87 protein-coding genes and 4 tRNA genes (1 of these 91 cut by a window edge) are annotated in these 115,343 nt (G+C 49.7%); 34 read left to right on the top strand and 57 right to left on the bottom strand.

Features of this window, described 5'->3' with window-relative positions; all coding sequences use genetic code 11:
* Positions 1-142 precede the first annotated feature (142 nt).
* Positions 143-216, bottom strand: a tRNA-Pro gene (locus D2E26_RS02375).
* 188 nt (positions 217-404) lie between these two features.
* On the opposite strand from D2E26_RS02375, the gene D2E26_RS02370 reads away from it, so the two are divergent.
* A complete protein-coding gene (locus D2E26_RS02370) occupies positions 405-1,658 on the top strand; it encodes an ABC transporter permease (protein WP_241218833.1) in 1,254 nt (417 codons plus the stop codon).
* Here D2E26_RS02370 and glgX read toward each other — a convergent pair.
* The 15 genes from glgX to D2E26_RS02295 form a co-directional block, all read right to left on the bottom strand.
* A complete protein-coding gene (glgX, locus tag D2E26_RS02365; RefSeq protein WP_206432055.1) occupies positions 1,621-3,759 on the bottom strand; it encodes a glycogen debranching protein GlgX in 2,139 nt (712 codons plus the stop codon). The two genes, D2E26_RS02370 and glgX, sit on opposite strands and share 38 nt — an antisense overlap.
* A 45-nt stretch (positions 3,760-3,804) precedes the next feature.
* Positions 3,805-4,449, bottom strand: coding sequence for an NUDIX hydrolase (locus D2E26_RS02360; RefSeq protein WP_125963072.1), 645 nt, complete (start codon positions 4,447-4,449; stop codon positions 3,805-3,807).
* A 16-nt stretch (positions 4,450-4,465) separates the two neighbouring features.
* Positions 4,466-5,338, bottom strand: coding sequence for a Nif3-like dinuclear metal center hexameric protein (locus D2E26_RS02355; protein WP_125963391.1), 873 nt, complete (start codon positions 5,336-5,338; stop codon positions 4,466-4,468).
* 84 nt (positions 5,339-5,422) lie between these two features.
* Positions 5,423-8,371 (bottom strand): DNA polymerase I, encoded by a 2,949-nt coding sequence (polA, locus tag D2E26_RS02350; protein ID WP_125963390.1) that lies wholly within the window; start codon positions 8,369-8,371, stop codon positions 5,423-5,425.
* Between the two features lie 149 nt (positions 8,372-8,520).
* A complete protein-coding gene (locus tag D2E26_RS02345; protein ID WP_125963071.1) occupies positions 8,521-9,300 on the bottom strand; it encodes an ANTAR domain-containing response regulator in 780 nt (259 codons plus the stop codon).
* A gap of 215 nt (positions 9,301-9,515) precedes the next feature.
* A complete protein-coding gene (locus tag D2E26_RS02340) occupies positions 9,516-10,100 on the bottom strand; it encodes an NUDIX domain-containing protein (RefSeq protein WP_125963070.1) in 585 nt (194 codons plus the stop codon).
* Between the two features lie 192 nt (positions 10,101-10,292).
* Positions 10,293-10,366: transfer RNA gene (locus tag D2E26_RS02335), tRNA-Leu, on the bottom strand.
* Positions 10,367-10,450: 84 nt separating this feature from the next.
* A complete protein-coding gene (gene cysE / locus D2E26_RS02330; RefSeq protein ID WP_125963069.1) occupies positions 10,451-11,152 on the bottom strand; it encodes a serine O-acetyltransferase in 702 nt (233 codons plus the stop codon).
* A 100-nt stretch (positions 11,153-11,252) separates the two neighbouring features.
* Positions 11,253-12,179 carry a cysteine synthase A gene (cysK, locus tag D2E26_RS02325; protein ID WP_125963068.1) on the bottom strand — a complete coding sequence of 309 codons (927 nt, stop codon included), beginning with the start codon at positions 12,177-12,179 and terminating at the stop codon, positions 11,253-11,255.
* Positions 12,180-12,438: 259 nt separating this feature from the next.
* Entirely contained in the window at positions 12,439-13,881 is a 1,443-nt protein-coding gene (gene pyk, locus D2E26_RS02320) for a pyruvate kinase (protein ID WP_125963067.1), read from the bottom strand.
* A gap of 508 nt (positions 13,882-14,389) precedes the next feature.
* Positions 14,390-15,430: a TerC family protein gene (locus D2E26_RS02315; protein ID WP_125963066.1), complete on the bottom strand. Its 1,041-nt coding sequence runs from the start codon at positions 15,428-15,430 to the stop codon at positions 14,390-14,392.
* A gap of 142 nt (positions 15,431-15,572) precedes the next feature.
* Complete coding sequence (uvrB, locus tag D2E26_RS02310; protein WP_125963065.1) at positions 15,573-17,684, bottom strand: excinuclease ABC subunit UvrB; 2,112 nt, start codon at positions 17,682-17,684, stop codon at positions 15,573-15,575.
* A gap of 13 nt (positions 17,685-17,697) precedes the next feature.
* Entirely contained in the window at positions 17,698-18,420 is a 723-nt protein-coding gene (coaE, locus tag D2E26_RS02305) for a dephospho-CoA kinase (protein WP_241218832.1), read from the bottom strand.
* 57 nt (positions 18,421-18,477) lie between these two features.
* A complete protein-coding gene (locus D2E26_RS02300; RefSeq protein WP_125963064.1) occupies positions 18,478-19,254 on the bottom strand; it encodes a MerR family transcriptional regulator in 777 nt (258 codons plus the stop codon).
* Between the two features lie 54 nt (positions 19,255-19,308).
* Positions 19,309-19,878, bottom strand: coding sequence for a DNA-3-methyladenine glycosylase I (locus D2E26_RS02295; protein WP_125963063.1), 570 nt, complete (start codon positions 19,876-19,878; stop codon positions 19,309-19,311).
* A 109-nt stretch (positions 19,879-19,987) separates the two neighbouring features.
* Between D2E26_RS02295 and D2E26_RS02290 the strand changes: the two genes are divergently transcribed.
* On the top strand, positions 19,988-20,935 hold the full coding sequence (locus tag D2E26_RS02290) for a HipA domain-containing protein (RefSeq protein ID WP_125963062.1): 948 nt from the start codon (positions 19,988-19,990) through the stop codon (positions 20,933-20,935).
* Here D2E26_RS02290 and D2E26_RS02285 read toward each other — a convergent pair.
* The 3 genes from D2E26_RS02285 to D2E26_RS02275 all read right to left on the bottom strand — a co-directional run bounded on the left by D2E26_RS02285 (position 20,905) and on the right by D2E26_RS02275 (position 24,040).
* Positions 20,905-21,195: a hypothetical protein gene (locus tag D2E26_RS02285; RefSeq protein ID WP_125963061.1), complete on the bottom strand. Its 291-nt coding sequence runs from the start codon at positions 21,193-21,195 to the stop codon at positions 20,905-20,907. The genes D2E26_RS02290 and D2E26_RS02285 overlap by 31 nt on opposite strands.
* Positions 21,196-21,483: 288 nt before the next feature.
* Positions 21,484-22,968 carry a 30S ribosomal protein S1 gene (gene rpsA, locus D2E26_RS02280; protein WP_125963060.1) on the bottom strand — a complete coding sequence of 495 codons (1,485 nt, stop codon included), beginning with the start codon at positions 22,966-22,968 and terminating at the stop codon, positions 21,484-21,486.
* A 193-nt stretch (positions 22,969-23,161) separates the two neighbouring features.
* A complete protein-coding gene (locus D2E26_RS02275; protein ID WP_125963059.1) occupies positions 23,162-24,040 on the bottom strand; it encodes a bifunctional methylenetetrahydrofolate dehydrogenase/methenyltetrahydrofolate cyclohydrolase in 879 nt (292 codons plus the stop codon).
* Between the two features lie 127 nt (positions 24,041-24,167).
* Between D2E26_RS02275 and D2E26_RS02270 the strand changes: the two genes are divergently transcribed.
* The 3 genes from D2E26_RS02270 (at position 24,168) to D2E26_RS02260 (ending at position 27,306) form a co-directional block, all read left to right on the top strand.
* Positions 24,168-25,205: a metal ABC transporter solute-binding protein, Zn/Mn family gene (locus D2E26_RS02270; RefSeq protein ID WP_125963058.1), complete on the top strand. Its 1,038-nt coding sequence runs from the start codon at positions 24,168-24,170 to the stop codon at positions 25,203-25,205.
* 236 nt (positions 25,206-25,441) lie between these two features.
* Entirely contained in the window at positions 25,442-26,479 is a 1,038-nt protein-coding gene (locus D2E26_RS02265) for an ABC transporter ATP-binding protein (RefSeq protein ID WP_125963057.1), read from the top strand.
* A gap of 8 nt (positions 26,480-26,487) precedes the next feature.
* Positions 26,488-27,306, top strand: coding sequence for a metal ABC transporter permease (locus D2E26_RS02260; RefSeq protein WP_125963388.1), 819 nt, complete (start codon positions 26,488-26,490; stop codon positions 27,304-27,306).
* A 133-nt stretch (positions 27,307-27,439) separates the two neighbouring features.
* Here D2E26_RS02260 and D2E26_RS02255 read toward each other — a convergent pair whose 3' ends face one another.
* The 3 genes from D2E26_RS02255 to D2E26_RS02245 form a co-directional block, all read right to left on the bottom strand.
* A complete protein-coding gene (locus tag D2E26_RS02255; RefSeq protein WP_125963056.1) occupies positions 27,440-28,693 on the bottom strand; it encodes a hypothetical protein in 1,254 nt (417 codons plus the stop codon).
* Positions 28,694-29,072: 379 nt separating this feature from the next.
* Positions 29,073-29,567 (bottom strand): 2-C-methyl-D-erythritol 2,4-cyclodiphosphate synthase, encoded by a 495-nt coding sequence (gene ispF, locus D2E26_RS02250; protein WP_206432054.1) that lies wholly within the window; start codon positions 29,565-29,567, stop codon positions 29,073-29,075.
* Positions 29,564-30,160, bottom strand: a complete 597-nt coding sequence (locus D2E26_RS02245; RefSeq protein ID WP_125963055.1) for a CarD family transcriptional regulator — start codon at positions 30,158-30,160, stop codon at positions 29,564-29,566. The genes ispF and D2E26_RS02245 overlap by 4 nt, the downstream gene beginning before the upstream one ends.
* Positions 30,161-30,329: 169 nt before the next feature.
* On the opposite strand from D2E26_RS02245, the gene glgB reads away from it, so the two are divergent.
* From glgB to D2E26_RS02230, 3 genes are read left to right on the top strand one after another with little or no spacing between them, the layout of a single operon-like run.
* Positions 30,330-32,585: a 1,4-alpha-glucan branching protein GlgB gene (glgB, locus tag D2E26_RS02240; RefSeq protein ID WP_125963054.1), complete on the top strand. Its 2,256-nt coding sequence runs from the start codon at positions 30,330-30,332 to the stop codon at positions 32,583-32,585.
* A gap of 16 nt (positions 32,586-32,601) precedes the next feature.
* Positions 32,602-33,324 carry a response regulator transcription factor gene (locus D2E26_RS02235; RefSeq protein WP_125963053.1) on the top strand — a complete coding sequence of 241 codons (723 nt, stop codon included), beginning with the start codon at positions 32,602-32,604 and terminating at the stop codon, positions 33,322-33,324.
* A complete protein-coding gene (locus D2E26_RS02230) occupies positions 33,324-34,415 on the top strand; it encodes a sensor histidine kinase (protein ID WP_125963052.1) in 1,092 nt (363 codons plus the stop codon). The genes D2E26_RS02235 and D2E26_RS02230 overlap by 1 nt, the downstream gene beginning before the upstream one ends.
* A gap of 157 nt (positions 34,416-34,572) precedes the next feature.
* Here the strand turns inward: D2E26_RS02230 and D2E26_RS02225 are convergent, their stop codons facing one another.
* Positions 34,573-35,382, bottom strand: coding sequence for a ComF family protein (locus D2E26_RS02225; RefSeq protein ID WP_125963051.1), 810 nt, complete (start codon positions 35,380-35,382; stop codon positions 34,573-34,575).
* 47 nt (positions 35,383-35,429) lie between these two features.
* Entirely contained in the window at positions 35,430-36,251 is an 822-nt protein-coding gene (locus D2E26_RS02220) for an HAD-IIB family hydrolase (protein ID WP_125963050.1), read from the bottom strand.
* Between the two features lie 111 nt (positions 36,252-36,362).
* On the opposite strand from D2E26_RS02220, the gene D2E26_RS02215 reads away from it, so the two are divergent.
* Positions 36,363-36,791 (top strand): metallopeptidase family protein, encoded by a 429-nt coding sequence (locus D2E26_RS02215; RefSeq protein WP_125963049.1) that lies wholly within the window; start codon positions 36,363-36,365, stop codon positions 36,789-36,791.
* A 283-nt stretch (positions 36,792-37,074) separates the two neighbouring features.
* Here the strand turns inward: D2E26_RS02215 and D2E26_RS02210 are convergent, their stop codons facing one another.
* The gene (locus D2E26_RS02210) at positions 37,075-38,616 is read right to left on the bottom strand and encodes a DUF5719 family protein (protein WP_125963048.1); all 1,542 of its coding nucleotides are present in this window, start codon (positions 38,614-38,616) and stop codon (positions 37,075-37,077) included.
* Positions 38,613-41,708, bottom strand: a complete 3,096-nt coding sequence (locus D2E26_RS02205; RefSeq protein WP_125963047.1) for a glycosyltransferase family 2 protein — start codon at positions 41,706-41,708, stop codon at positions 38,613-38,615. Before D2E26_RS02205 ends, D2E26_RS02210 begins: the two co-directional genes overlap by 4 nt.
* 570 nt (positions 41,709-42,278) lie before the next feature.
* Here D2E26_RS02205 and D2E26_RS02200 point away from each other — a divergent pair.
* The 4 genes from D2E26_RS02200 to D2E26_RS02185 all read left to right on the top strand — a co-directional run bounded on the left by D2E26_RS02200 (position 42,279) and on the right by D2E26_RS02185 (position 48,073).
* The gene (locus tag D2E26_RS02200) at positions 42,279-43,709 is read left to right on the top strand and encodes an LCP family protein (RefSeq protein WP_241218831.1); all 1,431 of its coding nucleotides are present in this window, start codon (positions 42,279-42,281) and stop codon (positions 43,707-43,709) included.
* Between the two features lie 193 nt (positions 43,710-43,902).
* Entirely contained in the window at positions 43,903-45,327 is a 1,425-nt protein-coding gene (locus tag D2E26_RS02195; protein WP_241218830.1) for an LCP family protein, read from the top strand.
* A gap of 654 nt (positions 45,328-45,981) precedes the next feature.
* Positions 45,982-47,577, top strand: a complete 1,596-nt coding sequence (locus D2E26_RS02190) for an FtsK/SpoIIIE domain-containing protein (protein WP_164515827.1) — start codon at positions 45,982-45,984, stop codon at positions 47,575-47,577.
* Positions 47,578-47,794: 217 nt separating this feature from the next.
* Positions 47,795-48,073 carry a WhiB family transcriptional regulator gene (locus D2E26_RS02185; protein WP_125963045.1) on the top strand — a complete coding sequence of 93 codons (279 nt, stop codon included), beginning with the start codon at positions 47,795-47,797 and terminating at the stop codon, positions 48,071-48,073.
* A gap of 136 nt (positions 48,074-48,209) precedes the next feature.
* On the opposite strand, the gene D2E26_RS02180 is transcribed toward D2E26_RS02185, so the two are convergent.
* Positions 48,210-49,691: a sensor histidine kinase gene (locus D2E26_RS02180; protein ID WP_125963044.1), complete on the bottom strand. Its 1,482-nt coding sequence runs from the start codon at positions 49,689-49,691 to the stop codon at positions 48,210-48,212.
* Positions 49,692-49,906: 215 nt separating this feature from the next.
* Here D2E26_RS02180 and trhA point away from each other — a divergent pair, with 215 nt between their 5' ends.
* Positions 49,907-50,830, top strand: a complete 924-nt coding sequence (trhA, locus tag D2E26_RS02175) for a PAQR family membrane homeostasis protein TrhA (protein ID WP_125963043.1) — start codon at positions 49,907-49,909, stop codon at positions 50,828-50,830.
* Between the two features lie 151 nt (positions 50,831-50,981).
* Here trhA and D2E26_RS02170 read toward each other — a convergent pair whose 3' ends face one another.
* From D2E26_RS02170 to D2E26_RS02090, 17 genes are all read right to left on the bottom strand, one after another.
* Positions 50,982-51,470 (bottom strand): GreA/GreB family elongation factor, encoded by a 489-nt coding sequence (locus D2E26_RS02170; RefSeq protein WP_125963042.1) that lies wholly within the window; start codon positions 51,468-51,470, stop codon positions 50,982-50,984.
* A 113-nt stretch (positions 51,471-51,583) separates the two neighbouring features.
* On the bottom strand, positions 51,584-51,991 hold the full coding sequence (locus tag D2E26_RS02165) for an FKBP-type peptidyl-prolyl cis-trans isomerase (RefSeq protein WP_125963041.1): 408 nt from the start codon (positions 51,989-51,991) through the stop codon (positions 51,584-51,586).
* Positions 51,992-52,098: 107 nt separating this feature from the next.
* Positions 52,099-52,734, bottom strand: a complete 636-nt coding sequence (locus D2E26_RS02160; protein WP_241218829.1) for a cadmium transporter — start codon at positions 52,732-52,734, stop codon at positions 52,099-52,101.
* Positions 52,735-52,906: 172 nt separating this feature from the next.
* A complete protein-coding gene (locus D2E26_RS07510) occupies positions 52,907-54,325 on the bottom strand; it encodes an AAA family ATPase (RefSeq protein WP_125963040.1) in 1,419 nt (472 codons plus the stop codon).
* A gap of 495 nt (positions 54,326-54,820) precedes the next feature.
* Positions 54,821-54,899: transfer RNA gene (locus D2E26_RS02150), tRNA-Leu, on the bottom strand.
* Positions 54,900-55,064: 165 nt separating this feature from the next.
* Positions 55,065-56,096, bottom strand: a complete 1,032-nt coding sequence (locus tag D2E26_RS02145; RefSeq protein ID WP_125963039.1) for a Ppx/GppA phosphatase family protein — start codon at positions 56,094-56,096, stop codon at positions 55,065-55,067.
* A 330-nt stretch (positions 56,097-56,426) separates the two neighbouring features.
* A complete protein-coding gene (locus D2E26_RS02140) occupies positions 56,427-56,963 on the bottom strand; it encodes a DUF501 domain-containing protein (RefSeq protein ID WP_125963383.1) in 537 nt (178 codons plus the stop codon).
* 128 nt (positions 56,964-57,091) lie between these two features.
* The gene (locus D2E26_RS02135; protein WP_125963038.1) at positions 57,092-57,631 is read right to left on the bottom strand and encodes an FtsB family cell division protein; all 540 of its coding nucleotides are present in this window, start codon (positions 57,629-57,631) and stop codon (positions 57,092-57,094) included.
* A gap of 100 nt (positions 57,632-57,731) precedes the next feature.
* Positions 57,732-59,024, bottom strand: a complete 1,293-nt coding sequence (gene eno, locus D2E26_RS02130; protein WP_125963037.1) for a phosphopyruvate hydratase — start codon at positions 59,022-59,024, stop codon at positions 57,732-57,734.
* 141 nt (positions 59,025-59,165) lie between these two features.
* Positions 59,166-62,756, bottom strand: a complete 3,591-nt coding sequence (mfd, locus tag D2E26_RS02125; protein ID WP_125963036.1) for a transcription-repair coupling factor — start codon at positions 62,754-62,756, stop codon at positions 59,166-59,168.
* Positions 62,757-62,883: 127 nt separating this feature from the next.
* Positions 62,884-63,483: an aminoacyl-tRNA hydrolase gene (gene pth / locus D2E26_RS02120; RefSeq protein ID WP_125963035.1), complete on the bottom strand. Its 600-nt coding sequence runs from the start codon at positions 63,481-63,483 to the stop codon at positions 62,884-62,886.
* Between the two features lie 37 nt (positions 63,484-63,520).
* A complete protein-coding gene (locus tag D2E26_RS02115) occupies positions 63,521-64,042 on the bottom strand; it encodes a GNAT family N-acetyltransferase (RefSeq protein ID WP_206432053.1) in 522 nt (173 codons plus the stop codon).
* 106 nt (positions 64,043-64,148) lie between these two features.
* Positions 64,149-64,922: a hypothetical protein gene (locus tag D2E26_RS02110; RefSeq protein ID WP_164515825.1), complete on the bottom strand. Its 774-nt coding sequence runs from the start codon at positions 64,920-64,922 to the stop codon at positions 64,149-64,151.
* A 254-nt stretch (positions 64,923-65,176) separates the two neighbouring features.
* Positions 65,177-65,896, bottom strand: coding sequence for a hypothetical protein (locus tag D2E26_RS02105; RefSeq protein WP_125963033.1), 720 nt, complete (start codon positions 65,894-65,896; stop codon positions 65,177-65,179).
* A 309-nt stretch (positions 65,897-66,205) separates the two neighbouring features.
* Positions 66,206-66,967 carry a hypothetical protein gene (locus D2E26_RS02100; protein WP_125963032.1) on the bottom strand — a complete coding sequence of 254 codons (762 nt, stop codon included), beginning with the start codon at positions 66,965-66,967 and terminating at the stop codon, positions 66,206-66,208.
* A 330-nt stretch (positions 66,968-67,297) separates the two neighbouring features.
* Positions 67,298-68,098 (bottom strand): hypothetical protein, encoded by an 801-nt coding sequence (locus D2E26_RS02095; protein WP_125963031.1) that lies wholly within the window; start codon positions 68,096-68,098, stop codon positions 67,298-67,300.
* Between the two features lie 421 nt (positions 68,099-68,519).
* Positions 68,520-71,780, bottom strand: a complete 3,261-nt coding sequence (locus D2E26_RS02090) for a UPF0182 family membrane protein (RefSeq protein ID WP_125963030.1) — start codon at positions 71,778-71,780, stop codon at positions 68,520-68,522.
* A gap of 304 nt (positions 71,781-72,084) precedes the next feature.
* Here D2E26_RS02090 and D2E26_RS02085 point away from each other — a divergent pair, with 304 nt between their 5' ends.
* Positions 72,085-73,503: a glycoside hydrolase family 3 N-terminal domain-containing protein gene (locus D2E26_RS02085; RefSeq protein WP_241218828.1), complete on the top strand. Its 1,419-nt coding sequence runs from the start codon at positions 72,085-72,087 to the stop codon at positions 73,501-73,503.
* A gap of 281 nt (positions 73,504-73,784) precedes the next feature.
* Positions 73,785-74,516: a C39 family peptidase gene (locus D2E26_RS02080; RefSeq protein WP_125963029.1), complete on the top strand. Its 732-nt coding sequence runs from the start codon at positions 73,785-73,787 to the stop codon at positions 74,514-74,516.
* 144 nt (positions 74,517-74,660) lie between these two features.
* On the opposite strand, the gene D2E26_RS02075 is transcribed toward D2E26_RS02080, so the two are convergent.
* The 3 genes from D2E26_RS02075 to D2E26_RS02065 all read right to left on the bottom strand — a co-directional run bounded on the left by D2E26_RS02075 (position 74,661) and on the right by D2E26_RS02065 (position 79,104).
* Positions 74,661-76,481, bottom strand: a complete 1,821-nt coding sequence (locus tag D2E26_RS02075; RefSeq protein ID WP_206432066.1) for an ABC transporter ATP-binding protein — start codon at positions 76,479-76,481, stop codon at positions 74,661-74,663.
* Between the two features lie 131 nt (positions 76,482-76,612).
* Positions 76,613-78,355 carry an ABC transporter ATP-binding protein gene (locus tag D2E26_RS02070; protein ID WP_241218827.1) on the bottom strand — a complete coding sequence of 581 codons (1,743 nt, stop codon included), beginning with the start codon at positions 78,353-78,355 and terminating at the stop codon, positions 76,613-76,615.
* Positions 78,356-78,639: 284 nt separating this feature from the next.
* Positions 78,640-79,104, bottom strand: coding sequence for a nucleoside 2-deoxyribosyltransferase (locus D2E26_RS02065; protein WP_125963026.1), 465 nt, complete (start codon positions 79,102-79,104; stop codon positions 78,640-78,642).
* Positions 79,105-79,263: 159 nt separating this feature from the next.
* On the opposite strand from D2E26_RS02065, the gene D2E26_RS02060 reads away from it, so the two are divergent.
* From D2E26_RS02060 to D2E26_RS02030, 7 genes are all read left to right on the top strand, one after another.
* Positions 79,264-80,733 carry an aspartate ammonia-lyase gene (locus tag D2E26_RS02060; protein WP_125963025.1) on the top strand — a complete coding sequence of 490 codons (1,470 nt, stop codon included), beginning with the start codon at positions 79,264-79,266 and terminating at the stop codon, positions 80,731-80,733.
* A 229-nt stretch (positions 80,734-80,962) separates the two neighbouring features.
* A complete protein-coding gene (locus D2E26_RS02055; protein ID WP_125963024.1) occupies positions 80,963-81,253 on the top strand; it encodes a FeoA family protein in 291 nt (96 codons plus the stop codon).
* A gap of 98 nt (positions 81,254-81,351) precedes the next feature.
* The gene (gene feoB / locus D2E26_RS02050; protein WP_241218826.1) at positions 81,352-83,475 is read left to right on the top strand and encodes a ferrous iron transport protein B; all 2,124 of its coding nucleotides are present in this window, start codon (positions 81,352-81,354) and stop codon (positions 83,473-83,475) included.
* 4 nt (positions 83,476-83,479) lie between these two features.
* Entirely contained in the window at positions 83,480-83,842 is a 363-nt protein-coding gene (locus D2E26_RS02045; RefSeq protein ID WP_125963023.1) for a hypothetical protein, read from the top strand.
* Between the two features lie 90 nt (positions 83,843-83,932).
* Entirely contained in the window at positions 83,933-85,510 is a 1,578-nt protein-coding gene (zwf, locus tag D2E26_RS02040) for a glucose-6-phosphate dehydrogenase (RefSeq protein WP_125963022.1), read from the top strand.
* Entirely contained in the window at positions 85,507-86,439 is a 933-nt protein-coding gene (locus tag D2E26_RS02035) for a glucose-6-phosphate dehydrogenase assembly protein OpcA (protein ID WP_125963021.1), read from the top strand. Before zwf ends, D2E26_RS02035 begins: the two co-directional genes overlap by 4 nt.
* A 44-nt stretch (positions 86,440-86,483) precedes the next feature.
* Positions 86,484-87,314 carry a 6-phosphogluconolactonase gene (locus D2E26_RS02030; RefSeq protein WP_125963020.1) on the top strand — a complete coding sequence of 277 codons (831 nt, stop codon included), beginning with the start codon at positions 86,484-86,486 and terminating at the stop codon, positions 87,312-87,314.
* Positions 87,315-87,433: 119 nt separating this feature from the next.
* On the opposite strand, the gene gndA is transcribed toward D2E26_RS02030, so the two are convergent.
* On the bottom strand, positions 87,434-88,903 hold the full coding sequence (gene gndA / locus D2E26_RS02025) for an NADP-dependent phosphogluconate dehydrogenase (protein WP_125963019.1): 1,470 nt from the start codon (positions 88,901-88,903) through the stop codon (positions 87,434-87,436).
* A 295-nt stretch (positions 88,904-89,198) separates the two neighbouring features.
* On the opposite strand from gndA, the gene brnQ reads away from it, so the two are divergent.
* The 3 genes from brnQ to D2E26_RS02010 all read left to right on the top strand — a co-directional run bounded on the left by brnQ (position 89,199) and on the right by D2E26_RS02010 (position 93,703).
* The gene (brnQ, locus tag D2E26_RS02020; RefSeq protein ID WP_420897199.1) at positions 89,199-90,557 is read left to right on the top strand and encodes a branched-chain amino acid transport system II carrier protein; all 1,359 of its coding nucleotides are present in this window, start codon (positions 89,199-89,201) and stop codon (positions 90,555-90,557) included.
* 370 nt (positions 90,558-90,927) lie between these two features.
* Positions 90,928-92,778, top strand: a complete 1,851-nt coding sequence (locus D2E26_RS02015; protein ID WP_125963017.1) for an isopeptide-forming domain-containing fimbrial protein — start codon at positions 90,928-90,930, stop codon at positions 92,776-92,778.
* 112 nt (positions 92,779-92,890) lie between these two features.
* Positions 92,891-93,703 carry an SDR family NAD(P)-dependent oxidoreductase gene (locus D2E26_RS02010; RefSeq protein WP_125963016.1) on the top strand — a complete coding sequence of 271 codons (813 nt, stop codon included), beginning with the start codon at positions 92,891-92,893 and terminating at the stop codon, positions 93,701-93,703.
* A 124-nt stretch (positions 93,704-93,827) separates the two neighbouring features.
* Here the strand turns inward: D2E26_RS02010 and D2E26_RS02005 are convergent, their stop codons facing one another.
* The 3 genes from D2E26_RS02005 to D2E26_RS01995 all read right to left on the bottom strand — a co-directional run bounded on the left by D2E26_RS02005 (position 93,828) and on the right by D2E26_RS01995 (position 98,807).
* Positions 93,828-95,744 (bottom strand): DEAD/DEAH box helicase, encoded by a 1,917-nt coding sequence (locus D2E26_RS02005; protein WP_125963015.1) that lies wholly within the window; start codon positions 95,742-95,744, stop codon positions 93,828-93,830.
* Between the two features lie 231 nt (positions 95,745-95,975).
* On the bottom strand, positions 95,976-97,397 hold the full coding sequence (locus D2E26_RS02000; RefSeq protein ID WP_125963379.1) for a uracil-xanthine permease family protein: 1,422 nt from the start codon (positions 97,395-97,397) through the stop codon (positions 95,976-95,978).
* Between the two features lie 324 nt (positions 97,398-97,721).
* Positions 97,722-98,807 carry a YeiH family protein gene (locus tag D2E26_RS01995; protein ID WP_125963014.1) on the bottom strand — a complete coding sequence of 362 codons (1,086 nt, stop codon included), beginning with the start codon at positions 98,805-98,807 and terminating at the stop codon, positions 97,722-97,724.
* A 149-nt stretch (positions 98,808-98,956) separates the two neighbouring features.
* Here D2E26_RS01995 and D2E26_RS01990 point away from each other — a divergent pair, with 149 nt between their 5' ends.
* The 3 genes from D2E26_RS01990 (at position 98,957) to D2E26_RS01980 (ending at position 102,487) form a co-directional block, all read left to right on the top strand.
* On the top strand, positions 98,957-100,036 hold the full coding sequence (locus tag D2E26_RS01990) for an alpha/beta hydrolase (RefSeq protein WP_241218825.1): 1,080 nt from the start codon (positions 98,957-98,959) through the stop codon (positions 100,034-100,036).
* Positions 100,037-100,722: 686 nt separating this feature from the next.
* Positions 100,723-101,700: a hypothetical protein gene (locus D2E26_RS01985; RefSeq protein ID WP_125963012.1), complete on the top strand. Its 978-nt coding sequence runs from the start codon at positions 100,723-100,725 to the stop codon at positions 101,698-101,700.
* Positions 101,701-101,992: 292 nt separating this feature from the next.
* Positions 101,993-102,487 (top strand): hypothetical protein, encoded by a 495-nt coding sequence (locus D2E26_RS01980; protein WP_125963011.1) that lies wholly within the window; start codon positions 101,993-101,995, stop codon positions 102,485-102,487.
* A gap of 124 nt (positions 102,488-102,611) precedes the next feature.
* Here the strand turns inward: D2E26_RS01980 and ychF are convergent, their stop codons facing one another.
* The 3 genes from ychF to proC all read right to left on the bottom strand — a co-directional run bounded on the left by ychF (position 102,612) and on the right by proC (position 105,222).
* Positions 102,612-103,706 carry a redox-regulated ATPase YchF gene (ychF, locus tag D2E26_RS01975; protein WP_125963010.1) on the bottom strand — a complete coding sequence of 365 codons (1,095 nt, stop codon included), beginning with the start codon at positions 103,704-103,706 and terminating at the stop codon, positions 102,612-102,614.
* Between the two features lie 54 nt (positions 103,707-103,760).
* Positions 103,761-104,141 (bottom strand): hypothetical protein, encoded by a 381-nt coding sequence (locus D2E26_RS01970; protein WP_125963009.1) that lies wholly within the window; start codon positions 104,139-104,141, stop codon positions 103,761-103,763.
* A 280-nt stretch (positions 104,142-104,421) separates the two neighbouring features.
* Positions 104,422-105,222, bottom strand: a complete 801-nt coding sequence (gene proC, locus D2E26_RS01965; RefSeq protein WP_125963008.1) for a pyrroline-5-carboxylate reductase — start codon at positions 105,220-105,222, stop codon at positions 104,422-104,424.
* Between the two features lie 200 nt (positions 105,223-105,422).
* Here proC and D2E26_RS01960 point away from each other — a divergent pair.
* Positions 105,423-105,513 (top strand) — tRNA-Leu (locus D2E26_RS01960).
* A 104-nt stretch (positions 105,514-105,617) separates the two neighbouring features.
* On the opposite strand, the gene D2E26_RS01955 is transcribed toward D2E26_RS01960, so the two are convergent.
* Complete coding sequence (locus D2E26_RS01955) at positions 105,618-107,066, bottom strand: alpha/beta fold hydrolase (protein ID WP_125963007.1); 1,449 nt, start codon at positions 107,064-107,066, stop codon at positions 105,618-105,620.
* A gap of 67 nt (positions 107,067-107,133) precedes the next feature.
* Here D2E26_RS01955 and D2E26_RS01950 point away from each other — a divergent pair, with 67 nt between their 5' ends.
* The gene (locus D2E26_RS01950) at positions 107,134-109,569 is read left to right on the top strand and encodes a sensor histidine kinase (protein ID WP_125963006.1); all 2,436 of its coding nucleotides are present in this window, start codon (positions 107,134-107,136) and stop codon (positions 109,567-109,569) included.
* Positions 109,570-110,328: a response regulator gene (locus tag D2E26_RS01945; RefSeq protein ID WP_277599421.1), complete on the top strand. Its 759-nt coding sequence runs from the start codon at positions 109,570-109,572 to the stop codon at positions 110,326-110,328. It abuts the gene before it with no gap.
* Between the two features lie 125 nt (positions 110,329-110,453).
* Here D2E26_RS01945 and D2E26_RS01940 read toward each other — a convergent pair whose 3' ends face one another.
* Positions 110,454-113,165: an ABC transporter permease gene (locus tag D2E26_RS01940; RefSeq protein WP_125963005.1), complete on the bottom strand. Its 2,712-nt coding sequence runs from the start codon at positions 113,163-113,165 to the stop codon at positions 110,454-110,456.
* 3 nt (positions 113,166-113,168) lie between these two features.
* Complete coding sequence (locus tag D2E26_RS01935; protein WP_241218824.1) at positions 113,169-113,921, bottom strand: ABC transporter ATP-binding protein; 753 nt, start codon at positions 113,919-113,921, stop codon at positions 113,169-113,171.
* A gap of 288 nt (positions 113,922-114,209) precedes the next feature.
* On the opposite strand from D2E26_RS01935, the gene D2E26_RS01930 reads away from it, so the two are divergent.
* Both D2E26_RS01930 and D2E26_RS01925 read left to right on the top strand, forming a co-directional pair.
* Positions 114,210-115,088: a pyridoxamine kinase gene (locus tag D2E26_RS01930; RefSeq protein WP_125963376.1), complete on the top strand. Its 879-nt coding sequence runs from the start codon at positions 114,210-114,212 to the stop codon at positions 115,086-115,088.
* 126 nt (positions 115,089-115,214) lie between these two features.
* On the top strand, positions 115,215-115,343 hold the start of the coding sequence (locus D2E26_RS01925; protein WP_206432052.1) for a YraN family protein. 303 nt of this gene lie beyond the right edge of the window; the window shows 129 of its 432 coding nt (coding positions 1-129); the start codon lies at positions 115,215-115,217; its stop codon lies beyond the right edge, outside the window.

Genomic DNA, 115,343 nt, shown 5'->3' with positions numbered 1-115,343 from the left:
AGAACCACTACTGTCCAAAGCCGCTACACCAAGCGGCTTTTGCTTTAGCACATAGAATTTCAGACAGCCACCACATACCAGGGAATGCTTCAAATACAAGAAAACGGCTAGATTCTCAAGGAATCTAACCGTTCTTAAAAAGTCGGGCTGACAGGATTTGAACCTGCGACATTCTGCTCCCAAAGCAGACGCGCTACCAAGCTGCGCTACAGCCCGAGACTTTCGTCCTACACCCTGCGAGGCATCTCGCTGAGCACGATTAGCTACTATAGTCACGCTTTGAACTTTCGCAAGTTGTTCGCCTATTTCGGCGTGTCGCGATGATCGAACAGCTTAGAGAGTATTGATGAACATACCTTATGAGAACATGGCTCTCGACATAGAGAGGGCGGCAAAACATGCACATGGGACGTCATCAAAAGGCGGAATCAGTAGGCTTACTTTCATTCCTTGTTTGTGCCTTAGTTGGCGGTCTGGGCATGTACAGCTATTTGCAGTTCGCTTCCCCATTCTGGTTGCTGAGCTTGCGTCAGTTCATGATTTCTGCTGCATTCGTGGCAGCATGCGGCGTTATTTCGTTCATTGTCGGCTATCTGCATCGTATGCGTACGTTTGCAACGAAGCGCTCGTGGATCGGCTCTATTCGCCGCTTTATTGAGATTCTTGCACTGTCTATTGTGTACGCCGCAACGTTGTTCCTCGTGTCGTTCATGCTGTTCGGCCTAGTGCACCGCGCTATTGGCGCCTCACTCTTCGACGAATATGTGTCGTCTCTGGTTGCCATGTTCTGCGGCGTAGCCGGTTACGTCACGTTCGTCCAGGCAGAATTGATGGACGCGAAGACACTCGCCTCCCTGCTGCCATTCTTCATTGTTTCTGGCGTAGTTACGGCCAGCAGCACGACCACCGACCCGTACTGGTTCAACAACAACTTCTCTCAGCTCGGCGACCGTACAACATTTGCAGCCAGCATGTTTAATTTCACGCTCATTACTGGCGGCGTCTGCATTATCATCATCAGTTACTTCGCGCTTTCTGAGCTCATTGCAACTTATCGAGTCTCAACAAATGGCAAAACAAAGCTTCGCAAAATCAAGGTGGGATACCGCATTCCAGCATTCCGCACGCGTATTGCCATTCTTGCTGTGCTGCTGTTCCTTGCAGGCATTGCGTTTATTGGTATTGGTACGTTCCGTTACACACCTCACCCAATCCTGCATAATGTGTTCGCACGTGGTTTGCCTTGCTTAATGGCTGTGCTGCTTGTGGGCCTTCCTTGGTTTGCTCCACAGTTGTCGAAAATTACTTATGTGATGAGTGATGTGGCATTGCTCGTAACTGCAATTGCTGGTGTTTCTTGGATCACAGGTCATAACACATTGACCAATGTTGAAGCTCTTGCCTGCATGCTGTTCCTGGGCTGGTTCATTGTGTTCTCTCGTCAGATTGCAGCCATTGAAGAAGATCGTATTCAGCGTGAACTGCTCAAGAGCCAGACTGGTATTACAAATGACTTCGAGCTCGAAGAGGCTGTTCGCAGCGGCGAACAGCTCGTCTTCGAGACCAGTCTCCAGGGCCCTGTGCTCAACGGTTCCAAGCTCATGGACCCAGTGTTAGATGCTACAGAGCAGCTTCTGAAGAATCCGGCACGCTCATAAGCATAATGAAGCTACGAGGCTGGAGCGTCACACTGAATCCAGCTTCGTAGTTGAGTTCTGGGCCGTCTGGGTTAAACGTATCAACCTTGACGCGCCACTTCTTGCCATAGAGTTCATCAGGCAGTGTGAACGTCACTGGCTCAAAGTGAGCATTAAACAGCAGCATGAAGTCATTATCTTCAATCTTTCTGCCATACCAATCAACTTCAGGAATATTCTTTCCATTCAAATAGACCATAATGGAGAATGCATGCGTATTACTCCATGCCTCCATATCCATAAGGTCGCCATTTGGCTCGAACCATTCCACCTGTGGTAGTTTCTCTGGTGGATCCTGTGCCACACGACCAGTGAAGAACCTACGACGGTGTAATACCGGATGATTCTTACGCAGATGAATGAGCTTCTTCACGAACTCAAGCTGATCCTTCTGCCAATCATGCAGATTCCAATGCGTCCATGACAATTCATTATCTTGGCAATACGCGTTGTTATTACCAAGCTGCGTACGAGCAACCTCATCGCCGCCACAGATCATTGGGATACCCTGGCTGAACAACAAGGTCGCGAACATATTGCGCATCTGACGATCACGCAATTCCAAAATATCTTTGATCGTCGTTGGGCCTTCTACGCCACAATTCCACGAGCGATTATTGCTTTCACCATCATTATTGTTTTCAAGGTTGGCTTGATTGTGCTTCTCGTTGTAGCTGACGAGATCATTCATCGTAAAGCCATCATGCGCGGTGACGAAGTTAATCGAAGCCACTGGTTTACGACCATTCATCTGATACAGATCAGAGCTACCCATCAGACGACTCGTAAATTCAGGCAGCGTAGAAGGCTGCGAGCGCCAGAAGTCTCGTACGCAGTCACGGAAGTGACCGTTCCATTCGGACCAGTTTGGTGGGAAACCGCCAACCTGGTAGCCGCCTGATCCAAGATCCCAAGGTTCTGCAATCAGTTTGACGCGAGAAATAATTGGGTCCTGTTGCACAATGTCAAAGAATGCAGAAAGCTTGTCGACTTCTTGGAACTGTCGGGCCAGTGTTGCGGCCAAATCGAATCGGAAGCCATCTACGTGCATTTCTTCGACCCAGTAACGCAGTGAGTCAGTAATAACTTGCAGTGCTGCTGGCGAGCGCATTAACAGTGAATTACCGGTTCCTGTGGTGTCGAAGTAATGCTCGCGGTCGTTATCTACGAGACGGTAATAGGCTTCGTTGTCAATACCGCGGAAGCTGAGCGTTGGTCCTTGATGGTTGCCTTCTGCTGTGTGGTTGTAGACCACGTCAAGAATGATTTCGATGCCTGCAGCATGGTAGGCCTTGACCATGGCCTTGAACTCGTTAACCTGTTCGCCTCGGTCTCCTGAGTAGGAATAGGCATTATGTGGCGCGAAGAAGCCAATGGTGTTGTAACCCCAGTAGTTATTGAGGCCCCTATCTTGCAGATATGGGTCGTTAATGAACTGGTGGATTGGCATGAGCTCGAGTGCGGTAATACCGAGTTCTTGCAAATACGAGATAACGTTTGGATGTGCTAAGCCTGCATAGGTACCGCGGAGTTCTTCTGGTACACGCTGACTCAGGTTGGTCATGCCGCGTACATGAGCTTCGTAAATAATCGTGTCGCTGTATGGCGTATATGGATGGGTGTCATTACCCCAGTCGAAGTATGGGTTGACAACAGCAGCTTTCATCGTATGTGCTGCTGAATCGAGGTCGTTGATATGATCTGGGTTTTCTGCGTCGTTAAACCAGTATGAGTAGAGGCTTTCGTCACCATCTACATTGCCAACAATTGCTTTGGCATAAGGGTCAAGCAGCAACTTGTTTGGGTTGCAGCGTTGACCCTTTTCTGGATTGTATGGTCCGTATACGCGATAGCCATAGCGTTGGCGTGGCTGGATGCCTGGGATGTAGATGTGCCACACATAGGAATTCTGTTCAGTCATCTCTACGCGCGTCTCATTGTCGTCTTCGTCGAACAGGCAGAGTTCAACTTTTTCGGCGACTCGTGAGTACAGCGCAAAGTTAACGCCGGCACCATCAAACGTGGCACCAAGGGGGTACATAGATCCAGGTCGTGTTTGCATACACCCTAGTATGGCACAACGCACTTGGTGCACAAGAGAATTTGCTTATTGTGCAAGCAGTGCTCGGCGTAACTGTTCATGCTGTAGTGCAATGACTGAATTTGATGCACGAATTGGTAATGCCATCAGCTCATTCCATGTTGCCCATGCACTAGCTACATGCTCATCAGCATCGAAATGCGTGCTGGTATGGTCGAACGACTTCGCATGAATCACAAAAATATGGGCAAGCTCGTTCGTCATGCCTTCGCTCGAATAGCAGGAATTTACATGCTCAATACGAACATCATCGTCGTTCGTAAAGATCACACCTGTTTCCTCTTGCAATTCACGCAGGGCCGCAAGCTTAGGATCCTCATTGGCATCAATAAGACCTGCTGGCAAACCATACGCGTATTGCTCGTTACCTGCTCGATACTCGCGTTCTACTAAATACATATCACGCGATTCATCGTGGACGAGCATAACAACGGCTGGAGCATGGCGTACTACCTGACGGTTAATACGAACTGGCTCCCCCGCTGTATTGGTCAGTTCTACAACGCGCTCTTCAACGCTAAAAATAGCGCCTTTATACACTTGCTTCGAACTGATGATTTTGGCTGGAATATCCATACGGATTCCCGATGCCGAAGCGGCAAGAGCCTGTTCAATACGTGTGCAATCAGTGGTGTGCTGTGTTTCTTGCATCAGAGCATGCCTCGCATCACAGCGTAAACGTCCATGGATCGGTTGGCGTCTGGTTCCAACGCACCTTTGGACGCTCGCCGCTAACCAGCTGAATAGCCTTTGGCACGTCTTCCATGGCATAGTTAAACCACAGCGACTCAATAGCGCTGTGAGGCGTATTAATCAGCACAGGACGAACTTGAGCATTGCCTCGACCAATTCGTAAGCCGTGCGAACGCAAATGTGCTTCATGCAGTGCCTGCTGCATTTCATCAGTTGCTGGATGATGACGCAAATCACTCGTGATATAGCAATCCACGCCAACCTTGTTCACAGCACCAAACATCGAGTCGCCCGAACCTGGCAGCACAGCCACAGTGCTGATCATGGCATCTTCTGGACCACTGACCTGAATGCCATATTCCGTATGAGGCAACGCATCAGCCACACGCTGAGCAAAATCCTTTAATGGCATAGGCTCAGGCAGCATACCAATACGACCCATACCAACAGGATGCTCCTGCGTCGAATCCATAATCGGATCCATGGCCTGCTGATTAATCAGACCAAACGCATCAGCAGCAGCCACACCAACGCCACGCCATGCAGCATCCGCATTCGTATGGCCCACCCACAGACCACAGTGAGCACGCACGAGCTTGTTAACAATGGCACCATGTACGCCACGTCCCGAAACCTCATGTACAGCACGGAAGAACAGTGGATGGTGCGTCACGAGCAAGTTAGCGCCCGATGCAATTGCATCATCAACGACGTCCATTGTTGGATCTGCTGCAAACACAATCGAATCGACTGGATCTTCCAAATCGCCAACAATTAAGCCAGGATGATCCCAATCCTCGGCGTATCGCAATGGATACAGCGTTTCGAGTGCCTGCACAGCTTGCATCAGATTCGTGCTCACAGCAGTTCCTTCCTTACGTTCAGTTTGCGTTTGTTTTCTTTATTGATTTCTGCAGCAACCACACATCGGTCAGTGTTGTGCGAGCTGCCAATCCGTTCCAATACCAGTAGACACATCAAGTGGCACAGCCAGATGCACTGCATTCTCCATAGCATCTTTGACGAGAGCCGTAGCTTCTTCGGTCTCCCCTGGTGCCAATTGGACAACAAGTTCATCGTGAATCTGCAGCACAATCTGCGAGCGCAGTCCTGCCGAACGCAATGCACGTTCTGCACGGATCATAGCCATCTTCATAATGTCTGCTGCAGAACCCTGAATTGGTGCATTCAATGCTGCACGCTCAGCAGCTTCACGAACCATGCGATTTGGCGAATGCAATGCTGGGAAGTAACGACGACGACCAAACATCGTCTCCGTGTAGCCGCGCTGCTTGGCTGTAGCGACCAGCGACTCCAGATAATCGTGTACCTTGCCGAATGTGTTGAAGTACTGTTGTTTCAAGCCTTCTGCTTCGCGAGGCGTAATACCCAGCTGTTGCGACAGACCATAGGAGCTCAGACCATATGCTAAGCCATAGCTCATTGCCTTCACGTGGCTACGCTGATCCGAGGTGATGTCATCAACTGGAATGCCATAGACCAAGCTGGCCACATAGCGGTGGAAGTCAGCGCCCGAGCGGAATGCTTCAATAAGCGCCTCGTCACCAGAGAAGTCAGCCATCAAGCGAAGCTCGACCTGCGAATAATCTGCAGACAGAAGTGAAACAAAATCAGAGGCTGGAACAAAAGCCGAACGAATTTCGCGACCCTCAGCGTTCCTATTCGGAATGTTCTGCAGGTTCGGATCAGTTGAACTCAAGCGGCCCGTGGCTGCAACAGTCTGCTCGAACGTCGTATGAATACGGCCGTCGTGCTTATTAATCGAGTCAATTAACGTCTGCACAATCTGCTGAAGCTTCGTCACCTCACGGAAACGCAGCAGCGAGCCCAAGAACGTGAACTCAGGAGTACCCTCCTCTGCAGAAGCGTACAGAGCCTGCAATGTTGCAGCATTCGTCGTGTAATTACCGGACTTCGTCTTACGAAGTGGCGTCAAGCCCATGTCTTCGAACAAAACCTTGCCAATTTTCTTTGGACTCGACAGGTTGAACTCCATACCTGCAGCATCCCACGCAGCACGCTGCATCGAACCAGCTTCTTCAGCGAAAGTCTCGCGCAGCTGCTCGAGACGAGCCAGATCCACCGAAGCACCTTCAAGCTCCATGCGGTACAACACCACAGACACAGGCATCTCAAGGCAACGCAGTAATGCGTACTGTTCGCGATGCTCAACATCCTGAGCTAGCGAGCGCGACATCGCAGCAATCAGGGCTGCCTGCATAGCAAGCGCCTTATTATCTGACGTTGGCACTTCGTCATCAAAGCCAAGCGTGCCCTGGGCTTCTTCTTCGACTTCTGGCAGAGCAATGCGCAGGAAGTGCTCAGCATAGGTGTCAATAACCTTGGACTTATCCTTGATCTGCTTATCAGGGAATTCAGGATCAACAAGATATGCAGCCAACTTGGCATCAAACAATGGCATAGGCAGTTCAATGCCAGCAGCATGGCACATGTGCATCGTCGCCTTCAGATCGAACACGCATGCCGTATTAGCGTGGCTTGCCACAATCTGCTTCAAAGCGTCAACCATTGCCGAATTATGAGCATCCACCGAAACAGCATGGTCATGAGCCAACAGCACGAACGTATCAGCCGAGCTTGCACCTGGCTTAGCGTTGCCGGCAACATAGAACGTCCACGACGCATCAACAGCTGCTACGCATGTATTCGACTGTGCCTTGAGCTGTGCAAGTACATCAAGATTTGCAGCATCGTCAGAAGTCTGTGCAGAGGAATCCTGCTGTGACGCATCGTCAGAAGCTTGTGCTGCATCATTGGAAACCTGTGCAGCATCCGAAGTATCTTCTGGCTGAACAGCTGGCAAATACTGATGAGCCCACTGCTGCAGCTGCTCTGGCGAAGTCACCGTATCAATCGTTGGTTCCTTCACCTCATCAGCTTCAGCAACCGATGCGCCAGCATTCATAGCACTCATCGCATTGGCATCAGCAAACGCATCGAGAATCTTCTTCTTCGTACGAGCACCAAAGTTCAGCGACTTAAACAGTGCCTGAACCTCAGGCATATTGACATCGCCGAATGTCAGATCGTCAACCGTTACGCCCAGATCCAGATCGCGAACGAGTGCATTCACCTTACGGTTGAGTTTCACCTGATCGATGTTCTCACGCAGCGCTGCGCCCTTCTTACCGCCAATTTCATCAGCATGCTCAATAATGCCTTCAAGCGAGCCAAACTGCTTAATCCACTTTGCGGCAAAACCATCACCCACACCAGGTACACCTGGAATGTTATCGGCATTCTCACCACGCAGTGCTGCCAGATCTGGATACTGCTGAGGTGTCACACCATACTTCTCAAACACAGCATCTGGTGTCATATGCTTCAGGTCCTTGAAATGATGACCTGGATACAACACCGTAATCGCATTATCAATCAGCTGGAATGCATCACGATCGCCAGACAGCACGAGCACATGATCACCATGCTGCTCGCCCATCGATGCGAGCGTGCCAATAATATCGTCGCCTTCGAAGCCAGGCTTTTCAATATAGGTAACGCCTAAATCCTTCAGCGCTTGCTGAATCAATGGCAGCTGGCTCAACAGTTCTTGTGGTGCAGCTTCACGCGTGCCCTTGTACTGGCCCAGCAGCTGGTTACGGAACGTTCCGCCCTTCACATCGAATGCCACAGCCAAATGCGTAGGACGTTCTTTAGTAATAACGTCACTGAGCATCGTGAAGAAACCATAGACAGCATTCGTTGGCTGTCCTTCTGAATTCGTAAAGCTCTCCACAGGCAGTGCAAAGTACGCACGGAATGCAAGCGAGTGGCCATCAATAACGAGTAGCTTCTCTTGTGCTTGCTGATCAGTTTGAGTTGAAGGCGTTTCAGTCATGTTCTCATGTTGCGCCAAGCCCTCGTCATTACGCGAAAAGGGCCACAACACCACGCAGGAGTTGTGACCCTTTACTAGCAGTCTTCTTGACTTATTCAAGTCTCTCGACTTATTCAGTCCTCTCGACTCGCCTTAGTCTTCTTGACTTTTCAGTCCTCATCGCGTTCCGATGGAGCGTCCGAGTACTTGTCAATGATGGCCTGAGCCAGACGACGCTTAGGGATGCGCTGATCCATCGACGTCTTCTGGATCCAACGGAATGCGCCCTGCTCGGAGAAGTTAGCGCGGTCCATCAGCAGACCCTTTGCGCGGTCCACGAGCTTACGCTCTTCAAGCGTTTCTTCAGTCTTCCTGAGCTGCTCTTCCGTAGCCTTGAGCTTGTCCTGCGTTTCCTGCAGTTCCTCTTCGTTACGCTCAACAGAATCCAGCAGATCATTAATTTCTGCAAACCTGCCGTAAGCCACTTCAATAGCTGGAAGCAGCTTGGAAACTTCATAAGGCTTCGTCACATAAGCCATAGCGCCAGCGCCAATGGCCTGCTTGACCAGATCAGCCTGCGAGAATGCAGTCAGCATAACAACTGGTGCAATGTTCTCATCGCAGATAATGCCTGCAGCCGTAATGCCGTTCATGCGTGGCATCTTCACGTCCATGCACACCACATCTGGGCGCAGCTTACGCGTCAGTTCCACAGCTTCTTCGCCGTTTGCTGCTTCACCAACAACTTCGTAGCCATTGTCTTCGAGCATGGCCACAAGATCCATTCGATTAACTGATTCATCTTCTGCAACAACAACACGACGCTTCTTCGTACCCTCGTGTCCCTTGGACTGGCTGTGCGAGTCCTGAGCTACCTCTTCGAGCTCTTGTGCAGATAGCACTTCGTTCTGTGACTCTTCTGCGGCGTTGCTCGTCTTAGGCTCTGTCATAGTTATTCTCTTCACTTTCACACATGCGCCTGCGATGGCGTCATCTTATGCATGCACTGGCGGCACGCTATTCTGCCTTGCAATAGTATGCCCCGTGAACGATGGCAAGTATAATACAAGCCCCGTATGCAAGCATTACGCTTCGGCCACACTAATCACAGAATTTAGCCAATGCCGTACTGCATTAATAAAAATGTTCAATAAGAGAGATGAAATTACTGCAGTAAATCTGGACGCGTCATCACTGTTTGAACAGCAATTATGGTCTTTGCGTCAATAATCATGCCGTCATTGACCATCTCAAGTGCCTCTCCCGGCTCAACAAAACGCACGGACATATGAACGCGAGTTTCATCGAGTTGAACAGCTTTCAGGCCACGTGCCAAGAACAGCGTTGTGTACTGCGTGGAGAAGCTCGGCGAGTTAATAAACCTGCAGAACTGCTGGAAACTCTTCGCCTCAAAACCAGCTTCTTCAAGCAGACGCTCCTTAGCCACCTGAAGTGGACCCTCTTTACCCGTATACGAGTGGCCGGCTGGAATTTCAAGCGTCCAACGATGTACTGGGAGACGATACTGTTCCACCAGCGGAATGAGGCCTTCATCAGTTAGGCCCAACACGCCTACGGAATCACCGTTCTTCGCGTGCAACAGATTGCGCTGGAAATTGCCGATATCAGGCGAATGATACGAAACCAGATCCACGTTGAAATAATGGCCGTCGACTACCGATTCGCGCGATTCCTCAATAACAGGTGCAGCGCGCCATGGATCAAACTTGCGATACGTTGGTTTGCTCACGGTATGTCTCCTATCTCTTCGTTGAAACTGGATTGATAACGCTCTCATTGTAGCCCAGAACGGGGGTATCTATGCAAGAGATAAGACGAAAGATTTTACGTAACAATTCAAGGATTAAGCATAAATATGGCGTAGCAACAGAAAAGCCTTATGAAACGTTGTAATTTCAACAGTTCATAAGGCTTTAATCTGTGCCCCCGGTGGGACTCGAACCCACACTGTACAGATTTTGAGGCTGTCTCCTCTACCAATTGGGATACAGGGGCGTTGCCGAGGCAACATGTGAGAATATACCACAATTTCTGACAATTGCAAACTTTGCTGTGTTGCCATATGTTGTGGGCAAAATCTCACAGATGCGTGGCACGGCTCAGATGACGCTTTTTATCATGACAATCTGGACAGATATCGTCTTCATCATCTACACGCAACGATGCACTCGAAGCGGCCTTCTGATGCTTATCTTTCACTGAACGCACTGGCTTAGCAGGAATACCTGCAACCGTGGTGTACTCAGGCACATCGTGCAGCAGCACTGCGCCAGAAGCCACACGGGAGTGGCTGTGCACGGTAATTGGGCCGAGTACCGAAGCACCGCAACCTACGAGCACATGATCTTCCAATGTCGGATGACGCTTCGCAGTGCGTTCCTTGCCAGTACCACCGAGCGTGACACCGTGATAAATCATGCAGTCATCGCCGACGACTGTGGTTTCTCCAATAACAATGCCCATACCGTGATCCATAACGAATCGACGGCCAATTGTGGCGCCTGGATGGATTTCAATACCAGTAATATGTCGTGCGATTTGCGAGTTCAAGCGGGCAATGAAGTGCATATGGTGCGTCCAGAACCAATTGCTGACGCGATGCATAATCATTGCGTGCACACCTGGATACAGCAGCAGAATTTCAAGCTTGCTGCGTGCGGCTGGATCGCGACGCTGGTATGCACCTAATAAATCACTCAACCTGTGCAGTTTCGAACCAGCTACCTCAATTGCGCAACTCAGTGGATCCGCATTTTTCCTTAGTACGTTCCTATTTCTCATCGTCTCCACCTTACTGGTACTACTCTCCAATACACAGAAGCCTGTGCAAGGCACTTCCCTACTCGTGCTTTGCACAGGCTACTGTAACGGGGGCGGTTTATCAGGCAAACATAGCTGTCGACAGGTAACGATCACCCGAATCAGGCAGAATCACTACAATGTTCTTACCCTGAGCTTCTGGACGCTTACCAATTTGCATTGCAGCCCACATAGCTGCACCAGAAGAAATACCAACGAGTACGCCTTCTTCGCGACCGATCAGGCGACCGGTTTCGAATGCATCCTCATCAGTGACGCGCATCACTTCGTCATAGATGTGAGTATCAAGAATCTCTGGCACGAAGCCTGCACCAATACCCTGAATACCGTGCTTACCACCGTGGCCTTCGCTCAGCACTGGCGAAGTTTCTGGCTCAACAGCCACAACCTTAATATCTGGGTTCTGCTGCTTGAGGTACTCACCAATGCCGGTGATCGTACCACCGGTACCAACACCTGCAACGAGGTAATCAACGTGACCATCGGTGTCTGCCCAGATCTCTGGACCAGTGGTCGTCTTATGTGCTGCAACATTAGCCATGTTCGTGAACTGGCTTGCTACGATGCTGCCTTCAGTCGTCTTATGCAGCTCTTCTGCCTTAGCAATTGCGCCCTTCATGCCTTCAGCACCTGGGGTCAGCACGAGCTCAGCACCGTATGCCTTCATCAGACGACGACGCTCTTCGCTCATCGTCTCTGGCATCACGATGATGACGTGGTAACCACGGGAAGTACCGATGCTTGCCAGACCAATACCCGTATTGCCGGAGGTTGCTTCAATAATCGTGCCACCTGGCTTGAGGCTACCGTCCTTTTCAGCAGTGTTGATCATGCTCAGGGCGACGCGGTCCTTCACCGAGCCTGCTGGGTTGAAGTATTCGAGCTTAGCGAGCAGATGTGCATCAACGTGCTGATCCTGCTCAATGTGCTTCATCTCCATAAGTGGAGTGTGGCCAACGAGCTGATCTACTGAAGTTGCGATATTCATAAAAAAGTTCCTTATGTAAGTTGAAAAAAGTTTGGTGAATCTAGGGGTTGAGTGTTACGCCATAAGGCTCTTGTAATACCGACATCGACGAATCTGCACGATGGCTACCTCCTACTTCCTCTTACTGCAATCAACATACAGCAAACCCAACTTGTTCCAAAACCTTCAAAATAACGCTGAGCGAGAAATAAATAACGGCTCTATTCGGAAATATTTTCCGGGAATAGAGCCGTTATAACAGTTTATTTACTGCTTACAATCAGTCGCAAGCACCGACGGTGTGGACGTAGATCGAATCAGTACGACCTGGCTGGTGCTCACCCTGTGCGGAGCTCAGCACGACGATCTTGTCGCCGTTGTCGACCTTGCCTGCATCGCGCAGGATCTTATCAGTGAAGATCATCAGCGACTTACGGGACATATCGTGGTAGTCCTGCTTGAGCAGGATTGCCTCGGTGCCCCAGCTCAGTGCGAGCCAGTGGTAGGTGTGCTCAAGCGTCGTCAGACCGTAGATAGGCGTTGCAGGACGCTCGCGGGACACGCGGTGCACGGTGGAACCGGTCTGCGTGTAAGCCACGATTGCCTTAGCGTTGAGCTTCTCAGCGAGATCAACTGCTGCAGAAGACACAGCGCCCGTGCTCGACATATCGAGGTTCTTGAGCTCTGGAATACGATCGAAGCCGTGCTCGGTTGCGTAGCCCGAGATACGGGACATCGTGTTCACAGCGGTGTCTGGGTAATCGCCAACAGCGGTCTCGTTCGAGGTCATCGTTGCGTCGGTACCATCGAGCACTGCGTTAGCGCAGTCAGATGCCTCTGCACGGGTTGGAACTGGCGAGTGCACCATGGAGCCGAGGACTTCGGTTGCCACGATGACTGGCTTTGCGTACTGGCGGGAGTACTCGATGCAGCGCTTCGTAACCAGTGGGACCTCTTCGAATGGCATCTCAACAGCCATATCACCACGAGCAACCATGATGCCGTCGAAGGTCTTAACGATGTCTTCGAGGTTCTCAACAGCCTGTGGCTTCTCGATCTTTGCGACGACTGGAATGCGGCGGCCTTCTTCGTCCATGATCTCGTGTGCGCGATCGATGTCGGAAGCGAAGCGGACGAACGACATAGCGATGATGTCAGCGCCCGTCTTGATTGCCCAACGCAGATCAGCCTCATCCTTCTCGGTCAGAGCAGGCAGCGACACAGCAACGCCTGGGAGGTTGATGCCCTTGTGGCTCGACACTGGGCCAGCCACGATAACCTTCGTGTGCACGTTGTTACCTTCAACGCGCGTCACCTCAAGGCGGACCTTACCGTCGTCGATCAGGATAGGATCGCCTGCATGGCAATCGCCTGGCAGACCCTTGAACGTGCAGGACGTGATGTGCTCGTCGCCCTCAATGTCATCGGTCGTGATGATGAATTCCTGACCAGCCTTGAGCTGGACCTTATCTTCACCCTCAGCGTTCTTCTTGAACCAACCGCAACGAATCTTTGGACCCTGCAGATCGACGAGGACTGCAACGTTACGACCCGTCTCCTTGGATGCCTTGCGAACGTTGTTGTAAACACGGAGGTGATCTTCAGGGGTTCCGTGGGAGCGGTTCAGACGAGCCACGTCCATGCCGGCTTCAACAAGCTTCTTCAGGTTCTCGTAATCTTCGGTAGCTGGGCCGATAGTATCTACGATCTTTGCTTTACGCATGCCTATGCCTTACCTTTTCTCTATTTCTTCGTTACGCCTTATGACGTAACAGCTAATGCCCACTGTAACGCAGAGTTCTCCCCTAAAAGCCATATTTTCATCAATGTATGTTAGCGCTAACATACTCCATTTTTAGCACCCCTGAGCAAGCTCAAAACAAAAGAATTTCCCTGATATTGCAAGCATCTGCCATCAATAACGATTCTTGGTCTACCGTTTTCAGAAAACGTTTACAGTAATTCAGCATAAATTTAGTAATTCTTCTGATTATCACACCTATCGAGCAAGCAATGTCCATTAGCTAATCAATGGGAAAGCCCTAGTAGCGCAAGCATAAAACGCCCGCACACTTCCCTAGCGTTGCAATACGGATACGGCACTATGCTCCACCACAAACGTTGTCAAAATAAAAGAGCCACCTACCGTAGCGGTAGATGGCTCTTACGTGTGAGGACTACTTATTTGCTGTCCTCTGAGTGATTGTCGTGATGCTCACAAGCCGTGGATTTCACTGTTCCTTAGCTTCAGCAACTTCAACGTTCTTCGTATCGATCTTTGGGCCGTTGCCCTTGCCGTTGCGCTTATCTGCATGCATACGCAGCACACTTGCCAAAGCAGCGCCACCAATGCAGACGACGATGACGACAAGCGACAGCCACGTTGGGATTTCTGGAACCCAGGTGATGTGATGACCATCGTTAATGAATGGCAGCGTATTGCCGTGCAGTGCTTCCATAATGAGCTTGACGCCGATGAAGCCCAACACCACGGACAGACCCAGTGGCAGGTATACAAGCTTGTCAAGCAAAGAGCCGAGCAGGAAGTACAGCTGCTGCAGGCCCAGCAGTGCGAACACGTTAGCCGTGAACACAATGAATGGATCCTTAGTCAGACCAAAGATTGCTGGAATCGAATCGAAGGCAAACATCAAATCAGTCGTACCGATGGTGATGAACACAATCAGCATTGGCGTCCAGAACTTCATACCGTTCTTCTTGACACGCAGATGACGACCCTCATAATCGTTCGTCACGTGCGTGACCTTGCGCAGCGTACGAATCAGAATGTTCTCGTGGAACTCTTCTTCATCATCTTCACCACGAGCAACCTTAACTGCCGTGTACAGCAGGAATGCGCCGAACAGGAAGAAGACCCAGGTGAAGCGTTCAACAATAGCTGCACCGATCAGAATGAAGACGCCGCGCAGCACGAGTGCAATCGTAATACCAATAGACAGCACATATTTCTGCAGTTCTTTTGGCACCGAGAAGTTCGCCATAATAATGACGAACACAAACAAGTTGTCAATGCTCAACGAGTATTCGGTGAGCCATCCAGACAAGAATTCAATTGATGGTTGTGAGCCGGCAACCCACCACATCAATCCGGCAAATATTAATGCCATAGCCACAAAGAACACAATGTGCTGCACACATTCACGTGTGGAAGGTACGTGTGGCCTACGTCCAATAACAAATAAATCAACAATAAAGAAGATTGCGAGCACCACATAGGTGATCAGCATAAACAGCATGGGAGTTTCCGACATACTCTCAGCATACGGAACTGAGATGACCAAACAACAAACTAAGGCGGCCCGCGTAATACTCACACAATAAATCCACGATTTATGTCACAGTTCCGCGGGCCGCGTCGAATTCAGCAGCGAGTCACCATTAGTGCAAATTGCACTACTTATTAGCCTCGGTCATCTGGCGCAATTCCTTCTTCAAGTCGCGGATTTCGTCGCGTAGACGTGCCGCAAGCTCGAATTGCAACTGCTCGGCAGCCGTGTGCATTTGATCAGACAACTGACGAATCAGCGATGCCAAATCTTGTGCAGGCAAACCAGCCTTTAAGAGTTCTTCATGGCGACGTGCAGCTTCATCTGCATCAGCAGTTGGTACACCTAGATGCGAGTTACCAGCCTTATTTGCATTGCGGTAGCCGCCAGCCAGCAGCTCCTGCGTATCCACATCCTCTTTAGCAAGCATGTCGTTGACGTCAGAAATCTTCTTAATCAACGGCTTTGGATCAATACCGTGCTCTTCGTTGTACTTCATCTGGATCTCACGACGACGGTTCGTCTCACTAATTGCCTTGTCCATAGCATCAGTGATCTCATCGGCATACATGATGACAGTGCCCGATACGTTACGTGCTGCACGTCCGATGGTCTGAATGAGCGAGCGATAGGAACGCAGGAATCCCTCTTTATCAGCATCCAAAATAGCCACCAACGAAACTTCAGGAAGATCCAAACCCTCGCGCAGCAAATTAATGCCGACAATAACGTCGATTTTGCCCTCACGCAGCTCACGCAACAGCTCAACGCGACGCAACGTATCAACGTCAGAATGCAGATACTCAACTTTAATACCGCGCTCAAGCAGGTAGTCAGTCAAGTCCTCAGCCATCTTCTTCGTCAGCGTCGTCACGAGCGAGCGCTCACCGCGGGCCACGCGGTCCTTGATTTCAGCAAGCAAGTCATCAATCTGACCATCAACAGGACGCACGTCGATTTTTGGATCAACCAAGCCTGTAGGACGAATAATCTGTTCGACAACGCCATCAGATAGACCAAGCTCATACTCACCTGGCGTTGCCGAAAGATAGACAGTCTGGCCCACGCGGTCGAGGAACTCAGGCCACTTAAGTGGACGATTATCCATAGCCGATGGCAGGCGGAAGCCATGCTCTACGAGCGTACGCTTACGGCTGGCGTCGCCTTCGTACATAGCACCAATCTGCGGCACTGTAACGTGCGACTCATCAATAACGAGCAGGAAGTCGTCTGGGAAGAAGTCGAGCAGCGTATGTGGTGGCGTGCCTGGTGCGCGGCCGTCAAAGTGACGCGAGTAGTTCTCAACGCCCGAGCAGACGCCGACCTGCGAAAGCATCTCCAAATCGTACGTGGTTCGCATGCTCAAACGTTGTGCTTCAAGCTCTTTGCCCTGCTTGTGTAATTCGGCGACGCGCTCGTCGAGCTCCTGCTGAATCGACTTGAGTGCACGCTCCATGCGTTCTGGACCGGCCACATAGTGCGATGCAGGGAAAATATGTACCGAATCCTGCTCGCCAATCACGTCACCCGTCAGTGGGTGCAGCATCGTAATGCGATCGATTTCATCACCGAAGAATTCAATGCGCACAGCCAGTTCCTCGTACACAGGAATAATCTCAACCGTATCGCCACGCACACGGAATGTACCGCGCGTAAACGCAATATCGTTGCGCTTGTACTGCATGCTGACGAATGTACGCAGCAAGTCATCGCGCTCAATCTGCTGACCCACTTTGAGCAGCAGCATGCGGCCTGCATACTCCTCTGGAGTACCCAAGCCATAAATACACGACACTGTTGCGACCACCACTACGTCACGTCGCGTCAGCAGGTTTGCTGTAGCTGCGTGACGCAAGCGCTCAACGTCATCGTTAATATTCGAGTCTTTTTCAATATATGTATCGGTCTGCGGAATATAGGCTTCTGGCTGGTAGTAGTCGTAATAGCTGACGAAGTAGCTGACCGCGTTATCTGGCATGAGCTCGCGGAACTCGGCGCACAACTGTGCTGCCAGCGTCTTGTTTGGCTCAATAATCAGCGTTGGTCGCTGTAATCGTTCAACGAGCCAGGCTGTTGTTGCCGTTTTACCAGTGCCTGTTGCACCCATAAGCACAACGTCGTTCTCACCGTTTTCAATGCGCGTGGCAAGTTCTTCAATGGCCTGTGGCTGGTCGCCCGATGGCTTGTACGGCGACTTGACAACGAATGGTTTGTTCGTGCGCTCAATATTAAATCCCATGCTGCTCCCCTGCTTACTCGTGCTTCTGATTGGATGACGTCTGCTGTGCATTACGTTCGTTCTGTACGTTCTCTGCGACAACTTCATCCGCTGTGAGCCACTGCTGCATTAACTCATCTACAGCCTCGTACATCTGCTCTTTTGTAACACTGCCGTCAATAACTTCGTCTGCGAGCGCTTCTCGTTGTGCTTGCGTCGCTTGGTTTGCGATGCGCGCTTCCGCTTGCTCGCGTGTCATATCTCGCGTCTGAATCATGCGTTGAATACGCTGCTCTTCTGGCGCTTCAACAGTGACGACGTGATCGAACGTTAGTGGAATTGTTTGATGAACTTCTGTATAGAGCGGGATATCGTGTACAACCACAGCACTGCTGTGCGAAGCGTATTGAGGAAGCTCGTGCTCTTGCCAATGCTCGACAATAGCCTGCTCGCGCTCGGCTACGAGTTGCTCAATAAGCGGATGCATAATGCTATCCAGTTGTTGTAATGCTGCTTTACTCATGGCATCATCGCCAAATACTTGTGCAGCTAAAGCTTTACGGTTCACGGCACCTTCAGCATTAATAACTTCGTTGCCAAAAGCGTTACGCAACGGCTCGATTGCAAAGGATCCTGCCTGCTGCAGTTCGTGCGTTATTTCGTCATAGTCAATAACGCCAAAACCAAGTTGGGCAAGATAGCGAGACACTGTACTTTTGCCGGCAGCAATGCCTCCCGTGAGTGCAATTCTTATCATGCCAAAAAGCGTAGCCGCGAACCGTGACCCAGAACAGTGTTTGTTCAGGGATTTTGCTTATGCGTGAAAATGCTCAACGCACCATGTTTTCTCCTGAGCACCAGGAGCACGGAGCTTTCGTGTATGTGGTGTATGCATAGCAAAGAACCACTGCCAGAATGGTGGCTTAAATTCTTGTTCGGAAGCCGGATCCCAGTAGGAAACGTGGCCGTAGTAACGCTTCACTGCCACACCAGCTATAACTGCTGCGAGTGCAAATCCAATAATAAAAATCCACCAGAGTCCCGTGAGAATAGCCCAAACTAATGTACCGACCCAAAGTACATCAGCAATAACTGACCAAATAACCATTCGTATAATAAAACGCTTCGCTGCTTTCCTATTGTTCATCGTTGTTTCCATATCTTCTGGAGACTGCAATGTCATGCGACCGTGCAGTTGTACATCATTGTCGAGTTCACGGATTGCCGTGAGTTTATGCTTACGTTCCTGAATCTCTTGTTTCAACGTGGTCTGTGCATCAGCAAGCAAATCTATGAGCATGCGCGTTTGGTACGGACTTTGCATAACAGTGCGAATTGCTGCAAGAGATAGTCCTGCTTGTTTGAGTAACAAAATGTATTCCAATTTGCGCACATCATCGTACGTATATTGGCGTCGACCAGTTTGGTTTTGACCACTTGGTTCGAGCAATCCTTGACGATCGTAATACTGTACGGTGCGAACAGTTACGCCGCAATGTTTTGCAATCTGTCCTGTTGAGAAGGTTTGTTCAGCCATGTCTGTTGGGATGGCTGAGTCTTGAGGTTCAGGTGTATCTGCTATTGATGCCACGACTATCTCCTTTCACGCTGTACTTTGCCGTATTACGTAGCGTCACAAGCAAATTTACGGCATGTCGAAGGAAAAAATACATCCCTTTTCGTGGGCATTAATGATGCCAACTGCTTGAAGAAATGACTGCACAATAACGGGCCCAACGAATTTCATACCACGTTTGCGCATATCTTTGGAAACTCGTTCAGATAATGCTGACTGTGCAAGCTGCCATGGTTGGTGAACAACTTTGTCATTGGTAAATGACCATAGGTAATGATCAAATCCACCTGGTTCAGATTCGATCTGTTGCACAACGTGAGCATTGATTATGCCCGCAGTTATTTTGCGTCGATTGCGGATTATTGCTGTATTCTGCATCAATCGGTCAATCTCAGCATCAGTGAACTGAACTACCTCATTAACATCAAAATCAGCAAACGCATCCTGGAATGCCTCGCGTTTACGCAGAATCGTTTGCCACGAAAGTCCTGCTTGAAACATTTCGAGTATGAGCATCTCAAACTCATAGTGTGCATCGTGGTGTGGCTTGCACCACTCGGTATCGTGGTATGCCACCATAAGTGGATCATCAAGTTGTACCCAGCTACACCGTTGTATGCGCTTATTGTGCGTCTGCATAGTTGGTACCTTAATCAGCACAACTCGTATAGGCAATTCATACGCATAGCAATATTTATTTCAGCTGCACAGTTCTGCACTCCGTACACTGGTAGTAGCGAGGATAGATATGGCTTGGTTAGTTGATTTTGAATCGGTTCCACAATCAGACCGATTTTATTATGGAACTGTTGGCCGCAAGGTTGGCATTCAATGGCATACCAACTATTGGGCGTTACAATACCCTGCTCTTGCCTCACATAAAGGAACCAAGCCAGATCAGCACTATACTACTGCCCCACTTTCCGAATTTCTGAGTTCACATCTGTATCGGCAACTCGGCATAGCAGTACAAGACACAGTTCTAGGGCTCCGTGATGGCCGCGTTGTTTGTGCATGCAAGGATGTTGCGACAACTGGCGAGCATCTTATTGAATTTAAAAAGCTTCGTAATACATTGAGTGATACGCTCGAAGTATTTGTAGAGCGCCCATCATATGGATCGGGCGTAGTACTCACCGATGTTATTGCAGCACTGCATCATATTCCACAGTTCATGGATATGCCTGAAGTGCGTCATAGGTTTTGGGACATGTTTGTTATTGATGCCTTCACGCATAACACCAAGAGAAACAACATGAATTGGGGCCTACTGGCACATAGCAACGGTACGTTTTCGCTTGCTCCCGTATATGGCAATGCCTGTTCGTTCTCATATCAACAATCACTGGACGCAATAGATCAGATTGCCAATGATGATCAGGCTATTAAACAAGAAGCCTTAGATGTGAAGTCGGTATATACGACGGATGCTGGCGCGCCGATTCAAGCTTTGCAATATATTACGGGCACCGATAATACTGATTGCATTGCTGCGCTTGATCGTTTTATTGAACGATACGATTCAGATACGTTCCAACAGGTTATGCAGAGTATTCCTACAACAAGTTTGGGCGTACCGGTTATAACCGATGCATATCGGAGGTTCCAAACCGCCGTATTAGAGTATCGATTGAACCGTGTGCTTGTTCCAGCTTGGAAACAGCATCACTCTGCGGATTTAATCGATACATACTGAGTGAATGCATCGGCCAATGAGAGTCCTGGATTATCGATGCGCATTTGACGTATTTGCTGAATGTCATCGTCAGTAAGATCCGTCACGCCTGCATTCTTGAACTTACTCGTGGCTTTGATATCCATAAGAATAATTGGCAACATTGCTGCTGAACCAGCTGTAGCAAATACGGCACTCATAAAAGGATTCACTGGTAAAAACAGCAGTATTACAGCAACCACTTCGCAAACAAAGCCAATAATGGATAGTGCATATTTCATGCCTCGTGCTCCTTCTCCTCACTATCAGTGCTGTCAATGTTGTGGTGGTCACATTGCACGCTTGTGCTTCATGCCACACTGGTCACTGCAGAACACTGATAGCAGCACTGTAGCAAGAATCAGGAAACCGTTATATCGGTTGATCGTTCTACGACTGGTATACCCATAACCGGGATAAAAGTAAGCCGTGGCTGTTGAGAAATAAGAATATATAAAAAAGGCCCGCACCTTTCGCAAGATGCGGACCTTCTTAGCGTTCTCCTAGAGAATCAGCAAGCTAGAACAAACTCACTTCTTCTCGGAGAGCAGCTGCTCGCGCAGTGCAGCGAGCTGATCGGAATCAGCCAGCGTGCCGTTGGAGGTGTTGTCGGAAGAGTAGTTCGAAGCCTCTTCGACTGGCTCCTGCTTAGCGGCAGTGTTCTGACCATCCTCAGCTGCGGATGCTTCAGCGTTCTCGAGCTCCTTGGCAACGAATGCCTTGTGCTGCTCCCACAGGTCGTGAGCAGCCGCGTACTGCGACTCCCACTCCTCACGCTGCTTCTCGTAACCAGCGATCCACTCGTTGGTGTTTGGATCGAAGCCTTCTGGGTACTTGTAGTTGCCCTCTTCGTCGTACTCTGCTGGCATGCCGTACAGAGCTGGATCGAAGTCTTCAGAGTTAGGATCCACCGAGTCGTTAGCCTGCTTGAGCGACAGGGAGATACGACGACGATCGAGATCAACGTCGATGACCTTGACGAACACTTCTTCGCCTGGCTTGACAACGGTCTCAGGGTTCTCGACGTGGCGGTTAGCCAGCTCGGAGATGTGCACGAGGCCTTCAATACCGTCTTCGACGGAGATGAAGACACCGAACTGCACGATCTTCGTGACCTTGCCACGGACGATCTGGCCTGGCACGTGGGTACGTGCGAAGCGCTGCCATGGATCTTCCTGCGTTGCCTTGAGCGACAGCGAGATACGCTCGCGATCGAGATCGACATCGAGAACCTCGACGGTGACCTTGTCGCCAACCTTGACAACCTCGGATGGGTGATCGATGTGCTTCCAAGAAAGCTCGGAAACGTGGATCAGGCCGTCAACACCACCGAGATCGACGAATGCGCCGAAGTTAACGATGGAGGACACAACGCCTTCACGGATCTGGCCCTTCTTGAGCTGAGACAGGAACGTCTCGCGGACCTCAGACTGGGTCTCCTCAAGGTACTGACGACGGGACAGGACCACGTTGTTGCGGTTCTTGTCGAGCTCGAGGATCTTAGCCTTGATCTTCTGGCCGATGTATGGGGACAGGTCGCGCACACGACGCATCTCAACCAGGGATGCTGGCAGGAAGCCGCGCAGACCGATGTCGACAATGAGGCCGCCCTTGACAGCTTCGATGACGGTGCCTTCGACAACACCATCGTCTTCCTTAATCTTCTCAATGTCGCCCCAAGCGCGCTCGTACTGTGCACGCTTCTTAGACAGAATCAGACGACCTTCCTTATCTTCCTTGGTAACAACCAAGGCTTCAATGGTGTCGCCAACCTTGACGACATCATCAGGATCGACGTCCTTCTTGATGGAAAGCTCACGGGAAGGAATTACACCTTCAGTCTTGTAGCCGATGTCGAGCAGGACTTCGTCGTGATCAACCTTGACGACCTGGCCCTCGACGAGATCACCATCGTCAAAGTTCTTGATGGTGGAATCGACTGCCTTGATGAAGTCTTCAACGGTGCCAATATCGTTAATGGCGACCTTTTCGACTCCCTTATTGTTCTCTGCCATGAAATGTGGTTTCTTGCAACTAGTAGATGGATAATGTCGATATTCAGTTATGAATGTAGGCGCAATTCGCGCATACAGTGGGCCATTCTACTGGGTGCTCTACCTAAATATCAAAGCCAAATTTCGGGCGTGTCGTGTCTCGAAACCTTGGAATTTGCAGCGGATTATCAGGACTGCAAACCCCTGATTTTGCTTACTGCAGCTGCTGCTCTGCGGCACGAACAACGTTGTCAAGCAACATGACGCGAGTCATTGGTCCAATGCCGCCTGGGTTAGGTGTGTATGCCGAGCACTTGTCATAACAAGCTGGATCAATATCACCTTTCACGCGATAGCGTCCTTCGGCTTCAACCCATACACGAGAGACACCAACGTCTACAAGCACTGCCCCATCTTTAATGTCGTCTGGTTTGACATAGCCTGCTTGGCCGCAAGCAGCCACAATAACGTCAGCGCGACGCATGAGTGCATGCACATCACTGGTACCTGTGTGACACAGCGTCACTGTGGCATTGACGGCACGACTCGTGAGCATCAGGCCAATCGTTCGACCGATCGTGATGCCGCGTCCGATAACGCAAACTTCTTTACCAGCTAAATCGATGTTATAAGCGTTAAGCAAAGCGAGCACGCCACGCGGTGTGCATGGTTCTGGTCCACTGACTTTGCCGTCAATATGCAGCACAAGCTCACCTAAGTTCGTTGGGTGCAAGCCGTCGGCGTCTTTAGCTGGATTCACGCGGCACAGTGCCTCATGTTCATCAAGATGCTTTGGCAGTGGCAATTGCACAATAATGCCAGTGCATTGAGGGTCAGCATTGAGCTCGTCAATAGCTGCAATGAGCTGCTCTTGTGTTGTATCTTCTGGAAGATCTACACGCAGTGAAGCAATGCCTACTTCTTCGCAATCGCGGTGTTTTCCGGCCACATATTTCAGTGATCCGGGGTCCTCCCCTACAAGCACCGTGGCCAATCCCGGAGTGGCGCCCTGTTCACGTAAAGCAGCCACGCGTTGGGCTAACCCTTTCTTGATCTGAGACGATACGGATTTGCCGTCGAGTATGATTGCCATCGGATGCCTTTCACGGGGTCATGTTGGCGCACAGCAAACGTGCCAATACAAGCATCCATTCGTGTCTGTAGCTGTTACACGTTGGTGAGCGTAACTGCTGCTGGTACGTCCGACCCACGAAACACCTATGTTGAGGTGGACCGCTGAGGAGGCTTCGTTAGCTATGCATCGTATGGAACGCCATGTTTCACACACCAACAAGCGCGTTGGTACAACCCAAGTTGCTCGTTCATATGTTTCGCGATGGCTTGCCTTACTGGCCGCCCTCTGCATGCTTGCACCATTGGGTGGCTGTGGCTTTTTCACTTCCGACACCAAAGATACCCCATCTCCAGTGCAAAGTGCATCAACTGGTCCAGTATCTATTGTGGCTACGTTGAATCAGTGGGGTTCGCTTGCTGAGCGCATCGGCGGCGACGACGTGAAGGTCACGTCTATTTTGTCTTCTACAAATGTTGATGCTCACGATTTTGAGCCAACAAGCAAAGATTTGAACCAGCTTTCTAAGGCCAATGTTGTGCTCGTGAATGGTGCTGGTTATGACAACTGGGCTACGAAGTGGATTCCATCGAATGCTTCCACTATTTCTGCTGCAGAAACAGTTGGCGCCATTGACGGCGACAATCCTCATCTGTGGTTCTCGAATGAAGCACGTAGCTCGGTGGCTCGTGAACTGTTTGATACGCTGTGCCGCTTGCGTCCAAAGGATAAGAGCAACTTCGAGAAGAACTATGACGCTTGGAAGACTAGCGAAAAGAAGCTCGAGAATACGATGAAGACGTTCCGCAAGGAACACTCTGATCTGACGTATGCAGCAACAGAAACAATTGCCGCCTATCTGATGAGCGATATGGGATTTAAAGATGAAACGCCAAAGGGTTATCTGCAGGCTGTGCAGAATGACTCCGAACCAGCTCCTTCTGATTTGAAGTCGTTCCAGACTCTGTTGAAGGACCGCGAGGTGAAGCTGCTTGTGATTAATCCTCAGCAAGAAAGCAGCACCACTGATCAAATTGTTGATGCTGCATCAACTGGTAGCGATCCTATTCCAGTGTTGAAGGTCACTGAGCAAATGCCTCAGGATCAGAAGGATCTGACTGGCTGGATCTCGTCGCTGGTCAAACAGACGAATGATCTGATTAATTCCGAAGAGGATGCTGAGTAATCCAGCTCAATACCGGAGCAGATGAATACATCAACGAGGTCTCACCTACTGTGAGGCCTCGTTTTTTTGTATAGCTGCAAAACCCATAACCTGAACAATTGCAATGAAATAACCAGACTACCTATTACTTTTAAAGGTATTGCATGAGAACGCTTATCATGCGCGCTACCATTAAGAGTCGGTTATTGCTGAAACTTAAGGGTTACCCACGCTGATTGAGCTATTAAGAAGGTGACATGACGAAAACGACGACTTCTCCTGATGAGCAGCCATGTATTGTGGCTCGCGACGCAGCGGTCAAACATGGCAACCGAACGGTTTGGGATCACGGTACTTTTGAGATTCCTACTGGCTCTGTTACCGCAATTGTTGGTACGAATGGCGCTGGTAAAACCACGATGTTGAACGCTGAGCTCGGTTTAATTCCACTTTCGGGCGGTTCCATTACGGTACTTGGTAAGCCAGCCGGAGAAGCAAATGCTCAGATCGGTTATGTGCCACAGACGTACACCACAGAAATCGATGCAAGTTTAACGGCTCTGCAGTCTGTGCTGCTGGGTTTAACTGGAAACCGCTTTGGCTTCCACCCAGTTACGAAGAAGCAGCAGGCCAAAGCACTTGAAGCACTTGATTACGTGGGTATTGCTAAAGATGCTAACTTGCGTCTGTCGCAGATGTCTGGCGGTATGCGCCAGCGCGTGGCTATTGCACAGGCTTTGGTCAGTGAGCCTAAGCTGCTTATGCTTGACGAGCCTCTGGCTAACCTCGACTTGCAGAGCCAGCACACTACGGTGCATATTCTGGCCAAGTTGAACCAGGAACTGCATATGACGATTCAGGTTGTTGCACACGATCTAAATATGCTGCTTCCAATTCTTACGGGCGCTATTTATCTACTCGATGGCCATCCACACTATGCATGCGTGAACGAAGTGCTTGATGCCAAGCTCCTCACCCATTTGTATGGAACTACGGTTCAGGTAGTGCAAACTCCTCAGGGTGATATGTTCGTCACTCCTGAATCAGATCTGCATTTCGGCACGAATACTGGTGAGGCTGATACTCATACGGTCCGCGAAGTCACGCACTTCCACGAGCACAATGGCTCACACGCTGCTGATAAGGATCACGCTGATACGAATAACGCTGCAGCACCTCATACTGAGGCAACAACACCACACTGCGCCGCCCCAGCTGCAACTACCGCAAGTGCTGCTATGGATGCATGCGCAACAGCACAATCGACTCACTCATCTGCATCGGAGGAACAGTGACTTCTGCAATGACTTATGATCCTGATTGGATGACCACGCTGAACGCTGCCTTCATGCAGAATGCGTTCCTCGCTGGCTTATTCATCTCGCTTGCCGCTGGCATTGTGGGTTACTTCACAATTGCGCGCAAGTCCACATTTGCCTCCCATGCTTTGGCTCATATTGCACTACCTGGCGCTACGGGTGCTGTGCTGTTGGGTGTGCCAGTAGAACTTGGCTTAGGTGTTTTTGCACTTGGCGGTGCTCTGGTTATTGCCGCTCTTGGCAAGAAGGCCTCCCAGCGAGAAATTGCGACGGGTACGGTACTCGCCTTTGCTACTGGTTTAGGTCTGTATTTCGCACGTATGTCTTCGTCGGCATCGCAGCAGCTGCAGTCTATTCTGTTCGGCTCGATTCTGACGATTACCGATGATCAAATTATTAGTTTCGCCGTGTTCGACGTGCTGCTGGTCATTCTTATGGCATTTATTTATCGTCCATTACTGTTCAGCTCGCTTGACGAGCCAGTCGCTCGCGCTAAGGGCGTTCCAACTGGTCTACTCAACGTACTGTTTATGGCCGTGCTTGCTGGTGTTATTACGATTGCCGTTCCTGCAGTTGGTACGCTGCTGATTTTCGCGCTCGTTATTACTCCAGCCGCTTCTGCAAACGTGCTAACGACTTCACCATTTGCCGCTATGGTTGTTGCCACCGCCATCTGCCTGTTCTCAATCTGGGGTGGCCTTGTGGTTGCAACCATGTTCCCCGCCCCACCAAGCTTCGTTATTGTTACGATTTCGGTTGTTATTTGGGGTATCTGCAAAGTCGTTGAGAAGAATCGCAACTAAGTTCAGCTTCTGAACGTTCTAAGTGTTATCAGCAATACAACAGCAGTGCCGAGCTTCATAAAATAATGAGCTCGGCACTGTTTTTTTATTTATTTTTGTACGTTGCCAACAAAGTAAGCAACCACGAATATCGTTATGGTTTCATAGCGATGTCAAAGGTCATCATCTTGTCAGGCAAAAACTCGTCAAGACCTTCAAGTTTGACAACCTTCTTCGTTTTCCCTGATGCCTTGTCAAGCGTGACTATTTTGACGTTATTGTATAAAGAGTCATCATCGCTGATAACCATGCTTATTTCCAAGGCATTTGTTGTCATATAGACTTGGCATTGTTGCTGTTCATCTTCAACAGTGCCACACTGGAAATCATCATTGATCACTTCGGTTACGCCTGAATTTATGTCGGTGCGGAGAAGCCTCGCATTATTATCCACCCACAATAAATGATGATCATCGGTCATAGCATTTTTATCAGAATCAGAGAAAGCAAAATGCCCTGAGTGCATTGGCCAAGCATGACCATTACTATCTATCAATGGAATAAAATCAGTCTTACTTTCCTGCGTATCAACCGTTTCTATCCCATACATATATTTGCGACCGAATGGTCCTGCCTGCAACAATGGATATATTGGATCATCTGCAGATGGCATTTTATTCGTATCATCAAATCCTTTTTGGGCTATGAACACAACTTCGTGTTCACTCAAACATGGCGCATTTTGAGCTCCATCCGAGGTGTTGGTGAAGGCAGGCATCGTATCTTGCGTAATAATATTTTTTTGCTGAATTGTTTTATTACTAACAGTTTGATCAAGAACACGTTCACGGCCAATACCTTGATGTTCTTCATCTTCTATTTCTCGTGGATAGCCACTGTAAACGTTAGTACCACATGCTGCATTCACATCATTGGAACCATGCTTAGTCCGGATTTCACCGTAGTTACTTGCTTGTGGCGTTGATATAGAAAGACCGATTCTATAAGAAGCATCATCGCCGCCGATATTATACAGAGGAACATTAGTACCGTCATTTAACGTGACAATATCCAAATTTTCATCCATCTGTGGATGCCTATTTTTAATATTGCCCCGCTCGGTCATCCAATAATCGTTATGTCGATCTACATAAAACAGACCATTATTGGTCCACCGAATCTTTCCCAAATATATACCGTCATGATGTACTGCATCATAAGTGCCATCTTCACGAATCAGGATTGTATATCCATCTTTTTGGGGAAATATTCGGCCTAACTCTATTTCGGGGTTATAGTTCAGGGCCCATTTATATTCACTGATATTGATGCTTTCGAAGGGTACACCTTTACTCCCACACGCAGAAAGGGAGAATGCTGCTAAACAACACACAGTCAATGCAGCCATGATCTTCTTTGAACGTTTCACAATTTTCCCTTCCTCTCACCTACTCATCGATTTCGGTAATACTGAGTCCAATCGGTGCCCCCAAATACCGATTGCCTACACATCTGATCCCAATACCACCAGCTTCAAGCTTGTGGTTTGCATCAGCAGTACAGGCGTAAAACGCAGTAAACTTCGCCGATCCTTAGTAACTCATCGGTTGTCTCAAAGTAATAAGTAGACATCGTATAAATGCGTCATGGATTCCTTACGAAATTCCAAACCGTATTATTCACGGTACAAGAAAAGGATCACCGCATAATCTGAGGACGTCACATGATGGACTTTAGGGCATGGTTATCGCACGACGCTGTGCGATAACCGAGCAGCTAATCAGGAGTTATGGCAACTGTACTAAGCAATTTGCAATGGCTGCTATGCCCTCACCTTGACCTGTAAAGCCCATACCATCAGTAGTTGTTGCCGTAATTGATACTGGGCAACCCAAGATATCACTCATACGCTGTTGTGCTTCGGAGCGACGCGGGCTGAACTTTGGCCTATTGCCAATTATGCAAATAGAGGCATTAATTGGTTCAATGTGATGCTCATGCAGTAATTCTCTAACTTCTGTAAGCATCGAAGAGCCAGTCATACCTGCACCTTTGGCATTATGGCCAACGCCAAACATTGAACCAATATCACCAAGACCTGAGGCACTTAACAGTGCATCAATAAGTGCATGCACTGCAATATCACCATCAGAATCGCCCTCAATACGAGGACCAGGCCAATCTTCAATGCAAGCCAAGTGCATTGGTTGACCATCGTCTATAGAAACAAAACGGTGGGCATCGAAACCGGTGCCCACCCTTTGCTGAGTGTTCATACTCACTTACGTTTCTTGCCCTTGCCTTCAGCTTCCAGACGAGCAAGCGTATTCGCTGCTGGCTCATCAGGAGCGCACGTATGATGCTTGTCATCACCAGGCAGTGGATCAGCATATCCCAGATTGACATCAAGCAGACGCTGTGCTTCGTCTTCATCAAGCTTTTCCGACAATGCGATTTCGGAAGTCAGCACGCTACGAGCCTTCGTCAGCATGCGCTTCTCGCCTGCAGACAGGCCATGCTCATCAACATCGCGCTGTGCCAGATCACGCACAACTTCAGCGATCTTATTCACATCACCAGTTGCAAGCTTCTCAACATTGAGCTTGTAACGACGCGACCAATTCATTTCCTTTTCAATGATTGGCGTACGCAGAATCTCAAAAACCTTTGCCACTTCATGGGCATCAACAATGTCACGAACGCCAACCTTCTTAGCGTTCTCAACTGGCACGTTGATGACTAATCCGTCTGACGAGAGCACGGACAGTTGCAAATATTCCCTCGTTACACCTTTGACCGTGCGTTCGGTAATGGCCTCCACTTTGGCCGCGCCGTGACGCGGATAGACGACCATATCGCCGACTTTGTAGCCCATGTATCCTCCGTGAATTGACGATAAACCCAAGCTATTATGCCAAAGAGCTTGGACCGCATACGACGTCTTTATCAGTCAAATGTAATGAAGTTATGTTGTTTTTCGTATTTTCGCAGGAATTTTCCGAAAACGTTGGCAAATGCCCCCGAATTATGCGTATGCTGTAGCCATGAATACACCAAATATCTCAAAAACCGCAGTCCCGATTGAGGTCAATGCAGACCAGCTCGACGCAGTGAGTAATGGCGCATATTATAACCCCCACGAAATTCTTGGTGCACATATCAACGAAAATACTGAACCTGCTTCAGTCACTATTCGTGTGCTGCGCCCATTCGCGAAGACGGTCACCATCATTACCCAAAAGGGCGAGGTAGAAGCAATTCACGAGCACAATGGCATTTTTGTGGCCACTATGCCTGCTGCTCTCGGTCCAAAATGCAAGGCCACTGTACCTGACTACCGTGTGCGTACCACGTACAGCGACGACACCACGATTGTGGAAGACGAGCCATATCGTTACCTGCCAACCATTGGCGATATTGATATGTACCTGTTCGGCGAAGGCCGTCACGAGCGTCTGTGGGAGCTCATGGGCGCCCACGTTATGCGCTTCGATGATCCAATGGGTTCGCAGGACGGCACGAAGGGCAAGCCAGTTGTTGGTACTTCGTTTAAGGTGTGGGCTCCAAACGCTCATGCTATTCAGGTCGTTGGCGACTTCAACGGCTGGGATGGCCGCCGTCACGCTATGCGTTCGCTCGGTTCCACCGGTATCTGGGAACTGTTCATTCCAGGTGTCGAAAGCGGCATGCTGTACAAGTACAAGATCTTGAACGCTTACGGTCAGTGGGAGCTCAAGGCTGATCCTATGGAGCGTTCGCACGAGATTCCACCTCGTACTGGCTCCGTTGTCGTTGAATCGACACACAAGTGGAACGATGACGCTTGGATGAAGAAGCGTGCATCGACTGATCCACATCAGGGTGCTATTTCGATTTACGAGGTCAACGCTAATTCGTGGCGTAAGGACGTCCATAACTACGAAGAGCTCGCAGACAAGCTGATTCCTTATGTTAAGGAAATGGGCTTCACTCACATTGAGTTCATGCCACTCGCCCAGTACCCATTCTTGGGCTCTTGGGGCTACCAGGTTACGGGCTACTATGCTGTTGATTCTCGTCTGGGTACGCCAGATCAGTTCAAGTACCTGGTTGAGAAGGCTCACGAAGCAGGCATTGGCGTCATTATGGATTGGGTTCCTGCCCACTTCCCTAAGGATGGCTTCGCATTAGGCCGCTTCGACGGCACACCTCTGTACGAGGATCCAGATCCTCTGCGTGGTGAGCACCCTGATTGGGGCACCTACGTGTTCAACTTCGGCCGTAATGAGGTTCGCAACTTCCTCGTTGCTAACGCTCTGTACTGGCTGTCTGAATACCACGTCGATGGTCTGCGCGTTGACGCCGTCTCCTCGATGCTGTACTTGGATTACAGCCGTAAGGATGGCCAGTGGCGCCCTAATAAGTTCGGTGGCCGAGAGAATCTGGAAGCCATTAACTTCATTCAGGAAGCCAATGCAACGGCATACAAAAATAATCCTGGAATCATGATGATTGCAGAAGAGTCGACGGCTTACCCAGGAGTGACGGCGCCAACTGCAAACGGCGGACTTGGCTACGGACTCAAGTGGAACATGGGCTGGATGCACGACACCCTTGAGTACCTCAAGGAATCCCCTATTAACCGTCGTTGGCACCACGATGAGATTACGTTCTCGATGGTGTATGCCTACTCCGAGCACTACGTGCTGCCTATCAGCCACGATGAAGTCGTGTACGGCAAGGGCTCTCTGTTCACGAAGATGCCGGGCGATGACTGGCAGAAGTTTGCTGGAGTACGCGCACTGTTCGCATACCAGTGGGCTCACCCAGGCAAGAACCTGACGTTCATGGGTAACGAGATCGCACAGTTTGCTGAGTGGGATTACAACAACCAGATTGAGTGGGACAGCCTGAACTGGGATGACCACAAGGGTGTTCAGCGTCTGGTTGCTGATCTGAACAAGCTCTACAAGGAGAACGAAGCATTCTGGAGTCAGGACTTCACTCCTGACGGATTCCAGTGGCTGACGAGCGACGATAGCGACCACAATACGCTGAGTTTCATGCGTATTGGTAAGGACGGCGAACAGGTCGTTGTCGTTGTCAATTTCTCCGGTAGCGCATGGGACAACTATCAAGTTGCACTTCCTCAGGGTAGTCGTTGGACTGAGGTTTTAACCACGGATGACGCGAAATATGGCGGTTCTGACATCCACAACGAAAACATTGTGGCAGACGCCGGTCCGTATCATTCAAGGGAATTCTCAGCTAACATCAAGGTTCCAGCTTTGGGCGCTGTATTCTTGAAACCAGAAAATTAAGGAAGGTCATTGAACTATGAATCCAACTCCCGCACCGCAGCAGCGCCCACGTCTGACGGTCCTTGTTGTTGAGGACGAACCAACGCTTGCCACTGCAATTGCGCAACGCCTCACGGCGGAAGGTTGGGCAGCACGTGTCGCTTCTGATGGTGCAAGTGCTGTGCAGGCTGCTTCCGTTTTGAAGCCAGATTTGATCATTATGGATGTCATGCTGCCAGTCATGGATGGATTGGAAGCTACAAAGCGCATTATCGCTGAACGCCCAGTACCAGTGCTAATGCTGACTGCACGCGATGATGAGACCGATAAGATTATTGGTCTTGACGCAGGTGCAGATGACTACGTGACGAAGCCATTCTCGATGCGTGAGCTTATTGCACGTTGCAAGGCTCTGCTGCGTCGAGTTGAGCGTGCCAAGGTCATTGCTAAGAACTCCGAGCACGAGAAGATTCTCGACTTCGGTCCTCTGGTTATTGATCCAACGCAGCGCGTTGTTACGCTCAACGGCCAGGTTGTGCATCTGACTCCAACTGAGTTTGATCTGCTGACCACGCTGGCTCGTAAGCCTAAGACCGTGCTCACTCGTGAGCAGCTGCTCGAGGATGTATGGGATTGGGTCGATGCTTCGGGTACGCGAACCGTTGACTCTCACGTCAAGGCTCTGCGTCACAAGCTGGTCTCGACCATGATCCGTACTGTGCACGGCGTCGGTTACGCATTCGAACCACCGGCTAAGTAATGGCACAGCTCGATTCCGAACAACAGGGGCGCTCCTCTTCCGCACAGCGGGTGGAGCGCCCTGTCGGTCTATTGTCCTCGCTTCGCGTTGAGTTAAGTATTCTGATTCTTATCTCGACTGTCTTAGCGTTCCTTATGGCATGGTTTCTGACGCACCTTCATATGAATGGTTGGTCTGCCCTGCCTCTGACGATTATTGTCACGCTTATTTTCACCTACTCATTTGCACGAGGCTTAACTACGCCTCTTACTGAAATGCGTAACGCAGCCGTTTCTATGGCTGAGGGTGATTATTCTGTTCGCGTTGATACGTACGCCTCGAATCGCGATGAGATCCAAGAGCTCGCCCATGCGTTTAATGAGATGGCTGACGAGCTTGAGCATGCTGATCAGCTGCGCCGCGATATGGTCGCTAATGTGAGCCACGAGCTGCGTACTCCTGTGGCTGCTCTGCAGGCCATGGTGGAGAACATGGCTGATGGTGTTGTTGAGCCTTCGCAAAGCAATATGGAGAATATTCTTGCGCAGACACAACGCTTAAGTGATCTGATTGCATTCTTGCTTGATATGAGCCGTGTGGAAGCTGGCGCTGCTAGTTTGCACGTGGAGACCTTCAATCTTGCAGAGTTCATTGATGATACGGTTGCTCCTCTCAAAATCGCTGATGCTGGTCACGGCCACACAATTGAGCTGCATGTTCCTGATGACATCATGCTCGAAGGTGATAAGGATCGTCTGCGCCAGCTGTTCACGAATATTATTGCCAACGCTTTGAAGCATTCGGCTGATAATACGGGCATTCTCGTTGAAGCTCGTCAAGATGATGAGAACGATGAGATCGTCGCGAATATCATCAACTACGGTTCTGAGATTCCTGCCGAAGTTCGTAATCAGATCTTCCGCCGCTTTGTTAAAGGCAAGAGCGGTCCTGGTACAGAATCTGGTGGTACTGGCTTGGGTCTGTCGATTGCACGTTGGGCTGCCGGCTTGCACGGCGGTACAGTGCAGGTGGTTGATGACTACCGTGGCGTCAACTTTGAGATTCGTCTGCCTCGTCACTTTGTGCTCGAAGAAGATAATCCCGAAGACTAAAGTTAACGGCACTAAGCATGCAATAACTCGTCGAACTGACATACAACACTCACTCCTGAATCAGCATTCTGGTTCAGGAGTTTTTGTTATGTGAGCAGCCGTTCAGTACCGTTTGCCGAATCGGTACCGCTCCTGCTCTTCCGTATTATTTCAATATTTATTTCTGCTGAGTACCGCTTGGCGTATCAGTATTGCTTGGTGTATAGGCGAGGCATAAACCCGTGAGTACATCGATGCCATGATGTGCGAGGACTCGTGTGCACTGGCGCATCGTAGCGCCTGTGGTCACAATATCATCGAGAAGTATGGCAGCCACCGCTGCATGTGCTTCTACTCCCCTAGCCAGTTGGCGTTCGTTCATACGAATGCTGTGTTGTACGCGTTCAGAACGCGAACTAGCGGATTGTGTTTGTACTGCTTTTATGCGTTGGCGATGCATTGATAGTGCCATACAAACTTCAACTGGCACTTGTTCCGCATTCTTGTGTGCCTGCGGTGATTGCTGTGGAAATTGCTGGGTTAATTGTTGAGGCAATGGCTCTGATAACTGCTGTAATAATGGCTGAGCCAGTGCTTGTGCCAAAGCATGTGCTAAAGGTTTGAGATGCACTCGGCCACGCTCATGTAACGATGCGGCTGATGATGGTGCTGGGACAATCAGTATTTTGTTAATCCCCTGTGCTGCACAGTATTCGTTAATGCATTTGTCTAGCTGTATGTATGCTGCTGCATCGATTAATGCTTGAGCAAATGGACGATCACATTCTTCATCACTATGATCTTTCCATTGCAGAATAGCTTGACGAATATGCGCTTGATACAAGCCACAACTCAAGGCATAGCCGAAGCGTTGTAATGGCATAGCAATGGCTTGTGGCTGATGCAGCAGTGTAGAGCAGTGATCACATAGGACTTCGTCTGGTGCTGCGCAACCAGCGCAGGCCCGAGGAAGCAAGAGATCGCGCATTGCACATCCCGTTTTGAGCAACCTCGTAAGCCTGCCAGTCATTGGTCTTACGCCTGCTGTGTGTGTCGCTTATGCCATGCCAGATAGGCTTGGCAAAGCTCAAGCGTTTGTTCTGGACCGGTTACACGAACAGCTGCTGTACCAATGCATGCTGCTGGATAATCGTTGCCGTCAGGATCCATACGATCACCAACGAACAGAATTGAAGAAATAGGTACTTGGAGTTCTTCAGCAAGCTCGCGAATTGCAAATGCTTTATCGACGCCCTTTGCCGAAACGTCAACACTGGTAGAACCACCGGAGCGTACTTCCAAATGAGGTACATCCTGCTGTACGAGCTTGGCAAGCTCATTCTTGTGCTCATTCGTAGGATCCCACTGCTCTTTCAGATCAACAGGAGCCTGCTGACCCAATGCAGAGAACGTAATCTGGCTGCCACGATCTTCGAGCACAGGACCATAAGAATGCTCTGGCCAGAGTCCCAGCTCCTGCGCATGACGGCGCAAAGAGTCCATAGCCACTTGACGATCTCGCTCGGAAAGATCGTGCTTATAAACAATCTTCCAATCACCATCTTGCCAACGGTAATAACGAGTACCTGTTGTTGGCATTAAATGAATATTGGCTTTATTAGCCTCTGGCGTCAACACATCAGTAACCTGACTGCGCAGCAATTGGACAATACCGCCAGACACAATAGCAATTGGCAGAATTGTACTCATAGTGCTTAATGCCTGTGCCATTTCAGGCAGCATTGGCTTCTTCGAACGGGCCAACGTACCGTCAAGATCAAAAGCCGCAACGCGAATTTGCGCAAACAGTGCCTCGGCATTAACATCTTGCCAGTTTGGCACCTGCACATTCGTCATGTGTTCTCCCCTAAAATCCACGTATTTCAATACTCGTGTAATCGTAGCCTATTCAGAGAGCATATTCATTCAGCTATGCGAGTTGCAAAGTTTTGCCTAGTATAAGAAGCTATGTATGTTCCACCTTGGGAAAAGCGAGTATATCGAGACCGTCATGGACGCGGCATGCGCACACCTATGTTCGGTACACGAATGCCACGATATCGTACCCGCGCTGGCATGTTCGACGATATGATGTCGTCGGAAATTCGCAGACTTGCCCGTGCTTGGCCAAATATGTTTAGAGATTTGCAGTTCGCCGTTGAAGATGTGCCACCAAGTGATCCTGCACCGTGGGAGCCACAGCGACGTATTTATTCGCAAGCATTTGCTGCTATGCACGGTAGCCCCGCACGTATTGTGCTCTATCGCTTGCCTATTCAAATGCATTGTCAAACGCGTCTTGATCAACAGCTAGCTATTCGAGAAGAACTCGTACTGCGACTAGCAGAGCTCTTTAGCCAAAAGCCAGAAGATATCGATCCAAACTGGAATCGATGAAGAGTACGACGTGACTCAATAGGATGTGCTCTTACCAGATGCATTCATACAAGATGCATTCCTACAAGATGTATCAATAAAAACATGCCAAAGTAAAACACGATCAATATAAAAGCACGACAATGTAAGTAGTGCTCCACGAAGCACACTTGTCAACAGGTGCACTAACAAAAGAAGCTTGATGAGATGCTGTTGAACAGCGCTCATCAAGCTTCTTGTTTAGGTATTGCTTGTGCACTGCACAGTACTGATGCAATGCACGGTACCTATGAATTACCTATACTCAGTGCACAATGCCTTGGTTACGCGATGCTGCGATAGTCTGCTGTGGCACTTGCAGCGACGACGCCTCAAGGAATGTCACACCATCCAGACCGGCATCTTCAACCTCAGAATTCTCGAGTGCAATACCCCACACAATGTTGGAGGCATCACCAGTAGTACGGATGGCAACAACATCCTTGCCGAGATCCGTTGCATTGAACGTGTCAGCAGAGTTGGCATCCAGTTCCACGGTCTTTGAATCAGTGACCGAGCCAGAAGCATCAATACCCTGGAACTCTACCTTCTGCGAGTCAGAAGACGTATTCGCAACAGCAACCGTAGCCTTAAAAGCATGAGGCACTGCAACTGCCGACTGCTTCATGGCCTGATGACCGTTGACCATAGCGAAATCAGTCTGCTTGCCGCTACGAACCGTACCAGTCAACGCATTCATAACGAATGGTGTATCTGCGTACGCTACCACACCAACAGCATCCTTAGGCATACTGTCTGGCGAGTATACGAATGGCTTGTGCGCTTCCACTTCAATCTCGTGCATCGACTTCAAACCATGGTTCGTAATCCACGACATCTTAATAGCCGTAGTCTGCTCACTATAGGCCATAATCGAAATCTCATCATGCTCGCCCAGCCATGGCATAGTCACTTCAGTTGCTGGCTTCTCCAAAGGCATGACGAAGTCAGAACCCTTTGGCGTTAAGCCATCCATGCGCACACTGCGCACTACCGAAGAAACAGCCGTATTCGAGCTCTGCACACGCACATACAGTGCCTGCTCATTGCTTGCAGCTGCGGACAAATTCAACGTCGTACTTGAATTAGCACCAACGGCAAGCGTGCTGTTCGTAGCCGATGCAACCTGGCCCTTAGAACCCCAGATCTCTACAGTCACCTTCGTGGCCTGATCTTCAGGATTCATAACTACCAACTGCTGTGTGTTACCAGTGGTCGTTGCAGGAACCAAGAACGACTGCGTCAGTGCAGCCCTAGCGCAAGTGGCGCCAGAAATGCCCTCAACATCGCCCTTGGTTGCATACGAGGCTAAAGCACCAACAGCACCCGTACCATCTTGAGCCGTAAGCAATCGCGTTTCAAACTCAGTAGGCGTGCGCTGTTCATCAGACGATGCCGTCACCACCGAATCAGTATCAGTGTGCTGACCATCCAGCACAGTAGCATCGGCTGATTCGCCTTCATTCGACAATGGCTGTACTTGCGAATGGAAAATAGAGCCCATTGCCGCATACTGCACATGCGATGTCAAATTACCTGTAGAGGCCTGGAACTCAGCATCACCATAGGATTCAGTATCCGTAAGCTGCATTTGGGCTGGGCACACCTGCTGAATACGTCGTGTACTGACCTGCTCAGAAACCCAAGATGAATCCTTAACAGCATGGTCAACGCCGGAGCCCGAAGGCACAATGCACATAACCGCGACTAAACCGGCAACAATGGCTGCTGAAACAACTGTGGTCGTGACTTTCAGGCCAGTGCTCGCTTCTTTTGGTTCTTGCGATGGATCAATTGCCCTTGTCATGACTCATTACCTTCCATATTGACGCGACGACGTGGAATGGAGACCACCAGATACAGCGCCGTAATAATGCCCAAGCACCACAGCCAAGCAATGCGCCATGGACTCGACTCAGCGTGACGCTGCCATGCAGTGTCTACCTGAGGACCCGTTGCCTCGCCCGAGATGATGCGGAAATACGATCCTTGTTCACTATTGACAATGTTGCGAGCCGAACCAGTTGACGTCAGGTTGGCAAGCAACTGCTCCGAAGCCTGCTTACTCGATGTCTGCGATCCATCGACAACAACATAAATACCGCCGAAGCCCATGTTGGACAGATCCGTTAATGCATCGTCATCAGCCATAGCCAACAGTCGAGCAGACAAATCTGCAATATGGTCATCTTCGTTCGTTGGTTCGTGGCTAAATGCTTCACGAACTCGCCAAGCGGCGGAAGCATCGACCAGATCACCGCGGCTCGTATGCATAACGGCGTATTCAACAGAAGTCATACTATGAGCAGACAAAGCGAGCACACGACGGTCAGGATTGTCAGACAAGTAATCCTGAGCAATAACTGGCAGACCACCAGTCGTGTAGCCGATGCCGTTGCTGTACGCCGTACGGAAGCCGAGCAGACCGCAAGCGGCCAGCGACGCAGCAATCAGCACGGAAATAACCGACTTCGTAGCCACAGCGGAAGCCGAGTGATGAGCGCGAGGCTTAGCGAACTGGCTGAACTGAGCCGTCGATGCACCAGCCATGAGTGCCACGGCGGTGAGCAGACCGAGCGCGACCAGAGCCATACCTGGCAGCACAGAACCGGAAATCTGACCCGAAGTGTCAAGACCGACTACAACAGACGATGAAGCCAGCGAAAGCAGCAAACCGCAGAGCACGACAGTCCACACAATGCGGCTTGGACGAATCAGTGACGGACGCAGCAGCGCGATGAACGCGATAATGGCAAGCACAAGGAATGCTGCCACAGCCAGCAGCGCTGCAAAATCAGTCGAGCGCACCGACATGTGCGGATCGAGATGCGTCAGGCCGAACGCACGCATAACAATAAATGGTGCGGACGGAGCCGAGGAATGACCCGTATCAGCTGCGCTTGGCACAATAACGCTGCCGAACAGCTGACGCCACATACCGATGGAGGCATAACGCACCGAGTTCACGAGCGTTGGAGCCAGCAGGAACACCGCTGGGAATGGAATCAGCGCAAGCATCATACGAGCGCGGCGCACGAAAATCAGGAATGCAACAAAAATAACGACCAATGCAAGCAGCAGCTGAGGTTCAGCAGCCACAGGCAGCATGAACAGCAAAGCGGAAATTGCTGCGCACTGCACGCTCGTACGAGGATTGACTGGTTGTTCCGTACGGTACATGCCAACAGCCTTGAACGTGAAGGCGAATGCAGCTGGCAGGAACATGAACACAGTCAGCATTGGCAGGTTGGCGCTCGAGAACAGGCCGAATGCCAGAGCGAGGCCGAACCAAGCGAGTGAGATTAGCGTGCGAACGAGATCCGAACGCGTAGCAACGCCAGCCAGAGCCCAGAACGACAGCACCATAATTGGAGCGGCTGCGAAGAACATCAGCGACAGTGCCATTGGCACATTGCCACCCGTGAACAGCGAGAACAGTGCCAACACAAACAGCCAAGGCGTAGGAGGAGCTGGAACACCGGTACCAACGCCGAAGACCCATGGTGTCGTTGCAGCCTGCATGAGCTGGCTGAAGCTTGCGCCTGTTGGCAGCAGTGTGTTGGAATACAGCGATCCGCCGGACCAGCCAACGCGGAACTCGTTCCAGAACAGGCCAGCGACCACGCCGAATGCGATGAGTGCGGCAACGAGTGCCAGCGACCAACGGATCAGCGCACGCTTGTGTAAGTGACGCACCACCAGTGGGTTCAGCGTGGTGTCGTTGCGCTGATCTTCGAATGCGCGGCGACGCGACTTCCACTGACGAATCTGCGAGCGATCAGCAGTCACATTCTGCAGTGCCGACGACGAAACACGTGTTTGCTGTCGGATACGGAAACGAGCCGCAGAAGCACCAGAAATATTAATGAGTGCAAGCCAAGGCAACAGCAAACGGCAGCCTGCACGCAGCGGGCGCTTGCGGAACAGCGCACGAATACCCAGGAAAATCGATGCAATAAGCAGCGCAATCCAAGCAAAAGGCCACATCCAAACGCGTAAGTCTGAGAACACATACTTCTGATGAGCATGCAGCACCTGCAGACTTGGATCAGTTGCGTCCAACGTCGTTAATGGGCGGCCGTCTTTTGTACGCACACCTTCAAAACGAGCCCTACGGTGAGCGATGCGAGCTTGTGGCACAACAACCACACGCTTGCCGGCAACGCAGAGGCGACGGCAGAAATCTTCTGCTTCAAAATACGTAGAGAACCACGAGTTAATGCCACGGGATGTTGGCAGCGTGTGTGCTGGAATCAGTGCGCCGGCCAGCGAAACGGCATAGACATCGCTACGAGTGTCGTATTGTTCCTGATCTGGCTCACCGTCAACAACCAGCGAGCGAACATCATGATGCGAAGCGTAAGCACCGACGCTGTGCAGATGCGTGCCTTCCCAGTCAAGCTGCTTGGCGCCCAAAATGGCAGCCGTTGGCGTGTTGCTGTAGGCATCGAGCAAATGCTCCAAGCACTGGGCATCGGCTGGACGTGAATCATCATGCAGCAGCCACAGTGACGTCGTGGCTGGATTTGTAGAAGAATTACGCAGTGCCTTCGTCACGGCATCGCCAAATGAACGAGCCTGACCGACTGGCACAATCTCAATAGAAATAGGAACGGTTTGTGGGTACGCAGTAAGCGTGCCCTCCCCTAAAGCTGTTACATCAAACGTCAGCTGCTGGCCTTGTAATGTATCGCCTGAGCAGTCAGCAACAATAATTGACTGAGGCAGCACTGTTTGTGAGAACAAGGCTTCTAACGTATATGGCAAGAAACGCATATCGCGTTCCACTGTGATAACTGCGCAGAGCTTTTGTTCAACACGGTTGCAATGCGCAAATGTTTTTGACGCTAAAGCAGCAGCAATTATTTGTTGAATTTCTGTGGTACCCGTGGAACTCATAAGCACAAGTGTACGCAACGGGTCCACAAGTTCGTTCACATATGGTTGAGATATTGTCAAGAGTTTGTCAAGATACAGCGTTTTTGTGCTCGGAATAGTTCGGTGCGTTGATATACCCCTCGTAATTCGCTTAGCCCTTGTGCTTCTTTGCGATTGTAATTGGCGCTGTTGCAGGGCTTTTGGTGTCTTGATGCGGAGACGTTCTTGCAGCCCCAAAATTTGTCCTTATATATATGGAGTTCGTGTGAATATATAAGGCTGTAGGCCAATTTTCAGACGAGAGGCCTATAATCGCAAGCATTGCCCGACGTAAAACCTTCGTCAGATGGCTGCTGAATGCATCACTCTTGCATGCCTCATGCGTGCCCCATGCACGCCTCTTGCATACAACGGGTGTGATGAATCGCACAATTTGATGAAGCACCAATCGCATCGCAGCACTATGTGAAACGCGCTGAATCATGCTGAAATACGCTGAACCGACACGGACTGCGTGCTAACGCACGGTCTTTCGGTTGTTCGCGCGCGTCACATGGACGTTGCTGCCACCATGCAGAAAGGTAAAGGGACGTGGCTTCCCATAGTAAGAAACATAGCGCTGGTAAAACGCCTCATATTGGTAAAACTGCCGGCGTTCCTCCACAGCACACCGCCGCCTATGCAGCAACACGACTAGGACGCAGAGTTATTGCCTGCATCCTCGTGGCTTTACTTGCATTCATTGGCACGGCTGCGGCTATGTTCTATCTACACATTGATGGTGCTGTTCAAGAGAACAAAATCGACTTTGTGTCTCAGCATGGTGAAGGCGAAGAAATCCTTGATCCAAACGCGGATAAGCCAATCACGTTCCTGCTGATTGGTCAGGACTCCCGCGATGGTGAAAACAAGGCACTGTCAGGCGGCACTGCCGAGGAAGAAGGTATTCACAACTCCGATACGACCATGGTCGTGCAGATTAGCGCTGACCGTGATTTCGTGAATATTATTTCGATTCCACGTGATTCGATTGTAGATACGCCTTCATGTAAGACGACGCACGGCACGATTCCAGCGCAGTACGGCGTTATGTTCAATTCGATTTTCTCGAACGCCTATAGCGTTGGCGGCGATCTCGCTTCTGCAGCAAGCTGCACCGTGAATGCCGTAAACGATATGACGGGCCTCGATATTCAGAACTTCGTCGTCGTTGACTTCCAGGGTCTGTTCAACATGATCGACGCTATTGGTGGCGTTGACGTCTGCATTCCTGTTGATATGAAGGATCAGTACACCGAGCTCGACCTCAAGAAGGGTTGGAACCACCTCTACGGTCTGCAGGCTACTGAGTATGCACGTATGCGTCACGGTACCGGCACTGACGGCTCCGATATTATGCGTACAACTCGTCAGCAATATTTAATTAAATCTCTGTTCAAAGAGGTTACGAAGAAGAATATGCTGACTCAGTCGAACCAGCTGTACAAGCTCGCGCTTGACGCTCTTCACTCGCTGAATTTCTCATCCGGTATGGCTCACACGGGTGCTCTGGCTGGTCTCGCATGGAGCTTGCGTAACCTTCATGTTGATCATATTTATGCACAGACCGTACCAGTCGTTCCAGCACCAACGGATCCTAACCGAGTCGTATGGGCGCCAACTGCTGCTGATGAACTCTGGGCCAAGATCCGTCATGATCAGCCTCTGTATGGCTCTGATAAGTCGGATGAGCAGTCGCCAGCACCGGAGAACACTGCTTCCCCATCGCCAGAAGCAACACAGACGCCAGCACCGGAGAATACTCAGCCTGCACCAAACGAGTCGCAGCCAGCTGAGCAGGACCACTTCGATGAGCGTAGCGGTTTGATTATTAAGGCTGATGGCACAATGATCGATCCGAATACGAATGGCATCGTTGAAGCAGAATCTGGTGCAATTCGTGATCCTGCTACGGGTCAATACATTGGTATGGCCGATAAGTATCTCGATAATGTGGTCTGCGGTGTGCCAAATAATCAATAATTAAAGAGACTCAAACGTTGAGCTGTTGTGAAGCATTCTTTGCATTCACAACAGCTCTACTATTATGAGATGTTGCTATGCTTAAGTTCAGCCGTGTACTTATTAGCTTTCTTAGCTTTACACTACTGAGCCAGCAATAAAGCTACGGCATGAGCATTATCGCCTCTTATAGGCAAAGGAAGGACTACCGAGCATGAATGTCCGATCCAATGGATCAGATTCGTTTGACGCAGGAAACGCTGCGCCACCGAGCTTCGTGCCCATGGCTGAGCGCAAGCCAAATGCAACACGCAACAGCGCTAATGCCGCACACTCATCTGCGGCAAATGCTGCGCCACCAAGTTTTAATCCAAACCCCCAGCGTCAGTCTGGTAACCATCAGGCTGGTAATCAACAGTCTGCTGCGCGTCAGTCTTCTTCGCGTCAATCTTCTCCACGCCAGGTAGGATCACAGCAGTCTGCTGCACAGCAGGCTCAACCACAGTCGTTCCAGCCGCAGTCATTCCAGCCAAATGGCCAGCGTACTGAAGCACGCAGGTCTGGTAGCAATAGGACCGCAAGTAGCGGTGCTTCTGCTTCACCAAATAATTCCTACATGAATAGCAGCGACTCGTCTGCTCGCATGTTCTCTACTCCAAATGGTGGTGGCATGAAAGCTAAGACTAAGAAGCCTCATCGTGTGCGTCGCACACTAGTCGGCCTGCTGGCTGTTATTTTGGCTTTAATTGTGGCACTTGGCATTGGCACCTATTCGTGGGTCAATGGCAGCCTCAAAAAGGAAGCATGGCCAACAACCATGGCTAAGGGTAATGCCACTACGTGGCTGATTCTTGGCTCTGATGAGCGTGATGGTACGACGCCAGATTCCAATGATGGTGCTCGTACCGATACGATGCTCGTGCTCGTGAAGCCAAAGCATGGTCCAAGTGCTTTAATTTCTATTCCTCGTGATGCACTCGTGCAAATTGACGGCAACTACATGAAGCTCAATGCCGTGAAGCAGGTATATGGCAATGAGCAGCTCATCAAAGAGGTTCAGGATATTACCGGCCAGCGCGTGGATCATGTTGCTGAGCTCGAGTTCGGTGGCCTAGTCAAGGTTGTTGACGCTTTGGGCGGCGTACAGCTGTGCTATGACCAAGACGTTGACGATGAGAAGTCAGGTATGCAGTGGACTGCCGGCTGCCATGTTGTAGACGGTCTCAATGCTCTGGCCTTCTCACGTATGCGTTATTCCGATCCAAATAGCGATTTCGGCCGTGCTGATAGACAACGTCAGGTTATTAATGCAATTACGAAGAAGGCTGTTTCCTCCTCTACCCTGGCCAATATTGGCAAGGTGAAGAATATTGGCGATGCAGCTCTGGCTTCGGTAACTGTTGACGAAGATACGAACCCATTCGTGCTGCTGCAGATGCTGATGGCCTTCCACTCTGCTTCCACAGATAAGGGTATTTCTGGTACGCCATACTGGACTGATCCGGATTACAGTGTTCCAGGCGTCGGCTCTACGGTTTTGCTCGATAACGAAAAGAATGTTGAACTGTTCAAGCAGCTGTCTGAAGGTTCCCACGCTCCAGGCAAGGTGGGCACAATGGCAGAACAACAGCAGCAGTAAAATCTCAACAATGCTCGCTGAGGTTTGCTAGAACCTACTAGTACTTCTGAGTATTACTAGGACATTCTGGTACATTCAAGCCTCGGCTAGCATATAAACTTCACAAATTCAACGGCAGGTGCACGTCACCTGCCGTTTGTTTTTCTGTAGTACTTCGATCATGCTCATGCTATGGCAGCTGCATGGTTTTCTCATTCACGTCGTTCTAGCTACAAACATGCTTTACAACGGCATGTATCAAGGCATGCGTCATCGCACAACGTCTCCTCGCCAGACGTCTCCTCGTCACCGCGCGATACTTCTCCATCACGTCGAGCTACTTCACAGACCAAAATATCCTCTTCTGCTGCACGTTTACAGTCGATACAACGTTTTGCTTTAATCGCGCCGCTCGTTGCGCAAATCGTGCTGCTCATAGCCTTAGTAGTACAACGCCAGTGGTTATTCGCCATTATGGTGTTCTCTGGTTGTGTTGGCTGCTTAGCCACGGTTCTTATGAACTTGCAAAGATCTGACCAGGTAGACCATGGATCGACCGAAGCTCAACACAATCACAAGCTCACCCAATCGCGAAGCTATGGAGCAAGGCCACGAGATGCGTCGACACACGCTGCTTCTGCAGCCGCAGCCTTGATACCTTCAGACGCAGCAGACATGCACCACGTCTCTGCTGATGCAGTAGCTGCATATACCGCTATGCTCCCCTCGGTTACTCTTGAGCAGCTTAATGCTCTAGATACGTGCGATCTTCCTTGGCAGCGCATTTGCAGCAACTGGATGCATGCACAAACAGCTCGTCAGATGCTATGTGCCACAGTTGGTATGCAGCATGAAGAGCCTGTCAGCATCGATTTAATTCATGATGGACCGCATGCCATTGTTGCTGGAACAACGGGCGCAGGAAAATCAATATTGCTGAAGACCTGGTGCTTAACCATGGCCTTGCACTATAGCCCACAACAATTGCAATTTGTCTTTATGGATTTCAAAGGCGGTTCCACGTTCGATAGCCTTATGCAACTGCCCCATGTTCGTGGTTGTGTATCTGATCTCCAGTTGTCACATGCAATCCGTGCCTTAGAAGCTTTAGAACATGAGCTCAAACGACGAGAAGAACTTGCAGCACAACTCGGTCGCTCTGATCTCAACGACGTTGCCGATGTAGCACGCCTCGTTATTGTTGTTGACGAATTCCATGCGCTTCATGCATTTCTGCCTGACTATATTGAGCGCCTAGTTCGCGTCGCTTCATTAGGTCGATCGCTTGCCATGCATGTTATTGTGTGCACGCAGAATCCTCTTGGCCAAGTGAGTTCATCGATGAAGGCCAATATGAATCTCCGCATCTGTTTACGCGTGCAAGATGCGCTGCAATCACAAGAGCTACTCAATAGCGATATCGCGGCGCTACTACCCGCTCAGCCAGCTGGTACGGCCTGCAGTACGGTTACCCAGTCTCACCCATTTCGTGTTGCCTATTGTCATAACGATCAGCGCCTTATACAGCACATCACCTTGGCTGCTCGCTTTCTCAATATTGCACAGCAGCCACCGTTATTTACTGCTCCACTGCCCGCTCACATACCTGATGATCTGTTCGAAATGCTGCTCAACACTTACCAGCTATCACCAGATCAAGCTCATGCTGCACTAGCTCAATCCAGCGCAAACCCAATCCAACCTCAAATCTCATCAACTCGCTCTCATAGCTCCTCATCTACTCAGCCGCAATTTCCTGAGCTCGTGCTTGGGATTGCCGACAACGGCGTCAGCTTTGATTTAGCGACCATTGATCTGACCCAAGGTAATGTAGCCATTATTGGTCTTCCAGAACGAGGAAAAACAACCACGCTTACGACGCTTCGCAAACAGTGCCATAAGTCTTCTATACATTTCGTAGATGATGCCGACGCCTTGCTCGATCCTATGGCTATGAGTACCGAGTCACAACAGTTTCGGGAGCAACTCGCAAATCCTACGCACCGAACTCTTTTCACGGTGCGCACGACGCGCTGGCTACGCGTACCTGAACACGCTGCTACTCGCTTAATCTTCCCCACAGGCGATCGCAATACTGATTTGGCAGATGGTGTGCCTTCATCGCTGTCCTCGTTACTCACTGCTGAAGATATTTCAATTCCTGGCCGTGCCGTGCTCATTAACGCTGGTCAAGCTCGACTCGTGCAATGTTTGGGATCAGTTCCCGTTCCATTGTTACGTCTCATTGTGCCCGATTACCCGCATGAATAATTTTTACTTCTGCTACTACGGATAAGGATTTTGATGTATAAATATGCGTTCTATACCATATTTTTGAAAAAATTACACCCCCTAATACCCCCTAATTCAAGAAACCTTTAAAAAATCCTTGAAATTGGTTGAGATACGGCATAGCATGAAACTCGACTATATAAGAGGAGAATCAGGCGAGCTAGTGCCCGCCCGGGCGAAAAAGATGGGTTCGATTATGAGCAGTGCATTTGATTGGCGTTCTAAAGCGGCTTGCCGAGATAAGGATCCCGAGCTGTTTTTCCCTGTTGGAAACACGGGCGCCGCTTATCAGCAAATTGAAGAAGCTAAGGCTGTGTGCCGCACGTGCAAGGTGATGGATGCTTGCCTGCGTTGCGCACTTGATACGAATCAGGATTACGGTGTTTGGGGCGGTCTGAGCGAAGACGAACGCCGCGCACTGAAGCGTCGCGCTATGCGTGCACGTCGTTCGCAGTCGATGCAGATGCATATCTGATTCAACAACTAACGACTGGAGTAACGGTTTCAACAGTTACTCACCTATGAAGAATGCCGCTAACCAATGATCTTGGTTAGCGGCATCTTTCTTATTAGAACCCGTACTCTTGTAGCACGTTTATCTGCACACTGCTTTACTTAGCAGCCCTCAGCTTCATATGCAGAACAACTCGGGTACCACCTTCTGGGCGTGGCTCCCAATGCACGGTGCCACCGAAGTCATTCGTCACGAACGTATTGATGATCTGTGTACCCAGACCAGAGCCAGATGGACGTGCCATACCACCATCAGCCTCATGGTCAATGCCAATGCCATCATCGTCCACAACCACATTGAGATTACGGCCTTCCCTAGTGACCGAAATAATAATGTGGCCTTCTTTACGACCTTCATAGCCGTGCTCAACTGCATTCGTAATCAACTCAGTCAGCACCAGCGACAGTGGCGTAGCATCTTGTGCAGGCATCATGCCAAAGCGGCCAACATAGTCAATGTCAATATGCTGATCCTGCATAGAAGCCAGTTCAACGCTCATACGCAGCAGGTTCGAAATAACCTTGTCGAAGTCGACGATTTCGTCGGCAGTCTGGCTCAAGCCTTCATGCACCAGAGCAATCGTCTGCACACGGCGCTGTGCTTCACCAAGCTCCTTCTTAACTTCGTCATTCTGCGTCTTACGTGCCTGCAGACGCAGCAAAGCAGAAACAGCCTGCAGGTTGTTCTTCACACGGTGGTGAATCTCAGAAATCGTTGCATCCTTCGTCTGCAATTCGACTTCACGACGACGCAGCTCAGTCACATCGCGGCACAGCACAATAGCGCCCGTACGACCCTGCTTATCCATTAATGGCAGCGAACGGATCGATACGAACGAACGATTCGTAGAAAGATCCGAGTCAATTGGAGCCTTACCAGCCAACACGAGTGGCAGTGTTTCTGGAACAGGATCGTTTTCCTTAAGCAAGCCTGCACCGATTTCGCTCAAGTACTGGCCCTGCATCGTGCCATTCATACCCAGGCGGCGGAAGCAGCTCACTGCATTTGGTGATGCATAACGCACAATGCCTTCGTACGTCAGAATAATGAAACCATCAGCAACGCGAGCATTATGACGCTGATTCATCACAGCATCACGGTATGGGAACTGACCACGAGGAATCATCTCATAGAGCTGCTTACCAGCATTAATGCTCTCCGACTCATAACGGCCATTCGATTCACGCGTAGCCATATTGGTCTCACGAATAACGAAACCAAGCAACTTACCATTGTTGCGAATTGGTGCATACACGTTGCACACGGTAGCCCTACCCAGCGTGCGCAGAATAGTCGAGTGATAAACGCCCTCACACTTACTTGCTGCTTCAATCTCTCGCAAATAGCCCTCATCAAGAGGCGTGCCAACAACATCTTCAGCACGCAAGCTCATAACCGTAGAAGGCCTACATTGTTCAGCGACCACATAAACGCCATCACCGCGTTGTAATACGAGCAACAAATCAGCAAAACTCAGATCAGCAATAACCTGCCAATCTGCAACAAGATGATGCAACATTTCACGATCAGATCCATCGAAATCTGGTCGCGTATTGATCACTTCAGAGAAAACAGCCATGCCGCAATTGTACGTCCGACGTTGTTCGAATTATTAGCGGCGTTTGTAAATATATCTAACATATTCAGATTCCGACCATCTACCGCTACTATGTCACAAAGTTACGCTATCGTAGCTTACGGTTACGTAAGGTGATTTCTGCACAAGTTTCGTCAGAGTATTTCCTACCAACCACACCAAATAACACAACACTTATCTACAATCTCTGGAGAGCCATGACGGGATTGAGTGAACAAGATATTGCGCAACGACGTGAGCGCGCATTAGCCGCACACGAAGAAGCAATACAGGCTCGCGAGCGCGCACTGAAGGCAAAAGCTGAAGCTATTCGAGTTAAAGCTGAAGTGAAGGCTACGCGCATCCGCAGTAAAGCTGAAGCAAAGGCTCTGAAGAAAATAGCCAAGGCAGAAAATAAGGCCAACCGTATTGAAGGTATTGCACCACAAGAAGTGGAGCGCAAAATCCGCCTTGATGTACACGGTCGTCCAAAGCCACTACTCCGTGGCTGGTTCCATGCCGGTACTGCCCCACTCGCTTTGGCCGCTGGCATCGTATTGATTTGTATTGCCCCAACCGTAGGACTCAAGTGGGCATGCGCCGTATTTATGACGGCTTCGCTTATTTTGTTCGCTAACTCCGCCATATATCACATTGGCGACTGGTCTCCACGCGTAACCGATATTCTGCGTCGTGTGGACCATATGAATATCTTCCTACTCATTGCTGGCACCTACACACCTGTTTCGTTTGCTCTCGATGACTTCTGGCGCAAAGCCATCATCATTGGCATGTGGAGCTGCACGCTTGTAGCGCTGATTATTCATGTGGTATGGATTACGGCGCCACGTTGGCTGTACACGATTGTCTACATCATCTTTGGTGTTTCTGGTGTCGCCTTTATGGGCTTGTTCTGGACATCTCCTGCCGCTGGTCCTGCTGTAGTTATTCTGATCGCCGCAGGTGGCCTGTGCTACATTCTCGGCGCTATTGTGTACGCACTGCGTAAGCCTGATCCATGGCCAAAAGTGTTCGGCTTCCATGAGATCTTCCACTGCGGCACAATTGCCGGATATGCCTGCCATGTAGTTGCTATTTACCTCGTGATTGTGTCACTAGCTCATATTCATGGCATCTACTAAAGCAAGCATCTATTAGTCGTATCCCTGAGTACCCCTACCAAATACATAACCCCACTTCCTACCGTTTCTAGGAAGTGGGGTTATGTATTATGTACCGCTCGCTAACACTCAGTATGAATTCAGCACTGTGTATTCAAGCAGCTCTTAAGAATCAAGCCAGTGGCTTCGAGTCCTTAATCGTCACCTTGATCATGCGACCGTTAGGTGCCTTGTACTCAACCTCATCGCCAACCTTAGCACCGATAATTGCAGCGCCGACTGGGGACTCTGGGCTGATCACGTCAATGTCGGTTGCAACAGCGATATCGCGTGAACCGATAACGTACGTCATCTCGTTGCCAGCCAGGTCGATCGTCACAACCGAGCCGTTGCCGACGGTACCGTCTTCAGGAGCCTCAACGATCTTGGCGTTGCGCAGCTTAACGATGAGCTCGTTAATACGGCCCTCGTTCTTGCCCTGCTCTTCACGTGCAGCCTGGTAACCGCCGTTCTCTGAAAGATCGCCTTCAGCGCGTGCAGCAGCAATACGCTCGGTGATCTCGTCACGGTACTCGCCCTGACGCCAGTTCAGCTCTTCCTGCAGCTTGTCAACAGCGTCCTGCGTCAGCAGCACGGTCTTTTCTTCAACTTCCTCTGCCATTTCGGTCTCCTTTTACGAGCAAAGTGCTCTACTCATTTCAAGACGCCGCTTAGGCATGTTGCCCAGCGGCGTCAACGATGTCTTTTATTTCCGTGGATTGCCCACGGGGCGTCTCATCGCGTCTCGATGATGTCGACGACGAACACGAGCGTATCGCCGCCACCGATGCCAGCCTGTGGAATACCACGCGTACCATAGCCGTACTCAGGTGGAATCGAGATCAGCAGACGAGAGCCAACGTTATGACCTGGAATTGCACGGTCCCAGCCCTGAATGACCTGACCAATGCCAATACCAAAGCTCGTTGGATCCTGGCGAGCAAAGCTCGAGTCAAAAGGCTTTTCGTTACCCCAGACCTGACCCTGATAGTTCACCGTAATCGTGTCACCACGGCGAACAACGCGGCCCTTGCCCTCTTCAAGCTCAATAACCTTGAGTCCTGCTGGTGCATCTGCCTCTGGGAACGTAATCTGAGGATCCCCACCAAATTCTGCTGCAACCTGTGGCATCAGTTCGCTCATAGCGCCTCCTTAATGCATTTCGAATCTCGAATCACAATAGCACTCAGTGAAGTCTGATTCACTGAAAATATCCTGAAAGTACGTTGATTGTACATGATCTCGGGGGTTTATCCGAGTACCTGCATCATTTGAGACAGCACATATCCCCCAAGTGCGGCTGCCAAAATAGTCACAATTCCCATAATGATCACGGCTGCACGATGCTTTGCGATGCGTGGTGTTACCGTCGCTGCAACAAAGAACGCACATAGACCAAGTACTGCGCCGTTCACTACGGCTGGGATCATCGCTTGCGAAGATACAGGTGCCATGCCCACACGTACAAAAATCATATTCATAATGCCGAGCACAACCCAAGCAGTCCAGACGGCAAATGAGACGGCGCCAATAACGGCGTAAATAAGGGGCTGCGCTTTGGCTTTGAGGCGGTAGGCGAAGGATTCGGCGCACCAGAGCAGTGCAAAGCCGACGACGTAGGCAAAACCGATGGCGAGCAGCCAAGCCACCGCAGCCCATGGCAGTAGTGGGAAGACGCCGGGTTGCAGCGACACATAAATCGGTGCGCTGATGAGTTCGCCGATCATAAGCACCACTGCAACCAGAATCGCCTGTACCAGCATGGTTGGCAAGCCGCTCGTCTCGTCTTTGCTAATGCGCATTGCGGAAGTGCGCATTGACTGAGACTGCTTCGATTGAGCTGAATCGCTGCGTGCTTGTTGTGGCTTGCTTGGCTGCTGAGGCATGAATCACCATTCTTTGATGTGGTTATGCTGTATTTGGATGCATTACTGCTATATGCGCTGCTGTGCAGTCTATCCACGCATTGCAACGAGTAGGTAACAATTCATCGAATCTGAGACGTGAGCGCTGCCGAAGTATTCAGTATTACCGATACGTTCAGTATTACCGATACATTCAATGCTGCTGCTGAGAACCCTGATGAGACTGCCACACTTGAGACTGCTGCGGCTGCTGCTGTGGCTGCTGTGCTTGTTGCGGGTATTGCGGTTGCTGGAATTGCTGCGGTTGCTGCACTGTCTGGTTTGGCTGTACATGCTGGGAATGTGAATACTCACCCGTTGGACTCTGGATAGGTTGTACTGGCTGGTAAGTAGGCATTGACGACTGTGCGTTAGCATGCGGCATCTGCTGAGTCATAGGTGTAGAGCTCATTGGCATCTGCTGGCCCACTGGCATAGGGCTCATTGACATCTGCTGTTCCATTGGCATTTGAGGCTTTGACATCGCAGGCATGGCTTCATTGATCTTTGGCATTTTCTTAATGCGATATAACAAAGCACCCAGCAACGCCAAGGTAACAATGACAAAGAAGATGGTCCCTGACCACAGGCTTGGATTACCCAACGACGCGATAATGCAGAGCAAAGCAAATGCACCCATTACGATCGTCCAGATCATCAGCGTGTGCGTTGTTTTGGCCGGTTGCAACTTCTGCAATTCTTTTTGCAGCTTGGCTTGCTGCTGTTCCAGCTGCTTTTGCGTGTGCTGAATTTGGTTGAGCTGCTTCTGCTCCTGTTGACGCAATTGTGCTTCGCGACGTTCCAAATCTTTAAGCTGCTGTGCCTTACGCTGCTCAAAATCATGCTGAGCACGTGCAAGATCACGCTTCTGCTGCTCAAGAGCCTGCTTTTCTTGTTCTAACGTTTGCTCATGGAACGTCGTTTGCTGCTCGTAACCACCTACTTGATTGCCCTGGTCAATGTTATGAGACACTGGTTGCGATTGCTGGGTATACTGCGGCGTCTGCTGGAGCCATTCTGTCTGTTGATCCTGCTGTGGCTGCTGATACTGCGACGCCTGCTGATGCTGAGAGATCGGCTTAGCCGCCGCATGTGTGGTTTCGATGGCAGGTTCTGCATCTGGCTTTGGCACAATAAAGGCAGGTCGGCCTTCCCTTTGCTTCACTCGATTGTTGACTTCCACTGCGAAGTGCATAGCTTCGCTCACCTGCTTGCGAGAGACTTCACTCATCCAAGCAAAATCAGGTCCTTCAATGAGGAGGTACTTCTCACCGCCCTTTTTCTTCTTAAACGCAAATGCGAAAATGCCAATGAGCAGCAGACGTGTTGCGGTTACACGAGCTTCAAGTTCCGAACCAGGAAGTACCTCTGCATGTACGCCGCTTAGGCTTCGTGATTCTGCTCCGCATTCAATAAATTGATCTTTAAGAACGAATCGAGTTCCATCTGCTCCACGAAATGTCTGCTTCATCATGATCCGAGTCAGATCCTTCTCTCCCGTTTGAGCAAGCTTGAGCATCCTTGCTTCTTGCGTATGCCGCTTGTACATGCCGTTGCCACGTAGTACTGCCATTACCGCGTAGACATGCTCTCCTTGTAACCGTAGTCGTCATACGAAACCAGCCAAAGAGACGTTTCTCCGCACGCACAATCAACCGAACCGTTCCTAGATCAAGGGAATATTTGCGACTTTGCGATCACTTCAGTCATCATATTGGTGCGGTCTCGTTACTTGCTCACACTGCTACGACCTGGCCAACGCTTAATCGTGTGTAGCAGGAATTGAGAAGATTAGTATTCCCAATGGTTTTACCAAGTTTGCAAACTCCCCTTGCACACGGTTACGCTCTGATGCTCCGTATCCGTGTGAAAATGTTTGTCATCTTACACACTGCTACCGCGACTTTTTGCGTGACCGTGTGTACAGCACTACGCTTCTCCGCAAGAAATAGCCATTGCGATCAGACCTACATTCACGGTAACGAATTTTCAACACCGTAGCAGTGTGATGACTTTCTGAGAGAAAAGAAAAAGCCCTAGGAATCACTCCCTAGGACTTCTAAAACTGTGCCTCCGGTGGGACTCGAACCCACAAGCCGAAGCGGTCGATTTTAAGTCGACTGCGTATACCATTTCGCCACGGAGGCTTGTGAAGCTGCCGCTTCACTCATGCAACAGTAGCACACTGTACACGGTCTTACCGCTAATTTCACGCAAATTGACGGCGATTCTCAATAAATGGCGTAAAATCCACACGAAATGGCGTAGATTCCACACATTTTCGCACGCATTAGCGGTTATGAGGCAGAACTTCAGTCCTCCTGATCAGCCAGCAAACGATGACCAAGATCCAGCACAATGCCATCAAGCAGACCATGCTCACTAGCAATGAACGAATCAAGCTGCTGACCATGATCGTTATAAGCAGCCTGACCAATGCGATCAAGCACACGGTTCAGCACAACTGCGCCGCCACCAACAACATCAATACGACCAGGATGAATCGTCTTGTACTCAGAACGCTCTGCACGCGTCATGTGCAGGAAGCGATCATCCGTTGCAAACGTTTCTTCAAAGTTAAGGCGAACACCATCAACCTTGGTGTGGTCATAGGTTTCCAGACCCATAGCCAAAGCGGTCATCGTCGTTACCGTGCCAGAAACTCCAATAATCGTGCGAGCTTCGCCAATTGGCACGACCTTGCTGGCTTCATCAATATGACGGTCGATGTCATCAAGTGCATCGTGAATCTGTGCTTGCGTTGGTGGATCATCATGCAGATGACGCTCGGTCATACGCACAGAACCGACATTCATCGAATAAGCGGCCACAACCTCGGTTGCTGGCTTTGTCACGCCGTCGCCACCAAGCACAAGCTCCGTAGAGCCACCACCCAGATCAATCACAATATATGGTGGCTTTGCATCAGGAACTTGCAGCGTACCCGTTGCAGCCAAGAAGCTCAGTCGTGCCTCTTCAGTACCAGAAATCACTTCTGGACGCACACCCAGAATCGATTCCACGGTATCTTCGAACTCTTCACGGTTGCTAGCGTCTCGCGTTGCAGACGTTGCAACAAAGCGAATGGCATCCACCTTGTGCTCAGACAGAATCTCAGCGAATTCACGGCAAGCAGCATAGGTACGTTCCAGAGCTTCATCAGCGAAACGATGCGTCTGATCAACGCCCTGACCCAAACGCACTACGCGCAGCACGCGAGGCACGATCTCTTCCATACCATCGGCAGAAATACGCGCGATCTTCAATCGAATAGAATTCGTGCCACAATCAATGCCTGCAACAACTACTGACTTTGCAGACTCATCATTTGCTTGCTGCACCATATACTCCTCTTTTTCCATCCACCAACACGTCAACAATCAGCCGGATCTCTAAAACTGACACGTCGATTTCAACCAGATCTCTAAAGCCAACTCGTCGATTTCAACCGGACCTCTGAAACCAGCACAATCATTAGCATCAGCCAGATCTCCGAAACCAACACAATCGCTAGAATCAGCCAGATCTCCGAAACCAGCATGATTGTTAGAATCAGCTCAATTACTGACTCAACCTAAGCTTTGTTATCCAGCCTAATAACCAGAACAGGGTTCAGCTTATTTCATAAGTGCTTAACGCGAAACACTATCTGTTCAGCACCTCATGCTGAATGCTCACTGCTCGCAGCGGCACACCTTTGGATCAAACTCATCGCGAGCACGTTCCAGAGCCAAGTCACCAAGCGGATTAATGCCAGGACCCATAACCAGCGTCTGAGCCAGCAGAGCATGTAGGCACTTCACGCGCACAGGCATACCGCCAGCGCTAATGCCCTCAATGTGCTCCTCGGAATCGCCAGTACGCTCAGCCAGTGCATGGCGGAATGCCAAGTAGTACTGATGTGCACGCTCGTACTGAGCGCGCAGTTCCTCATCCTCGGCGAGCATCTGGTTGAACTCAGCCATCACGCCATTTGCCTCAAGATGACTCATGGCCTTCACTGCCACAGGATTCGTCAAATAGCACGTAGTTGGGAATGGAACACCGCCAGGCAGCAGTGGACGCGTCACAACGGCCAATGGCCTGCCGCACACGCAACGTGCGCCAACAGCTTCCATACCGCGTGGGTAACGGCCAAGCTGGCCCTGAACCTCTTCAATATCGTGTTCAGTAGCAGGCTCTTGCATAATGCGATCGAGCAGATCGTGCATTTCTTGCTCAATCGTCTGTGCGGATTCGTTCATCACTCTCCCATTTCTTCAGCCATAAGGTTTCGCCCGCACTTGCGCTCGGGGTGCGTAAGTGCAGACAGTAAAGACTTCAGTGTGCGTTCATCACACTAGTTTTGTTCAGGATTTTCATTTGATTGCTGCTGTTGCGCATTATCCTGACCAGCGTTGGACTGCTGAGTGGATGCGTCCTGTGGCTGACGAGGTTCATCAGCTTTCTTGAACGCATAAGCCAACTCGCTATACCAAGGCAGCACTTTCTCGGTCACTGACTTGTCATCATCATCTTGATCCTCAGTAACAGTTTGGCCTGTTACTGCTTCAGGATGTTCAATACGAATTGGCTGCTCGCCTTGGAATACATAGCCTAAACGCTCACGAGCTTGTGCCGTCACATATGCTTTATCGTCCCAACGGCCAATATCGTTTTCTAGCTTTCCCTTTTTAGCCACGAGTGCGGCTTCTTGCTTCTTGAGCCCATTGAGCTCAGACAAATTCAGCGCGTATGTGTGGAATGTTGAAACGAGCTGGATTGCACCCAACGCAATAATAAATAAAGAAATAAACAGCGCTATTGGGCCACCACTTGGGTGACGTGTCTGCTGAGGACGACGGGCAGACGAACCTTGAGTTTTCCTACGCTGTGCCATAACTCCCAAACGTACGCGACACTTAAGACGAAGACAACCCCTATCTGTGAATAGATAGGGGTTGTTCAAATGCTCTAATTACAGCGTTAGAGCGTTAGACTCACATGTACTTCTTGCAAGCCTTGAATGCGCTGTAGCCAGCGTACTGAGCGGTCGAGCCAAGCTCCTCCTCGATCTCGAGCAGGCGGTTGTACTTAGCGATACGCTCACCACGAGCTGGAGCGCCGGTCTTGATTTGGCCGGTGTTCTTAGCAACAGCCAGATCAGAGATCGTCGTATCTGGGGTCTCGCCGGAACGGTGGGACACCATGGAGGTGAAGCCGTTCTTCGTAGCGAGCTCGATAGCGTCGAGCGTCTCGGTAACGGTACCGATCTGGTTGAGCTTGACGAGCAGCGAGTTAGCTGCGCCGAGCTCAATGCCCTTAGCCAGACGCTTAGGGTTGGTCACGAGCAGGTCGTCGCCCACGAACTGCAGACGATCGCCGAGCTTCTTGGTGATCATTGCCCAGTCGTCCCAGCCTTCTTCCTGGAATGGATCCTCGATGGAAACGATTGGGTACTCTTCGATGAGCTGCTCGTAGAAGTCGAGCATGTACTTCGAATCGCGCAGATCGCCTTCGAAGCGGTACTTGCCCGTCTCCTTGTCGAAGAACTCGGAGGAAGCCACATCGAGCGAGATGCCGATCTGCTTGCCTGGCTCGTAGCCAGCAGCGGAGATTGCATCCATGATGTAGTTCAGCGAATCCTTGTTGGACTTCATCTTTGGAGCGAAGCCGCCCTCATCGCCGAGGCCCGTGTTCAGGCCTTCCTTCTTCAGCACGTTCTTCAGCGTGTGGTAGACCTCAACGCCTGCCTGCAGAGCCTCAGAGTAGGTCTCGAAACCGTATGGGGAGATCATGTACTCCTGAATATCGGTTGCGAAGTCTGCGTGAGCACCACCGTTCATGATGTTCATGTTTGGCACTGGCAGGATGTGGCCGTTGGTGCCACCGATGTAACGGTACAGAGGCAGCTCAGCGGACTCAGCTGCTGCGTACAGAGCAGCGAGCGAGACACCGAGGATTGCGTTAGCGCCCAGGCGGCCCTTGTTTGGAGTGCCGTCGAGCTCAATCATTGCCTCATCGAGTGCACGCTGATCCTCAGCGTCCATACCGATAACCTTTGGAGCGATCTCCTCGTTGACTGCCTTAACAGCGGCAAGAACACCCTTGCCCTGGTAGACGGACTTGTCGCCATCGCGGCGTTCCCAAGCCTCTGCCTCACCAGTCGAAGCACCCGAAGGCACCAGACCGATGCCGCGGGAGCCGTCTTCGCAGTCAAGCACGACCTCGACGGTCGGGTTGCCACGGGAGTCAAGAATCTGGCGTGCGTACACGCTTTCAATTGCTGCCACAACTACTCCTTGTATATATAGGTTGTGATGACATCCCCAAGCGTAGTGGGTTAACCGGACGATTCCTAGGTAAACTCCGTGTAAATAATGAGAGCGCTAACAAGCTACTGTTCACCGATTGGCTCGGTGTAACAGCGAGAGTTACTTTCTAGGCTTCGGGGTCCACCCGATGTCATCAAGCAGCTGTTCGGTCCATTTCACAACCTCTTCTGAGCTCATTGGACCAGAGCCCAAAGAGCCTTGGAATGGCGTTGGAATAATCAGCGTCTTGGTTACTGGACGGTACTGTAAACCCTTGTAAATACGCGAAAGTCGCATCTGTGTTGACTCTGGTGGAGCCACTGGAGTGACACGAATAGTACGGCCTTGTGCATTGATTTCCCGAATACCCAGCGAGCGCGCCTTTTCACGCAGACGAGCAATGTTGAACAGCGAGTCGAATTCAACTGGAGGCTTACCATAGCGGTCCGTTAATTCTTCACGCAATTCTTGCAAATCTTGTTCATCTCGCGAGGCGGCCAGCTTCTGGTACGCTTCGAGACGCAACTTATCGGAATCGATGTAGTCCACTGGAATCGAAGCTTCGATTGGCAGATCAATGGTGACTGCAATTGGTTCTACGCGTTCTGGTTCCTTGTATTCATCAATAGCTTCAGAAACCATACGCACATAGAGATCGAAGCCGACGCCTTCAATATGACCCGACTGCTCATCGCCCAGCAGATTACCAGTGCCACGCAATTCAAGATCCTTCATAGCCACATCGAAGCCGGAGCCCAATGCGGTGTTCTGAGCAATCGTTACGAGTCGCTCGTGCGAAGCCTCGGTCATTGGCTTTGTTGGATCATAGAGGAAGTAGGCATAGGCACGTTCATGGCCACGGCCAACACGTCCACGTAGCTGGTGTAGCTGTGATAAGCCGAAGCGATCTGCATGGTCAACAATTAATGTGTTGGCGTTGGAAATATCAAGGCCCGTTTCAATGATTGTTGTTGTAACAAGCACATCAATATCGCGATGCCAGAAGTCCTGGATAATCGTGTCCAGTTGCTTACGGCCCATCTTGCCGTGTGCAATACCAATACGTGCTTCAGGAACCAGTTCGCTAATATGCTGAGCAACCTTGCTAATGTCTTCAACTCGATTGTGCAAGTAAAAAACTTGGCCGCCGCGCATAAGTTCGCGTCGGATAGCTGCCGTGACCTGAGCATCTTCATAAGCGCCCACATAGGTCAGCACTGGCAAACGATCTTCTGGTGGCGTTGCCAGCGTAGACATTTCACGAATACCCGTAATAGCCATTTCGAGCGTACGAGGGATTGGCGTTGCAGAAAGGCTCAGCACATCGACGTTCGTGCGCAATGCCTTGAGTGTTTCCTTGTGTTCCACGCCAAAACGCTGTTCCTCATCAATTATGACGAGGCCCAAATCCTTGAACTTAATATTTGGGTTCAGCAACTTGTGCGTACCAATAACAACATCAACAGTGCCGTCTTCGAGGCCCTTCTTTGTTTCGTTAATCTCTTTAGTCGATTCGAAACGGCTCATAGCCTTCACTACAACAGGGAAACCTTCGAAACGCTCACTGAATGTTTCGAGATGCTGTTGTACGAGCAGCGTTGTTGGTACGAGTACCACAACCTGCTTGGAATCCTGGACAGCCTTAAATGCTGCGCGTACAGCAATTTCTGTTTTACCGAAACCAACATCACCACAGATCAGACGATCCATTGGCATGTCTTTTTCCATATCAGATTTGACATCGTCAATAGTCGTCAGCTGATCAGCGGTTTCTTGATATGGGAATGCGTCCTCGAGTTCCTTTTGCCAAGGCGTATCTTTACTAAACGCAAAGCCTTTAGAACGCTGCCTTGCTGAATAGAGCTTAATCAGGCTCTGAGCAACTTCATGTACATGCTTCTTAGCACGTGCCTTCGTATTAGCCCAGTCAGAACCGCCAAGCTTATTGAGCTTTGGTACTTCTGCACCAATGTATTTACTAACCTGATCGAGCTGATCAGTAGGAATATAAAGCTTGTCCGGTGGTGCATTGCGCTTGCTTGGCGCATATTCGAGGACCAAGTATTCACGCATGGCACCATTACGACCAGCACCGCCAGAGCGCTGCTTGAGTTCAATAAATCGGCCAATACCATGCTGATCGTGTACGACGAAATCGCCTGGTTTCAGCTCCATCAGGTCAATTTGCTTACGACGGCGCTTTGGTGTCTTGCCGTTAACACCAGCAGAGCTGGCATGACCAGTAAGATCACGTTCGGTGAGCACAGCAAGTTTTGCCTGCTCGTCGAGGAAACCATCAATGGCTTGTGCGCGCACCAGCTCAAATCGTGTAATGCCAATTTCATTGAGCATGCGCTTCAAACGAGACAGCGTGCCATGTGCGGCTGCGGTAATCGTAATCGTGTAGCCATCATCGAGCATAGCTTGCAGACCATCGGCTGCACGCTTCTCATCACCACGGAAGTTCTGTGGTGCCAAGGCACCGAGCTGTACGTGTCCTGCCAAAGCACCATCTACAGGGAATGCAGTAACTTGCCACAACTCACGAGTCGAGTACAGCAATGCTGAAGTAATTTCATTAAGATCGTAGAAATTAGCTTGCTCAAATGAAATAGGTGCTGCTGCCCCATGGCCTGAAGCAGCCACATGCCAGCTCGTGGCCAAGAACTCGTTTGCGGTTTTAATCAGATCATCAACTGATCGACGCAGCTTTTCTGGATCGCTCATCATCACGATGACGTCCTTTGGAAGCATGCCCGTAATTGGTTCCATCTTGTCGACGAGTGCAGGCATCAGCGATTCCATGCCTTCAATGGCAATGCCATCAGCAATAGACTGCAACATATCGTCAGCGTTGGCAATGTCACCAATTAATGACTTTGCACGAGCTCGTACCTGCTCAGTTAATTGCAGTTCACGACATGGCGTAGCCCAAATTCGATCCACAACTGGACCATAAGTTCGCTGATCAGAGCTATGGAATTCCTTAATCGAATCGATTTCATCACCAAAGAAATCAATACGCACTGGATGCTTTGCCGTTGGCGGGAACACATCAAGAATGCCGCCACGCACTGCAAACTCACCACGATCCATAACGAGCTCAACACGTGTATAGGCATTACGGACTAATGCCTCACTCGCCTCTTCAAGCTCAATAGATTCGCCAACCTTAAATACGAGTGGCTTAATATCACCAATACCAGCTACAACAGGTTGGATCAGCGAGCGCACAGGCATAATCAGAATGCGAATTGGACCAAACATTTCGTCATTCGCATTTGGATGGCACAGCCTAGAGAACACCTGCATACGGTTAGCTACCGTGTCAGCTCGTGGTGAGAGTCGTTCATGAGGCAGGGTTTCCCAGGCATCAAGCACAGCAATATCATGCTCGTCACCGTCATAGTAGGAACGTACTGCTTCCACCATCTCGTTGGCTTCGCGAGAGCTTGGCACCACAACAACAACTGGTTTACGTACGGCGGCTGCTGCAGCGAGCGCTGGTCGAATGCCTTCTGGCGCACTCACAAACAGGCTTGGATCAGTATCGGTTTCATCGGGTTCGATACGACCATCGACGAGTGCGGCGAATTGCTGATCGGCACGCAGTTCTTCGGTGATGTTGGCCAGCGTTCCAGACAAGTATTCGTCAACTTGTTGCTCAGTTTTGTGTGTACGATGCTTGTCTTGTTGCTGCGCACGCGCCATGTGCCGTGCCCTCCCTACTGCTTGGAAAAAGAACTAGCTCTTTATCACGGAGCATCCGTACTGATTACGTACTGTTTCTACCAAGAATGTGCGTGAAGTACTGGTGCTTATCGCTTATCGCCGATAATCAACGCTTGTTGAACTTGTCTTGTGCCTTTACGAGACCGTCGAACATAATAGCTTCTGCAGCATCAGCGCCGTCGGCAACGAATTCAGGCAACTGCTTACGCTGCTGTGCATCGAAGTGACCAAGCACAAAGTTCACAGTGTTATTGTGTGCGTCGCCTTCGCGGCTTGAGTGGCCAGTGCCCATGCGTACGCGAGCATAGTTTGGCGTGTGCAGGCAAGCATCAATCGACTTAATGCCATTGTGACCGCCTGCGGAGCCGCCAGACTTGAGCTTGATACGACCAAAGTGAAGATCCATATCGTCGTGAATAACAATAATGTGATCAGGCTTGATGTGATAGTACTTAGCAATCGAATCAACGGCCTGACCTGAGTTATTCATAAACGTCAGTGGCTTAGACAGCAAGAACTTTAATGACTTGCCCTGCAGATTCATCGTGCCTTGGCCTAATTCCGAAAGTCCCTTGAACTGAGAGAAATGTACGGACCAGCGTTCAGCGAGTTCGTTAGCAACCATAAAGCCCATATTGTGTCGTGTACCTTCGTAACGTACACCCTTGTTTCCGAGACCTGCAATGAGCCAGAACTCCGCTGCCATGTTTCTCCCTTCGCAGCTCACTATTCTCTGCTGCTCGTCAAATAAGATCTAATTCATAATAAGCAACGTCATGCAAAATGCCCTTGGCATCAGTAGCTGCATGTTCAAGCATGCCAAATGGTCGGAATCCAAAACTCCGAGCTAAGCTCATTGATGCAAGGTTGTCGGCAAAGATAACACAAATTGCTTTCCTGAGGCCGCGCATATGTGCTTCGCGTAACAAATTATGCAACGTAAAATATCCCACACCTTGGCGACGCCACTCTGGTGCAACATAAAATGCGAGTTCGGTCACTCCCTTATAACCGGGTAGAGCATAGTACTCGGAACAGGCTGCAAAAGCTACAACTGAGGTTGTTTGTGTAGCATCATCAATTGCTTCTACAACAAATACGCCGTATGGATCTTTATGGTCATACAGCCAAGTCTCTCGGTTTTCGAATGATACTGGTGAAATCTGTGCGTTAATACCGCCCTCAACAATGGCAGCATTGTAAATATCGGTAATTGCAATAACGTCACTGTGCATTGCCATACGCATAACCAGTTGTGCACTCATGGCCACTTATCCTAGCGGAATTCCACCATTCAGCAAGACATGCATCCGACCTCAATGCAAAACAATCAAATTATCAATACGGCGTATTGCACATACATGCTATTGCTCAGGCATTAGGCACGGCCTGATTAATGGTTATTTCACCTCTCCTACCGAGATCATCTTCACACACTATTCGGAGCTTGTAATAGAAATCTGCCGTACCGTAGTAGCCAATAACATAATTTTCAGCAATATTATTGAATTGTTGAGGCCACGCTATTTCGGTACTCTCTGCAGAAAGGATATAGGTTTCCGGTAGCTCTCTCGAAGTCAATTCGAATGATGCAATACTCAATTTATATGCACAGTTCAGATCAGTTTTAGAAGTCGTATTCGTAATCGAAAATCCCATTCTATATTTTCCAAAACCGTATTCACTGTAGCCAACGCGAATTGACATCGTGGTGTATTTCACATTCCGTACACCGCTCATGTAATGCATACTGACATCTATCGGCATATACGAGGTAAAAGGAATTCCAAACATTCCGTATCGCACTATTTTAGTGCTCGCAGCTAGGCATACCTGATACATTCCACGGTCCAGTTTCCATGCATAGTATCGGCGTCTTGTGCCATCAGGCATATCACGAGAACAGCCATTCTGAAATGGCACATTCCCAACACCCTGAATTTCTGTCAGAGTTCCATTATTCATAGATTGACTATTGGTATAGGCATCAGTATCAGTGAGAACTGGATCTGCATACGCGGTTGTAGCACAGGTGCCCATGCATAAAGCTGTGGCTGTCACTGCGCCACACACCAATTGTCTCAATGATTGTTTCATACCCTTCACCCCACTGTTCATACCCTTCACCCCACTGTTCATGCCCATCACCCCACTGTTCATGCCCTTCGCCCCATCAAGAAGCCATATCTTTAGAGCACGTATGCAGCTGTTATGCTTGCATCGTTATCTCGAAGCGTACATGAGCAAGGTAAATGAAAAGTGACCCAACCTATTGAAGCAATTTCACTTACTTTACAGTCCAACTACAGAGCGACCAAGAAATGGTCGTTGAAACAATACGGATAAGGGGCATGAATGCTGTCTTAGCAATTCATGCCCTCTAAGTACGCAATGGGTATTTAGTTAGGTGTTGCCATTGACACAAAGAGCTGGGATTGTTTACCAGCCTGATCTGTACATACTATTTTGAGCCTGTAATAGAAATCTGAAGTACTGTAAATACCAAAGCCATACGCTTCAGCCAAATTACTAAACTGTTCAGGCCACATTATTTCTGTTGAGTCCACTGAGAGTACTGGCACCTCAGGAAGCATTTTCGATACATATACAAACGATGCAATGCTCTGATCGTATTCAGGACGGAGATCAGTTTTAGCATCGGTATTGGTATATGAGTATCCCATGGTATATGTTCCAAAACCGGACGTTTGGAAACCGTATTGTATTGTCATCCGAGTTGATTCGAATGGCTCGCCACTGAGATAATGCATACTGAAATCTATTGGTCGATATGCTGTATAAGGTATCCCGAATAGCTCAGGCCGTAGTATTTTCGTACCTGCAGCTAAACATATCTGATATTTACCACCGCCAGCATCCCAGGTATACAATCGCCGAACTGTGTTCTCGGGCATAGTACGAGAACAACCATTCTGAAAGAGCGCATTCCCCTCACCCTGCATTGCTGTCACAATTCCATCGCTCATTGGCTGATGCTCAACAACGGAATCAGTGTCAGCAGACATTGAATCCGCATACACGGTAGTAGCGCATGTTCCCAAGCACATGGCTGTAGCTAATACCGCACCGCCTATCAGTTGTTTCCATGAATGTTTCATGCCTTGTACTCCATTACGAATGTTTGGCCGTCTCAACGTATGCATCTGCTGGTTTGCATCGTTACGCCAAAATTACAAGCCATACGTAAATATGGAGTGGCTTACATACATAGATTTTGTAAATACCTACTTTCGTAAATACCAACTTTTAATGAATGCATACTTCGTGTGCTCTCCCCCCAAAAAAAATAAGAGCTTAGTTTGGCATTGATGTCAGGCAAACTAAACTCCTATCAAAAGCAATCTTCGATTGTAAAAATCCAAGGTAAGAACTGATAAATACACGACTCATCTCATTGCACATACCTGCTATGGCAGTTGAATCGAGAACTTACCAGTAACTTTTTCGCCTCTTGCAGTTATCACATCTATTGCAATATTATTCCTTGGATTCTGCCCGTAATACCAACCAAAATTTGAAAAATCTACAGTATAGGCATATTCCGGTGGTAACGAAAAATGTCGAGAATTCTCTGGAGTAAAAGAAACTTCCGCACTCGAGATCTCTTTATAGCTACTGCCTAGATTATCGTAAAATTTGTAACCGTACAGATCCTGAACCACAATATCTTTACCGAAATCTTTTGGGGTATAGCCTTTTCTTAGGAAGACGGGGAACCAAGAACCATTCTTATACTCACGAGAGAACCACGGACGTACCGTTACTCTCTTTGGCTGCATTGCACCAATATAAACCACATTAACCGAAACCTTATGATAAGACGGACCAGTACGAATTATTCTCCTGTAATACACTTCTGGTCCAGTAGTCATCGCTATCTTGTACACCCCACCAACATCTGGTTGCCAGAGGAATTCTTCAGTAGCCTCGCCATAAGCAGTACCATCAGCAGTATTTGACCACGTAATACGTTGCGGCTTAATCTCCACAGTACTGCCATTGCTCACACTTGCTTGAGCATCAACATCAACAGGATTCGTAACCTCTAATTGAGCCTCATCATTGAGGTTATTCTCAACATTCGCTGACGCTGAACCAACTGCCATACTCATCAACATTGCTGGCACAAGCGAAGCAGCACATACCATTTTGCTAATAGACCATTTCATGATCTTCCTCCTCGAACAGCAGAGGACACAATATTGCAGCTAAACAATACGCATAAGCACCATTAACAAAACACAATATTTTGCTAGCTTCAGCATATATATGCCAAACCAACAGTTCGTGAATTACATATAAAGAACAAAAGAACAAAATGCAAAGAGTACCTTTATGCATATCAGATATAAACAGCTTGCCATTGTTCTGCAGAATAACAAGTGCTCAGAGTAATATTGATATTAAACAAACAAACTCTTATCAATAGCAATATTCGATTGTTAATAATCCATGGTAAGAACTGATAAATACACTGCTCATCTCATTGCACATACCTACTATGGCAGTTGAATTGAGAACTTGCCAGTAATTTTCTCACCTGATGCAAGTACTACATCTAGAGCAACATGATTCCTGGGATTACGTCCATAAAACCAAGCAGATTCTGCATAATCTACGGTGTAGTTATGCGCTGGCGATAACACGAAATGTGTAGGATCAGCTGCAGTAACAGGACTTTCAGCGGTCGAGACATTACTGTAATCAAAGTACGCTTGAATAAAACTCGTAGAGTTGAAGAGATCCTCGTTCTTAATCTTTGTACCAATCTCTTTTGGGGTATAGCCCAAACTTATGGCTGGAAAGAACGGGAAACATGCCATCTGATACTCGCGGGAGTACCACGGATGTACTACTAACTCCTTTGGCGGAGTAACACCTTTATATCTCACGACAACCGATACTTTATGATAGGACGGACCAGTACGAATGATGGTCCTGTAATACAATTCTGCACTAGTAGTCATAGTTATTTCGTAAGTTCCGCCATCGCCTAGAGTCCAGAGAAAATCTTCGACAGCATATCCATAAGGTGCACCAGAAGAAGTATGCTGCCACTCAATACGCTGCGGCTTAATTTCCACAGTACTGCCATTGCTCACACTTGCCTGAGCATCAACATCAACAGGATTGGTAACCCCTACCTGAGCATCAACATCAACAGGATCGGTAATCCCTATCTGAACCTCATCATTGAGATTATTCTCTTCATTTGCTGATGCTGAACCCGCTACCATACTCATCAACATTGCTGGTACAAGAGCAGCTGCGCACACCATTGTGCGGATAGATCGTTTCATGATCTTCCTCCTCGAACAGTTTTACATTCACAAGAATTTCAACCGTGTATTGCATAAGCGCTTGTTCAGAAAACTACGATGCATCGCTTATCTTCAGCGTATATAAGATGCACCAACAATGAGTGAATTACACATCACAAACAAAGGAATATTGCGTGTGAATCATCTTCACACAAATCCGATGACAATAGCATGCCAATGCTCCGCTCTCTCCCTCAATTACCAGGGAGTACAACGCTTTTCGTACAAAACAGCAGCAAAAGGAGCATAAGAAAATTAATCATTCTTAGCCGGAATACTACACAAAAAGGGCATGAACTTTTCATACAAAGTTCATGCCCTAATATTCACAGACGAAATATAAATCAGACTACTGTCTTATTCATGCTTCTTCTGCAATGGATGCTGGTCAGCAGAAACCTTACTCAAGCTTCATAGCCTTATCCAAAGCCTCCTGCAGCTTCTTCTGTGCTTGTCCGTAAGCCGACCAGTCACCATTCTTCATGGCCTTATCGGATTCCTTCATAGCATCGGAAGCATCCTGCAACGCCGACTTGAGCTCAGGCGAAGTCGACGAGGAGTCAGACTTCTTATCGGAACTCGAGTCTGCACCAGAGCCGGCGTCAGGCTTCTTGGCTGAATCTGCAGAACCGGAAGTATCTGCAGGAGCTGAACCACCCGATGATCCAGTCGAATCAGCATTCGAGGCGTCGCCAGCCTGTGCGCCAGAGTTACCACCGAACACCTGGTTCAAGGCCTCGTCAAGCGTGTTAGCGAAACCAACCTGATCACCGAACGCAACGAGTACCTTCTTCAGCAGTGGATAGCTCGTAGAACCAGACGACTTGACGTAGACCGGCTCCACATAGACGAGGCCACCGCCCAGAGGAAGCGTCAGCAAGTTGCCACGCTCAACCTGAGTCGAACCCGACTGCAGCAAGTTGAGTTCCTTCGAGACTTCAGCATTGGCGTTGAAGTTGTTCTGCGCCTGACCAGGACCTGGCACATTCGAATCCTTCGGCAACTCCTGCAATCGAATCGTGCCATAATCTGGACCTATCTTGCCCTTCTCGCGGCCAGCATCGGAATCAACCGACAGGAAGCCCGTCAGAATTTCACGAGTTGACGAACCTGCTGGAATGTAGGTCGAAGTCAGTGAGAAGACCGGCTCATCAGAACCACCAGTTTGCAGCGTCAAGTAGTACGGAGGCTGCAGCACGCGACGGCCCTGCTCACTCGACGACTCGGTTGGATCAACAGGCGTCTGCCAGAAGTCCTCACCCGAGAAGAACTGACTTGCGCTCGTTACGTGATACTTGGCGAGCAGCTGACGCTGCACCTTGAACATACCTTCTGGGTAACGCAGGTGAGCCATAAGATCACCCGAGATCTCCGAAATGTCATGGTACTGGGCAGGGAAAATCTGACGCCATGCCTTGAGCACAGGATCGTCTGCATCCCAAGCGTACAGATCAACCGAACCGTCATACGCATCAACCGTAGCCTTCACCGAGTTGCGCATGTAGTTGACGCGCTGCTTGTTGAGGCTGTGCACAGTGTCAGAGGAAACAGTTGTCGAATCCTCAGTTGCATCGGCCAGATCAGTCATCTGCGAGTATGGGTACTGATCCGACGTCGTGTAACCATCAATAATCCACTTCACGCGACCGTTAACCACTGCTGGGTAGACACGACCATCGAGCGTTAAGTAAGGAGCAACCTTAGCCACACGCTCCTTTGGCGAGCGATCGTAGAGAATCTGCGAATCAGCGTTCACACGATCCGAGAACAGAATCTGGTCAGAACCGAAACGAATCGCGTAGAGCAGACGCGAGAACAGGTTGCCCACCGAAGGACCACCGTTGCCCTCGAACGTCGTTGTTGCGCCTTCAGAACCCGTTGGGTAATCGAACTCCCAAGCCGTAGTGCCCTTTGGTGCACCCACAATCGAATACTCCGGAGCCTCTGGCGAGAAGTAGATACGAGGCTCGTAGTGCTGCGTCTCAGTCAGATAGCCCTGCGTAGGAATACCGTATTCGAAGAACTCTGGCTGGCCATCAGCAGTGACCTTATTACCGTAAGCAGCCACAATGCCGTAGCCGTGCGTGTACACCGTGTGGTCGTTAACCCAGTTGCGGTTGTCGTTGCCAGCAAGGTTAATCTCGCGAGCGGCAATAACCGTGTCCTGGTTCACACCGTCGATGTCGTACTTATCAACAGCCAGCGTGTCTGCAAACGTGTAGTACTGCTTGAGCTGCTGGAGCTGCTTGAATGTTGGGCTCACAATCTGAGGGTCGAGCAAACGAATCTGAGCAGTTGTTTCTGTTTCCTTGCTCAGTGCACCTGCCTCACCCTTGGTCGTGGCGTCGTATTCGCTCGTCTTCACGTTGCTCAAGCCATAGGCCTCACGCGTGGCATCGATGTTGCGCTGAATGTAGGTCGATTCCATTTCCTGCGCGTTTGGATTCACACGGAAACGCTGCAGCAGCAGAGGCCACACCGTAGACAACACCATCGAAGCGACTAAAGCCACAGCAACGGTCACCACTGGCACGCGCCATGCACGCCAAGCCGTGTGTGCATTCGTGTACACAGTTGTTGCATTCTCCGATAGCGACTTCGTGCGCATGAGCCATACGAACAACACCACAGCAGCTGCCACAGTCAAGCCAGCGAGAATAAACGTCACTGGAATCGTGGCGTGAATCGTCGTGTACGTTGCACCAGTAATGCGCTCCCCTTGCACGTTCAGTGCCGAGAACACACCCATAACCTGGTTCACTGCCCACATCAGCATGGCCAGCAGCATCCAAATGCCAATCTGGCGACGAGCCGACTTCGTCAGCGCCACCAGACCATGGCCCTTGACTGGCATCGTGAAGCGAATACCACCCATAGCAATATGAGCAATAATCGAGAACACCAGACCCACAACGAACAGCAGACCAGCCTCACCCAGAATCAGACGCAGGCCAGGCAGAACGAACACATAGAAGCCCGTATCCAGACCGAACACAGGATCCGTCGAGCCGAACGACTGTGCGTTGAACATAAGCAGCAGCTCAGACCAGTTCATATTGAAACGAGCGCCTGCAATCAGGCCCACAATTACTGCAGCCACAACTGCCACGCGGCGAGCCGACTTTGAGCTGACAGACTTGCCAATCTCAATAACATCGCCATTCACGCGAATTGTGGAACCATCAGCAAAATCAGGACGCTTGCGAATAGCAAGCATGGCGCTCAAGTAGCCCACGCCTGCCATCAGCAGCACATAGAACAGCCACAATCCAAAACGCGTCCACAGCTGCGTCCAAATCACACTCGAGAATCCGAGCTGGCTGTACCACATAACGTCAGTAATAAAACGAGACAAGCCAAACAGCAGGCCCACAAGAATAACCAGCGTCAGTACAACGCCAAGGAAAATCTTTGACCCGCGGCTATGTCCGCTGCCATTACCACGGTTGTGGTGCCTATCACCTCGCGCACCGTGGCGATCAGTAATACGCGGACCTTGTGGACCACGAGGCCCACCTGCGCCGCCAGTTCCGTTCGTACCGGCTTCTTCGCCGTTCGTTTCTACATTAATGATGATTGGATCATCATTATTCTGTCGATCTCGTCGATGGCCGTTTGGATCCGGCCCACCGAACATGTCGAAGGGGTTAAAGAAAGACATTCCTTCAGCCTACCTGTTCACAGCTTTTCAGCCATACTCGATATCGTTTTCGGTTCAAATTTATATTTGAGTCGTACAATTTCAACCCGTAAATTTTTATTCTTATTCCTTTTTCACTGCTTGAGTTCTTTGTGGTATTGCTGTATGCAGCGTCAGTACCAATTTCTAGTTCCATACCAATGCGTCACTGTTGAGCGACTAAGCAATATCCCCCGTCGTTTTGTCGCTATGGCACAATAGCAACTAGTACAACTTGAGAAACAATACCAATTACAAATTGATTGAATAGAAAGGAGCTTCAACGATGCAGACTCCACAGCAGCAATCAGTTAGCCCTGAACCTTCAAATTCGAATAACCAGCCAAGCAAGCAGCCGAATAAGCACCCAAGCAAGCGCCCAAAAGGTTGGATGTGGAAAAATCCAACTGATCATACAAATCCATTACGTAAAGTTGTTATTGCAATTATTGCGTGTATTGCCGTTCTAGCAATTGGTTTGTTCTGCTGGATTACGCTTGAGCCATATGCATCGAAAGCTGGTAAATCGCAGAATATGACAGCTTCGAATGGCAATGGCTATAACTCAGGTCAGTCGAATAATCTAGGCGAATCATCTCAACAGCAGCAGGATTCGCTTACTGACACATTGTCTAAAGAACTATCAGTGCAACCGCAACTTTCTTCGGATCAGCAGCAAGCTCGCAAGGCCGTAAATGCAATGTCTATTGAACAGCAAGCAGGTCAGCTTGTTATGGCGCCACTCAAAGTTGATGCAAAACCTGAAGATTTGAAAGATCTCATTCAAAATCAACATCTTGGTTCTATTTTGTTGCTGGGCAATTGGACCTCTGGCGTTTCTGGCGTTCGTCAGGCTACAACTACATTACAGCAGTATTCTTCCGCTCAAAATCCATTATTTATGGCTGCTGATCAGGAAGGTGGTCTTATTCAGCATCTTAAGGGCCCTGGCTTTACTCAGATGCCTTCCGCTCTTGAGCAGGGCAAAATGTCCGTCGAGAAATTGACTTCCGAGGCAACGACGTGGGGCCAACAGTTACGTCAGGCTGGAATTAATATTGACTTAGCGCCTTGCATCGATACAGTTTCAATCGACCGTGACTCGAACGATCCTATTGGTGCTTTAGATCGTGATTTTGGTTTGGGAGCAGAAGGCAATGCCCGCCATGGTGTGGCATTTGTAGAAGGCATGCGTAAAGCCAATATTGGTGCAACGATTAAGCACTATCCTGGCTTAGGTGCTGTTTCTGGCAATACTGATTTCACCGAAGAAGGTATTGACGACGTTACGACCACAGTTAATAGTGATCAACTCAACGCATTTAAAAATGCTATTGAACAGAGTAACCCTGCTATGGTCATGATTTCATTAAGCACCTATAAGAATCTTGATGCTACGCAACCTGCCGTGTTCTCACACTATATCGTGACTGATTTATTACGTAATCAGACGCGCTATAACGGCGTTATTATTTCTGATTCGATGTCTGCAGCCGCTTTGAATAAGTATGAACAAAGTGAACTCGGCACAAAATTCATTGAGGCTGGCGGTGACCTCGCTTGCATTGGAGACGTAGCACTGGTTAAACCGGTACTAGATGGCATTGTTTCCAAGGCTAAGGCTGATAAGAACTTTGCAAAGCAAGTTCAAGCAAGTGCCGAACGCGTTATGACGCTCAAATACGAGATGAACATGATTTCGTGAGCACACCGCGATATATAAGAATGCTCTGCATTAGCAACAAAACTACTGCAGAGCATTCGTATATCTGTAACTATGTAAAACTCTGGAATATCAGGAACTGATGTGAAATAATTGTGCATACGCAGGGTTGGAATTCAATGAAGAGACACAACGTCTTGCTGCAACAGATGCTGAATACTAAGAAATATAGAGCTGTTTAAGCATACTGAATCAGTCGATGTGCTCTTCAACAACAATCCATCCCCTAACTCGGAGAAGATATCTACAGAGAGGTGGATGTCATGAAGAAAGTATTTGCAATTATTGGGATTCTGATAAGCACATGCTTTTTGCCAGCAACTACGTGCATGGCTGCTGAAACACCAGTTCATACCGAGCATATTGCAGCAGGATCAACAAATAGCAACATCAGCATGCCTTCTCAAAGGGCAATTCAACAATGGTTAGTTGCACATGGCCAAGGAGAAGCATTAGCAGCATTGACCACAGGAACAACTCCTGCGCAAGAACATGCTGCTTGGGTTGAAATTACAAACTTCGTGTATTACGGCCAAGAACAAGTAGATTCTTGTATTCCAGCTTCAATGCGAATGGCACTACAAGCATTAATTGGAACTGATATTACCGAACAATTCACACAACAGGCATGCGGTTGGAACCCTGGTTCTGGATCCAATTTGTATATCTGTAGAGACTCTCTGAACAAAATGCCATATGGTCATACATTTACGATTCATCGAGCCGAGACCAAAGATCTGTTTACCACCGATCTTTATAGCGCTCTGCAAGACGGATTTCCTGTTGTAATGAGAATTCAGCCTGTGTCAGATGACTGGTTTTATGACGTGAATCCACTCGGCCATGTCATCACAATTTATGGCATGACCAGTGATACATCAATGGTTAAAGTTGCTGATCCATGGGGCGAATACAGTGGCAAAACCGATTTGCAACAGTTCATCATCACCACAGATAAATTGTTTGAAGTGTATAACGGTGTCTATTTGATCTAAAAAACTCAAGCGAAATAAATCAAGAACCTATACAACCAAATGTGCCCTGCAATAGCGCATGTACTATTGCAGGGCACAGTATTTGGTTCGTCCTAATTCGGTTATATGTGGCTTGCGCATTGCAAGCCGCTTGAACAATATTGTTTAGGCGAACTGCGATTCGTAGAGCTTGGCATAGCGACCACCACGAGCCAGTAGCTCATCATGGTTGCCCTGCTCCACAATGTCGCCATGATCCATAAACAGAATCAAGTCAGCATCGCGAATCGTTGACAGACGATGCGCAATAACAAAGCTCGTACGGCCCTGCATAAGCGCATTCATAGCCTTAGCAATTGCTGCTTCGGTTCGCGTATCCACCGAACTCGTTGCCTCATCGAGAATCAGGATGGATGGGTTCGCCAAGAACACACGAGCAATAGTCAGCAGCTGACGCTGGCCAATCGACAAATTACCTGCAGCATCATCGAGCACGGTGTCATAGCCCTGAGGCAGCGTGCGAATGAAGAAATCAGCATGCGCAGCCTTAGCAGCCTGCTCAATTTCCTCACGCGTTGCATCTGGGCGACCATAGCTCAGGTTTTCAGCGACCGTGCCTTGGAACAACCAGGTGTCTTGCAACACCATGCCGAAGTTACGGCGCAAATCAGCACGCGTCATCTTCGAGGTATCGACGCCATCAAGCGTGATCTTGCCACCATTAATGTCATAGAAGCGCATCAGCAAGTTAATCAACGTTGTCTTGCCAGCACCGGTAGAACCGACAATAGCAATTTTGCGACCAGGCTTTGCTTCCAAGTTGACATCAGTCATCAATGGTTCAGCAGGGTTGTAGCCGAAACGCACATGTTCAAACTTGACATGGCCCTTCACTGGTTCAGCAGGCAGTTCAGGATGTTCTGGATCCTTCGACTCCTCTGGCAAATCCAGCAGCTCAAACGTGCGTTCTGCCGAAGCCAGAGACGACTGCAGCGAATTAATCATGAAGCTGGCCTGCGTAATTGGTTCGCCAACCAGATTGACATACTGATAGAACGCCTGCACAACACCAATTGTGATACGACCATGTGCCATCATCCATGCCGAAATAATAGCAATCGTCACCATGGCGAACCTATTGAACATACGAATCAATGGGTTAATGCAGTTGACAAGGAAGTCTGCCTTCTGCGATGCTTTGCGCACACGCTCGGTCTGCTCGGCCACAGCTTCGTAACTGCGCTCCTCACGGTTTGCGCCCTTAATAATGTCGCGTCCCGTGTAGTACTCCTCCACAAGACCCGTAAGCTTGCCGACTTCCTGCTGGCGCTTACTCGTAATATTGAGCGTACGCATAGCAACAATGCTCGTAATCCACAGATTCAGTGCAATGAACGCAAGGAAGACCAGCGTCAGCTGCCACGACAGCACGAACATAATCACCAGTGCACACACTGTACTGATAACAGCGCTAATCAGTCGCAGCAGACCCGTTTGCATCGTCTCTGAAATACGATCCAAATCGTTCGTGACCTTGGAGAGCACTTCGCCTGGCTGATTGCCGTCGAAGAAGCTCAATGGCAGTTTCTGCAGCTTGGCACTAATCTGTTCGCGCAGAGTCAGGTTCAGTTTTTCTGCGACACTTGCCATCAAATACACCGGCGCATAGTAGAACGCAGCTTCGAACATATAGAGCAGGGCAAGAATCAGAATCTTCCAGCCAATGCCACCCGTAGCAAAGCTGACAATAAATGGCGTACCGCCAGCCCAGCTGTCTTTAATTGAAGCCCACAGATCGTTGACGACCGTAACCGAATACAACGGTGCGCCAACATGGAACAGCATCTGAATAAAGACGAATGCCATGACGAAAATAAGTCGGCCACGCTGGTTCTTGAGCTGTGCAGCTAAGCGCTTTGCCGTGCCCCACGTATTCTTAGGAGCCTCGAGCTCAATATCGTCGTCCATACTGTGGCTGCCCGGCATGCCTTCTTCAGCAATTACCGCGCGTTCATCAGTGATGTCACCCATCGTGCGCGGCTCATTAGGCTCGGTGTTTTCGAGCAGTTCGCCGGCAATGCGTGCTTGTTCTGCACGCTTTTGCTGTTCAGTCTTGTTCATCGTTCACCTCCTTGCGCTGCAACTGTCTGCTTTGGTTCGTCGTGCTGTTGAGTTTGAGATTCAACAATTTCTCTATAGACTTCGCAATCGCGCAGCAACTCTTCATGGGTACCGCGTCCCGCAATACGACCATCGTTGAGCACAATAATTTCGTCAGCATGCTGAATCGTATTGACACGCTGTGCAATGATGAGCACTGCTCTATCACTCATCTCCTTACCCAATGCCTTACGCAACGCTGCATCAGTTAAGAAATCGAGAGCCGAGAACGAATCATCGAAAATAATCATTTGGCTGTGACCAATTAAGGCTCGCGCAATCGAAAGACGCTGGCGTTGACCACCAGAGAAGTTGGTGCCGCCCTGAGCCACACGAGTTGACAATCCCTGTGGCAATTCATCAACAAAGCCTGTTGCCTGAGCAACTGACAATGCATGGCGCAGCTCTTCTTCTTCAGCATTCACATCACGGAACTGCAAATTATCTTCAAGCGAGCCAGAGAACAGCCAAGCGCGCTGCTGGATCAAAGACACTCGTTCGCGCAAATCGTGCTGCTTCATATTGCGCACATCAACACCATCGAGCGTAATCGAACCTTGCGTAGCTTCCTGGAATCGCATAGCCAACATAGCGATTGTTGACTTACCCGAACCAGTACCGCCAATAATGGCTGTAGTCTTACCCTTCGAGCACGTAAAGCTAATATGCTCAAGCGAGTTTTCTTCAGCATCGTCATAGCGGAACGTCACATCGTTAAAGCGCATGACTTCGCCGTCCTTGAGAGGACCACGCTGCGACATATCAACAGCTTCAATGGCTGCTGGATCTTGAATACGTGGTTCGTGTTCGAGCACAGAACGCACACGGCGGCAGCATTCCAGAGCACGAGGCAGCATAGCAATCATCATCTGTGCCATCATCAGATAGAACAGGCAGAACACTGCATATTCAATAATGGCCACAATGTCACCAATGCCAAATTGACCCAGGCTAATGTAATGACCTGCCAAGAAGTAAACAACAGCTATAAACAGATTGACAGCAACATAGCTCAGACCATCAAGATTAGCGAACAGTCGGTTCGCTCGAATCGACGTATTGGCATAATTCCGGAACGTGGAATTCATACGCTTGTTCTCGTACTTTTCTTTGCCGAATGCACGAATAACGCGCACACCCGTCATGTTCTCGAGCAATACGGTTCCGATGCGATCAAGCAGACGCTGCAGTTTGCGATACAGCGGCGAAGCGGAACGCAATATGAAGGCAGCCACAATAATAATCAGCACAATGAAGCCGACTAGGTACCAAGCGAGCGGTACGGACAGGCGGAACGACAAGAACAACGCCAAAGCGAAAATGAATGGAACAGGCATCATCATAAAGATGAAGTTCGTAATCATAACCTGAATAATGTTGACGTCGTTAATCGTGCGCGTTGTCATCGAAGCCGTACCGAACGAGCGGAAGTCGAACATCGATAAATCGAGTGATTTTTTGTAGACAGCGTCACGAATGTCGCGCGCAACGCGGCTCGACAGCACAGAAGCGAGCCAACCGCCTGTTATTGCACAAATTGAAGCAATCAGCGCAACAGCAAGCATGCGAATACAGGTGCCAATCATGGCATCAAGCGAAACTGATGTAGCACCTTCATTAATTAATTCTGCAAGGAACGTTGGCACAAGCAATGTGGCAAACGATTCCACAAACGAAAGCAGAACTGTAACTGTGGCCATGAACCAATAGGGTTTCATGAAATGCAGTACCAGACGCATAAAAACAGTCCTTGGCAAAGCAACCGGCATTGTACAGTACGTGTCATGCGCTCAGAACATGCCGAAACGGCGCATGCATAAAGAACCGTAGCAAACGCAACAATTAAATACAATTCAGCGCTTAGCCTCTACACAAAAGCCGCACGTAAAACGAATTACGTGCGGCAGAGTATCTACGATTCGACTGTATTAATACCGATTTGGGTCTTGTAATTCAGTAACGAATCTATCAGTATTCGCTGATATCAGTACTCGGTGATGCTAACGCTAGCGAGCTCACCCGAGTCGAGGAATGCTTCGAGATCTGCTGGGCTCGTGATAATTGCCTTTGCACCACGCGACAGCATGAGGTTCATCTTGTCGCCTGGCTTGAGACCCTCTGCATACACATACACAGGAATGTTGTGTGCGAATGCGTAACCCATATCAAACATCGTGCCTGGATCGTTATCAACAACGTTCACAATAACGGCGCGAGACAGGTGCATGCCCTGCAGATTCTTCTTAAAGACCTCTTCAGCACCGTCCTTCTTCAGGCTCGATGCGAAGCGAGGCAGGAACGTGCTCTGCTTGCGATCGTGCAGCACGCGCTCCAAACGCTCCATGCTCTTCATCTGATCATCGGTGAAGAACGGTCCAGCAACGTAGAAATCGTAAATTGGTTCCGACGACGTGAAGTCGACATCAGATTCAAGGTCAAGTTCAATCATGCTTGCATTGAAACTCGGAAAGCTGAATAAAACGTGATTACGCGCTGGGCCTAAGGTGAGAATTTGTAGGGCTGTGCTCTATCGCTGCGCGAGTCGCGGGCGTAGGCTGACACTATTGTAAAACTGCAAACATATACATACTTATATAAAGGACTGGTTATGGCGCAAGCATCATCAAATCTGAACACTGATGAATCGTTGGGCCAGGCCACACGTATTGAGCATGATTGCTTAGGCGAGCTGGAAGTACCTGCAGATGTGTATTGGGGTATTCACACGCAGCGTGCTATTACAAACTTCACGGTGTCAGGCATTCATGAAAGCGATCATGTTGGTCTTGTGCATTCGTATGCAATTGTGAAGCATGCTTGTGCAATGGCAAATAAAGAGCTTGGTCTGCTCGATGCTCAGAAGGCTGATTACATTTGCCGAGCCTGCGAACGCTTGGAACGTGGTGAACTGCTCGACCAGTTCCCTGTTGACGTGCTGCAAGGTGGCGCTGGCACAAGCATGAATATGAATATGAACGAGGTTATTGCCAACCTGGCACTTGAGCTGGCTGGTCGTCCTCGTGGTGACTACGGCTACATTCATCCAAACGATGATGTCAATATGTCGCAGTCGACGAATGATACGTTCCCTGCTGCTTGCAAGCTGGCTATTGCTATGAGTGTGAAGCCACTTAAGGATGCATGTGAGCGTTTGCGTGAATCGTTCCACTCTTTGGCTGATAAGCACAAGGACGATATTAAGTTAGGTCGTACGCAGCTGCAGGATGCTGTGCCTATGACTTATGGTCAGGAATTCCATGCATTTGCTAGCTTCTTAAAGCTCGACCTCATTGCTATGGATGAGCTCGTACCGAAGCTTGGCAGCTTGAATCTTGGCGCTACGGCAATTGGTACGGGTATTTGCGCGGATCCTCGTTTCCGTGCATTGGCAATCCAGCATATCGCTGAACTGACTGGTCTGCCTGTTTCTGCAGCCTATGATCCTATTGCTTCGATGACCGATATGAGCGCTTATATTCAGGCATCGGCCACCATGAAGAATCTGGCTGTGCATCTGAAAAAGGCTGCTGATGATTTGCGCCTGCTGAATTCTGGTCCTCGTGCAGGCTTTGCTGATTTGCGCCTTCCTGCTCGTCAGGCTGGTTCCTCGATTATGCCTGCCAAGGTTAATCCTGTAATTCCAGAGTGTGTGGATCAGTGTTGCTTCATGATTTTCGGTATGGACGTGACCGTGAACTGGGCATGTGCTGAAGGCCAGCTGCAGCTGAACGCTTTTGACCCTGTTATTATTCATGAGATTCTGACGGGCATGAGGCTTGAGGCCAATGCTATGGATATGTTCCGTGAACGTTGCATTGATGGCATTGAAGTCAATACTGAAGTGGGCCGTCAGTATGCTGAGCAGTCCCCTTCGCTGTCTGCTGCTCTGAACAAGTCAATTGGTTATGAGCATGCTGCACAAATTGCTGCTCAGGCAGTGAGCGAGAAGCGCACAATTCGCGAAGTGGCTAAGGAAACCACTGATATTAATGAGCATGAGCTGGATCAGTTGCTCGACATCAATAAGCTGTCGCATACGCTGCACCAGACATGCCAGCGTATTGGTGAGCATCGCTAAACCAGTAGCAGCTCAGGTTCTACAGGCATAACAAACAGCCACTCGCTGTGTCACACTGCGGAACCTTCACGACGCTAGTTTCTATATTTGGACATAAGAATCAGGTCATACTTTGGCCTGATTCTTTGTTTTTATGGCTTTTCTGCTCAGTATATGGTCTGCTCTTAGTTAGCAAAATTTCATAGATCGCTATTGACCTTGCTTTACAAAACCACCACAATCGGTAATTATGAGCAATCAGAAATTCCGTTCAACTCCTGGACGTGCTCCAGCAGGACAAACCCCTGATGGGAAGCCGTTAACTGTACGCGATTGCCCATTGCATGTGGATGCAACAATAACTGGTATTCGACTCGATCCTCAGCATCGATTCCGCATGCTCGAATTGGGCTTACGTGTGGGAACGACGATTCGCGTCACCCAACGATCCAATGCTGGAGGTCGTGTTGTGGCCCGAGGCCCTGAACGCATTGCACTCGACGGCCAAACTGCCGCGAGCATTTTACTGAACCTCAAATAGCTGTACGCCACAAACGGCTATAGAACTTACGAATACGAAAAAACGACTCAATACTTACGATCTGATGATCTACTCGACTCGAGCGTAGAAAGTCATGTATGTCTCACTCCAATTCTGAACCAAATCCATCCATGGGCCACTCCCATTCGCATCGTCGTGGTTTAAGCGTGCTGCTGCCAGAGCGACCACATAAGGGTCATGACCAGACTGACCATGCAGGCTCTGCGAACAAGGCAGGCAACACCACCAACGCTTCGACTCAGACTTCAGTCAGCGCTCCCCTGCATGGCTCGCACCATGTGCATCAGCGCCGCATTGTGTTTATTGGTAACCCAAATGTTGGCAAATCAAGTATGTTTAACCAACTGCTTGGTGCAAAATCACGTGTTATGAACGCACCAGGCACAACGGTGCTGCTGGAACGCGGCTCGTACACCTATGGTGACGAAACATGGAATCTAATTGATACGCCAGGCACCTATTCACTGCTACCACTCTCCCCTGATGAAGAGGTTGCTTCACAGGCTGCTATGGGCATGAATGGCCAGCCTAATCCTGATCTGATTGCGGCTGTACTTGACGTAACGAATATTGCCCGTTCGCTCTATTTCTTGGCCATGATTCTTGAGCTCGGTCGACCAACTGTTGTTGCACTGACGATGAATGATTTAGCTCGTCGTGCTGGCGCTGGTGTGGATCCTGCTGAGCTTTCGCAATCGCTTGATGGCGTTCCTGTTGTTGAAGTAGATGGTCGTACTGGCAAAGGCACCGATCTGCTGATGGAGACAATTGCACAGCATCTCAATGGCACGCCTATGCCTCATGGACTCAAAGCCGTTGATACGAACGATGTTGATGTGGCGCAGTGGGTCGAAAGTCGCGCTGATGATCGCTTCGAATGGGCTGCACAAGTGCTTGAGCATATTAGTCTTGAGAACCGCGCCCGAGTGACGCTATCGGACCGCCTTGATCGCGTCCTACTCAACCCAGTGTTTGGCATTATCGCGTTCCTCGCCATTATGTTCTTAACATTCCAAGCCACAACTTGGTTGGCTGGCCCTATGCAGGATTGGATTGATGGCTCATTCCGCGCATGGTGCGAAGGCGGCGTTACACATCTGTTCACATGGTTTAGCCCAACAGCAACCGATACGTGGTTCTATGGCTTAATCGTGAACGGTATTCTTGACGGCTGCATTACAGTGCTGACGTTCCTGCCGCCTATGGGCATTATGTTCATTATGCTGAGCTTGCTCGAGGACTCGGGCTACTTGGCACGTGCCGCTTTTGTTATGGACCGCGCTATGCGTTCGCTGCATTTGGACGGCCGCGCCTTCTTGCCAATTGTGATCGGATTTGGCTGTAATCTGCCAGCTCTTGCTGCAACACGTACGCTGCCTGATTCTCGTCAGCGCGTGCTCGTCGGCATGCTCGTACCGTTCTCAAGCTGTACGGCTCGTCTGTCGGTATATCTGGTGCTTGCCTATGCGTTCTTCCGTGATCAGGCTGGCCTTGTGGTCTTCTTAATGTATGTGGCTTCCGTGCTGCTGATTCTGGGCGTTGGTATTCTCTTACGCAAGGTGAAGTTCCGCGATCTGCACAGTGAACCATTTGCTATGAGCCTACCTCCGTATCAGGTGCCTCGCCTGGTGACGTTGCTGCAATCGGTGTTGATTAAGCTCTGGGACTTCGTTAAGGGTGCTTCGTCAATTATCGTTACGATGATCGCGCTGATGTGGGTACTGCAAGGTATTCCTGCTACGGCCAATGCTGGTTCGTTTGGTCACGTGGAGAACGTGCATGACTCGGTATATGGCGTTGTCGCCGATACGGTTGCGCCTGTGTTTGCTCCTGCTGGTTTTGATGATTGGCATGCTTCTGCCGCTTTGATGACTGGTTTTGTGGCTAAGGAAGTTGTTGTTGGCTCGCTGGGTCAGTCGTATGCCGTTGATTCCGGCGATGAAACGGAGATTCAGCAGGGCGAAGGCTCACTGGGTGCTGCTATCCGTCATTCGTTTGACGAATCCTCGGGTGGTCACGGTCAGGCAGCTGCTGTGGCGTTCCTGCTGTTTACGCTTGCGTATACACCGTGCCTCGCTACTGTTGCTGAGCTAAGGCGTCAGTTCGGCGGCCGCATTGCGCTGCAAACAGTTGGACTCGGCTTAATTACTGCCTATATTTTGGCCGTTCTGGCGTTCCAGACGTTACGTTGGGTGCTCTGATACTATGTCTGATTTCCGAAAAACCACAGCTGCCCCGCTGCAACGGCAACAGTCGCAACCACAGGAATCAACCAATATTGTGACGCAAATTGTTGATGCACTGAAGAACGGGTCGACGATTAATCAAGAAGCCGTGAAGCGCAGGCTGCCACAAGCGTTCGTTGAGCAGATTGCACAGCATGCGATTGCGCGCGGCGACTTAACTGTTGTCAAACTAGACGGCGCATGCGGATCAAGCTGTACACCAGATAAAAACTCGGTTATTTGCGCATCATGCCCACTGGCTCATGTCAATGGAGTAAAGCGTAGGACGCTGCCGCAAGCTGCTGCGGAACGACTTATGCAATGGTTCGGGCGACGAAACTGATAAATATCTGAGCTTAAACCATGAAAATATCTCTGTGCTTCCAGCTGCCAATGGGCGAACGCACATAGAAGCCGATTACACTAGGGCACTATGACATCTACTTTGAACTATGAAGATGCAACATCTTCATCTGAACCCCTGCAAACGTGGACGAACCCGTTGCGTGATGCTCGAGACTTGCGTCTGCCTCGTATTGCAGGTCCATGCTCGATTGTCATTTTTGGTGTAACAGGCGATTTATCGCGCAAAAAGCTGCTTCCAGCTATTTATGATTTAGCGAATCGCGGCCTGTTGCCACCTGAGTTTGGCTTAACTGGTTTTGCTCGTCGCGACTGGAGCGAAGAGCAGTTCCGCAATTTTGTAAAGACGAATGTGCAGGAGCACTGCCGTACGCAATTCCGTGAGGATACTTGGGCGCAACTCGCCGAAGGTATTCGTTTTGTGCGCGGTACGTTTGAGGATGCTGAAGCATTTGAGCGACTGTCCAACACGGTTTCTGAATTGGATCGTGATCGTGGCACGCGCGGCAACCATGCGTTCTATATGTCAGTGCCTCCTCGCGACTTCCCTCTGGTGGCTAAGCAGCTCGCACACTGCGGCTTAGCAAAGTCGGAAGGCGATGCTTGGCGTCGCGTCATTATTGAGAAGCCATTCGGCCACGATTTGGCCAGCGCTAAGCGTCTGGATGACGTTATTGCTGAAGTCTTTGACGAAGATAGCGTGTTCCGTATTGATCATTATCTTGGCAAGGAAACTGTGCAGAACCTGCTGGCTTTGCGCTTTGCCAACACAATGTATGAGCCAATCTGGAACAACAACTATGTGGATCACGTTCAGATCACGATGGCTGAAGATATTGGCGTTGGTGGCCGCGCTGGCTACTACGACGGCATTGGTGCTGCTCGTGACGTTATTCAGAACCACTTGCTACAGCTCATGGCATTAACGGCTATGGAAGAGCCACTGTCGTTCAAGGCTTGTGATTTAACGGCTGAGAAGACGAAGCTGCTCTCGGCAATTCGTTTGCCAAAGGATTTGCGTGCTCATACAGCTCGCGGCCAGTATGCTGCTGGCTGGCAGGGTTCGCGTGAAGTTGTTGGTTATTTGGAAGAACAAGGTATTGACCCAGATTCCACAACCGAAACCTATGCGGCAATTCGCCTTGATGTTGATACAAGGCGCTGGGCTGGCGTGCCATTCTACCTGCGTACGGGTAAGCGCTTGGGCCGCCGTGTTACTGAGATCGCTGTGGTCTTTAAGCGTGCTCCTCACCTGCCATTCGAGTCAACGGCAACGCAGGAACTCGGTAAGAATGCACTTGTGATTCGTGTGCAGCCATATGAGGGTGTGACGATGCGTTTCGGCGCTAAGGTGCCAGGCGTGACTTCTATGGAAGTACGTGACGTATCAATGGACTTTAACTATGGCAGCTCGTTCACGGAGAGCTCTCCAGAGGCTTATGAGCGACTCATTCTTGATGTGCTGCTTGGTGATCCGCCACTGTTCCCTACTACGCGTGAAGTCGATTTGTCTTGGCGCATTCTTGACCCTATTGAAGAGTTCTGGTCTACTTTGGGCACTCCAGAACCGTATCGTGCTGGCACATGGGGTCCAGCTCAGGCAGATGAAATGTTGGCACGTGACGGACACCGTTGGAGGAAGCCGTGATTATTACGATGCAAAATACGGAGACCAATGAGATCTCCGACAAAATTGACGAGCTGCATGAGCAGCGCGGTGAAGCGGCTCTTGGTCGTGTGCTGACACTCATTATTATGACCAACGAGCAGCATCTGGAGCAGGTGCTGCTGTGGGCTAATGAGGCAAGCCGTGAACACCCATGCCGTGTTATTGCTATTGCACCAAGTGAGCGTCCTGCTAGTGCTGATGAAACAACGCGTACCTATTTGGATGCTGAAGTTCGTTTCGGCGCCGATGCAGGTGCAGGCGAAGTCATTGTGTTGCGTCCTCGTGGAGGTCTGACGCATCATTTGGATACGTTGACGATTCCTCTGCTTGTGCCGGATGCACCAATTGTGGCGTGGTGGCCTGATGAGGCTCCTTCGGATCCTTCGGCTCATTTGGTTGGTGCTATGGCTAATAGCCGTATTACCGATGCGATTATGAGCGAGAACCCAATGCAAACGCTGCGTGATTTGCAGCGCAACTGGGCTCCACAGAATGTTGACATGTCGTGGACACGTCTGACGGTGTGGCGAGCCATGCTGGCTTCGCTGCTTGATCAGCCACCGCACCTGCCTATTACATCGGTGAAGGTCACTGGTCCTAAGGACTTCTTGCCATTGCTGATGCTGGCTCAGTGGCTACATCTACGTTTGCAGGTGCCAGTCACGATTGAGACTGAAGACGATGCTACTGCCGTAACTGGCGTCTATATGACGCGTGCTGATGGCGTGCTGTCGCTGGAACGTCGCCCTGCTGATAAGGGTATTGCTACGGTAAGCGTTCCTGGCCAGCAAGCACAACATACGCCTGTGCCTACGCGCTCGATGCAGGAATGCTTGTCGGAAGAGCTTGGCCGTCTGTATCCAGATGAAATTTATGGCGAAGTGTTGAAGTCCATGCCATTGGACTGAAAACTCAACGCTGCACAGGGTTAATCAAATAAATCGAGGAGTCAATGCGTAATCGAACTGTTATTAAGGCAGATACTCGTGATGCTGTAGCAGAGTGTGTTGCTGATCGTTTTATTGAAACGGTGCGCACGCTGCTTATGGAACCAGATCGTGTTCGAGTTGATGTTGCGTTGAGCGGTGGTACCGATGGTACTGCCGTGCTGCGTGCCATTAATGATTCGCCAATGCGAGACACGATTGATTGGACGCGCGTGCATATTTGGTGGGGCGATGAACGTTTCGTCAATGCTGAATCTGATGAGCGTAATGCTCGTGGTGCTCGTAAAGCATTGCTCAATACGCTGATGCGTTCTGGTGCTATTGATGGTTCGCAGGTACATGAGATGCCTGCAGATCCTCGTACGCCAGAAGAAATTGAGGCTGCTGATCAGGCTGAAAACGATGAGCTGTTGGCTCGTGTTACGCGTGCATTCCAAGCCACGATTATTGAAGAGCTCGGCCTGAAGCCAACGATGAGCGCTATTGAGGATCCTGAGCTCGCTAAGAATCATCGCACGCCTGCACTCGATATTGCTATGTTCGGCATTGGCCCTGATGGTCACTTTGCTTCGCTGTTCCCAGGCTTCCCTCAGACGCTTATTGATGATGCCAATATTCTGTGCGTTGGTGTGTCTGACTCCCCTAAGCAGCCACCACTGCGTACAACGCTGACTGTGCCAATGATTAATCATTCGGCACGCGTGTGGCTTATTGGCTCTGGTGAAGCTAAGGCTCAGGCTGTTAAGGAAACCTACTCACGTCGCAATGATCCTGATTGGCCAGCTTCGTTTGCTCGTGGTACTCAGGAAACAATTTGGTTCACTGACCAAATGTAGGTTTCACAGAAATACAAATAATTTAATAAACCAGCGCAACGTAACTGTTACGCAGCACAATAAAAGCCTCGCTCCTGAACTCAAGAGCGAGGCTTTTGCTATATATCGAGCGTCAAAGCTCAGTCAGAAATCTTGATTTCCTTCTGATCTGGCTCAGCCCACAGCGTGTGGAAAGCACCTGGCTCGTCAACACGCTGGTACGTGTGAGCGCCGAACAGATCGCGCTGGCCCTGAATCAGAGCAGCAGGCAGGCGCTTCGAACGCAGACCATCGAAATAAGCGAGCGACGACGAGAACACAGGCGTTGGAATACCGTGCATCGTAGCCGTTGCAATAACCTTGCGCCAAGCCTCTTCGCAGTTCTCGAGCGCTTCCTTGAAGTATGGAGCGAACAGCAGCGAAATATCTGCCGAACCCGACTCGAAAGCATCCGAAATACGGTTCAGGAACTTTGCACGAATAATGCAGCCTGCGCGCCAAATGCGAGCAACCTGAGCCATGTCAATATCCCAGCCGTACTTCTGGCCAGCCTGAGCGATTTCGTTGAAGCCCTGTGCATAGGCCACAATCTTCGAAGCGTACAGAGCTTCACGAATGAGCTCGATGAACGTTTCTGCTTCTGCGCCATCCATGTGCAGAGCAGCTTCAGGAGCCTTGAAGTTCTCCTTCTGAGCCTGCTCACGCAGAGCCGTCTGATCAGACAGACCACGAGCGAACACTGCCTCAGCAATGCCGGTCACAGGAACAGCAAGCGACAGAGCGGTCTGCACGGTCCACGTGCCTGTACCCTTCATGCCTGCGTGATCCACGATCATGTCAACGATTGGCTTACCCGTCTTCTCATCGCGCTTGCGCAGCACTTCAGCCGTGATCTCAACGAGGTAGGAGTCGAGCTCGGTCTTGTTCCAAGCAGCGAACACATCGCCGATCTGCTGAGGATCCATACCGAGGCCGCGACGCATGAGGTCGTAGCTCTCAGCAATGAGCTGCATATCGGCGTACTCAATGCCGTTGTGCACCATCTTGACGAAGTGGCCAGCGCCGTTAGGGCCGATGTGAGCCACGCATGGCGTTCCATCAGGAGCCTTAGCTGCGATCGACTCGAGAATTGGCTTGAGCGTCTCCCAAGACCAATCAGAGCCACCAGGCATCATACTTGGGCCGTTCAGAGCACCCTCTTCACCGCCGGAGACGCCCATGCCCACGAAGTGGATACCGCGCTCAGCCATAGCCTTCTCACGGCGAATCGTATCTTCGAAGTATGCGTTACCACCGTCAACGATGATGTCGCCCTGCTCCATGTACTCAGCGAGTTCGTTAATGACCTGATCGGTTGGAGCACCAGCCTTGACCATAATGATGGCCGTACGTGGAACGCTCAACGATTCCACGAATTCCTTAACGGTCTGCGAAGGAATCAACACACCCTCGTCACCGTGTTCCTTCATGAACGTTTCCGTGCGCTGATACGTACGGTTATAAACGGCCACACGGTTGCCGTGATGTGCGAGGTTACGAGCCAAGCTTGCACCCATGGCTGCCAGGCCAACTACGCCAACGTTTGCTTTACGCTCAGTTTCCGTTGTCATATTCTCCTCCAACGCACCAGCTGTTATGCTGGTGTCTTCGACAATTTCAACGTTTCCACAGTTTAATAAGACCCCCTGAAGCTTGGGTCCAAAACGCTCTGGGTATCGTTGTCGGCAATATTATTGTTCGTTACCATGGAAGTGTGAGAGAGAGCACACTTAACGGTGTGAAGAAAATAAGGGAATTGTCATGAGTAAGCGTGCTAAAGAAGAGCACAATACAACTGTGGCTGAGCAGGAGCTGAATGATCAGCACACAGCCACACAGGAGCAGACAGCGACTGATGAGCAGTCGCTGCAATCGCTAACGCTGAATCACCGCAATGTTATTGCTGTTACGCTGTTTTCGATGATTTTTGGTGCAGGTAATTTAATTTTCCCACCTCTGGTCGGCGCATTAGCTGGTACCGCATCGTTTGCTGCGATTGTTGGTTTTATTGTTTCTGCAGTTGGTCTGCCAATTATGGCTGTGCTCGCTGTTTCGTTTGCTGGCGGCTTCCGTCAGCTTGCCGGTCGTGTTTCTCCTAAGTTCGCAACGATTCTGGCCGTTGTTATTATTCTGACAATTGGCCCACTGTTTGCTATTCCTCGTACGGCTTCTACGAGTTTTGAAATGGCTCTTGTGCCATTTATTCATGATGGCTCGCAGCAGTGGTTGCAGCTCGTATATTCGATTGTGTTCTTTGCTATCGCTTTGGTTGTGGCACAGCATCCAGAAAAACTGGCAAAGATTCTTGGCCGCTTTATGGGTCCACTGCTCATTGCCATGATCGTTATTCTGTTCGTCATGTGCTTGCTGCTGCCTCATGGTCCTATTCAACCTGCCAAGGGTTCTTATGCTCAGGGTGCTATGGTGCAGGGCTTCCTCGATGGTTACCAGACGCTTGATCTGCTGAGCACGCTGTATTTCGGCATTATTATTTCTGCCAATATTCGTGCGTTCGGTGTTAAGAAAGAATCGCGCGTTCGTCGCGAAACTGGTATTGCTGGTCTGGCCACTGGCGTCATGCTTATTGTGGTGTACGGCATGCTTGGCGTTATCGGTACGATTTCGGGTACGCTGCAGCCAATTGATCCTGCAACTGCTACGGGTACTGATGTGCTCAGCAACTTAACGACGCAGGCATTTGGATCTGCTGGCACCGTGTTCGTTGGCCTGACGTTTATTATTGCGTGCTTCAATGTGTGCACTGGTCTGCTCAGTACGGCAAGCTCGTTCTTCAGCAAGCAGTTCCCAACTGTCTTTGGCCGTAAGTTCAGCTACCGTGCTTGGACTGTGCTGTTTACGTTTATTGCACTGATTATTTCGAACCTTGGCTTGGCCCAGATTATTCGTCTGTCAATGCCAGTGCTCGAAGCGCTCTACCCTATTGCTATTGTGCTCGTGCTGCTGGCGCTGCTCGAAGGTCCGTTCACGAGCAAGTTCCGTCCGGTATATCTGTGGACTGTGGTGTTCACGGCTATTGTCAGCATTTCACAGTGCGCTGTGAGCCTGACTGCTGTGTTCGGCGGTCACTTAACGTGGCTTGAGAATCTGCTCAACTATCTGCCATTCCAGCAGCAGACGCTGGGTTGGGTACTGCCGGCTATTATCGGTACGTTCGTTGGCGTTATTGTACAGTTCGTCCGCGGTAATCGCCCGGTTCAGCAGTAAATTCTGATTTATTTCTGCAACACGAAAGAGACCACCACATGGCTTAGCTGTGTGGTGGTTTCTGTTTACTATGAACCGAACTATGCTCCGAGACGATGTTTATGGTCATGCCCCGTCAGTTGTCTATCGAAATGTAAAGATACCGACGCTCTGCTCCCCATATAGTAAAAGGCTGCTTCGGGGTCATTTATATGCGAGTACAACGGTTGAACATATGGAACTGCATGGCAAGAACTGCGATGGTATGCGCTATGTAGGGTGGGCTCTGATCACGTTTCCCTCACCTGTATCTATACGACTATGAGCGTGTGTGCTGAAATTTGGGGCGTGCACCGCAGCGGGGATGCTCCGGACGTGAATAAGGAGCATTATGAACCGCGTTGCGAAGGGCATCGCCGCAGCTGTTTCTGGATTAGCTTTTGCACTAACCGGCATTGTGGGCACGAATAGCGCTTATGCAGATGACTTACCTGTGGGTGCGTCAACGCAGACGCCATCCGTTGAAGCGCCGCCGTCAACCGGTGCTTCTGCTCCTGAACATGCTTCCTCAACGGCAAACGCGCAATCGTCAACGTCCACGCCATCGCAAACTGCTACGCCATCACCTACCACCCCATCGCCCGCTGCTCCATCACCATCCGCTACGCCATCGCCTTCAGCAACACCATCGCAATCTGCTTCTTCTACTACTTCTTCAACCAATGATGCAGTAACCTCGTCAAACAATGCATCATCAACACCAACTACTCAAGATAAGAATGGTAAAGCCTCGACTCAAACCAGTACAATTCAAGTTTTGAACGCCAAAGAGGGCGATAAAATCGAGGGATATCGACTACTCGATATTGAATCGCAATCAGGTAACTCAATTAGCTATCTCGTCAATCCTGATTATCGATCGGCAATTACTTCAGCAATGAAGACAGTGAATAAGGATGCTGCTGCTAAGCCTGCTGATGCCGATATTATTTCATTCGTCACCACGAAGCTGAAGTCGTCTACGGTCTCGCAATTTGCATCAGCCTTTTTACCACAGAAGCCAAAGCCATCGCTGGCACCAACTGATGCTACAAAACCTATTACTGCTCAGGTTGGCTACTATTTACTCGCGCAAACAGCAAAATCACAAGATTCTGACCGAACCTATTCCAAGTACATGGTCGATACACTTGGCAATACGCCACTGAACGTCATGTTGGAGAATGGTACCGTCATCGTTGATAAGAAAGTACAGAAGAACTTCTACGGTGAAGACGGTAACGTTACGAAAAGTGAATGGGTTGACTATGCCGATCACTCCATTGGTTTTACGATTCCATTCCAAGTCACTGGTACTTTGCCAGCAAATTATGATGCGTTCAAAACCTTTGCTTACACGTTTACTGATACGTTGCCAGCGGGTTTGACGCTGTATCCTTGGACGATTGATGTTGTGGCAATTACGAATGGTCAGTCCACGGACATTACGCAAAACTTCACCTCGAATCCATCTGACCAGATGATTTCAGGTCAGCCATTTACGGTGTCGTGTTCGAATCTCAAAGCTATTTCGTCGCTTACTGCAGATACTCAGATTGTGCTCTCCTACGATGCCATTCTGAATATGAACGCTACCGTCGGCAATCCAGGTAATACCAACAAGGCCACTATTACCTACTCGTCAAATCCGAATGAAGGCGGTAGCAAAGATACAGCAACCACACCATCATCTAATGCAACCGTCTTTACCTATGGCGCCGATTTTAAGAAGCTCTTCGAAAATGCCGATGGCTCTACGGCAGCAACGCCTACGAATGATATGCCACAGTTCACACTGTTCTGCATGTCTGGTAGCCACGAATCCTTCGGTCCTGTTACGGTCAACAATGATGGCACTTTCTCGTTCTCTGGTCTCGATGAAGGCACCTATCAGCTTCAGGAAACCTATACACCAAAGGGATTCAATCCAATTGCTCCTATTAACTTCATTTTGAAGCCTGATCACGCTACCGAAATGTCTACAATGCAACCGAAGATTACGAATCTTGCAGTAGACCAACAAGGTTGGACTACTGATTCCAATTCAGGTCGCGTGCACGGCACAGTTGTCAATATGAAGGGCGTTACACTGCCAGATACTGGTGGCGATGGTACGACGTTGTTCTATGCATTTGGTGGCGGTCTTATTGCCACAGCACTTGCTGGATTGGCGATTGTCTGGTGTAAGCGCCGTAACGCCTGATTGAAAAACCTGTTGGGCCTTAGGAACAATGACTACGCCGTTCTCATTATTCATTGAGATGCGCCCAGTATTGCTGGAACTAGTACAACAGCTTAGGTAATAAGGAGCAACAATGGCATACACAGTTATTACTGGTGCAACAGGTGGTTTAGGCCGTTCTTTGGCAAAGGAAGCTGCAGGTTCTGGCCAGAATCTGGTATTGACTGCTACTCATGATGATGCTCTTGTAGCACTACAGCAAAGCCTCAACGAGCTCTATGACGTTGACGTTCAAGTCTTCGCCACTGATTTAAGTACCAACGATGGTCCCCAGAAACTGCATAATTTTACGCAGTCTAAGCATTTAGTTGTTGATGAGCTTATTAACTGTGCTGGTTTTGGCGCATGGACTCGATTCTTTGATGCTCCATGGAAGAGCATTGAAACTATGTCTATGGTCAATATGCATGCGCTGACGCAACTGACCTATTTGTATGGCAATGATATGCGCCACCATCATAAGGGTCGCATTCTGAATATTTCTTCTATTGCAAGCCGCATGCCTGGCCCATTTATGGCTCTGTATTTTGCTACTAAGGCCTATGTGACGTCATTGGGCGTTGCTCTGAACTATGAGCTGCGTGGCTCTGGCGTTTCAGTCACCACTATTTGTCCTGGTCCTATTACGACTGGTTTTGAGGCGAAGGCTCAGATGAAAGGCAAGAACTTCTTTACGATGACGAGGCCTGCAACAGCTGATCAGGTTGCTCACTTTGCTTATTCGCGTATGCATAAGGGTCGTGCACTGGGATACCAGGGCATGTTTGCTAAGTCGAGTGCATTCCTCGCTCGCCTACTGCCAATGTGTTGCATGACCAAGATCGCAGCTCGTATGAATGGCGGCGATCCAGCGCAGCTCAGCAGCACGCACACTGCACAGCACTAATCGTCGAAGCACGGTACTTGCCAGAGCGCACAGTACTTGCCGAAGCACAAACCAGCACATATATGCCAATGGGCGGTACTGGAGTAATTCCAGTACCGCCCATTGCTGTTACGCTGCAGTGTAATCAGTGGCGCTTGTGCTTCTGGTTCTGCTGCTTGCGCGATGCACTCGAGAATGGATTCTGCTTGCCATTCTTGGCATGTGCATTGTGCTTATGTGCGTTACCATGTGCACCATTCGTCTGCGTTACACGTGTATTCTGCTTACGTGTGCCGCTCTTGCCATGGTTCTTATTGCCATGGTTGTTTGGAACATGCTGGCCAGCATCATGCTTGTGATTCTTATGCTGGTTCTGCTCTGAGGACTGTGCGCCCTGCTTACGCGTGGCAACGTGGCCCTGCTGTGCATTACGGCGCTTGCGCGAGTGAGCATTGCTCTTCTTACCCGACTCAGTCGTTTCCTGCGTCCAGTCACGCAGGTGCTCAGCATGGAACTGCTTCAGCGAACCCTCGAGTTCCTTGCCCTGTGCCAGCAAACGCTCGGCCGCGCGCTTACGCCTGCGGTCCTTCTTCATGCGCTGCTGTTCGGCCTGACGCTGCTGCCTTGCTTCTGCAGACTCCTGCACATTCTTCTTTGGTCCGCGATCCTTGCGTCCCGAACGGTTTGGATTGCGCTTATGCGTATGATTCCTCTGGTTGCGAGCTGGGCGGACTGGCTGCGTCTTATCGAGATCCCAGCCGAACACAGGTTCAGCAACTTCGCCAATCATTTCGAGCACTTCAGCATCATCAAGCGCGACCTTATGAGGCTTAGCGTTGATGTTGGCCTTGTGCAGCAAGGTCCTGACGTAGCGACGCTGATCTGGCGTCATAATCGTTACCACATCGCCCTTGCGGCCAGCACGTGCCGTACGGCCAGAACGGTGCAAGAAAGCCTTTGGATCCTCTGGTGGATCCACCTGAATAACAACGTCAACGCCGCTGACGTCAATACCACGTGCAGCCACATCGGTAGCCACAAGCACATTGACATCACCCTGCTCGAACGCAGCCAAGTTACGATCACGCTGGTTCTGGCTCAAATTGCCGTGCAGTTCAGCAGCTGGAATACCCTGCTGCGTCAACGACTTAGCAAGCTTCTTCGCCTGGAACTTTGTACGCGTAAACAGAATGCGACGGCTCTTGCCCGAAGCCAAAGCCTTGACGAGTGCTGGCTTATCGTTACGCGAGATCACAAAAACGTGATGCGTCATCGAATCCACTTGAGCATTGGCATCATCAACACTGTGCACGATTGGATCATGCAAGAATTCGTTGACGACTTCATCAACACCGTGATCCAGCGTTGCCGAGAACAGCATGTGCTGTGCATTTGGCTGAATCTGGCCAAGAATACGCTTAATTGGAGGCAGGAAGCCCATATCGGCCATTTCGTCTGCCTCATCAATAACAACGACTTGCACGTCGCACAGCGTCAGAGCACCCTGATTAATCAGATCTTCAAGGCGGCCTGGGCATGCAACAACAATATCGGCACCTGCGCGCAGATCACTGATCTGGCGCTGGTAGCGCACACCACCGTAAACGGTCGTCGTATCAATGCCATAGGCAGCAGCCAACGGTGCGAGCACTTCGCTAATCTGGTTGGCCAATTCACGTGTTGGAGCCAACACAAGACCGCGTGGATGTGGAACGAATCCCTGTTCGCGATGTTCTTGCTGATGACGCCTGCGAGTCTTTTTGACGGCTTTACGGAAATCAGCATCGGAATAACCCGAACCCAGTGCGTAATCAACTTCAGAAAGTCTAGAAACCAGCGGAATGGAGAACGCAAGCGTCTTGCCTGAGCCGGTACGGCCACGGCCGAGCACATCGCGGCCGGCGAGCGAGTCAGGAAGTGTATCGCGCTGAATTGGGAACGCTGTGGTCTTGCCATCCGCCTTAAGTACGTGAACCAGCGGACCCGGCACACCGAGTTCGCCGAACGTAACTGGAGAATCGTCTAACGCTGTGGAGGATGCTTGAGGCAGAGTTGCTTGCACTGCCTGATCCTTGCTGGAAGTTGAGTTTGGCACCGCGGCCTTTCATGTCAGATTGCTAATGCTCAGTAAATCGAGCCAATTCATACTATGTGAAGGCGTCTACCAGCGTTCCCCCGAAAAGCGAAACGGCACTAGAAATTTCTAGCGCCGTTCGCGAGTGATTCATTGAGCCAGGTTGCCTGAACTGTGTACTACCCTGTTGTCGCTCATTGCAGCATAGGTTTGCTCAGATCAACTCTTATGATCAATTGTCGCTGATTGCGTGGCAGATAGGCCTTGCGTCTCATGAACAAAGTCAGCTTCTTCGTGAGTCTCGAGTTCGTGTTCTTGTTCAGCTTGTGCTGCGGTGCGAGGCACCGTGCCGGTGAGCCTACCAATGCCCTTGAGCCCGTGATAGATAATCAGGACTGCAATCGAGCCAATGGCAATACCGTTGAACTGGATGCCTTGGAATGCGAACTGGAAGTTAGCAATGCCGACGATCATCGTGACTGCTGCAGTCATCAGATTGAGTGGCTTACCGAAATCAACTTTGTTATCAACCCAGATTTGTACGCCAATCATGCCAATCATGCCGTAGAGCAATGTGCAGACGCCACCAAGTACGCCAGCTGGAATCGTATTAATAATGGCACCGAACTTTGGGCACAGGCTCAGGATGAAGGCGAATCCCGCAGCACACCAGTATGCGGCTGTTGAATACACCTTCGTTGCGGCCATAACACCAATGTTTTCACCGTAGGTTGTGGTACCAGAGCCACCACCGAAGCCTGCGATTGAGGTGCCCAGACCATCAGCGAACAGTGCTGAGCCGATCATATCGTCGTAATTGCGACCCGTCATGGCTGCGACTGACTTCACATGGCCAACATTTTCTGCAACGAGTACGAGTACGACTGGAAGGAACATTGGCAGTACTGAGAAATCAACTTGTGGCGTATGGAACTTCGGGAAGCCAATCCATGCAGCGTGCGCTACTGGACCAAAGTCCACTTGGCCGCGGAAGCAGGCGTAGGCATATCCGATCAGTACGCCGAGCAGAATATTTAAACGCCCGAGCAGTCCCTTGAACAAAATGGCACATAGCAGTACAGCGAGCAAGGTAATTACTGCAGTATCTGGTGCGGCTTGGAAGTTCGTCCAGACTGTTGGTGCGAGATTAAAGCCGATAATGGCAACGATGGCGCCATTTACGACTGGGGGCATAATGCGGTCAATCCAGTAGGCGCCTGCGTAGTGAACGAGAATACCAATCAGAGCGAGTAAAAGGCCTGTGCACATAATGCCGAAACTGGCTGTTGCAATGCCTTTTCCAGAAGCAGTAACTGCGGCGATTGGAGCGATAAATCCAAATGAAGAACCTAGATAACTAGGGAGAATGTTCCGATTAATCAGCAGGAACAATGCTGTTGAGAATGCGGTGAAGAATAGTGTGGTTGAGGGATCGAATCCAGTAAGTATTGGGACGAGGAATGTTGCTCCGAACATAGCAACTACGTGTTGGGCACCTATGCCCACAACTCTTGACCACGCTAGTCGTTCATCTGGTTCAACAATTTCCCCTGGTCGAAGCGTTTTTCCGTCCCCATGTATTTTCCATGAGAACAATTGGGAAAGATTGAATGAATTAGATGATGTAGGCGTTTGGGACATTTTAGGCATGGTGCCACCATCCTCGATTCTTCACTTCTTCATATTGGCGCAAGGTTTTGCGATCTTGGGTTCTAACAGTGTTTGGGGCGTATTTGAGCCAATTTTGGGAAAACGAAGCCCCTCGGCGGCTCAACTGTTTTTTGCGCCTCGGGCATTGTACGCCGTTGTTTGTTTCTTGCCTAAGTCAACCTGCTTTTTTGCTCACTATATGAGAGCACGTATTGGGACGCCATTGCTGCAACCGCAGAAATTCAATAAAAAAGGGACGATCTTTCGACCGTCCCCAAGCAAGTTCTGTGCGTGACTTAGGCACGCATCACAACTTTAGAAGAACAACGATGCTATGCAGATGCAGAAGCCGAGCAGCAGCACCGAAGCGATGGCACTTGCCAGCAGAGCCTTGCCGCCGCGCTTAGCGAGCACCGAGAAGTTGACGTTAATGCCCAGAGCAGCCATAGCCATACCAAGCACAATGTAAGCGACGTCAACGCAGCCACCGGCGAATGCCTTGCCTGCAGGACCCCACCACGAGATGAACAGCGTGCCGAGCACCGAAGCGGCAATGAAGCCGAGCATGAACCAAGGGAACGTAATCTTGCGCTTGCCGTCAGTCTTGACGTCGGACTGCGTCTTATCCCACCAAATAGCGATGATAATTGCGGCGAACACGAGCATAAGCACGCGCGACAGCTTCATAATCGTTGCCATCTCAAGTGCGACTGGACCGAAGCCCTCACCCGCTGCCACAGCATGTGCGATTTCGTGCAGCGAACCGCCAGCAACAATACCGAGCTGCTTCTCGCTCAGGCCAGTGAATGGGCCGATGAACAGCTCGAGCAGAGCGAAAATCGTACCCATAATTGCCACAATGGCAACTGCAATAACTTCGTCGTTCGACTTCTCTTCAGCACGGTCTGGACCAACCTTAATCGAACCGGAAATTGCCATAACAGCAGCAGCGCCACAAATGCCCGTACCACCTGCAACGAGAATAGCGAGCAGAGGATTCACACCAAGCCAGCGAGCAATGGCGTACGTCACCGTAACAGTCAGTGCCACAATAACGGCAGCAATTGGCAGGCACTTAATGCCCGTCGTAAACAGCAGCTCCAGGTTGAGCTTGAAGCCGAGCAGAATAATACCGAGGCGCAGCAGCTTGTTAGCGATCAGACCTGCAGCATCCTTGACGCCTGCTGCACGAATCGAATTGTCGCGTACATACCAAGCGCGCAGCGGGAACTGCACAATCATACCGATCAGCAGTGCAATAATCAGAGCACCCAGCAGACTAAATCCTGGGAACTGCTTGAGCCATGCGCCAATAAACGATGCAATCAGCGTAACGATTGCAATAACCAACATTTGGGGCGTTGCGATGCGCTTTCCCCACTTCTGTACAAACTCTTTCACCGTTCTTTTATATCGCCGAAAGAACAAGCAGCATGCTCGTTTTGGTTATTGGCTGAGCTTTTTGTTGATTTCCGATTGAATTTCTAGACAATTCTGAATTACGAGTGCCAACGTTGCATATAACAGATTCGCATATTAAAGGAATGCTCATGACTCAATTAAATCCGTATCCATTTGTTCGCTATAGCGATGCGAATCGTGTACTCAACGATGAGGCCATGGCTCATATTGCTCAGTATTGGACTGAGACGACGAACGATTTAGATGGCATCAGTAAAGAACTCGCGGCACATATTGCGAAAGAACGCATCAGCATTGCACAGTTCGATTATCCGCGCACTGATTTCTGGCATGATCCTGACGGCATTGATGTTTTTGCGGATATTTCCTATGCCGATGATGCTGGGTATGGCGAAGGTCAGGTGCGTGGCCATCTGCTAGACCTGTATGTGCCGCATGACGTAGTACTGCGCGGTGGTAACTCATGCCCTGTATTTATTGATATTCATGGTGGCGGCTTTACCTATGGGTATAAGGAGCTCAATCGTAATTTCTGCACGCATCTCGCTGCACAAGGCTTTGCCGTGTTCTCCTTGAATTATCGTCCTGTTCCTCAGACTGGTTTGATGGGACAATTGGCTGATATTCAAATGGCGTTGCGTTGGATTCATACGCATTTGGATCAGTGGCCGCTGAGTAAGCACAACATTTTTATTACGGGTGATTCTGCAGGAGCAGCTCTGGCCTGGCTCACTATGCTGATCGAAGGTAATTCACAGGCTGCTCAGGCCTTTGGCATTGAGCGTTCCTCTGGTTTGCCAATACGTGGTGCAGCTCTTATTAGTGGCGTATTCTCCCTTGGTCGAGATATTACGAGCGGCCCGAGGAAACGTTTCCGCAATACACTAACCCATGATTTAGGTCAGTTCTTCCTTGATGGTCTTACTGATATGCAGCCAGATTGGCTTGATCCTAGGGTTGCTATTCGCGAGTTCACTGTGCCGCCTACGTATTTGGTAACGAGTTCAGACGATTTCATTGAGTCAGAAACGCTGTATTTGGCGACATTGCTTGCTGAGCACAATGTTGATTTTGAGCTCCACGATATTAAGGTACCGCCAACGCAAACGCTTGGTCATGTGTTCCCGGTGTGCCTTTCATGGCTCGACTTAAGCGCTCAAGTTTTTGAGCAAATCAGCAAATTTACTCAAAGCCGTTGCACGTTCTAATTATGTAAACGTATGCAAGGTGCCACTTCATTCTGGTGCGATCTCTGCGCATTATTGCCCACCAGAATGAAGTGCATACGTTATAGCGCCATTTACAGTACTTAAGCGTTTTACTGAAACTCTAAGTACTTTCTGAAACAAAATAAGAATGACTCTACTTAGCAAACGATTTCTTACAATATGGACGTATTGCTCATTTTCGATATACCCCCGAAACCGTTATATCGCGCCCGACGAGCCAGTACCCTCAGTCAACAAACTTGGTGCTGATTCATGAGTGAAGTTGTATGAAAAAAATCATCACTGTAAAGTAATCATCAACAACAACACATGGGGGGATCAAAAAATCAGATCAAACCTAAAAGATTTGATATTTTGAACACTTAATGACTATGCGAGGTTCGCCCGTATAAGCCGTTGTTGTTTAAGTAAGAAGGTTCTGCAGCTTATCAAATTTATGACAGATGCACGAATAATCTGAAATATATTTTTTCATGCTGTACGAATTTATTAACGCAATACGAGGGGTATTTCAATCAATCGGAGCGATTGCTATATCTTTATTACATTGCATGCCGATACTTACGGCAATGTTGAAGGGATAAATTGTGATCAAGGTACACAAACACTTTAAGAAGACCGCAGCATTCATTCTTTCGGTAGCTACACTGTCAGGTGCTGCATTCGTGTCATCCACCGCAATGGCAGATCAAATTGGAAATGATCATCCAGATGGTGTTGATCAAGGTCTGGTGAATTACTACAAGATCAATGAGACTGGTAGAGGTCAGTGGAAGACTATCGACATGGAGCAAGATCTGCACGATTGGGACTCATCGATGCTTATTGCTCAGGGTGTAGCCAACGATGATCGTCGTGCTTATCGTGACGCCCAAAACAGCGAGATTCCTGTTGATTTGTATGCTCTCTATGCTGCATATGATTCAAGCAACCTGTATCTGATGTGGGAAATGGTGAACCCTACCGATGCCGTCACTCCATGGGCTCAAGAAATTCTCTGGCACGGCAAACTTAATGAACGTGATGATCTCGATTTCCCATTCTATATTGCACTGAAAACTGATAAGGGTATTACGAGTAATACTATTGGTCAGAATGCCTTTATTGGTGGCGATACGTCTAGGACGATTTGGAATTCTAGAAATGCATTTACCCAAGGCATTACCGATCTCGTTGGTATTCATTCCAAGGTTGAAAATACCGACACCCAGCTCTTCAAGGGAACTAACTATGGCGGTTTGAATGCAACCCCTTCCTATTCGAATATCACGGTTATGAAGGGCAACAGCATTCTGAGCAAGGAAGTGAATGGCTTCACGACCTATGGTTCTGGTCGTCAGACTGATGATGTGAAGCACGACTCCTCCAACATTGTTGATCTGAAGACGAGGGGACACGATCCGAATAAGTACGATTTCCACTACGTCGTAAAGATTCCACTGTCCAATTTGGGTATTTCTGGTAGCTACATCCAGCAGAATGGTATTGGCGTCCAAGTGGTGTCTACCTATTCTGGCGATAAGTCTCGTGGAACGGACTCGCTGCCATACGATATGGCAACCAAGGCTGAAATGCAGGACTTCGATTCAACCATTCCTTCGAAGTATTCGTCGAAGTTGGCAATGATTGGTGGCTCGAACTAATCACCTCATATGCTAATTAGTTAAACCTCATAAAGCCTCGAGTCTTACGATTCGAGGCTTTTCTTATGAACATAGAACTTACTGCTGTGCAAAGTGCCCACTGCAAGCTAAGCGCTACTGTCTATTGACTTCCCGCCTAGATCACAGGCAAACGCTCATACTTCTTACTGACAGTACTCACAACAACTACCGACTATTGGCAGTGTTTTAGGTCACTAGCTTCAGTCGTACGTCAGCCCATTCCCTGTTGTGCTCCGTAGTGTTGGTACTACCAAACAAAGGAGCACACATTATGTGTCATACAAATAATCACCAGCAGACAATGACTCAAGATCAGGGCGCAAGCTCAGATGGCGACAAAGACTTCCAAAACGAAGCCACACAACAAGACGAACAGCAGGAACAATCTCAGCAGGGTCAACAGGGTCAGCAGAGCGAACAGCCTCAGCATTGCAAGCAGCAGCACGGTAACATGCACTCAGAAGCTTCTGTACAAAATGGCGTAGGCGGCACTGCAGCTGACGACCAGGCCGATGCACAGTATCTTGTAGATCAGCATGCTGGTTCTGAAGATGCTGGAGTTGCAGAGAACGGCGACCAGTCACAACAGCCAATGCAGCAGCCTAATGGTGACGGCACTGGCGTAATGAGTCCAGAAGATCCTCGAGGCGAAGGCTCCTTAGAAGCCATTGCTAACGGAACAGGCGCCGAACAAGGTTCAGCATCGGAACAGTCTGGTCCTAATACTGCCAACGGCCAGCACTGCATGCAGCATATGAATGCCTGATATAACTCGGTACTAGTCCCCCAATATGGACGACTACCCTCTTATAACAATTGGCTCCAGTAGCGTTTCCAGCTACTGGAGCCAATTCGTATATCAGAATTGAAAGAGTACTGCTAGTACTTCATCACTTGCTGACGTTGAACTTGAACTCAACGATATCGCCATCTTGCATGACGTAATCCTTGCCTTCAAGACGCAGCTTGCCTTCATCCTTAATCTTCGTCATCGAGCCATCAGCTTCAACAAAGTCATCGTACGAAACAACTTCTGCCTTAATGAAGCCCTTCTCGAAGTCCGTGTGGATGACGCCTGCAGCCTGTGGAGCAGTCCAGCCCTGGTGGATCTGCCATGCGTGCACTTCCTTCTCACCTGCAGTCAGGAACGTCTGCAGACCAAGAATGTCGAAGCCAACGCGAGCCAGCTGATCAAGGCCAGATTCTTCAAGACCTGCATCGGCGAGCATTTCGCGTGCATCAGCTTCATCGAGCTCGGTGAGTTCTGCCTCGAACTGAGCGTTCAGGAAAATAGCTGGTGCTGGAGCAACCGACTGAGCGAGCTTAGCCTTGAACTCTTCGTTCGTCAGCTCGTTATCGTCAACGTTAAACACGTAGATGAATGGCTTTGCGGTCAGCAGGTGCAGATCGTAAACATCATCCTTGTTGATTTCGCCTGCGCTTGCAGCCTGATCGATGGTACGACCGGACTCAAGAATCTCCTTAGCCTTCTTCACAGCTTCCATGTAAGCAGGCTCGATCTTCTTGCCGCGCAGATCCTTCTCAAGTTTTGGCAGAGCGTTATCAATCGTCTGCAGATCAGCCAGAATCAGCTCGGTGTTAATCGTGTCGATATCGTCGTCTGGGTTGACGCGACCATTGACGTGTACGATGTCGTCATCTTCGAAGGCACGCACAACTTCACAGATTGCATCAGCTTCACGAATGTTAGCGAGGAACTTGTTACCCAAGCCTTCACCCTCGGAAGCACCCTTGACAATACCTGCAATATCAACGAACGTAACCGTTGCTGGCACGATCTTCTCCGTGTGCACGAGCTCAGCGAGCACAGGAAGACGCTTATCTGGCAGTGGCACAACACCCGTGTTTGGCTCAATTGTTGCGAACGGATAGTTCTCAGCGAGCACGTTGTTGCGCGTTAATGCGTTAAACATGGTGGACTTGCCGACATTTGGCAAACCGACGATTCCGATAGTAAGAGACATGTTTATCAAGGTACCCGCTTGGCTTGTCATTCATGATCAAGCCGATTCATCAGGCTATGCTATGGAGTCTTCCGTATGAGCTTCTGGCACGTGAGATTTGGTATTCTTCGAGCCTCTTCCATACATGAGGTAATTCAACAAACAGCCGAACACCGTGACTCCTGCAATAATGACGCATCCTATTTCGCCCGCCTTAAATGCCACAATGCCCATGCCCACCATGCTGATCACATATGAATAAAACATGCGCAAAGACAATACCCGTTCGCTTAATTTCCGCGTCAGCCATATGAACATAGCAACAGTAGATCCAAGAATAATTAACCAGCATATTGAGGAAGGTATGCTACCCATATCTTTAAATCCAACATTTACAGCTGCGCCCCACAAGCCAATACCCAAAATACAACTAGTACGTAACTCATAGGAATCCATATCACTCACCTACTCTGTACTATCTTTCGGTTGCATACAGCAATCCGATGGAGCTCCGTTGCACGATTTATGCAGAGGTAAGTTTCACTGTATCGAACGCAGTACGGTCAACATCCAATATCATCGAAAATTCATCGGGAATTAAACGTCGAGCTATTTTGAGACGAACTAGATAACAAAAGTCCGATTGATTAGTGCGGTGAAGCAGAAATCAATCGGACCAAAAACACAACTTGAGTTGCACTAACGGAACGGTACTAGCGAACTCAGTACAGCAACGTCACTGCTCAATAGCGTCAACAGCCTTAATGACAGCGCCACGGAAGCCGGACTCCTCGAGGCTGGCAACGCCCTTAATTGTCGTGCCGCCAGGGCTGCAGACGGCGTCCTTCATAGCGCCTGGATGCTCTTCGGAAGCCATGTAAAGCGCACCAACGCCTTCAATCATGCGAGCGGCGAGACGGTAGGCCGTTGCGCGAGGCAGACCATACTTCACACCAGCGTCGCCGAGTGCTTCCAAATACATATCAGTGAAAGCTGGAGCACAACCGGAAATGCACATGCCAATACCCATGTGCTCAGTCGCCACACGCTCAACCAAGCTGATCTCACCCAGTACACGCTCGAACTCAATGCGCTGAGCGTCGGTAAGCGTGTTGAGCTGCTCGGTGACGAGCACACCCTTGCCCACAGCCATTGGTGTGTTTGGAATCGTGCACTGTACGTGGATCTGATCGTGCTTGTCACCGAACAGATGCTCGTAATCAGCAAGCGTCCAGCCAGCAGCCAGCGAAACAACGAAGCAGTCGCGGTCGGCCAGCAGATCAGTCAGAGGACCAACAACCGACTCAATCTGATATGGCTTGACGGCCACAATAATCATGTGTGCAGCGTCTGCGACCTCTTCAGCCGTGTGCACTGGCCTGACGCCATACTTTGCAGCGTTACGCTCGAGGCGGTCAAAATGAGCGGCGCAAGCAACCATTTGGCTACCCTCAACAACGCCGGCCTCAGTCAGGCCCTTGGCAATGGCCTGAGCCATGTTGCCGAATCCAATAAATCCAACAGTGAAGTCGCTCATCGTGAGCCCCTTTCCAAATCGATGCTGCTCAGCATAGTCGCATAATTCAGTATTCCTCTGAACGGATAGCCAGAATCGGCGCTATACCACGCTTTGATCACGATTTTTGGATACGCTCTGATCAAACACCACGCCGTAATTTGCATTTTTCCACGAATGCGCCTATAGTCATCACTCGTTGCGTTAAGTAACCAAAACCTGTCCGGGTGGCGGAATGGTAGACGCGCTAGCTTGAGGTGCTAGTGCCTATTTTATACAGGCGTGCGGGTTCAAGTCCCGCTCCGGACACCAGCAAAACCCTTGAGAGCAATCTCAAGGGTTTTCTTGTTTTTGTGCACTCTTGTTTTTGCACAACGAAAAGCCAGCCCAGAACGATACTGGACTGGCTTTATGTGTTACAGGTTGCGGAGGTCTCCCCTGTCTCGTGCGCATTCATACAAATGCTTAAACACGCGGTTGCCATGCACACCATCATGCTCAAATTCATTGGTTACCCAGGCATGCGAATGGCCGATACGAGAAAGTGTGTCAAGCGATAGCTTCGAATTGACATACATATCGTCGAAATACACGGCTGCTTGTAGCGGTACTTCATTACGCGCAAGCTGATCAGCATCATAAATCGTGCCAAAATGCGTGTCTTGCATAAGCAGATCCATAGCCGCACGGAATGGACGCAGCTGACGTTCTTGCTCAAACATCCATGGGAAAATAGCCTCGCCGAAGAACAACAGCGGTCGCGCATCTGGACTGAATTGCGCATGCTTTGCCACAACTCGTGACGCAGCCCACTCGATTGGCTTCTCAAGCTCACCATTTGCATAGATGAACTCTTGCAGTGGCCAGTAGAGGGCTTTGGCATAGGTTTGTTCGGCCACATCATGCAAGAACGCATCGGTTAATGCCGTTTGTGGGTCGACCTGGGAGCTGGCAGCACCAGTAGAACCTGCAGATTCAGCAGATCCTGCAGACCCGATATTTGGCACGTCACCCGCACCTGCTCGGAATGCAGTATCGAACAGCCAATGTAACGTCTCAAAACTTGGTTTCATGCCAAGGCACTGGCCCACAGTTTGTAGGCGTGGCACCGTGAGTTCGTCACCATTCGGCAACTGCAGTGCACTACCCTGCTCACTTGCGGCCGTAATAATATCAGCCACTGCAGCCACACGCTCACGATCTTGCGGGTAACGTTCGTAATACTGCTCAGTTTTGCGCTGCATTGTTGGCACGGTGTACTCGTACGTTTCCTCAGCATCGGCTGGCACATGTGGAATACCGCCCGTCGTAAAGCAGGCTGCGAGCGAGTTTGGGAACAATGACAACCACGTAAGCGTTAAGAATCCGCCATAGCTTTGGCCAAGCGTGACGAGTTTGCGTCCGCCAAATTTGGTCAGGCGTAGGTGTTCGAAGTCTCGAATAATTGAGTCGGCAAGGAACATTTTGAGCAGTTGTGCTGCGTCCTGACCGCTCATCGATTGCACAGTGCGTCCGTCGACGGCTGTGGAACGTCCGGTACCGCGCTGATCAGGCAGAATAACGTGGAAATGTTTGACGGCTTCTGCAATCCATCCGTCTGAGGTTGGGCTCATTGGGCGCGGGCTTGCGCCGCCTGGTCCGCCCTGCAGGAACATGAGGAACGGCAGGTTCGCGCCCACGTGTTCTGGTGCGTCCACGACGCGATAGAACAGATCAATAGTGCGTCCTTCTACGTTCTGTCCTGGTGTATTGCCGGCCCAGTTCAGTGGGACTTTGATTGATGATTCCTCAATATGCAACCCTGGCACCCAATACCCTGCGGTTGTGGTGCGATGCTGTTGGGTTTGTTGCGTCGTAGCGTTCATAGCTATGACTGTAAATCATCCTTGAGATGGATATCCGCTCTGCGTCGTATTGCGTTACGGTGACATTATGCGCAAACTTCTGCAGTGGTGGACGAGTCATGTCATGATACATGATGCTGTTATTGCTGCCATTTTGTGGATGATACTGTGTCGATTCACAACAGCTAATTCCGGATATTTATTATTTACGCCATCACAGCATTGGGTGACGGTACTGTCTATTGCGCTAGCTATTCCGTTTGCTACACGTCGTAAATATCCGCAGATTTCCGCAATCATTTTTATCTGCGTTGTAGTAGTGCAACTTGTTACAGGTCCATCATTTATGAATGTTGATCTACTGGCACTTCCGCTGCTCTATACGATTATTGTGCAGTGTGCTCAGCGACGTATTCATATCTATATTGCAATTGCTTATGCGATGTGTGTGCTGTCAGCCGTTACACAGTGGGCGGCTCTCAAATATGGACCTATTTTTGAGCTACATACCGGTACGGCTCCTAGTTTGAGAGACTCACTGATTTATTTCGGCATTAGTGCCGGTGCGTGTGTTACCCCTACGATTATTGCTGGCTATTGGCAACGAGCTCGCAAGGCAACGTCGGTAACATTGCAAGAACGTAATGCTGCGTTATTGGAATACCAACGTGAGCAGAAAACTGTGGCATCTGAGGCTGAACGCGCTCGTATTGCACGTGATATGCATGATGTTGTTGCGCATACCTTGTCGACGATTATTGTGCAGTCTGATGGCGGCCGATATGCTTCCGCTCATAACCCACAATTAGCAAAGTCAGTTATGCAAACCATCGAGCATGAAACCCAAACAGCATTATCTGCTATGAACGATGTGTTACATGCTATAGGCAGTAACACGAAAGATAAAACGCCGAATATTGTGTCCTCAGCGATTGCTCAAGCGCAGCATATTCATCAATCACTACACATACAACATATTGCACATGGCGAGCAGCCAGATCAGCTGGAGCCATTCCAAGTTGAAGCTTTAGAACATGTGTTACAAGAAGCGTTTACCAATATTCGTCGTTATGTTGGACCGCATGCACAGGTGCATATAACAGAAACTTGGACCGACCAGTCAGTAACACTTCGTATTGCGGATGAAGGTACGACTCAAGCCTTTGATGCAACTACTGCTGGTAGTGGTTTAGGATTACTTGGATTACAAGAGCGTATTGAACAAATTGGAGGTACGTTCATCGCTCATGCGTTGCAACCACAAGGTTTTGTTGTGTCTGCAACAATTCCATTGCACACAACCCCAGCACCATCATCTGCTCCAAAACAGGCAGCAATGTCATTGCAATCTTCTGCTCCAGTAGACGGGCCACGCTGGTTATCGCATCCTGTGCAGCGTGCTGTTCGGCAGGTTGCTCAGCAAACTAGTTCAGTAATTGCTGCTGTATGGCAGAAACAATCACTTTCGGAACGAATTGCAAAGCTATCAACGTGGAGTGAGCAACATTATGTTGTTCTTGACACCATGGTTGCTGCTGTCGTCTGTGCAGCGGCTTGGCTGTATATTGCATCAGATACATGGCTGACTGCAACTGTTGGCATGAACGAATCCGGGCTTGCAGTAGTGTATACAGAACTTGTTGTCACATTTGCCATGTTGAGTATTCGCCGACGTTTCGCACTTATGGCTGCAATTGGCATGAGCATTATGTATGCAATCGTGCTCTTGGTAATTCCTGGTATTGCTCTTTCAGATCTTCTCGTGTTCAACATGTTGGCAGTTGTGTTTATTTATTCAGCAATTACCTACGGTAGTAAACGTGCACTGCCACTGATTGTTTCACTTTGTGTTGCGCTATCCGCATTTGCAGGATTTACTACCACACTGAACTGCCGTGGTTATGTATCTGTTATTGCTTGGTTAAGGCACGACCAAATACCGCGACACCCATCATACGAACGCGCTACGGCCATAACATCTGGTATTCAGTTTGCTTTGGTCATCGCCGTACTATGTTGTGCCGCAATTCTGCTTGGTTTGATGCAGCATAGTAATACTTCGAATTTAATTTTGCTGCGGCAGCGAGAACAGGCACTCCAACAACTGACGCAACAACGTGATGTGCAGTATGCCAATGAAGAGCGAGAACGTATCAGTGCTCAAATTCAGCAGCATATTACTGATGTGCTTACACAAGTTGCGCAACAAGCAACGGCAGGTATTGCCATGATTGATCAGGCTCATGCTCAGCACACCGAACCAAGCGCAGCCCAAATAACACACGCGTTTGAACAGATTGGCACTGAAGGACGTCATGCCTTAGCTCAAATGCGAGAACTGCTGCATGTGTTGCGTAATACTGCAGATACCCATGTGCCTTCTGAGCACGTTGCCCAGAGTTCTATGCAACATCGCTCAGATTCACTTGCTTTGCATCCTGCATTGCCATTGCATGAACAACTAGAACATGTAGTCGCTGCACGCCAGGTCACGAATCCTGCTGCTACTTCGAAGGAAGCATAAATGTCATCAGAATCTTGCGAACCAACACAGAGCTACTCGCCTATGAAACCAATTCGCGTCATTGTGGCTGATGATCAAGAGCTGGTGAGCATGGGTTTTGCCATGGTTATTAACTCACAACCAGATATGCATGTGGTTGGTCGAGCAAGTAATGGTATTGAAGCAGTTGCTTTAGCGCAAACCACACCAGCCGATGTAGTACTGATGGACGTTCGCATGCCACAAATGGACGGCATCGAAGCTACGCGACAAATTTGCGCCGTTTCCAATGCGGAACATACGACCCGCGTTATTATTCTGACCACATTTGATCTTGACGAATACGTGATGGCAGCCATTAATGCTGGAGCCTCAGGGTTCTTACTCAAAGATACTGAACCAGAAATTTTATTATCTTCTATTCGCACGGTGCATCAGGGCAACGCAATTATTGCGCCAACGGCAACAAAGCGATTAATTGAACAAATGACTGCACAGGGATTTGGCACAGCCCATTCCTCACTCGTCACTGCAACCAGTTCTCCAGCTCAACAGACCACTAATGAACCCTATACCGATCCTGAGCTCGCATCACTCACTGACCGCGAGCGCGAGGTACTGGTTGAAGTAGCGCATGGGTTATCCAATCAGGAAATTGCGGACAAGCTGTTTATTTCGTTGCCAACAGTAAAAACACATGTAACGCATGTGCTCGCGAAAATTCATGCACGTGATCGCGTGCAAGCTGTTGTATTCGCCTACGAGAATCATCTCGTGTAACCGAGGCTATCAGCACTAGCAAGCACTCCATATCAAGTACTTAGTCAAAGCATGACAACAGAGGAACTACCACAATAGATATGTGGTAGTTCCTCTTGGCTTTCATGAACTTAGACACAGCTTAATTACTCAACTGCGAGCGCCTCAACTGGTGAAACACGATTAGCGATCTGCGCAGGACTGATGCTAGCAATAAGTGCCGCAGCTATAGCTATGCCTAGAATCACTGCGTCTCCGACCCAGTCAATGGTAAAGGTGAATTCATGTACTACTGGACCAAGCACCATCGCAACACCAAGTGAACCGAATCCAGTACCAAGCATTAAACCGACAAGGCTTGATACCACGGTCGTGAGTAATGCTTCTATGCCAATGGAACGGCGCACTTGCTGTCGAGTCATGCCAATAGCTCGTAATGTAGCGGTTTCTCGAGTACGTTCAATAACCGACAAACTTAAGGTATTCGCTACACCAATCAGTGCAATAATCACAGCAACAGCCAGCAGTACAACGAACAGCAACAGCACCTGATTGACTGTCGTGTTCCACTTTTCCTTTTCTACCACAGGAGCAACAATGCTTACTTGTGGAATATCGGGTACGGCGTTCGAGACTGTGTGCACGATCTCCGATTCTGATTGTTGAGCCGTAGTATCAGTGCGAATCAGCATCGTAGTGCTTTGTGCATGCAGCACTTGCTGATCAAACAGAGACGCGTCAACAAAAGCAACGGTGTCACCGGTGTCGACGATATTACGGAAGTTCAACACATGAGTATCAACAGTCAACGCTGGTTCAGAAGGATCGGACGAATCAGCATGCTGATACTCGCGGATCGTGAGCTGAGGCTGGTACTGGATACGCGCACCGGAAGCAGGAAGCAGCTGAGATAGCAGTATCTGATCAGCGTCCCAATGCATTGGCGGCACTGTCACGTTGAGCACAGACTTGAGTGATTGCAAGTTTGGAATACCCATAACGAGCAGATCAGTACCATGAGGCGTTTTCTTCATAGCTTCCGGCACGTTGTCAGTGACTTTCACTTGAGCAGTTGGTGCGGCAAGTACTGACTGAATACCTGGTTCCTTGTGTAAGCGTTGTTTGAGTGAGGCAGCTTGGTCATTTGGAATACCAGAAACGGAAATATCAACACTGTACTTGGTGTTGAGCTTCGTATTCATTGTTTGCTTGGCACAAGCAGCACCTGTTCCAATAGTGGAAATAAGTGTCACGCCAATAAGCAGAGCGAGTCCTGTTGCTGTTATGCGGCGAGGATTTTTCGCAATATTGGCGACTGCCAGTTTGGCAGAAGGACCAATTTTACTTACGCCCTTGCCAATAAGCCGCAACAGTTGCGGAATCCAGAAGTGAGCTGTTATGCCCACACCGCTGAACGTCAGTACACAACCCGTAATAGCGGCGAGCAACCAAGTACTGTTCTCTGCAGTTTTCCAATACTGCGCTGCCCAGATGGCGAGCGAAACACCAGCAAGCAGCACAATGGTGCCGAACACCGTACGCACACGTTGACGCTGTGTGTGCTCAACCAAGTCAAGCGGCTGCAAAGCCTCAAGCGGCGTAACATGCGTAGCCATACGAGCAGCGCTCAATGAGGCAACAATCGTGGCGAGCACACCAAACACAATTGGAGTTATCAGTGTCGATGTAGTTATCACCACATGCATTGTCATTGATGTACCAAATACGTGCGCTGATATGGCGAGTGCCATAGCACCAATACCGCAGGCAACGCCTAATACTGAGCTGGCCAAGCCAAGCAGTGCAGATTCCAGCACTACCTGGAAGTACAGCTGACGACTCTGTGCACCAATGATGCGTAGCAGTGCAAATGTACGACGACGCTGTGCAACAAGGACTTGGAAGGTATTGCCAATAACCAGAGCAGCTACGAAAAGCGACAAAACACCGAAGCTCAGCAGTGACATTTTAATAGCGTCATTTTCGCCAGACTGATTCTTCAATATTTGCGATGCAACCTCGGAACGAGACTGGAGCGTTAAGCCAAGCTGCTTCTGTACCTGTTCGGCAACCTGTTGTTGCGCTTCTTCTGAGCCAGACATTTGTACAAACACGCTACTGCATGGCACATCGTTGAATGATGGTAATCCCATGAATTTAGCGAATGTTGCGGGCGTGACTAATGCGGCACCACCGTAGATATAGGATCCTTTTGGCTCATGAGTCAGGCCAACAATAGTCAGAGGCTCTTCGATGAGGGTTGCTACAGAGTCCTGAGGTTGGTCAGTTTCAGAATGCTGCTGCTCTGAAACATCCTGCTCTGGGGTATCTAGTTCTGAAGCATCTAGCTCTGACTTCGCAGTAGTCCGGACACGGTCACCAATGTGCAGCTTCATACTGTCGGCTGTGCTCTTTGGAATTGCTATCTGGCCAGGTTCCGTAGGCTGATGGCCCTCAACAATGTCTAATGGCACCATGCTGCTGCGCGTCGCGGTTGGAATTGCAATCTCGGTATAGCCTTCATCGCCTTGCTGGATGCGAATCTGGTTCACCGAGTCCACACGAATACCATCAATAGCTACTGACTGAGTTTTGGCGATTCTATTGAGCTGATCAAGCTTATAGTCGCGCACGGCATGCAAGGATACTTCTGCATCATTGGTCTGCTGTTTCGGTATGGTCAACTGCCAATTCGATGATGCGAATGAAAGCGTATTCCGTATAATCATGGCCTGACTGAACGCATCACTGAAAATCAGCGTGCAGGTAATAAACATCGTGCCAATCAGCACTGCAATGCCAGCTGGAATGAGTTTGCGTAGATTATGCTTCATCATCGGAAGCGTCAAGTGATGCATGATTCACCTCCTCACAGTTGTGAGCTGATCGTTCATAAGTTCTGCCGTTGGACGTGGCACATCGGTTAAAATTTGGCCATCAACCATTACCAGCGCACGGTCCGTCCATGCGGCTGCATTGGCATCGTGCGTGACCATAATGATTGTGCGACCGAGTTCATCAACCGAACGACGCATAAAGTTGAGCACTTCCCTACTTGATGCAGTATCGAGTGCTCCGGTTGGTTCATCCGCAAACACCACATCAGGCTTCGTAATCAGCGCACGCGCAATAGCCACTCGCTGCTGTTGACCGCCTGATAACTCTGCAGGTCGATGACTTAGGCGTGATGCAATGCCCAACGTCTTGACCAGCAGCTGGAACCAATCTCGATCTGGTTTCTTTCCTGCTAGGCTCAGCGGCATCAGAATGTTTTGTTCCGCTGTAAACATGGGCAGCAGGTTGAAATTCTGGAACACAAATCCAATTTGCTGGCGACGCAGCAGCGTTAATGACACATCGTTGAGCTGGGTCAGATCCAGTCCGCGGAAAAGCACATGGCCTGAAGTCACACTGTCGAGTCCGCTCAACAGGTGCATGAGCGTTGACTTACCCGATCCACTCGGGCCCATAATCGATGTGAACTGGCCGCGTTCAAAACTGACATTGACGTTGTTCAGTGCTTGTACTGCGCTCTCTCCCTCACCGTAGGTTTTGCACAGATTTACAGCTTCTATGACCGGCGACGTTTGCTGCATTGCTTGCTCCGCGTTCATGTTCGCTCCTTCTTTTTTGATTACTCGCATACCTTCTGTAGGTATGTGCTGTGCGTGGCAATACCGTACGAAAAAAGCGATGGTGCTTGGTATCGGTCATGAGGATGAAAACGCAGGTGCCCTCATACTCAGGGATGAGGCAATGTCCGATACAATATCGATGCAGTGGTGTGGCTAATCGTTCGCTGTACGAAAGCCCGCACCCTTGCGGGACCCCCAATCGCTACGATTAGTGCACAGAACAAGCCAATGATGCTTCCTATGAGTTCAGCGAAGCAGAAAGAAGTACTGATGAGCGTGAAACTTTATGATCGCAATCCACGCTATATTCCTCGTATTGCTGCCGTGCACGATATGTGCGGTTATGGCAAGTGCTCGCTTACGGCAGCCATTCCAATTCTGTCGGCTGCTGGTTGCGATGTATGCCCTGTGCCAACTGCTTTGTTCTCTGCACATACGAACTATCCCGTGTTCACGATGCACGATACGACGCCAATTCTGAATGGTTATTTGGATGCTTGGCAGCAGGAAGATGTGGCACTTGATGGTGTTTACTCGGGCTTCTTGGGCTCTGCTGATCAGGTTGCTCTGATTGAGCGCTTGTACCACGACTATCCAAACGCATTGCGCTTGGTGGATCCTGTTATGGGTGATGGTGGCAATATGTATGCCACCTACACTGAGGAACTGTGCAAGGCCATGGGTCGTTTGGCTAATGGTGCTGACATCCTCATGCCTAACCTGACTGAGGCTTCGATTCTGACTGGTCGCGATTATGTGGGTCAGAATATTGCTGATGCTCAGATTGATGAAACGCTGCAGGCACTGCTTGACCTGGGTGCTAAGAATGTGGTGCTTAAGGGCATCGATCACAACGATGGTTATCTGCGTAACTACATTGTTAATGCAGAAGAAGGCGTCAGCGCTAAGACCGAGTGCAAGCACGAGAAGCTGCCATTCATGATTCACGGTACTGGTGATGCATTCGCATCGTCGCTGATTGCCGCTGTGATGGCTGGTCGCGATATGACTGAAGCTGCTCAGATTGCTGGTGAGTTTGTGCGTCATTCGATGATTAATACGCAGTATCAGCCTGATTTTGAGCGTCGTGGTGTCAGCTTTGAATTGAACTTGGGTGATTTGACGAAGCTTGTGCAACTGGACTGAAAGCAGATAGGATCGCTTCAGTCAAGCTGAAACGGCTTATCCACATAAGGCCGGTCGATTCAAGGTGTTAACCACATTGGTCGACCGGCCTTGCTGTACCCTCATGATCCAAGCTGTACTGGAATCATGAATACACAACTTGTACAACCACAGGAAGCCACGCTTGAGCAGTGTCGCTCAATGCTCGTCTCACCTGAGCTCTCGGCTCGTCATCTGGGCTGCTGGGGTGAGGCAGCTGCTGCACGGTGGCTCGAG

This window comes from Bifidobacterium dolichotidis (assembly GCF_003951975.1).
In the GTDB taxonomy this organism is placed as follows: domain Bacteria; phylum Actinomycetota; class Actinomycetes; order Actinomycetales; family Bifidobacteriaceae; genus Bifidobacterium; species Bifidobacterium dolichotidis.
Note: the sequence above shows the minus strand (reverse complement) of the source record. Positions and strands in the feature narration are given on the sequence as shown.

Bases quoted from the DNA above. Each gene is read 5' to 3' on its own strand.
- zwf (WP_125963022.1), top strand. From the start codon at position 83,933: ATGACATCTACTTTGAACTATGAAGATGCAACATCTTCATCTGAACCC.
- D2E26_RS02360 (WP_125963072.1), bottom strand. From the start codon at position 4,449: ATGCAAGAAACACAGCACACCACTGATTGCACACGTATTGAACAGGCT.
- D2E26_RS02275 (WP_125963059.1), bottom strand. From the start codon at position 24,040: ATGGCAATCATACTCGACGGCAAATCCGTATCGTCTCAGATCAAGAAA.
- pyk (WP_125963067.1), bottom strand. From the start codon at position 13,881: ATGCGTAAAGCAAAGATCGTAGATACTATCGGCCCAGCTACCGAAGAT.
- D2E26_RS07510 (WP_125963040.1), bottom strand. From the start codon at position 54,325: ATGGCAGTACTACGTGGCAACGGCATGTACAAGCGGCATACGCAAGAA.
- glgB (WP_125963054.1), top strand. From the start codon at position 30,330: ATGAATACACCAAATATCTCAAAAACCGCAGTCCCGATTGAGGTCAAT.
- coaE (WP_241218832.1), bottom strand. From the start codon at position 18,420: ATGATAAGAATTGCACTCACGGGAGGCATTGCTGCCGGCAAAAGTACA.
- D2E26_RS01950 (WP_125963006.1), top strand. From the start codon at position 107,134: ATGCGCAAACTTCTGCAGTGGTGGACGAGTCATGTCATGATACATGAT.
- D2E26_RS02225 (WP_125963051.1), bottom strand. From the start codon at position 35,382: ATGCGCGATCTCTTGCTTCCTCGGGCCTGCGCTGGTTGCGCAGCACCA.
- D2E26_RS02205 (WP_125963047.1), bottom strand. From the start codon at position 41,708: ATGAGTTCCACGGGTACCACAGAAATTCAACAAATAATTGCTGCTGCT.
- D2E26_RS02145 (WP_125963039.1), bottom strand. From the start codon at position 56,096: ATGGTGCAGCAAGCAAATGATGAGTCTGCAAAGTCAGTAGTTGTTGCA.
- D2E26_RS02105 (WP_125963033.1), bottom strand. From the start codon at position 65,896: ATGAAACATTCATGGAAACAACTGATAGGCGGTGCGGTATTAGCTACA.
- D2E26_RS02315 (WP_125963066.1), bottom strand. From the start codon at position 15,430: ATGTCGGAAACTCCCATGCTGTTTATGCTGATCACCTATGTGGTGCTC.
- D2E26_RS02075 (WP_206432066.1), bottom strand. From the start codon at position 76,481: ATGCCGGGCAGCCACAGTATGGACGACGATATTGAGCTCGAGGCTCCT.
- D2E26_RS02030 (WP_125963020.1), top strand. From the start codon at position 86,484: ATGCGTAATCGAACTGTTATTAAGGCAGATACTCGTGATGCTGTAGCA.
- D2E26_RS01955 (WP_125963007.1), bottom strand. From the start codon at position 107,066: ATGAACGCTACGACGCAACAAACCCAACAGCATCGCACCACAACCGCA.
- D2E26_RS02015 (WP_125963017.1), top strand. From the start codon at position 90,928: ATGAACCGCGTTGCGAAGGGCATCGCCGCAGCTGTTTCTGGATTAGCT.
- mfd (WP_125963036.1), bottom strand. From the start codon at position 62,756: ATGGCGCGTGCGCAGCAACAAGACAAGCATCGTACACACAAAACTGAG.
- D2E26_RS02195 (WP_241218830.1), top strand. From the start codon at position 43,903: ATGAATGTCCGATCCAATGGATCAGATTCGTTTGACGCAGGAAACGCT.
- D2E26_RS02355 (WP_125963391.1), bottom strand. From the start codon at position 5,338: ATGCAAGCTGTGCAGGCACTCGAAACGCTGTATCCATTGCGATACGCC.
- D2E26_RS02110 (WP_164515825.1), bottom strand. From the start codon at position 64,922: ATGGGCATGAACAGTGGGGTGAAGGGTATGAACAGTGGGGTGAAGGGT.
- glgX (WP_206432055.1), bottom strand. From the start codon at position 3,759: ATGCAAACACGACCTGGATCTATGTACCCCCTTGGTGCCACGTTTGAT.
- D2E26_RS02190 (WP_164515827.1), top strand. From the start codon at position 45,982: ATGCACCACGTCTCTGCTGATGCAGTAGCTGCATATACCGCTATGCTC.
- D2E26_RS02135 (WP_125963038.1), bottom strand. From the start codon at position 57,631: ATGGCACAGCGTAGGAAAACTCAAGGTTCGTCTGCCCGTCGTCCTCAG.
- D2E26_RS02000 (WP_125963379.1), bottom strand. From the start codon at position 97,397: ATGTCCCAAACGCCTACATCATCTAATTCATTCAATCTTTCCCAATTG.
- D2E26_RS02260 (WP_125963388.1), top strand. From the start codon at position 26,488: ATGACTTATGATCCTGATTGGATGACCACGCTGAACGCTGCCTTCATG.
- D2E26_RS01990 (WP_241218825.1), top strand. From the start codon at position 98,957: ATGACTCAATTAAATCCGTATCCATTTGTTCGCTATAGCGATGCGAAT.
- D2E26_RS02245 (WP_125963055.1), bottom strand. From the start codon at position 30,160: ATGGGCTACAAAGTCGGCGATATGGTCGTCTATCCGCGTCACGGCGCG.
- D2E26_RS02185 (WP_125963045.1), top strand. From the start codon at position 47,795: ATGAGCAGTGCATTTGATTGGCGTTCTAAAGCGGCTTGCCGAGATAAG.
- D2E26_RS01945 (WP_277599421.1), top strand. From the start codon at position 109,570: ATGTCATCAGAATCTTGCGAACCAACACAGAGCTACTCGCCTATGAAA.
- D2E26_RS02345 (WP_125963071.1), bottom strand. From the start codon at position 9,300: ATGACAGAGCCTAAGACGAGCAACGCCGCAGAAGAGTCACAGAACGAA.
- D2E26_RS02270 (WP_125963058.1), top strand. From the start codon at position 24,168: ATGTTGAGGTGGACCGCTGAGGAGGCTTCGTTAGCTATGCATCGTATG.
- trhA (WP_125963043.1), top strand. From the start codon at position 49,907: ATGACGGGATTGAGTGAACAAGATATTGCGCAACGACGTGAGCGCGCA.
- D2E26_RS02215 (WP_125963049.1), top strand. From the start codon at position 36,363: ATGTATGTTCCACCTTGGGAAAAGCGAGTATATCGAGACCGTCATGGA.
- D2E26_RS02370 (WP_241218833.1), top strand. From the start codon at position 405: ATGGGACGTCATCAAAAGGCGGAATCAGTAGGCTTACTTTCATTCCTT.
- D2E26_RS02070 (WP_241218827.1), bottom strand. From the start codon at position 78,355: ATGGCCACAGTTACAGTTCTGCTTTCGTTTGTGGAATCGTTTGCCACA.
- D2E26_RS02285 (WP_125963061.1), bottom strand. From the start codon at position 21,195: ATGAAATATGCACTATCCATTATTGGCTTTGTTTGCGAAGTGGTTGCT.
- uvrB (WP_125963065.1), bottom strand. From the start codon at position 17,684: ATGGGATTTAATATTGAGCGCACGAACAAACCATTCGTTGTCAAGTCG.
- D2E26_RS02080 (WP_125963029.1), top strand. From the start codon at position 73,785: ATGAAGAAAGTATTTGCAATTATTGGGATTCTGATAAGCACATGCTTT.
- D2E26_RS02045 (WP_125963023.1), top strand. From the start codon at position 83,480: ATGTCTGATTTCCGAAAAACCACAGCTGCCCCGCTGCAACGGCAACAG.
- D2E26_RS01970 (WP_125963009.1), bottom strand. From the start codon at position 104,141: ATGGATTCCTATGAGTTACGTACTAGTTGTATTTTGGGTATTGGCTTG.
- D2E26_RS02230 (WP_125963052.1), top strand. From the start codon at position 33,324: ATGGCACAGCTCGATTCCGAACAACAGGGGCGCTCCTCTTCCGCACAG.
- rpsA (WP_125963060.1), bottom strand. From the start codon at position 22,968: ATGGCAGAGAACAATAAGGGAGTCGAAAAGGTCGCCATTAACGATATT.
- D2E26_RS02170 (WP_125963042.1), bottom strand. From the start codon at position 51,470: ATGGCAGAGGAAGTTGAAGAAAAGACCGTGCTGCTGACGCAGGACGCT.
- D2E26_RS02055 (WP_125963024.1), top strand. From the start codon at position 80,963: ATGAGCAATCAGAAATTCCGTTCAACTCCTGGACGTGCTCCAGCAGGA.
- D2E26_RS02160 (WP_241218829.1), bottom strand. From the start codon at position 52,734: ATGCCTCAGCAGCCAAGCAAGCCACAACAAGCACGCAGCGATTCAGCT.
- gndA (WP_125963019.1), bottom strand. From the start codon at position 88,903: ATGACAACGGAAACTGAGCGTAAAGCAAACGTTGGCGTAGTTGGCCTG.
- D2E26_RS02220 (WP_125963050.1), bottom strand. From the start codon at position 36,251: ATGACGAATGTGCAGGTGCCAAACTGGCAAGATGTTAATGCCGAGGCA.
- D2E26_RS02065 (WP_125963026.1), bottom strand. From the start codon at position 79,104: ATGATTGAACTTGACCTTGAATCTGATGTCGACTTCACGTCGTCGGAA.
- D2E26_RS01980 (WP_125963011.1), top strand. From the start codon at position 101,993: ATGTGTCATACAAATAATCACCAGCAGACAATGACTCAAGATCAGGGC.
- proC (WP_125963008.1), bottom strand. From the start codon at position 105,222: ATGAGCGACTTCACTGTTGGATTTATTGGATTCGGCAACATGGCTCAG.
- pth (WP_125963035.1), bottom strand. From the start codon at position 63,483: ATGGCAGCGGAGTTCTGGCTCATTGCAGGTCTCGGAAACAAGGGTGTA.
- feoB (WP_241218826.1), top strand. From the start codon at position 81,352: ATGTCTCACTCCAATTCTGAACCAAATCCATCCATGGGCCACTCCCAT.
- cysK (WP_125963068.1), bottom strand. From the start codon at position 12,179: ATGAATATCGCAACTTCAGTAGATCAGCTCGTTGGCCACACTCCACTT.
- D2E26_RS02140 (WP_125963383.1), bottom strand. From the start codon at position 56,963: ATGCACGATCTGCTCGATCGCATTATGCAAGAGCCTGCTACTGAACAC.
- D2E26_RS02095 (WP_125963031.1), bottom strand. From the start codon at position 68,098: ATGAAACGATCTATCCGCACAATGGTGTGCGCAGCTGCTCTTGTACCA.
- D2E26_RS02255 (WP_125963056.1), bottom strand. From the start codon at position 28,693: ATGGCTGCATTGACTGTGTGTTGTTTAGCAGCATTCTCCCTTTCTGCG.
- D2E26_RS02090 (WP_125963030.1), bottom strand. From the start codon at position 71,780: ATGTCTTTCTTTAACCCCTTCGACATGTTCGGTGGGCCGGATCCAAAC.
- D2E26_RS01940 (WP_125963005.1), bottom strand. From the start codon at position 113,165: ATGCATCACTTGACGCTTCCGATGATGAAGCATAATCTACGCAAACTC.
- D2E26_RS02115 (WP_206432053.1), bottom strand. From the start codon at position 64,042: ATGAGTGCACAACTGGTTATGCGTATGGCAATGCACAGTGACGTTATT.
- D2E26_RS02060 (WP_125963025.1), top strand. From the start codon at position 79,264: ATGGCGCAAGCATCATCAAATCTGAACACTGATGAATCGTTGGGCCAG.
- D2E26_RS02295 (WP_125963063.1), bottom strand. From the start codon at position 19,878: ATGCAGACGCACAATAAGCGCATACAACGGTGTAGCTGGGTACAACTT.
- D2E26_RS02010 (WP_125963016.1), top strand. From the start codon at position 92,891: ATGGCATACACAGTTATTACTGGTGCAACAGGTGGTTTAGGCCGTTCT.
- cysE (WP_125963069.1), bottom strand. From the start codon at position 11,152: ATGAGAAATAGGAACGTACTAAGGAAAAATGCGGATCCACTGAGTTGC.
- D2E26_RS02210 (WP_125963048.1), bottom strand. From the start codon at position 38,616: ATGACAAGGGCAATTGATCCATCGCAAGAACCAAAAGAAGCGAGCACT.
- polA (WP_125963390.1), bottom strand. From the start codon at position 8,371: ATGACTGAAACGCCTTCAACTCAAACTGATCAGCAAGCACAAGAGAAG.
- D2E26_RS02085 (WP_241218828.1), top strand. From the start codon at position 72,085: ATGCAGACTCCACAGCAGCAATCAGTTAGCCCTGAACCTTCAAATTCG.
- D2E26_RS02235 (WP_125963053.1), top strand. From the start codon at position 32,602: ATGAATCCAACTCCCGCACCGCAGCAGCGCCCACGTCTGACGGTCCTT.
- D2E26_RS01935 (WP_241218824.1), bottom strand. From the start codon at position 113,921: ATGAACGCGGAGCAAGCAATGCAGCAAACGTCGCCGGTCATAGAAGCT.
- ychF (WP_125963010.1), bottom strand. From the start codon at position 103,706: ATGTCTCTTACTATCGGAATCGTCGGTTTGCCAAATGTCGGCAAGTCC.
- D2E26_RS02290 (WP_125963062.1), top strand. From the start codon at position 19,988: ATGGCTTGGTTAGTTGATTTTGAATCGGTTCCACAATCAGACCGATTT.
- D2E26_RS02180 (WP_125963044.1), bottom strand. From the start codon at position 49,691: ATGGCTGTTTTCTCTGAAGTGATCAATACGCGACCAGATTTCGATGGA.
- D2E26_RS02165 (WP_125963041.1), bottom strand. From the start codon at position 51,991: ATGAGCGAACTGATGCCACAGGTTGCAGCAGAATTTGGTGGGGATCCT.
- D2E26_RS02265 (WP_125963057.1), top strand. From the start codon at position 25,442: ATGACGAAAACGACGACTTCTCCTGATGAGCAGCCATGTATTGTGGCT.
- D2E26_RS02100 (WP_125963032.1), bottom strand. From the start codon at position 66,967: ATGAAATGGTCTATTAGCAAAATGGTATGTGCTGCTTCGCTTGTGCCA.